Consider the following 114,542-nt stretch of genomic DNA (forward strand, 5'->3'; position numbering starts at 1 on the left):
GGAGCATGATCTGGATGAGTGCCGCTGGTTGATGTTGAATGGTAATCCAGATGAAGTACTTGAATTCTCCGCCCTATTGGGTGTGCGCTATAGACCAATGAATAATAACAAAAAAGACATAGCACATTCCAATATGATTACAGTACTGGATAGGCAGGGGAAAATCAGTTACCAGATGAAAGGGTTAAATACAGGACCAGAAGCGGTTGTTTCGACAATTTCAAAATTGATTTTATCAGATACAAAGAGGACGAATACACTTTCCTCGAGCAACTGCCTGCAAAGTGCCAAGAATGGACATGGAGAAAGTGAGGTTCTCTGAAAAACCGGTTTATACGCGCGTGTCTTAAAATAAGCCCCTCGTTTTGCGTGATTTTGCTAAATTCTCAATGGCTGTCCGGTCTGTCTTAATCATCTTCTGCAGATAAGGTCACATTGCTTATTTTAAATACACACAATTACGATTCTTGCAAATCCCTGGAAGGGTGAATTTCATGAAAAAGCACAAGCTGGTCGTAACTGCACTATTTGTTGTGTTAATTGCTTCATTCACTGTGTTATTGAGTTTGGGCAGTGATATCTACAGAGAAAAACCCCCGATACCTGCAGCCTATGTCGGTGCCGATGGACAGACAGTATTTAATCAAGGCGATATAGAACAAGGTCAACTGGTTTGGCGCTCTATGGGCGGCCATCAATTGGGCTCAATTTGGGGGCACGGCTCCTATGTTGCCCCGGACTGGACTGCGGACTGGCTGCATCGAGAAGCCCAGGCATGGCTGGATATTACCGCACAGCAGCGATACGGTAAGGATTTTGCCAATCTTACCCCAGAGATTCAAGCGGGACTGGAAGTGAGCCTACGCGATGATATGCGTCACAATACTGCGGTTGTATCCGCAGGGGGCAAAGCGATAGTACCTCTCTCAGCGACACGTATTCAGGCTATTGAGAGAGTGAGCCTGCACTATATTGCCCTTTTTGGCAATGATCCAAGGCTGGCTGAATTGCGCGAGCAGTACGCCATGAAGGAAGACACGCTGCCTTCACAGGAACGCCGTGAAAAGCTCATTGCATTTCTTTTCTGGGGCGCGTGGGCAGCCATTAGCGAACGACCCGGTCTGGAACATACCTATACCAACAACTGGCCGTTTGATCCACAACTTGGTAACACACCCACCGCAAGCAATATCGTTTGGTCGATTTTAAGTATTATCACTCTGATAGCCGGTATAGGCGCGTTAGTATGGCATCATGCCAGTGGCCGGCATGACCCCCTGCCCAAGCCCGACGAACAGGACCCCTTGTTTTTTACCAAACCAACCCAATCACAGAAAGCCGTTGCCAAGTACTTTGTCACTGCAATTGCACTCTTCCTACTTCAGATCTTTCTCGGTGGTATTACTGCCCACTATGCTGTGGAAGGGCAGAATTTCTATGGTATCCCCCTTTCTGAGCTTCTCCCCTATTCGGTCGTACGTACCTGGCACACCCAACTGGCCGTATTTTGGATTGCCACAACCTGGCTGGGCACGGGTCTGTATATCGCTCCGGCGCTTTCTGGATATGAACCCAAATACCAGCGCGTAGGCGTAAATCTGCTCTGGGTAGCCCTGGTAGTGGTCATTTTGGGTTCCATGGGTGGTGAATGGCTGGGCATACAGCAGCACTTTGACCTGGATATCAATTATCTGCTCGGACACCAGGGCTATGAATACGTTGATCTTGGCCGGCTATGGCAGGTTTCATTGCTTGCAGGCTTGGTAATCTGGTTGCTGCTGGTAACAGCCGCCATAAAACCTGCGTTCACTAAACAGGCAGAAATAAGACCGGTGATATGGGTCCTTTATAGTTCTTGTGTCGCTATCGGGCTTTTTTACGGTGCAGGTCTGTTTATCGGCAAGCACTCAAATCTCGCTGTTGCTGAATACTGGCGCTGGTGGGTTGTTCACTTGTGGGTTGAAAGCTTCTTTGAAACTTTTGCCACCTCGGTGATTGCACTTATGCTGGTGCGACTGGGCCTGATTCGTGCCTGCAGCGCCAATGGCGCCGTACTGTCTGCCACTGTGATCTTTTTGAGTGGTGGTCTTATTGGTACATTGCATCATATTTATTTTTCCGGTGTACCAACCTCGGTTATAGCCTGGGGAGCAATCTTCTCGGCGCTGGAAGTCGTTCCCCTGGCACTTATCGGCTTCGAGGCTATGCAAAGTTATCGCTTACATAATGCCGCTCCCTGGATGGTGCGTTACAAATGGGCCATTCTGTTCTTCGTTGCCACGGCCCTGTGGAATCTGATTGGCGCGGGCATACTGGGATTTTTGATTAATCCGCCCATCTCTCTTTACTTTGTTCAAGGCCTGAATACAACCGCAACCCACAGCCACGCAGCCTTGATGGGCGTCTATGGTATGTTAGGTATTGGTTTGATGCTCTTCTGCCTGCGCGGTCTCAGCAGCAATTTAGTCTGGGGCGATAAATACCTGAAAGGTGCATTCTGGGCGCTGAACCTGGGCCTTGCTGCGATGGTATTTATGTCGCTGTTACCCATTGGTCTTACCCAGTTCTTTTCTGTACTGGAGCATGGCTACTGGTACGCTCGCTCCCCTGAAGTCATCCATAGCCCACTGGTGGAAGGGCTGGTATGGATGCGTGTTCCCGGTGATATAGTCTTCGCCGTTGGGGGCCTTCTGCTGGGCATATTCCTGATCGATTTATGGAAAAAAAGCTTGTTGCATACTGTTGGATCCCCTATGACAGATGGCCTAACCGACAGGGTATCCTCTTAGGATCGGTTGATCCTAACACCTGATAATTTCAGGACAAAACTCACCGTACCACCTATTGTAGAGGGCTTGCAGCCAATTCCGCCTAACAGCTTCAAAATAGCTGTCCCGCAAGTCCTCGACGCCATTCTCAACGTAGCGGATCATGATGACAGGAACCTATCATTTGGATATTTGTCGTTACCATGTGATGCTGGCATCAGGAACTTCAATAATATTCAATCATTTTACTTTGGAATAATTTCCACCATTCTACAAGAAATCGTGTGGTTAGGTTTTGGTGTGTTGGCATCATTCGGCTGACAGACAATGGTCTACACTCAATGCACTCTCTGAACAGGTTGCGGACAACTCGGATCTCGCAACGATCGGGATGCCCCGTTCAAGACGGTATTTTCTACACAAAGTCATTTATCTTTCTGTACTAAAGGCTTGACAGTCGTGCACCTTCAGCACAAATATCCGGAATGATACTATGAGCAATCGCACCAACATCTCCTTTCTCGAGCCGCTGGTAAACCCACCAGCGTATTCAATGAACAAGGATGATACCAACCTAAGCGTAGAGTTGGATGTGCAGTACGAAGAAAATAACGTTTTCAGTTTCTATAAAAAACACGATACACGGGTCTGGACACGTGTGTTCTCCTCTGCGATTACCCGAGAAGCCGGCTTCACACTCACCGGGCCAACAATCGAAATCCGTCCTGGCACCCACCTCACCATTCAGACAAATAACAAGTTACCGCCGGAGCAGAATCCGGTCGATTCCAACATGATTAATTTTCCCCACGAATTTAACACCTATAATCTGCATACGCATGGTCTTCACGTCTCACCGGAATCCCCAGGTGATAATGTTTGCATGAAAATCCCACCGGGTGAAAGTTTTACCTATGAATACGATATACCCGCAAATCACCCACCTGGCCTTTACTGGTATCATCCACACAAACACGGTTCTGTGGCTTTACAAGTGGGGAGCGGAATGGCCGGCGCCCTAATCGTGCGCGGTGAGTTTGATGATGAACTCGAGGCTATGGGCGTAAAGGAATATGTGCTTGTATTCCAAAACATTGCCGTTGATGACGAAGGCAAAGTCGAAGATCAACATCAGGTCGCGAAGTTTCCCGATAGTGAATACTGTATCACCGTAAACGGCCAATACTGCCCAATCATACATGTCACGGTTGGAGAACTGTTGAATCTGCGCTTAGTCAATGCAACAACCCGTTCATCTATCGACATAGATTGTCCGTGGTTCGCGCAAATGTACATTTATGGTTATGATGGCAATCCGACGGATGATTACCGTTTACAGGATGGCGTCAGTCTGGGTCCCGCCAACCGCGCTTCTTTATTCCTCAAAATCAGTGAAGCTGCAACACCCGGAGCACACTTTTATATTTACAATAATGCCATTGAATTCCAGCAAATGCCGCACTATAAATACCACAATAACAGCCCCTTATTTGTTATTGCAATTGATCAGGGCAAGGAAATTGGTACCGCAATTTACGCACCCAGCCAACCCCCGGCACGCTGTGTACCACCGCCCTTCCCCAAGCGTTTTAAAACTGATTTCCTCAACCCCATCACCGATGATGAAATCACCAATACGCGGAGATTGACCTTACAGGCCAACACCTTAGATGACCCGGAAAAGTATTTTCGCGGCTTGAACGTCAGCATTGATCACGCACCATTTGCTGGTTGTAGCGTGGTTAATCACTATGTGGAACTGGATGCAGTGGAAGAGTGGACGCTGGTGAATGAGAGTGAATTTCCTCATCCCATACACATTCATGTTAATCCATATTATGTGATTGAGGTGGTAGGCGAAGACCCCATGCATCATACTCTGAAGCTGCCGTTTTGGTGTGATACTTTTCAGGTGCCGCCGCACGGGCATGTAAAATTCCGCACACGATTTAAGGATTTTACCGGAAAATATCCCTTGCATTGCCATCTGCTCTATCACGAAGATGGTGGCATGATGCAACATGTAAGAGTAGTGAAAGATCTTTCTGAATTCAAAAACTGAAGAATTCAATAAGCAGAGAGAGAAGAAAATCGAAGACCCCGCGAGCCGAAAATATGACACTGCCCTACTATCCGCTATGTCCATAGCTGAGTATTTTTAGAAACGTTTTCTCTTTTTCAATGATCGTGGCATTGTGGGAATTTTGGCACTTCAATTTCTTCTGGTCAATTTTTTGAATGCGCCTTCCCTGACTCAGGACCTGTTACTGGCAGGTGCATTAAGCATTATTCGGAGCCTGCTCTACCAAATTTATAAGAGTACCCGCTCTATCGTGATGGCTTCGCTTAGTTAAAGCTCAGATGTAATATTTTCTGAGGTTAATCTTATGTATTACCCGAACAGTGGCACGGTCCTCACGAACCCGAATGCAGTAAGGGTAAATATCGACGTGGTTGCTGGAAAGGCACTCCTGGTATCTACATCCACGGACGGGACCGGTACTGGCAGATTGAGAATACCAAAACCGGTATCGGCAAATGGATGAGGGCGATCCGCGGGCGCAACGTGAAGAGCGTGGTCATGGAAACCGCTGGTTGCTATAAGAGATTGCCTTATCGGCTGCTGGTGAAGGCAGGCTGGCCCGCCGGGCGGTGAGTCCAGGCAATGCCCGCCATTATGCAGGTGGCCGCAGGGCAGCTCGCTAAAACGCACAAGGCAGATGCCCAAATGATTGCGACCTTCGCAGCTGTCATGGGGCCTGATGTATTGCCACTTGAATCAAACATACAACGGTAAATCAACGGCTCAAAGGTTAACTGGAAAGACATCGCCAAATTATGGGCAGGAGACTGCAAACGAGGAATTGTGGCATACAAAGAGAGAGCAGCTGGAAACGGTTCCAGGCTTTGACCGGTTACTGACCACCACATTGGTCTCAGTACTTGCGGAACTGGGAAACCTCAACCCTAAAGAGATAGCTGCCCTGGTCGGAGCTGCACCTTCCAACCTCGACAGTGGGGCCTTGAGGGGTAAGCGCCGAATCCAGGGAGGCCGCGCACAAGACAGGACCATCCTGTATAGGAGGATACGCTCGGCAACAATTCAGGGTTATTTACCCCCTTATGTAAAGCGTGCTTGACAAGGCAGCCAAAGCCCGGCTACCATAGGTGTAAAGTCTACTTTACATCCAGGAGTCCTTTATGCTGAACACAAAACAGTACCTAATTGAGTTTGGGCTTAGTATGGTTTTATACATTATCGCCATATTCTTCAGTATTTCTTTTCTTGTGAACAATCCCCATACTCCCTGGAAAGTTTGGATATCGCTATTGCCAATACTACCTGCAATATTGGCTACTATCGCTGTCATTAGAGCTCTTAAAAGGCTTGATGAATTACAACAACGAATACAGATGATGAGCTTCGCGATCAGTTTTGCCATCGTCGGCCTCATTACCTTTAGCTATGGATTTCTTGAAAATGCAGGGTATCCGCATATACCGTATGTATGGATATTCCCATTTATGATTGCTACATGGGGTATCTCTACTCCAATTGTAGCGAGTGTGTATAAGTGAAAAATAAATTACGGGAACTGAGGTCAAAAAGCTCCATTTCACAAGCAGACATGGGGAAAATTTTAAATGTCTCGCGGCAAACAATTAACTCTATTGAAAATGGGAAGTATGATCCTAGCCTGCCTTTGGCTTTTAAGATAGCTGAACACTTTAATCTGAAAATTGAAGACATTTTTGTCCCCAATTGAGTGCTAACACCCAGCTTGGGGCGGACCTGGAGCTGAGCAGCAGCGGAAAGGCCGTCCCAATCCTGAATAGACGACAACAACCGTTTGTTAAAAGTTTACGCAGACCAAAAACCAACAATATGGTACTTACCGGATTGGTGAGTTTTTATACGCACACCGAGATCTTTGAAACCCGGGCAAGATACGTAAGCATGGTTTGTGGCATTACCGTCACCAACAGGTGATTTTGCATCACCAGACAAGATGCAAATAGCACACTGAATCACCCCGGGTTTCTCGGAGGCTAACTTTCTTGAGAGAATTAGCCAATGAGCAAACGACCTGGATACTCCCCCGAAGTACGGGAACGCGCAGTTCGCATGGTGTTGACCGGCGAGCACGAGCACCAATCACGCTGGGCAGCGATCACATCTATCGCTTCCAAGATCGGCTGCACACCCGAGACCCTACGATCATGGGTCAACAAGATGGAAGTCGACAATGGTACTAAACCCGGCACCACCAGCAGCGACGCAGCCCGCCTCAAAGAGCTGGAGCGCGAAGTCCGTGAGCTGAAGCGCGCTAACGAGATCTTGCGCAAGGCTGCCGCTTTTTTCGCCCAGGCGGAGCTCGACCGCAAACCGAAGTAATGGTGGCATTCATTGACCAGGAACGTGAGGCGCACGGTGTCGAGTCAATCTGTGAGGTTCTGCCGATTGCACCGTCGACCTTTTACCGCTGCAAGCATCTACAGGCCAATCCAGAGCAACGCTGTGCGCGCGCTCAACGTGACGATGAGCTGAAGCCTGAGATCCAGCGGATCTACGAAGAAAACCACCGCGTCTATGGTGCACGCAAGGTCTGGAAGCAGCTTAACCGTGAAGACGTAAAGGTCGCCCGCTGCACAGTTGAACGGCTGATGAAGGTACTGCAATTGGAAGGTGTTCGAAGAGGCAAACGTTGCGTTACGACTATCCCGGATGAGCTGGTCGATAAGCCGCTGGATCTGGTGAATCGCGAGTTTACGGCAGAGCGCCCCAACCAGCTTTGGGTGGCCGACATAACCTATGTCGCAACTTGGTCTGGTTTTGTTTATGTCGCATTCGTTGTCGACGTATTCTCCCGCCACATTGTTGGCTGGCGCGTATTAAAGAGCCTTCAAACCGACATTGTGCTTGATGCTCTGGAGCAGGCACTCTGGGCGCGAGGTAAGCCCCGTGGCGTTACCCATCACAGTGATCGAGGTAGTCAGTACCTGTCAATTCGATATACCGAGCGGCTTAGTGAGGCGGGTTTTCAGGCGTCAGTCGGCAGTGTCGGCGACTCCTACGACAACGCACTGGCAGAAACCATCAACGGTTTATTCAAGGCGGAGGTCATCCACAGGGCAGGTCCCTGGAAAGGGCTGGATGAGGTTGAACATGCAACCTTGACCTGGGTCGACTGGTTTAACCATCGCCGTATTCTTGGGCCAATTGGCGATATGCCTCCAGCTGAATACGAAAACCTGTATTATCAACAAACCGAGTCTGCCCAAGCGGCATGACTCAAATCAAATTGCCTCCGACAAACTCGGGGTGATTCACACAAAGAGTAAACACTTCGACACTCTGAAAATTGAGATTCTGTGCTGCTGCCGACATGCACAAAACTGCTGGTTTCACCTGTCTCCAGCAAGGAACGCAAAGCACTTTCTATTGCCAGGTCCGCTGAGGCACCAAGAAACTTCAAAAACAATAGTAATATTACGAGGTTTTTCATGACTTTTGACATTTATATATTGATTATCATGACCAGTATCCCAAAGCCACCAGCGTATTTTACTCCCTGTAATGATTGATTTTCAGAAAGATTCGGCCTCCAGTGCAAAAATAACGGTCACGACGATCCAATTTCCAGTGCGTATCTGTTCACTTTGCCTATAAAACTGCACCAGAATCCAGACAGGCATTTCGCCATAGCCCCCTCTCGTCCGCAAACGCACTTTCCTGTGCAGCCACGGCAGCGCTGCCTGCAACGATCGTGCCTTGCGTGCCTATGGCGGACCGGGGCAGAGCATAAAAGCACTGGCCTGCCGTATTGGTTGCGCTTACCTCCCCCGCCGTGACAGCACAGGCAGGTAAGCGCTGGCGGTGCTGCTTATGGCTGCACCGGCTTTCGAGGCGCTCGCTCTGACCCTCAGGGCTCCGTTTATTTATCGGGTCGCGGCTTGAATGGTCTGATAATGGCTGGGGGCTTTTCGATTGACCCCTCCTCCGGCGCACGGGCTTCGTCCAGCGCCCAGGTCTCATCCAACCATTGCAGGAGACACACGGCGCGCATCACCCGGTTGCCACTGCCGGGCGCAATATGCAGGTCTACGGCGTTCTCTTTGATGGCGACCAGCGTGAAGGTAAAATAATCCCCCAGTTCCACTGGCTGAAACAATCGACAGGGTAATATAGGCATTTTTATAGGCTCCTTGAGTCGCCTGTGACGGAAAGGTGCCGAAAAAGTACAGCGCTTTGTGCGGTTTCTCTCGCCGCAGGCGTGATCCTTGTGGGAAAAAAGTAAAGGGAAATTTGTAGGTTGGGTACGCAACCAGAAAGGCGGTGCGCGGCTGAAGTAAAAGACCACACCAATCATCACGCAACGCCACAGCACACTCCGCCGCCGGGGGCCGGAGTGACTCGGAAAATGCGCCTTCAGGGAGACCTTTATTGAAGACGAACGAGTGTATGGCGTATCATTCAAGACAGCCTCGCTAGATAGGTTATTTATCTATTGGGGTTAGCCATTCCTCGGTGCTCGTAACACCGGGGGGTGGCGTTTTTCTATCATTTACGCGGTCATGATGCGGTCCTTCTTTGTTCGTTTATTTGTGTATGGATTACCCGCGAGCGCTGCCGTTATGGGGCATCTCGCGGGGGTAAGTAATGATCGTTGCGATATGGTTTATCTGTTTATTTTATTATTCTTTTCTTGTGCCGCTGAGGTCTTGCGCCATTGAGACAGCTGGGCGCCAGGGTAACAGGTCTACGGTATGCGCTTTTTGCAGGGAATTCAATCGAGTTGAAGCTTTAGGCGACAATAAAACCCGTTTTTCCACCGACTGGCGAAACCATTTTACCTTCTTTCCCTGATGACAGCGGTTGTCACCGTTTACGCACTAACCCCCGCAGCGGGGAGACTTGCCTCGGGTGTGGATTGCACAAACTGCAACCAAAGTAAGCGGCCCCGTCAGTACGAAGGGCTGGCGCATTGTGCCTGCGATTGGTAAGGGGAATGACCCTAGACCACCTTGGCCATGAAATGCATATCCGCGTACTCACCATCCCTAAATCCGTATTGCTATGCGGTTCCCGCTATTTTGAAACCCTTTTTTGTATAGCGCTATCGCTTGCTGGTTGTCGGTATACAGCACCCGTTCTACACAACGAACCCCAACCAGTTTCACGCAAGGTTGCGCATAGCCCCCAACAATTTTGAGCCAATCCCACACGATTGATGCTCTTCGCTGACCGCCATGCTCCTATTTGAAAGCTGTTTTCGCCTTGGATTTGAAAACACTTCCATGCCAATCTGCCCTGCGACCTCTCCTCCATTGACAGCTACCAAGCCAAAGAAGTTTTGCGGAAGATCCCCAAGCCGCTTTTGCCATGGCGCCATTGCTGGATAGGGAAGCTGTAGTGCGCCCGCACAGCATGAAGGCTGTGGGTCAATATCCCTGATTTTTGCAATGTCCTCTTTGTTACTCTGCCGAATTTCTCTGTGCAGGGTCTTGAAAGGCCATTACCGGGCATCCCTACCCTGACACCCCGATTCATAGGGCGGCAGCGAAAGACCAGTTGCTGTTACTGGCAATGCCAGTTAGGATATGTTATATCATAGCTATCTATCACAACCGCCCGCTTCAAGTATCCGGGCCCTGGCAGAGAGCAAAGCGAACCCATGAAGCAGAATCGTCCATGAACGCAGTATCTGCGGCCACCATCGCTCCAGAACCTGCAGCCGTTACCCGGCGGCCTGTGGCAGGGGACAGCGCGGATATCCTCGCCGATATCTACCAGACCGAGGTCAATATGGCCGTTTGGCAGCGCCAAACAGCACCCGAGCTAGTGGCAGATATCAAAAAGCTGCTGGACCTGAACAGATTCACCAGCGAGCGCCTGATAGTGCCGAGCGCAAAAATTGACCGCTTTGAAGAGACATTGCCAAGCCTTGCGGAATGCCCGCATCTGAAGGCGGACATTCAGCGGCTGTTCGACATGTTCAGCTGCCTGTTTGAACTCAGTGCAGTCGGAATGAGGCTCACTACGCTCAAGAGTGCCATGTGTCCCAGGTTTCACGTAGACCGGGTGCCGTGCCGGTTAATCACCACCTATGTGGGCCCGGGCACGGAGTGGCTTCCCCACGACTCGGTAGACCACAGCAAGCTGGGCGCCGGCAGTGGCGGGCTGAGCGATGAAGACAGCGGCCTGTACCCGCGCACGCAGCCAGTACAAACGATTGCCAGCGGCCACGTGGCCCTGTGCAAGGGGGAACTCTGGCAAGACAACCTCGGCGCGGGGTGCGTACACCGCTCGCCTGCGTTGGCAGCCGGTGAACAGCGGCTGCTTCTCACTCTGGATTTTTCATCCACTGACTAAGCAACGCATTCCATAGTGTCTGCACAACGATTCACCACCAATTACACTGCAACAATCGAGTAATGAAACACACAACAATCGCGCTTGCCTTGATGGCACTGTCCAATGTGACGTATGGGGTATCCGGTCAAATCACTGACACAGCAGGCCAGCCAATTAGCGACGCCAGCGTCTCTGTCGCGGGAAGCCGCATACAAACCAAAACGGATGCGGACGGGCGCTTTACCCTCAATACCGCTGACAGCAACGCAACAAACCTCCATATCAAAGCGCCCGGCTTCAGCCACGAAACAGTGCGACTGGATGCGACCGGCAGTGAACCGCTGAGGGTCACCCTGCATCGCACAATGATCGAGCAAATCGATGTTACCGCCACCCCTCTGCACGCATCGGCCATGGAATCGGCCCAGCCTGTCAGCGTACTGGCGGGCGACAATCTCCGTCGCAAGCAGTCATCCACCCTTGGGGAAACCCTCAAAGATGCAGTGGGCGTGCACTCGAGTTACTTCGGGCCCGTAGCCAGCAGCCCTATTGTTCGCGGACTCAACGGCCCCCGTGTGTTGATCGCCCAGAACGGCCTGGACGTGAGTGACGCCTCCCGGGTTGGTCCCGACCATGTCGTAGCCACAGAAGCCATGACCGCAGAACAGATTGAAATTCTACGCGGACCGGCAACCCTGTTTTACGGTTCTGGCGCGATCGGTGGAGTCGTCAATGTGGTTGATGAGCGGGTACCCTCCTCCAGCGAACGCAGGGGCGCGTTTGCCGCAGCCTACAACTCCGTCAACGAAGAAAATGAAGCCTCTTTCACTTACACCGGCGGCACTGAGAGATTCGCTTTTCACGTCGATGGTTTTTCACGTAACGGAGATAATTACGAGATCCCCGCACCTGCGGAACGGATGGCCGATGCCGATCAGTACGAAGAACCTGAGGAACTCTCTGAAGGCATTCTGGAAAACAGCGCCTCAGAGAGCCAGGGCTTCAACCTCGGCGGCAGCTGGCTGTTGGACAAGGGTTATATTGGTCTTTCCTATGGACGCCTGGAGCGGCTCAACGGTATTCCCGGTCACAGCCATGACCACGGTCATGCAGGGGAACACCATGATGACGAACGGATGGCAGATAAGCACGACGAGTTCGAAGAAGCATCGGTGCTCTCAGACCTCAAGCAAGACCGCTGGCAATTGGTCAGTGAACTTCAGCTGGAAAGCGCTTGGTTGAACGGTCTCAACACCCGTATCGGCTACACCGATTACGAACATGTGGAACTAGAAAACGGCGCATCTGGCACCGTGTTCACCAATGAAACACTGCAGGTCCGCACCGACCTCCTGCTTGAGGAGATAGCCGGCTGGCGCGGTGCAGTTTCCCTGGAAGGTAAAAAGACGGACTTTGCCGCTGTAGGCGAAGAGGCATTTACTCCGCCGAGCCGCACCGACAGCTTTGCTATCGGCCTGCTGCAGGAAAAGCAAACCGGTGACCTGCTTTGGCAGCTGGGCGCACGCATCGAAAAAGTGACCATCAATGCCGACCCCATTGCGTGGGAAGAGGAAGAACACGGGGCCTCAGAAGAGGGGGGCGAACACCAGGAAGAACTCCTTGTGTTTAAAGAACTGGACTTCACTCCATACAGCGCCTCGGCCGGTGTGGTCTGGGATTTTGCAGCCGCTTACAACGCGGGGGTTTCCGTGACGCACGCACAGCGAGCACCCAGCTCTGCGGAACTGTTCTCCTTCGGTCCTCATATCGGTACCGGTAGTTTTGAGGTTGGCGCGCTGTTCCGATTGCACGAGTCGGATAATCCGCACTTCCACTACAACGATGATGTGAATGAGGAGGTGTCCAACAATATCGACCTGAGTTTGCGCAAGCACGCCGGAGATATCGGTTGGGTAATCAATCTGTTTTACAACCAGATCGATCATTTCTATTACGAGCGCAACACCGGCTTAGACAGTGAAGCTATCACAGGCCACGATCACGAAAAAGGCGAAGAAGCCGGTCATGAGGGCGAACATGAACACGACCACGGCGCACTGCCTGTCTATGTGTTCGAGCAGGCCGATACTGTACTCTATGGTTTGGAGGCGCAATTCGCCTGGCGTCTGTCCGAACATTTCACCCTCGACCTGTGGGGCGACAGCATTCGCGCGAAACTGCGGGACGGAGGTAACTTGCCCCGCACGCCGCCTGTACGCATCGGGGGCCGTCTGAATTATGCAAATAATGCCTGGCAGGCCGGTTTCGGCATGGCGCATTATTTCGACCAGAAGGATACCGCTGAACTGGAAACCTCCACCGATGGCTACTCTCTCCTGGAAGCAGAACTGAGCTATGCCCTCCCGAGCAGTTTCGGGGACATGACCTTTTTCCTGAAAGGCAGCAACCTGACGGACGAGGAAGCCCGCGTGCACACCTCCTTCTTGAAGGATCGCGCACCTCTGCCAGGGCGTAACTTCAGCATTGGTGTGCGCAGCATGTTCTGACACAGTGTGATGGCAGGATACTTGTAAACTGGCCGCTCTTTCCTATACGGCCCCTCAGCGAGCAAGTTGTCAATGCCGAGGGGTCTTTTTTTTTCAACATGTGCGTATGATAAACAAGCAACTACTAACAAAAACCCAGGGTGTAACAGACAGGACCGCCATCGGAATATCCCTGATGTGCGCCATCCACTGTCTGGCCCTACCCTTGGTATTCGCGCTGCTCCCGGCAATGGCGGCATTGAACTTGGGCAGCGAGGCCTTCCATACCTGGCTGGTAGCCGCCGTGCTGCCCACCAGTATTTTTGCACTGACCCTCGGGTGTAGACAGCACAAGCGATACGAGCTGCTGGCTCTGGGGTCCATCGGTCTCACACTGCTTGTCACGGCTGTAGTACTCGGTGAAGAGACCATCGGAGAAATGGGCGAAAAAGTACTGACAGTGCTTGGTACCGGCCTGGTTGCCATTGGCCACATTTGGAATGTTCGCCTTTGCCAGACAAAAACCGCCTGCCCCTGTCCTGACAATAAGCCCCCGTTGGCAGGGACTGATCGTTGAGTAACCGCACGATTGTTCGGCTGCCCGAGGCACTACGATTGCACTTGAAGCTCTCGTTGAGCTTGGCACGGAGTTGAACCCTGGACATATGCATACAGGCCTTTCTGTTCTTATATTCGCAGTAGCATCCTCAAGGCAATTCCGATGCTTCACAGACCAGTTCCACGGCCTCCTGTTGACTAAATCGGTTTATCCCCGTGTACGATTCATCTCGTCGGACACCAAGAGCGCGGCAGCCTTTTTTCGTCTCTCTTTCTCCGGTTCCAGACGGTTGATTCAGGCCTCAAGCGCCCGGATCTTTTGCTGCTTTCGGGTAAGTGCCTTGCTTGCAGGCGTCTCCCCGCCATGTTCAGCCTCAAGCTGCCTCACCCATCGACGCATGGCGGTGGTACCCACATCCAGTGAACGGTCGGCCTCAGATACTGAATAACCTTGATCGACGACCAGGCGGGCAGCATCCCGTCTGAACTCCAGGGAGAGAGAGCGACGTTGTCTACTCATTCAACAACTCTGTCTCAGGTGGCGACTTTACCACCTGAATTGGTGTCCGGGTTTGGCAGACTACTACAGATTTTTCGCTGCCCGCTTTAATTGGCGGAAACCGAACACTATGCTTAACAGCGGATTTTAAGCTTGCAGATCGGAATGTGCATTTCGACCTCTATCCTGAGCTTCCGTGCTCTATTGCCATGCTTTTTATCGCTTTTCCTACAGAATTTTTAGAATAGTCCTATCAAGTTTTACACTTTTCCCACAGTGTATAGCTCACCCAACCTCCGCAAGATTCCCCTTGCTCTCCAGCCACTGCTTGCGATCTCCCGCGCGCTTTTTGGCCAGGAGCATATCCAGTAGCTGATTGCTGTCATCACCGGCATCGATATACAGCTGTACCAGGCGGCGGGTATTGGGGTCCATGGTGGTCTCACGCAATTGCAGGGGGTTCATTTCCCCCAGGCCCTTGAAACGGGTCACCTGGATCTTGCCCTTTTTCTTTTCCGCGCTGATGCGATCGAGAATGCCCTGCTTTTCCGATTCATCCAGGGCGTAGTAGACATCCTTGCCAATATCGATACGAAACAAGGGCGGCATGGCCACATAGACGTGGCCATTGGCTACCAGTTGGCGGAAATGCCGCAGGAACAGTGCGCACAGCAAGGTGGCGATATGCAGCCCGTCTGAATCCGCATCGGCAAGGATGCAGATTTTATTGTAACGCAAGCCTTCCAGGTTACCGCTGCCGGGATCGACACCGAGGGCCACCGCAATATCATGCACCTCCTGGCTGCCGAGGATCTCGCCGGAATCCACTTCCCAGGTGTTGAGGATTTTGCCGCGCAAAGGCATGATGGCCTGGAATTCCCGGTCCCGCGCCTGTTTGGCCGAGCCGCCAGCGGAGTCCCCTTCCACCAGGAAGAGTTCGGAGCGGGAAGTATCCGCGCTGGCGCAGTCAGCCAGTTTGCCGGGTAGTGCAGGGCCCTGGGTCACTTTCTTGCGCGCGACTTTTTTTGCCGAGCGCATGCGTTTTTGCGCATTGCCGATACACAGTTCGGCGAGTTTGTCCCCCGCTTCCGTGTGCTGGTTCAGCCACAGGCTGAAGGCATCCTTGGCCACCCCGGAAATAAAGGCCGTGGCCTCGCGAGAGGACAGGCGTTCTTTGGTCTGACCGGTAAATTGTGGATCGGCAAGTTTCGCGGAGAGTACGTAGGAGCACTGGCCCCAGATATCCTCCGGGCCCAGTTTAATACCACGGGGCAGCAGGTTGCGGATTTCACAGTATTCCCGCATGGCATCCAGCAACCCCGCGCGCAACCCATTCACATGGGTTCCGCCCTGGGCAGTGGGAATCAGGTTGACATAGGATTCGGCAATGATCTCGCCACCTTCCGGTAACCATTGCACCGCCCAGTCCACAGCTTCCGCAGTGGCAACAAAGCTGCCCACAAAGGGCTCTGCCGGTAGCAATTCCCACCCCTGGTTGGCTGCGGCAAGATAATCCTTGAGGCCATCCTCATAGTACCATTCGTCAGACTCACCGTGCTGTTCGTTGATAAACGTTACTGTGAGGCCGGGGCAGAGGACCGCTTTGGCGCGCAACAGGTGGCGCAGACGCGGTACCGAAAATTTGGCGGAGTCAAAGTACTTTGGGTCGGGCAAAAAACGTACGCTGGTGCCCGTGGTGCGTTTGGGGCAGTCGCCTATCACTTCCAGATCGGAGGCCTTTTCCCCGTCTTGAAAGCCAATGCGGTGCACCTTGCCACCGCGCTGGATAGTCACTTCCAGTACTTTCGACAGCGCGTTGACCACCGACACACCCACGCCGTGCAGGCCACCGGAGAACTGGTAGTTTTTATTGGAGAACTTGCCGCCGGCGTGCAGCGTGGAAAGGATCACCTCCACACCGGGTCGGCCCTGTTCCGGGTGGATATCCACAGGCATGCCGCGACCGTTATCACTCACTGTGAGTGACTGGTCCTTGTGCAGCACCACTTCGATTTTTTTCGCGTGCCCGGCGAGGGCCTCATCGACACTGTTGTCAATGACTTCCTGGGCCAGGTGATTAGGGCGTGCGGTGTCGGTGTACATGCCCGGTCGTTTGCGCACCGGGTCGAGCCCCGTGAGTACCTCGATATCTTCGGCGGAATAATTGGCCATAACTGTTTGATTTTTTACTGCTGGTTAAATAGAAATTCGACAATGGGATCGCAATAACGGGCGAAGCCCTGAAAACCGTGGTCACCACCTGCCTCGACCGTCTGGCGCTGGTTCCGGTAAAAATCTTCGGCATCGCGGCAATCCAGTGTCTCATCGCCCCGCTGGGCCAACAGCCAGTAGCGGCTGCGCAGGGGCTGGGCAAGCTCAGCTTCCAATCGGCCCATAGTAGCAACGTCTGACTCGGTCAGGCGATACTCCTGCGGCCCGCCGTTGTAGGGGCGCAATACCTGCCCTACATAGGCGGGCATAAACCGGGAAGGTCGCACCGCAGGATTGATAAGCACTGCCGGCAAGTGTAAGCGCTCACCGAGGTAGGTGCACCAGAACCCCCCCATGGAACTGCCCAGCAGCCCAACCGGACCGCAGTCGCCTGACTGCAAAAAGCCCTCCAGCAGAGCGAGCAGTGACTGCCGGGCGATGGACGGGTAGGGGGGGATTTGCGGCGCACAGAATACGATGTGCGGATTATTGGCTGCGAGTCTTTCACGCATCAATTGACACTTGAAAGACTGGGGTGACGACAGAAAGCCGTGCAGGTAAATAAGCAGCGGCCTTCTGTGGAAATCTTGTGTTTGCATAGACGGCGATTATAGCGCCCCAGACAATCTGTGGGGGCAGAGACCCCACAATTCTGGTATCCGCGCTGCGCCGGTTACAGCAGGGATTTATCCAGACTGGCGAAGGCCCGGCGCATATCCACACGCATATCCGACCAGAAAGTGATACTGGTAAAACGTTCCAGGCGCCCGCCGGGTCTCAGGGAACCGGGGTTTTCACCGATATCCCGGCGGTCCCTGAAACGCATCACCACATTGCCCTGGCGGTCAAACAGGGTGCCCACCAGTACCCCGTAGGCGCTCTGTTCCGTATAGACCCGCCAGGTCCAGGGGGACGGGTCCAGCGGTGCCGCCAGGGAGAAATTATCCAGAGACAGGGCCAGGGTATAATCGGCCTCCGCCTGGTCCGGCACCAGTTCGCCGTTGCGCGCACTGAGGAATTTGTCGGCAAAGGTCTGCGCCAGCAGTGTATTCAAGCGCTGCAGGTCGCCTGTATCAAGTTCGTAGTCCTTTTCGCGGTAATGACTGCGCGGCAGTGTGGAAAACCGTTTCGTGTAGTCAATTTGTACTGGCGCGACATAAACTTTGGCACCACTGAGATCCAGGGCAAAAGCCGCTGACACGGCATCCAGGTGACTGTCGCGCGGTTCCAGGCCGTCGCTACCCGACTGAGCTGCCGGTGCGACGGTGTCACTTGGCGGAGTGGATTGATGGCTGCAGGCCGGGAGCAGCCATACGGCGCTCAGCAGTGACCATAAAAATACTTTGTACATGCTTACACCCCTATCATTACGATGGAATCTATCCGGAGATGAGCGCCCTTGCACAAAACCTGCAGTCACCAAAAGAAAAAGCCAGTGCCGGATTATTCATCCGCTTTGCCGGCGTACACCGATACAGGCTTTCAGCGGTCATTCCCTGTACCATTGAACAGGCCGAGGCTTTTCACAGGGCAATTCCATTGTACGATGGACGGCGTGGAAAGATAGAGGCAAGTCCGTTAAGAAGGGTTTTTTCTTTCAGACCTGGCTGGGGAAAGGTAAAAGCGAGGCCGCTGGTTTGCCGCACAGGATTGAGCCTGTCAGTAACCGGAAGAGGCGAGGTCCACAAAATATTTGGAGATGGCCACACGCTCCACACCCGTGGTGTAAGTGCCATCGTCGCGCAGTTCAAACCAGCGATAGCCCGGCATTTGGTCATCCACCGCGAAAGGCCCGCTACCGGGGGTGAACTGCACTGAAGTGGAAGGCGTTGCGTGCAGGCCGATCGGCCCGAGGCTGCCGTCGAACTGCTGATGTACATGGCCCCAGACCAGGGCCTTTACCTGGGCAGCGCCCTCCACCATAAGCAACAGTTGCTCACATCCCTCCCTCAGCATATGGCCATCGATCCAGTTACTGCCCACGGGAACCGGCTGGTGATGCATCATGATCATGACCGGATAAGCGCGACTCTTCCACAATAAAAATTGCAGGCGCTCCAATTGCGCTTCACTCAGGCCACCGCAAATCTGGCCCTCTACACTGGTATCCAGAAATAACAACCGCCAGTTGCCCAGGGCGATCTGTTCGGTGCTGCGGTTTGGAGCCAACCGCTTCATACGCGCACCAGCATCGTGATTGCCGGGAAGCCAGTACCAGGGAATGGGTAAAGCACGGATTTTTTGCAAAAAACGACAGTAAGAGGCCTCTGAGCCGTTGGCACTGACATCTCCAGTAACAACCAGAGCCTCTGCGCGGGGCTGGGTAGCCATTACGGCGGACAATACCTCATTGAGTGAATGGCCGGTATCCAGGCCCAACAGTTGGTAATCCGGTCTGCTGCCGATATGTGGATCGGTAATCTGAATCAGACGATGTGATGCCACTCCTTGGGGGGGAGGCGTATTGTACTCGCGAATCACTTACTCACCTTGTATACACATCCATGTGTTCTACTGCAGAATCAAAATCTTCGGCCATCCAGCACCAAATCAAATTCTGCGCTGGCATTTGCGAGACAGTAGTCCAACCACTCTGCGAGAAAGCGGTTGGTTTGCGGTCTCTCATCTGCCCGTTGCATACGGGGATTGGGATAAATGGCATCAGCGCCTTTACCACCCAGTGGCCCGCAGCCATTGGCTGTGATCACCTCCGCCATGCGCGCATCGTGGTAGAGACGCACCGTTAAATTCGGCGGTTCCAGCCAGCGGCACTCTCCGAGGTTTACCTCCGCGCCAAGAGACACTTCCGTTGTGTACCTGGAGTGTGCCGCGAGTTTCAATATCAGGGTGCCGCCGGGCAACTGATAGCGCCAGAGCAGCTTCTCTGGCAGCCCCGGCAGCAACCTGACCAGGCGCAGATAGTTAGCATCACAATCCGCATGATAAGACGACAGGTCGACCTTATACACCGCCCTTCCATTGCCTTTTGATGACAATCCTGCCTGTTTGCGCTGCCTTGCTTCTGCCTCGCCCAATAGAGTCATTATCAACACTCCGATTCTATCGCCGCCGTGATTCAGATCTCAGTTTACCCTTTGCACTGGTAAAAGGGGCGCAATCTGGCGTGACCGGTCAGGCAGATATCATCCCCCCCGTAATTTGTCCCGGTGCAATGCCAGCCACTGCAGGCAAATGATTGTGGCCGCATTGTCTACGGGACTCTCCCCAGGCGCAAAGTCTCCCGCCATGGCCTCAAACAGACGGTCCGCCTGAAACACCCGCAAGCGGATATCCTCATTCTCGTGTTGCAGGCCAAAGCACCCCTCTGCCCCGCTCAAGCTCACCAGTGCGCAATACAGATGCAGCCGTTCCGAGCTGCCGCCCGGGCTGGGCATATAACTGTGAATAAAATGCAGCTCCTGTACCTGTAACCCCGCCTCTTCCCGTACCTCGCGCCGCGCCACTTCCTGAAGATCCTCGCCTTGCTCCACCATTCCGGCCACCACTTCCAGACACCAGGGCCCCGCCGCGCGCGCCAGTGCACCGATGCGAAATTGTTCGGTCAGTGCCACCTGGTGGCGCTCGGGGTCATAGAGCAACACCCCCACAGCGGGGCCGCGAACAAACAGCTCCCGCTCAAAGATACGGCTCCAGCCACCGCGGAACAGGCGGTGGCGCAGTCGCAGGCGCAACATGGTAAAAAAACCTTTAAAAACGGTTTCCCTGGAAACCACTTGCACAGACTCCGCGGAAAATTCCGGAGCCAACTCCTCTTGACTACTGTCTCTTTGCATTAGCCACCTTCCCTCTATGTGATCCCGATGCTGTGCACCGCAGCGGCGCTGGGCTATATAGTCCCGAACCAGCTGCTATACTCTGCGCCCACCGTGAAACCCCTGGCTGTAGCGGCCAGATTCACGGTCTCCCCGAGTTGTTAGAGAGTGCACCGCCATGAGAGTGCTCAATATTGCCTACCAGCAGCTGCGACGCTACGGCAACACCCGGGTCAGCTGGGCGCAGAAGCTGACTTTAGGTCTGATCAAGAACGATCACAATACGCAGGTATTCAGTGACCGGGATGTGGCCGCCTTCGAAGCGCCACTCGGCATCCGCGACCTGGGTGTGCGCAGAGCCAGGCGGCGCCTGCTGGAAACCATCGAGGCATTTGAGCCCGACCTGGTGATCGCCGGCCACTGCGATATGATTGACAATGACACCCTGCTGACCATCAGGAAACAACAGCCGGGGTGCCTGATTGCACACTGTAACAACGATCCGCTGTTTGTACCCAGCAATGTGAAACGCATCAAATACCGCGCCGAAGTGGTCGATGCAGTTTTTGTCTCCACCGGGCGCCGGGAGCTGAAACTGTTCGAGGGTTTTGGCGCGCGTCTCTATCACATGCCCAACCCGGTCGAGACTTCGATCGAAAACCTGAATAATGCCGAGCGCACAGATCTGCCCATCGACCTGCTGTTTTGCAGTAACAGCAACCAGTTCACCCAGCGCCTGCAGCTGGTAAAAAACCTCAGGGATGCCCTGGGGGATTCACTGAACTTTAAAACCTACGGCAGCTTTGGCGAGCCGCCGGTTTGGGGCCGCAAGTATGATCGCGCATTGTCACAAACAAAAATGGGGTTGAACCTTAACCGCCAGGATACCCACTATTGGTATTCCTCCGCACGCATGGCACAGCTGGCCGGCAACGGCATACTGCCGTTCACCAGTGACCAATTGCACTTTGACGAACTCCTGCCGCCGGAGAGCGTGGTCTATTTCTCCGATGAGCAGGACCTGTTGGAGAAGATCCGCAGGTTTCACAATGACGACGCCAGGCGCCAGGCCTGGGCGGCGCGCGCCAGAGCCTTTTTCCACAGCGAGATGAACTCAAAGCTCTACGCGCAATATATCGTCGAAGCCACAAGCCTGCAGCCCTTCAGCCATGATTATGTCTGGGCCCGCGATATCACCCTCGACGGCACGCTGAAATAGCGGACCGTTAGACCAATCACACAGACTACGTTGGAATTATGAGTAAACAGCCAATTCGAGTGGCTCAGGTCCTCGCCGGTGCCGAGCATGGTGGTGCAGAAAATTTTTTTGTCCGCCTGGCAAGCGGGCTGAATCTGCGCGACGAAATTACGCAAAAGGCCTTTATTCGCAACCATGACCACCGCGTACAGGCACTGCGCCATAACGGGGTTGAAACCGAGGGGTTTACATTTGGCGGCAAGCTGGACTTTCTCGGCAGGCGAATTTATCGCGAGGCACTTGCGCACTGGCAGCCGGATATTGTCATGACCTGGATGGGGCGGGCCACCATCATTACACCCCCTGCCAAAAACTACCTGTTGGTCAGCCGTCTCGGCCACTACTACAACCTGAAGTACTATCGCCATGCAGACTACTGGATCGGGATCAGCAAGGGCATCTGCCGGCATATGATCAACGGGGGCATTGCCGAGGATCGTATTTTTCACATTCCCAATTTCGCGGATGAAACTCCGGCCAATCCACTGCCCCGCAACAGTTTCGATACACCGGTAGACAAACCCTTGATCCTCGCCGCAGGGCGCCTGCATATCAACAAGGGATTTGATGTCCTGTTGCACGCGCTCACACAAACCCCCAATGCCACCCTGTGGCTCGCCGGTGCTGGCCCCGAGGAAAAAAAGCTCAAAGCCCTGTGCCACAAGTTGGGCCTGGAAGCGCGGGTACGTTTCCTGGGCTGGCGCACGGATGTCACCCGTTTAATGCGCACCGCCGATCTGTTTGTGTGTCCGTCACGGCACGAGGGCCTGGGCTCTATCGTTATGGAGTCCTGGGCGCACCGCTGCCCGATCGTGGCCACCGATTCCCAGGGCCCCGGCGAAGTCATCACCGATGGCAAGAGTGGGCTGCTCACCCCCATCGACGATGCCGATGCCCTCGCCAGGGCGATCAAGTCGGTACTGGACAACCCGGATCTGCGCCAAAGCCTGATTGAGAACGCCTCGGACGTCTATGCAAAGGGCTATTCCAAGCAGTCTATCGTGGCCGCCTATATCGATCTCTACGACAAACTGATGCGGCGGGGGCATGGGCAACGCTAAAAGGTTACCGCCGGGCACGGCGGCGCTTGTTTTCCGTCATCACAATCGGCCCATTCACGGCGTTGAGTTCACACGCCGGTTTTAGAAGCATTCGCGATGCGCAGCAATTTTTTGCAAGAGAGGCAGGGCCGTGCGTTACTGATAAGCCGGCGGCAGGTCCCGCAGCAGCTCGCTCACCCCCTTGCTGATCAAACGCTGGCGTTGCTCAACGCTATCTGGACGCGTCAATATTTCGCTGGCACTGCCCCCCCAGATCACGATCCCGCCCGGGGGACCAATGCCCACACTCATCACCACCAGCGGCGCATCGGTGAGGGGTGGCAACTCCACAACGTCCTGGGGCGCGTTGCTGTCAAACTGCTTGTCCCAACTGGGGTCTCTGGTATCCCCGGAGAAAAACTCATCCACCAGGGCAACCTGATAATCCACCACCATATCCGCGTACTGGTCCTCATCCACCCTGCGGTAACCGCGCTGCTCCAGTTGCGCCGCCACCGTATCGCGCATCTCCTCATCCAGTTCCACCAGCTGCGCCGAGACGTCAGGAACCTCACTCAGGGGTGACACGCCCCATTTATACGTGGAAAAAGCCACCGGCTGCGCTCCCGTATTGGCATGCTCCACCTGCATTTCCTGGCACCCGAGCAGTAGTAACAGCGAGAATAGACCTGTGATTAAAGGGCGCATAAATACTCCTTGGCGTGCTCAGTTATTTTTCCGGCTCGGCGGTATCGTACAACGTTATCTTGGGGCTCCAGCGATGCCATTCCGGCTCGGCCCGCGGGTACAGTGGGAAATGGCTGCCAGATTCTACCTCGAATCCCATAAAGGGCGGCTCCGGCGTGGCAAAGGCGATTCCACCCCGCCATAGGGCCTGGGCGGATTCCGTATCGATATTGAGGCCACTTCTGAGACCAAAATTCACTTCCACGCCACTGGCGTTCCAAAATACTGTGTGCTGGCGCACCAGGGGTTGGTAGTGTGGCTCAATATATACATAGATATAAACCCGATCCGCCTGTTCTCCCAGAGCAAACCCGGTGACCTCCCCCACCTGGACCTGACGGTAATACACGGGACTGCCCGCCACAAGGGAACCGCGCCTGGCCGCATCCAGTATGACAGTGAGCCCCGGCCGATGCATGGTATCGGTGAGATCGGCTCGCGGTGCTTCCAGTTGCGCATAAAATTGTGTCTGTGGTGGCCCCGTACCCGGCTCCAGGGCCAGGTAGCGACCGGTCACCAGCGTTTCCAGATGCGCGACTTTACCGATACCGATTTGCGGCGACACCACCCAGATACGCGTACCGGCACGGGCAAAACTTTCACCGCGCTGATACAGTTTGGCACGCACCCGCACCTCTTCCAGATCTCCATCCAAATACAAGCGGGTGATTTCTCCCACCTGAACGCCTTTATAACGCAGTGGCGCCCCCGTTTTTAACCCCTGCGCACTGGGGAGCGTGATATCAATTTCAATGCCCTCTTCCAATGCTGCCTCACGGCTGCTGTAGAGCGGAAACTGATCGCCATTTACTGCCTGCACACCCTTTTCATGATCCTCGCGCCGGATACCAAAGGCCACCCCGCCACGCAGTAGCGACATTAGGGAGTCCGCCTCCAGTTCCACCCCTTCACTCAAACTGGCACTGGCGCGCAGGCCACTGATATTCCAAAAGCGCGTCCCCTGTTTCACCAGGTGCGCGTAACGCGGTTCAATCACCACATAGACCTCAACCCCCTCACCATTCCCATGCAGCTCCATGCCCTGGACCTTGCCGACTTCTATGCGGCGAAAATAGACCGGGGCACCGCGCTGTAAGGAACCGGGATTTCGCGCAGTGAGACGCAAATGCAGCCCCGGGGTGCGAAGATCCCTGGGCGGTGCCGAGGCGCTGGCGGAAAATATACGCTGGGAACGCTGCCCCCGGCGCAAGTCCACCTCAATGCGGTTGCCCTTGATCAGGCTATTCAGGCCGCCGCTGAGATCAAATGTGGGTGGCGCCAGCCAAAAGCGGGTGTTTTCGCTGAGCAAATCATCCGTCACCGGGTCCATCAGTACCTTGACCTCCATCCCGTCCATACGGCTGTTGGCTTTTGCATCGCTGACCTCCCCAACCCGGATGCCCTGGTAATAGACTTTGGTATTGCCGGGTGTCACACTGACACCCCGGTTAAAATTCAGCGTGACAGCAATCCCCGCATCTGCCGCAGTAAAATTTTTATACAGCTTGAACTCTGTCCCATTGACCGCCAGGGGGGACTGGCGCTGGGACTCCGGAGTATAAAAACTGACCCCTCCGGCAAACAGGGCAGCGAGGGATTCGAGCGTGACATTGATTCCACTGATCCCCCCTTCAATGGAAATACCGGAGCTGTTCCAGAACCGGCTGCCCCGGTGTACCAGATCGGCGTATTCGCGGCGTATAAACAGTTCTATGCTGACTTCCGAGCCGTCCCGATCCAGGCGGTAATCCGCCACCTGCCCAACACGCAACTGGCGAAAGTACACCGGCGATCCCCGGCTGAGCGATCCCAGGCGACGGGATTTGAGCATCACGCGCAAGCCATCGCCACGGATAAAAGCCGGCGGCCGATCCAGAGCCACAAAGCTGCGCTTGCGCTTACCACTTCCGGATTCGACCGCGATGTAATTACCCGAGAGCAGGGTCTCCAGGCCACTGATGCCGGTTATGGACAGTTCCGGCTTGACCACCCAGAATTTCGTGCCTTCCACGAGCAGATATTCCGCACTGCGGTTGAGACTGACCTCCGCCATAACACCATCGGCACCGTGCAGGGCTTTGGCATTCGGCACCAGGCGCACCTCCTGCACAACACCGATATCCACGCCGGAGTATTTCACCACCGTTTTCCCTTTCACCAGGCCATCGCCGGACAGAAACAGAATGCTGGCCCGCACGTCCCCCTCGGACACGTTCTGGTAGAGGAGCCAGACCGCGATCAGTCCGGCCACCAGCGGCAAGATCCAGACCAGGGGCAGCCCTTTGTCACTGCGCACCAGCCCCCGCTGGGCTCCGCTATCCAGGTGTGCGTCTGCGCTAGCATTGTTGGGCGGGGGCAGCGTATCAGCCATTTTCTGCGGCACTCCTGTGTGCCGCCTGGGGCACTACAGCCGTGTTACCCCGGTCCCCATCACGAACATCCCAGATCAGGCGGGGATCAAAAGTCCGCGCCGCGGTCATGGTGATAACCACCACCGCGGCAAACGCGGTACTGCCAGGACCGGCATCTACCTGGGCAACAAATCCCATATCCACCAGGGCCACCAAAATCGAGAGGATAAACAGGTCCAGCAGAGACCAGCGCCCTATGCCGGATACCACCCGGTAGATTTTCATCGCCTGCAGCGGGTCAAAGGGAATGCGCAGCTGTATTTGCACCAGGAGCAGGGCCAGACCCAGTAATTTCATCACCGGTATGGCAATACTGGCGGCAAAAACAACCAGTGCAATACCCCACATGCCCGCGTTATACAACTGCATGACTCCGCTGATAATGGTGTTGGGTTCGCCGGCACCGAGATAAGTCACGGTCATGACCGGCAGTATATTTGCCGGCAGCAACAGCAGTGCCCCGGTGATCGTCAATGCCCAGGTGAGCATCAGGCTGCCGTCAATGCGCCCATGGACCCGCGCACCACAGCGGGGGCAGCGACAGCGGCCAGCGGCCGGCAAAATAATCAGTTGGTGACAGCAGAGGCAGCTGGTCAGCCCCTGCTTGAAAGCCTTGTAGGGCGCGCTCATCTCCCTGCCCCACGGGCTGCGCGGCGCTGTGCCAAGCGCTGCCAGATGGCGTTCTGGTCAAAACTGAGGGAGGCCAGATTGGCTACCAGCATCATGGCGCCAAAGCAGTAGAGTCCCGGCTCCACTTCCAATTGGCCGAGATCCCGCAGTTTCACCAGCGCCACCAACAGGCCCAGCATATACACATCCAGCATGCCCCAGTCTTTGATGTGCTGATACCAGCGCACCGCATTGGCAACCGGGCGATCGAGCAGCCCCCAGGCACTACCGCAACAGAGAAACAACAACAGCAAAAACTTCGCCAATGGCGCCAGCACACTGCAAAACAAAACCAGTGCCGACAGCCACATAAAGCCGCCCTGGTACAGGGCATCAACCCCGTTCAGCAGGGTGTTTTCAGCCCCAAGGGAGAATAAAGAGAATGTCAGCAGCGGTAGGCTGGCAGAGGGCACAAACAGCAGCAGTCCGGTCAGGCTGAGTGCGATGGTGGGATAAATCCCCCGATTGGTACCCCGTTGCAGGGTGCAGTGGCAGCGCGGACAAACCAGCGCCCGGCCGGGCGGTGCCGGGTCTCCGCTCAACAACAGATCACATTCGTGACAGGCACGCTGCCAGTATATCGGCTCTACGCTGCGCACCGGTTCCATGTGCGAGGACCTCTGCCTATTTCAGTACATCCTGTGCCGCATCCAAAAACTTGGCTGGCACGTCTATTGAAATATAGGCCCTCATACCCGTTCCATACCGCGGCGCTGTTGCCACAGCCTGACCGGTAAACGCACAGTCCCGTCGGTTTAACGAAGATATCGACAAAAGCCGACAACATCGCCTCGACGATGAGGCTGGCCACGGGTAAACTCTCGCGACAGTAGATGGGGGACTGGCAGCACCGCCGAGCCAAGGGACCTAGCGGATATCCAAAACTCGACTGCCGCCAAGAGGACCTTGAAGACGCTTGAAGACCGCACCCGCCACAGGAAGTTGAGACACATGAAAAGAAGTCATCGCCCAGAGCCACAGGGGCGCCCGTTGCGACCACTGAAGACACTGCTCGCCGCCGCCCTGTTGGGCCTCGGCGCCCTCCAGGCCCAGGCCGATACCCTGTGGGATATCTATACCCAGGCCCTGGACAACGACCAGCAACTCGCCGCAGACCGCGCTGCCTACCATGCGGGGATTGAGGCCAAGAATCAATTCCGTGCGGCATTGTTGCCGCAGGTCAATGCCACTGTTCAGGCGGCAAGGGTGGATACGGATAACTCCAGCAATGCCTCAACCGTTGTGGGAGATCGTTTTGCTACCCCACCAGATATCGTGGACTTCTTTCTAAGGTCAACGGGAACCACTCAAAACAGAACCTACAACGCGAATTTGTCCCAGGCAATCTTTAACGCCCCCGCCTGGTTCGATTACCAGCAGGGCAAAAAGCAGACCGAACAAGCCACCGCAGAGTTCAGCGCCAACCAGCAGGGCATGATGATCCGTGTGGCCACCGCCTATTTCGATGTACTCCGCGCCTACGATGTGCTGGAAGCAGCCATCGCCGAGGAGCAGGCCCTGGCCAAGCAACTGGAGCAGACCCAGCAGCGCTTTGAGGTGGGCCTGACCGCGATTACGGATGTCTACGATTCCCAGGCCGCCTATGACAGTTCAGTCGCGCGCCGTCTCACCGCCCAGGACGACCTGCTCAGTGATTTCGATGCCCTGTCGGTACTGACCGGCGGCTACCACGACGCCGTGGCGCCATTGAATGCCGGGTTCCAGGTGGCGGCGCCGGTACCGGCGGAGCGCGCCGACTGGGTGGAGTTTGCCCTGGCCAACAACTTTGAACTCAAGGCCGCACGGCTCAATGCCGAGGCAGCCCGCTACAATGCCCGTTCCGCAGCCAGTGAACACCTGCCCACACTTACTGGAACACTGACCTATAACAAGTTCACCTCAAATGGCGAAATACGTGAAAAATATCGGGACTTCAGAGGAGAGGCAATTACAAACTTTCCTCGGGATTTGGACAATCGAGACACCACTGCAGCGCTCACCCTGGATATCCCAATCTATACGGGCGGGCTACTCAGCGCCAATCGTCGCCAGGCCCGCAACCTGTCTTTCCAGGCCCAAGATCTGCGCAACCTGACCGAGCGCAATACCATCCAGACCACCCGCACCCTGCACCGCGCGGTAGTTACCGACGTTTCCCGGGTTTCGGCCCGCCAGCAGGCGGTGGTCTCCGCCAAAAGCGCCCTGGACGCTACCCAGGCGGGCTACGAGGTGGGCACCCGCAATATCGTCGATGTCCTGCTGGCGCAGCGCACCCTGTTCCAGTCCCAGACCGACTATGCCAATGCGCTTTACGACTATATTCTCAACACCCTGAACCTCAAGCAGGTCGCCGGTCTGCTGTCCCCCAAGGACCTGCAGGAGCTGGACGCCATGCTGAATCCCGAGCGCACTGTGCCCCGGGTTGCCGAACCCAACCCCACCCGCCCGCCGGCATCCTCCCGATAATCTCGGCCGGTGAGTGGGCCCGAGTTCGCTCACCGGTCCAGGCCAGCGGCCAGGCCCTCAATCTCATCCAGCAAGCGCTGCAAAGCGCCTTTGTTTGCCTCCGCCACTCTCCTGCCCCGTTGACCGGCCCCTTTGCGGCGGGTATCGCTTTCCAGCCAGGCGCGCAACTGTCGCGCCAGGGATTCCGCATCCCTGGCAATCGCCATACCGCCGGCCTCCACCAGCAGTTGCGAGACCGTGGCAAAATTGTGCAAAAACGGGCCGCAGACTACAGGTACACCCCAGGCCGCAGGTTCAATCATATTGTGCCCACCGACAGGCACCAGGCTACCGCCGACAAAGGCCACGTCACAGGCGCCATAAAAACGCAGCAATTCCCCCATCGTATCGCCCAGCAAAACCTGATCCCGCGCCACTGGCGCACTGCCTTCACTGCGCCTGACCACCCGCAAACCGCGCGCCCGGCACAGCTGTGCAACACTGCTAAAACGCTGGGGATGGCGGGGCACCAGGACGAGCAGCAAATCCGCAAATGCCCGCTGCAATATTGAGAAAGCATCCAGGATAATGCCGTCCTCACCATCGTGGGTGCTGGCCGCAAGCCACACCTTGCGATTGGCAAAGCCGCGCCACTGGTGCGATAGCACCTGGGCCTCGCTCGCCAGGCCCAGATCAATATCCAGATCAAACTTAATATTTCCGCCGGCTACAATCCGTTCTTTGGGCAAACCCAGTGAGAGAAAACGCTCTGCATCCATGGGGTATTGAGCCACTACCCGTTCGAGATCCCGCAGCATGGCGCGGGTAAATCCGGGAAACCGCCCATAACCGCGCGCAGATTTTTCACTCAAACGGGCATTGACGAGCAGGCTGGGGATGCTCTGCTTCCGGCAAAGGCGCAACAGATTGGGCCACAGCTCGGTTTCGACAATCACCAACATACTGGGGCGCAGGGCTTTCAGAAACGGGACAAGGTATTCGGGCAGATCGTAGGGGAGATAATAGTGCAGCAGGCGCCCGCCCAGAACAGGACGCAGTGCCTCGCGCACCCGCTCAGAACCCGTGGGTGTACTCGTCGTCACCAGCCACTGCCACCTGGGGTGGCGTGCGGCAAGCCTGTCTATCACTGGTATTGCCGCGAGGGTTTCCCCCACGGAAACGGCATGCACCCACATCAGGGGAGCGCGGCTGAGACGCCCGGGTACCTGCCCCAGGCGTTCCCGCAGACGCTTGCGGTACGCGGGCTGACGGCGGCCCCGCCACCAAAGGCGAAAAAGAACGAACGGTAACGCGATGCGAAAAAACCAGGAGTAGAGCGTCAACATGAACAGGTGTTATCAAACATTCCGTACCCGCAGCCCGGTGCAGGCATCCGGGTTCCTATCTTACACCTAGGAAGCACCATCGAGCCCCAGGTATTTCGTGCTCAGCAATCGACAACACGATAAAAATCCGAACGCGCCCCAAAGACACCGCATGCCATACCGACAGAGCGACACAAACGCAACCAGGGCCGCGAGCCCAGGCGTCGCCCCCCCAGGATCAACCCCAGTGCACAACTCACACCGGCCATCAGGAGCTGAAAAACCGCCGAGATCAAAATGCTGAACCGACTCCGACCCGAGGCGAGCTTCTGCTTAGCCAGGGTGATGCCCGCTGAATATTTGCGCCGGGACAACCAGCGCATATTGGCGCGGCACTCCGGTACAGCTTCATACACCCTGGCCTCCACACAGTGCACGATCTCTCCCCCTGGCACTGTATTCGGTAAAAAACAAAACATCCTCCCCCCCGAATGGATCCCGTTCATCAAAGCGCAGGCCAAAGGTACGAATCGCTTCCATGGGAATAAGGACATTGTTGGTGGCGCAATAGTTAAGCCGGTCACCAGTTTCGCGTCGCTTGCGGGAAAAAAATCCGGAATAGAACTCAGGCACAGAGTCTGGCAACTGCCTCACCACACTGCCACTGACCACCGAGTGTCCGCCAATTGCCTGTGCGTAGCTAAACAAACGGATTAACCAGTCCTGCGCCACCCACTCATCATCATCAATAAAAACCAGGTAATCCGCCCCTTTGCGCTGTGCCTCTGAGATGCAGCGATTGCGCGCATAGGGAATGCCCCGGCGCTCTTCCAGAACACAGAGGATTGGCAGTGGAAACTCTGCCGAAAGGGATTCGACCAGCTGCGCCCCCTCCCTGCCTACGGGATCGTTGTCCACTACCGTCACAGTCACCGCAGCATCTGGTGGCAGCTGGAGCACGGCGAGACTCTGCAAGGCACCACGCAGCTGATTCGGCCGTTTGCATGTGCAAATACAGATATCCAACAGTAATGGCAATGTAAACTCCAATGACAGCGGAGAATCGGCTGTGGGTTCGGCGATAGGCGGGCAGCCTATACCCGTCGCGATTGCCTGTCTATAATACTGTGCTTGCGAGATTGCCAAGCGCCCAGACGGGCTTGGCTAAGAGAGGCACAAGTACTGGTAACCCCCGCACCCTATTCCCGGTCAATCCATCCATGAAAATTATGCAATTGCTGCCCGCTCTCAATGCCGGGGGCGTCGAGCGCGGCACACTCGATTTGGCTCGTGCACTGGCTCGGGCCGGACACCAATCGACGGTAGTATCCAGTGGCGGCGCCATGGTGACACAACTGGAGTCCGAAGGGTCACAGCATTTTACACTCCCTATCCATAAAAAATCCTTTATCAGCTTATTACAGGTTCGTCCACTTAGACAACTTATCTCGAAAGAGCAGCCGGATATTCTCCACGTCCGCTCACGGGTTCCCGCCTGGCTTGCCTATTTAGCCTGGCGAAAACTCGATGCAATAGGCCGTCCGCACCTGATCAGTACCGCGCACGGCCTGTACTCCATCAATCCCTACAGCGCCATTATGGCGAGAGCAGAGCGGGTCATCGCCATTTCCGAATGTGTGAGCACCTATTTACTGAATAACTATGCAGGCTATCTGCAGCACCGCCCGGAAATTATCTATCGCGGGGTAGACACCGATGAATTCAATCCCGGCGTGCAGGCCCCAGCCGGTTGGCGCAACGACATTGAAGCAGCGTTTCCGAACTTGCGAGGCAAGCGCTGGCTGTTATTGCCCGGCCGACTGAGCAGATGGAAAGGCCAGGAAGACTTTATCCAACTTATCCTGCGCTTAAGCCGCACCCGCAACGACATCCATGGCATTATTCTCGGTAGTGCCGAGCCCAATAAGCAGCGTTACGCAAAAGAACTCAAGCAAGCGGTCACTGATCTGCATTTGGACCAACACCTCACGTTTGTCGGCCATCGCAGCGATATCCGCTACTGGTACAGTGAATCCGCGCTGGTGTATAACCTGTCCAAACGGCCGGAACCCTTCGGCCGTACGGTGATTGAGTCCGCCGCTATAGGCACACCTATTATTGGTTACAATATCGGTGGCCCCGCTGAGTCACTTGGGGCCTGTTTCCCTCAGGGACTGGTAGATCAGAATGATACAGAAGTTCTTTTTACGCGCACCCAGGAGTTACTTGAAGGCCCCCGGCAAAGAGCCCGTCTTGCGGTCCAATTCACACTTCAAAGACAAGTCGAGCGCACACTTGCCGTCTACCGTTCCCTGCTCAACACATCCCCCGGAGACCACTCCGGTGATTGACCTGAGCCACAGCAAGCCCTTTGCCAGCGGCGGCAACCGCCTGTGCTACCGCCACCCCCAGGATTCGCGGTTATGCGTAAAGGTGATGCGCCCCGGACGGGCAGCCGAGCTGCTGGGCCGCGCACCCTGGTACAAGCGCTGGCGTGGTGAGGGCAGATTTGATGACAACCTGCGTGAACAGCAGGGATATGCGCAAAGGGCGATACAGCGAAACTCCGAAGGCCTCTGGCAACATCTGCCGCGCTGGTACGGTATACAGGAGACCAGTCTAGGCCCGGCTGCAGTGACCGATATGATTCTGGATGCAAACGGCGCTCCCGCACCCACCCTGCGCCAATACCTGAATAAACAGGGATTTGACCAGGAGGTGCGCGAAGCGCTACAGCGCTTTGCCCTCTGGCTGCTGAAATACGGTATATTGACCAAAAACCTGATTGCGCACAATCTGGTACTCTGTCGACAAAAGGGGCAACTGCAGGTCTATGTTATTGATGGCCTGGGCTGTGCCTCCCTATTGCCCCTCGCGAAAATTTCCAACTTCTTCGCCAAACGCTATATCCGGCGACGAATCCAGCGTATGTGGCTGAGAGCGGAGTGGGAGATCTCCGACAAGAAAGTGCCCTGGAGAAAGTTTGAGTCCTACGGTTTAAAGCGCTAGCGGATTGACAGTCCACAGCGGCGAAGCAGCGCCCGCGCACAAACAAGATACTGATCCAGGGGCACTCGTTCCGATTGCGCAATCACTTCCTCCCAGCGTTCGCCAACCACCCCCTGATCCACCAGCCTCTGCACCGCCGCCCGAACCTTATTGGCCCGAGAACGGCAGGGAACGCGGATAACTCCCACCCGCGCGCGGCTCTGCAATGATTCGAAGAGCATCGAAATGCTGTCTTCACTCACCCAGATCTGTTCCGCCGCCGCCATTTGCGCATGCACCCAATCCGGGGAACAGGACCGCCAGTCAACCAAATGCGCTTCTCTCCCGGCAAGGCTTTCCAGCAAGCCCTCGGGCGTGCGCCGGCTGTTCGACAGGTACCAGTCGAGGGGCTGTGATAACAACTGTTTTACCTGGCGGCGCACAGGCCCGTCATCCCAGCAGAAGTGCCTGCTCGGGCCACCGAGCAATATCAGACCGCGTCCCGACCGCGCGGCGTTATCGGGCAGGGGGCCTGTCAGGGCCCCCTGGCTGAGAATGACATTCTCCAGGGGCGGTGGGCGATCGTGTTCCGGGACAATCGCAAAATCAAACCAGCGAAATGGGAATTGGGGTCGATTGATGGCGACGGCACGTCCACCGTAACGGTAGCGTGCCGCCAGCATCGGCAGGCGGGTTCTGCGGCCAGTGCCGATATGGAAATCCGGTCTGGGCAGGCTGGAGAGCCCTTTGGCAAGCCCCATGACGATACCATAGGCGGTTACCGACAGGGGTATATCCACGCAATTCAACTGCCCGCCATAACTGCTGTCAAGACCACGGACCAGCGCAGCACTCTGTTTTTCGTGCGCGCGATTACCGTCGAGAAAACGCCAAACTGTCAGCGGCAAGAGACCATCCCAGAGTACAAGCTAGAGAAGAGAGCAGCCGGACGCCAGCCGCGTCCCGGAAGACCGAGAAAGCGCAATGCTACCGCAAGCCTCCCGGCTATTGAAGCCCAATGCCATTCCGGATAGTCTCGCGCCCCTATTGGCTCCGGTAAAGTGACGGGACTGATCCCAAGTGCCCACGGGTCCAGTATGACCAGATGTTAGACCTATTACCTGTACCCTAAACTGCCGTCTGTCGTAAACTTTCACGAAAACCAACGCAGCGGTATGGCTTCAATATGCAATGCCCTGCTACTGACTGTTAAACGCACTGAACCCAATTACAATGATGTTTGAATCTGGAAGTACACCCCCCCTCTCTTTCCCAACTCCCTATCGGCAGCAGGAGTCCAAGTGGGTTGCCGGGTTACTGCAACTGGCACGCCTGGGACTGTTCCTGCTGTTATGTGGTTTTTATCTGGCGCCGAAAGTTTCAGGAGTGCAAACCAGTTTCTATTTGACTCTCCTGCCGGCCTCCCTGCTGCTGATGCTCTGGCGAAAGGACTTTCGCTTTGTGTGCTCATGGCAGTTCATTGCCTTCCTGAGCCTGCCGATAATACTTGCTTTATCGACGCTCTGGGCCAGCGGCGACAATGCCGATGTGCAGCGGGAAGCCCCTTACTACTGGAAGCTGGTACTCTATCTGGCTCTTTTTTACGCTGCCATTTACTTCCTACTGGAGCATTGTGGCGATGCGGTACTGCACCAGCTATTGCTGGCTCTGATTGCAGTGGGTCTGTTCTCCGGCCTCATGTCATTGGCAGCCTATGGGTTTGCCGATGGCTTCCAGCGCCTTCACCGTATCGGTGGAATATCCCTGCAGGGCAATATCGATAAGACCGCGATGCTGTTTGGATTCCACAGCTTGTTTTGCTGCTACGGCATCGCCCGGACCTCGCGACTTTGGCGCATACTGTCCTGGAGCGGTTTGTGTGTTTCCTGTGTTTATGTAGTCCTGTCACAAACCAAAATCCCCATCGCAATGGCGGGGGCGGCGGTGCTGCTCGCGGCCCTGATTACGCCATCACGCCTGCTAAAGGCATTGGTATTGTTGGCAGTGCTCGTCGTTATTCCCGTGACCTACCTGATTCTGTTTGGCGATCTTCCCCTGCTGCACCGGGGCACGGCCTACAGCATTCGCCTGGAGCTTTGGGGCAAGGTCTACGATGAACTTATGCGCTCCCCAATCATGGGTTCCGGCCTGGTTCACAAGCAATTTATCGAGATGGGCCGTCTGCTGCCACACCCGCACAACTACCTGCTGGATGTAGCGCGTTTTTCCGGGCTGCTGGGCATCCTTGCCTGTGCCTGGCAGGGCCTTGGTGCCCTATCAACGGTATTGAGCAGGAAAAAGCTGCTGAGCTGGATTCCTGGCTTAGTTGTGGTCTGGTTTTTGTTCGGCGTTCTGGCCATGCTGGTATATGCGCAACAGCCCCTGGTCAAACCCAGCTATATCTGGTTCTTCTACTGGGCGCCACTTGCCATCCTGTTGGCGCGCAGCTACCGGGAGTGCAATCAACCCGGGTCTGTGGAAGCACCTTGTCCCCAAGTATTTCGCAACCGCCATTATCCAACCAATGAGCCACAGGTATGAACGTCACTGTTTTTGGCACCGGCTATGTGGGCCTGGTGCAGGCCGCCGTACTGGCAGAAGCCAGTAACCGGGTAGTTTGTATTGACATCGATACCGATAAAATCGCCCGCCTAAAACAGGGGGAGATTCCCATCTATGAACCCGGCCTTGAGCCGATGGTAAAAAACGGGATCGCCACGGGGAATCTGGTTTTCTCTACGGATGCCGCTTATGGCGTGGAACACGGGGAGCTGCTCTTTATTGCCGTTGGAACCCCACCGGACGAAGACGGCTCTGCCGACCTGCGCCATGTACTGACCGTGGCCAGGACCATCGCCGCGCACATGGATTGCAAGAAATACATTATCAACAAATCCACGGTGCCTGTGGGGACAGCAGACAAAGTGCGTGCGGCGATCGGGGAACAACTGGCCAAGCGCGGCATACCCGACCTGCCATTCGATGTTATTTCCAACCCCGAGTTTCTCAAGGAGGGCTCTGCGGTTGCCGACTGCATGCGCCCGGACCGCATCGTGATCGGCACCTCGGAAGCCGAGTCCGAGCAGAAACTCCGCCACCTGTATGCACCTTTCAACCGCAACCATGAAAAGATTCTGGTAATGGACGTGAAAAGCGCCGAGTTGACCAAGTATGCCGCAAATTGCATGTTGGCAACAAAAATCAGCTTTATGAACGAGATCGCCAATATCGCCGATAAGGTTGGGGCAGATATTGAGGCGGTGCGCCAGGGGATTGGCTCGGACCCAAGGGTGGGCTACCAGTTTATCTATGCCGGCATCGGCTACGGTGGCTCCTGTTTTCCGAAAGACGTTAAAGCCCTGATCTCCTCCGCGCGACAACGGGGTCTGAGCGCAGATATTCTCACTGCGGTGGAATCCCGCAACGAGCGACAAAAGCATTACCTGGCTGACAAAATCCTGGCCCATTTCAATGGCAACCTGAATGGCCGGGTCTTCGCGCTCTGGGGGCTCTCATTCAAACCCAATACCGATGATATGCGCGAAGCCCCCAGTCGCGTGCTTATGGATCGACTGTGGGGGCAGGGCGCTACAGTGCGCGCCTTTGACCCGCAAGCCATGGAGGAGTGCCTGCGGATCTATGGAGCACGGGATAACCTCGTGTTATGTGATTCAAAGAATGACGCCCTTCAAGGAGCAGATGCCTTGATCATTGCAACCGAATGGCAACAGTTTAAGGCCCTGAATACCGGCGAACTCAAAGCGGCACTCAAGACACCGGTGGTTTTCGACGGGCGCAACCAGTACGAGCCCGATGAACTGGGTGAAGCCGGTTTTGAATATTACTGCGTGGGACGACCGGATCTCACCACTGCCCGGTAAGCCAGCCAGTGCGCGCACCGAACCCATACAAAAAACCGGCATCTACCGGTTTTTTCTTCTCGGGAATATCCCCTCAGGCGATACGAATCTGTGTCTCAGCGGTATCAGTGACATCACTCAACCAACTCCGGTGTGCCGCACTGCGCCCGTGCACCACCTCAAAATAGAGGCCTTGCAACCGTCCCGTGATTGGCCCGCGCCTGCCGCGGCCGATGGTGCGCCCGTCAAGGGTGCTGATGGGCAACACTTCGGCGGCCGTGCCGGTAAAGAATGCCTCATCGGCTATATAGGCTTCATCCCTGGTGATGCGCTTTTCCACCACGCGGTAGCCACATTCCCTGGCCAATTCAATCACCGTTGCGCGGGTAATACCATCCAGGCAGGAAGTGAGTTCCGGCGTATACAGGATGCCGTCTCTGACAATAAACACATTCTCTCCGCTGCCCTCGGCCACATAGCCCTCGGGGTCGAGTAACAGCGCCTCTTCACAGCCGTTACGCACCGCCTCCTGCAGAGCCAGCATTGAATTGATGTAATTGCCATTGGCCTTGGCTTTACACATGCTGATATTGACGTGATGGCGGGTATAGGAAGACGTATTGACCTTGATACCCTGCTCCAGCGCCTCCGGGCTCATATAACTGGGCCACTCCCAGGAGGCGACAATCACATGGGTGCTCAGACCCTCTGCACGCAAACCCATTCCCTCGCATCCGTAGAACACCATCGGGCGCAAATAGGCCTGTTGCAGATCGTTCTCTCTCACCACCAGACGCTGGGCCGCATTCAGGGTTTCGGCACTGTAGGGCATGGGCATATTCATAATTTTCGCGGAGCGGAATAACCGGCGGGTGTGATCCTGCAGGCGAAAAATACTGGCACCGGACTCCGTGCCGTAGGCGCGCACACCTTCAAATACCCCCATGCCGTAGTGGAGGGTATGCGTCAGAACATGTACGCGCGCATCGCGCCAGGGAACCAGCGCACCGTCAAACCAGATAACGCCGTCGCGGTCGGCAAAAGACATGGGGGACAACTCCTACAAGTCCTGAAAAACAGTGTAATCGGGCAACAGCATGTTGCCAGGCAGTTAACCGAGCAATTGCTGCCAGCTTGCTTGAACGGTCTTTCTCTCCGCCGTGAAGTGGTCATCGCGCACAATCCCCGGCAATTGTTGTAGTGCCAGGCGATGACCTTCAGATCGGTAGGCTTTGTAGGCATCGATCAGATAACCGGCCTGTTTGGCCGGCATCAGGCCCGCGTCAACAAGACTTTCGAGAATGCGAATCGTATCCGTGTAACGCACTATCGAGGGCGCAGTTGGCGCCCAGGCCAGAGCGGCATATTGAACCAAAAACTCAATATCGACAATACCGCCAACGCCGTGTTTAAGGTCGAAATCTTTATCATTGCCCTGATCCAGATGGGCACGCATTTTATCGCGCATTGCGATCACATCTTTGCGTAATTTCTGCTCATTTCTCGCCTCGCAAAGCAATTTCAAGCGCAGCCTTTGAAAGTCGTTGCTCAGCCGGGTGCTGCCCGCCACCGGGCGTGCGCGCACCAGAGCCTGGTGCTCCCAGGTCCAGGCGCTCTCGCGCTGGTATTTTTCAAAAGCGGTCATGGTAGTGACCAGCAGCCCCGAATTGCCGGATGGGCGCAGGCGGGTATCCACTGCATAGAGCGGGCCACTCAAGGTGCGAGTTTGCAGGATATGAATCAATCGCTGCGCCAGCCGGGTATAAAAGCGCAAATTATCAATGCCATTGCTGCCATCAGTAACACCCTGGGGATCGGCATCGTGCATAAAAACAATATCCAGGTCCGAACCATAGGAAAGCTCCAGGCCGCCCAGTTTGCCATAGGCGATAATCGCAAAGCGCATATCCCCCTCCGACGCCCCGGCGGGCAGCCCGTACTTTTCTACCATTTGCATCCAGGCCAGATGCAGGGCGTGCTGCAGTATCGCTTCAGCCAGCCAGGTGAGGGCGTCACTAACTTTCATTAGCGGCAGAGTGCCACTGACCTCCTGGGCGGCAATACGCAAACTCTGGCTCTGCTTGAAGTACCGCAGCGCCTCCATCTGCCATTCCAGATCTGTGGAACCGGTGCGCAGCAGTTCACGGCGCAACTCGTCAGAGAGATCCGCCGCCGCAACCGGCGCCAGCAAGCGGCGGGAATCCAGCAACTCATCCAGCAGGATCGGATGGCGTGCCAGTTGCTCGGCGATTCTCGGGCTGGCACTGCACAGGCGCACCAACTGGCTGAGTACCGGGGGATTTTCATTGACCAAGACAAGATAGGCGCTGCGGCGCAGTACCGAGCGCACCAGGGGGAGCACCCTGTTGAGCACCAGCAGGGGCTGTTGCTGCAATCCGGCAACCGCCAACAGCAATGGCATAAACTGGTCCAGGCGTGCGCGGGATGATGCCGGCAGTGCGACTACCATAGGGGCGACGTTCAGATCCCGCAGCAGGTCCAATGCCTCCCGCGCCGGGGTAAAGCCGGCATTGTTCAGAGCCTGCAGGTTGATCTCTTCACTGCCGTCCTCACTGACACTGCCCCACAGCGTCTGCCACTCCTCCGCTACGCGGGGCTCGGCAATATCCGCCGGCGGTGCGATTACAGTATCGAATTCGCGCTCGACCACATTGCGCACCGCCGCCAGTTCTCCGAACAACTGCGCCGAGTTATCGCGCCCGAGGGCGTAGGCCAGTCGCGCACGTTCTCTGTCGTCCTGTGGCAGCGCTTGCGTCTGCTGGTCTCTCTGCGCCTGCAGTGCGTGTTCCACCCGCCGCAGCAGCCGATAGCAGTCCGCAAGCTCCCCGGCCACGCCCGCTTCCACGTGCCCTTCAGTTTCCAGCAGCGGTAACAGTTTCAGCAAGTTGCGTTCGCGCAGGGCGGGATCGCGGCCGCCGCGAATTAACTGGAAAGCCTGGGCAATAAATTCCACTTCGCGAATGCCCCCACGGCCCAACTTGATGTTGTCGCTGAGCCCCCGGGCGCGCACCTGGCGCTGGATCAACGCTTTCATTTCGCGCAGCGCCTCGATGGCACTGAAATCGATATAGCGGCGGTAGGTGAACGGGCGCAGCAGTGCCATCAGCTCCGTTGCAAAGCGCTTATCACCGGCCACCGGACGCGCCTTGACCATGGCATAGCGCTCCCATTCGCGCCCCTGGGTCTGATAATAGTCCTCCAGTGCGCTGAAATGACTCACCAGAGGCCCACTGTCCCCATAGGGACGCAGACGCATATCCACACGAAACACAAAACCATCGGCAGTGATGGTATTCAGGGATTTGATCAGGCGCTGGCCCAGGCGCTGGAAAAAGATCTGATTTTCCACGCACCGCTCGCCGTCGGTATGGCCCGGCTCGGGGTAGGCAAAGATCAGGTCGATATCCGAGGAGAGGTTCAGCTCCCGCGCACCCAGCTTCCCCATACCCAGCACCACCATGGACTGTACCTGCCCCCGGCTGTCGCGGGGCTCGCCATAGCGCTGTACCAATTGTCTGTGGTGCCACTGCAGGGCGGCATCAATACACAGCTCTGCCAGCGCACTGAGACGCAGGCAGGCCCGGGAGATATCCCATTGAGTGGCAAAATCCCGAAAGATCACCTCTGTTGTCACACGGTTGCGCAGCCGTCGCAGTGCGCAGTCGAGGGAGGCGTCGCTATCAAAATCGGGTAGAGCCAGCCCGAGATCCGCGCTTTGCAACAACCTCAGTAACAGCTGTGGCTGGCGGCAGCATTGCCGGAAAAAGAATTCGGAACCGGTCAAACTCCGCGCCAACCCCCGCTGCAGGGCCTGATCCCTCAACAGGTCCTCAGCCTGGCTGACGCGCGCTTTGCCCGCCTGCTCACACCAGTCGCGCCAGTGCGCCTGCAACTGGGGCTTCAGGGATTCGGGACAGTTGGCGCATTCAAACATGGGGGCATGGATCCTTAGTGCGGGCAAAGGGCCGGGAGGCGGTTTCTCTCTCGCCGCACCCCTGGAGGAGGAATCCGGCAGCCGATGAGCGGCCGGATTCAGCCATTACGCCATGTTCATTGCCCGGGTGCAATCCAGTGGCCACTATCCACTAAGAGACAATCTCTGGCGGCGGTGCCACACGCAGTACTTCCGCAACCGTGGTCACACCTGCCGCCACCTTTATCGCACCGGACAGGCGCAGGCTGTTCATACCCTCGCGCATGGCCCGGCGGCGCAGCTGTTGCAGGTCGCAGTCAGGGGTGATCTGCGCCTGTAGCGATTCGCTAAACGGCAGTATCTCGTAAATGCCCTGCCGCCCCAGATAACCAGTATTGCGACACACCAGGCAACCTTCAGGGCGGTAAATTCTCTCTGGCATCGGCGCCTTCCAGGGGCGTACCAGGGCGTGCCAGTCGGCCTCTTCAATCCTGTCCTCGCGCTTGCATGAGGGACAGAGCGTACGCACCAGGCGCTGCGCCATGACCCCAAGCACGGTGGACTTGAGCAGGTAATGAGGCAGACCCAGGTCCAACAAGCGTGTGACCGCAGTGGGGGCATCGTTGGTGTGCAGGGTTGAAATGACCAGATGCCCGGTGAGGGCAGCCTGTACTGCCATCTGTGCAGTTTCCAGGTCGCGGATCTCACCCACCATAATAATGTCCGGGTCCTGGCGCATGAGAGTGCGGATACCGGCGGCAAAATCAAAGCCGATGGCATGGTGCACTTGGGTCTGGTTAAAACACTCCTCCACCATTTCGATCGGGTCCTCCACGGTGGAGACATTGACTGCGGAGGTGGCAAGCTGCTTGAGGCCGGTGTACAGGGTGGTGGTTTTGCCCGAACCGGTGGGACCGGTCACCAGGACAATGCCGCTGGAGTGCGACAGCATTTTCTGCCAGCGGGCCAGATCCTCGCCGCCGAGGCCCAGGTCACTGTAGGAGCGCGCCAGCACCTCGGGATCGAAAATCCGCATCACCAGTTTTTCCCCAAACGCAGTGGGCAGAGTGGACAGACGCAACTCCACCTCACTGCCATCGGGGCGCTTGGTTTTGATACGGCCGTCCTGGGGTTTGCGCTTCTCCGCCACATTCATACGACCGAGAATCTTCAGGCGGCTGGTGACCGCCGCATTCACCTGATCCGGCAGCTCGTGAATGGGGTGCAGCACCCCATCGATGCGAAAGCGGATACGCCCGACCTGCCGCCTGGGCTCGATATGGATATCGCTGGCACGCTGGTCGAAGGCGTGCTGCAACAGCCAGTCGACAATATTGACAATATGCTGGTCGTTGGCCTCGGGATCCTTGAGATTGCCCAATTCGAGCAGCTGTTCGAAATTATGCGCTGCAGAGGTCCCCTGCAGGCCACTGGCACCGGAAATGGAATTGGCCAGAGAATAAAACTCGATACAGCAGCGTTTGATATCCGCCGGATCTGCCACCACACGGCGCACCCGGCGGCCACTGGTATGGGCCAGCTGCTCCTCCCAGCCGTGCACAAAAGGCTGTGCCGTGGCAACCAGCAGCTCATCAGCACCTGCTTCCACACACAGGATCTGGTGGCGCTTGGCAAACTGGAAACTCATTACCTCGGTCACCGCACTTACGTTTACCTTGAGCGGATCGATATGGTAGAGGGGGTGGGTGGAACTCTCGGCCAGCCAGGCGCTGAGTGTATCGCGATTCAACAGGGTACCCTGGGCCTTCCGGTTGGCCAGGTCGCAGCTGGCGATATAACTGAGGGGGTGCATCTGGGCCTGCTCCGCCGTGCGCGGGGTGCCCGCGACACGGTTGGCATCCTGCCGGCTCACATAGCCCTGGGTCACAAGATCCTCCAACAGTCCGTGTAAATCCAGCAACCTGTCCGCCGCTTTGCTCTCTGTCATTGTCAACCTCCTGTATTTACCTGTGACGACGCATTGTAGCCCCATCGCCGCGGTGCAACAGTGCGTCGTTAACGCACCGTTACCGAAATTGGTTCTATTGGGGTACCATGCCGCGGTTTCGCACCCCGAGCAATGGAGCTAACCATGGTCCTGTCGAATATAGCCAACCTGTTTGGCCGCTCCCCGATCAAGCCGATCGAGCAACATATGGCTGCGGCCCACGAGGCTTCCGCCGATCTGGTCCCCTTCTTCGAGGCCCTGATCCGCGGCGATCTGGTCGAGGCAGAACAAATCCAACTGCGCATCTCCGCCACCGAGAACCGCGCAGATGACATCAAGAGAGACCTGCGTCTGCACCTGCCCGACAGCCTGTTCATGCCGGTATCCCGATCCGACCTGCTGGAACTGCTGCACGCCCAGGACGAGGTGGCAAATACCGCCCAGGATATCGCCGGCCTCGCCGTTGGCAGAAAGATGCAGATCCCGGCCAGCCTGCAGCCCTTGATGACGACTTTCGTCGAGAGTGCCGTGGCTACTTCCGCCCAGGCGCTGCGCGCCATCAACGAACTGGACGAGCTGCTGGAGAGCGGCTTTGCCGGGCGCGAGATCACGATTGCCCGGCGCATGATCGAAGAGCTGGACGAATTGGAACGCCAATCCGACAAACTCGAAGTTGAGATTCGCGCTGCGCTGTTTGCCATAGAAAAAGACCTGCCGCCGGTGGATGTGATGTTTCTCTACCGGATCATTGAATGGACCGGTGACCTGGCCGATCGCGCCCACAGCGTTGGCAACCGTTTGCAATTGTTGCTGGCACGTTAGGGGGTTGTGCAGTGGAGATTCTCAGTCAATACGGCCATATTCTGCTGGTCTTGGCCTGTGTGTCGGGCTTCTTTATGGCCTGGGGTGTGGGCGCAAACGATGTTGCCAACGCCATGGGCACCTCCGTGGGCTCGCGCGCATTGACGGTCAAACAGGCGATCCTGATCGCCATGGTTTTTGAGTTTGCCGGGGCCTACCTGGCCGGCGGGGAAGTTACCGCCACCATCCGCAAGGGGATTATCGATTCGGAGGTCTTCGCCGCGCAGCCCCAGTTGCTGGTGTACGGCATGCTGGCCGCCCTGCTCGCCGCCGGTACCTGGCTGCTGATCGCCAGCGTCCTGGGCTGGCCGGTATCCACCACCCATTCCATTGTCGGCGCCATTGTGGGCTTCTCCGCGGTGGGCATCTCCACAGAGGCGGTTGCCTGGGGCAAGGTGGGCAGTATCGTGGCGAGTTGGGTGGTCTCGCCGCTACTGGCCGGTACCATTGCCTTCCTGCTGTTTCGCAGTGTGCAGCGCCTGATCCTGGATACCGAAGATCCCTTCTCCAATGCCAAGCGCTATATCCCCATTTACATGTTCGCCGTGGGCTGGATGATCGCTATGGTCACCCTGACCAAGGGGCTCAAGCATGTGTTGAAAGATGCCAATATCCAGCTCAGCTTCATCCAGGATGCCGGTATTGCGGCCCTCGCGGGCCTGTTGGTGATGGGCGTCGGCATCGCCATGCTCAAACGTGTCAAACGCGACCCCGCCAGTGAAGTGGGAAACCGCTTTGCCAGTGTGGAGCGGGTCTTCGCCATCCTCATGATATTCACCGCCTGCGCCATGGCCTTCGCCCACGGTTCCAACGATGTCGCCAACGCGGTGGGCCCGCTGGCCGCTGTGATCAACACCATCCAGTCCGGCGCGGTCACCGCCAAAGCCACCATGCCCTCGTGGATTCTATTACTGGGGGGCCTGGGTATCGTGGTGGGCCTGGCCACTTACGGTTTCAAGGTCATGGCCACCATTGGCAGGAAAATTACCGAGTTGACCCCCAGCCGCGGCTTCGCCGCAGAACTGGGTGCCGCCGCCACCGTGGTACTCGCTTCCGGCACCGGTCTGCCCGTCTCCACCACCCACACCCTCGTGGGGGCGGTGCTCGGGGTGGGCCTGGCGCGGGGAATTGGCGCACTGAACCTGCGCATGATCACCACCATCGCCGCCTCCTGGGTTGTGACCCTGCCAGCAGGTGCCGGTATTGCCATTCTGTTCTTCTATTTCTTCAAGGGCCTGTTCGGCTGATCCCGCGGCTTTTTGCTTTTGCGCACGGGGGGAGCACACACGCTCCCTTTGTCGCTGCAAACCCTTTCACCAGTTTACCCTTCCCCTCCCCTTGGTATTCACCCGATAATCCCACCCTGGCGCCGCCATACTGGGTTGCCGGGTTTTCAAGGGCTCGCACCGGCTTGGGACCGGTGCGACAAGTGATGAGGATGCGCGTGATGGCAACTGTCAGGGTACCCGAGTTAAAGGAACAATTGCGCCAGCTGATTGCCTGCCCCAGTATCAGCTCCACAGATCCGGCGCTGGATATGGGCAACCGCCCCCTGGTAGAGCTGCTGGCTGCCTGGCTGGAAAGTCTGGGCTTCGGTGTGGCACTGATGCCCCTTGAGGGCAGCCCGCACAAAGTCAATATGATTGCCACTTTAGGCGGCTGTGCGGACAGCCACAGCGGCCTGGTATTGTCCGGGCACACCGACACAGTTCCATTTGACCAGGGGCGCTGGCAATCGGACCCGTTCACATTGCAGGAGCGCGATAACCGCTTCTACGGGCTCGGTACCAGCGACATGAAAGGGTTTTTCCCCCTGGCCATTGAAGCGGCCAAAACCTTTGTGGATCAACCCCTGCGCCAGCCCTTGACTATACTCGCCACCGCGGACGAAGAGACCTCCATGGCCGGCGCCCGTGCGCTGGTTGCCGCAGGCCGCCCGCGCGCGCGCTATGCGGTGATCGGCGAACCCACCGGCTTGCGCCCGGTGCGCATGCACAAGGGCGTGATGATGGAGGCCGTGCGGATTACCGGCCGCTCCGGCCACTCGTCCGACCCGAACCTGGGCGCCAGTGCACTGGAGGCCATGCACACAGTGATCGATGCATTGCTGGCTCTGCGCGAAGAGTGGCAGCAGAAGTATCAGCACCGCGGCTTTGCCGTGCCCGTCCCCACCCTGAACCTGGGATGTATTCACGGCGGTGACAATCCGAACCGGATTTGCGCTGCCACAGAGCTGCAGTTTGATGTCCGCCCGCTGCCGGGCATGCCTCTGGCCGAATTGCGCGCAGAGCTGGGCAAGCGCATACAGGCCAGCGGCGCACGCAGCGGCATCCACATCGAGATCCGGTCGTTGTTTCCCGGCACAGAGCCCTTTGAGCAGGATGCCCACTCGGACTTGGTGAAGGCCGCAGAGACCCTCTGCGGCCAGGGCGCCGACAGTGTCGCCTTTGGCACCGAAGCGCCCTATCTCAAGCGCCTGAATATTGACACCATCGTGCTCGGTCCCGGGGATATCGACCAGGCGCACCAGCCGGATGAATACCTCGGGCTGGAGCGTATAGTACCGATGACGGAGATACTGCGCAGCCTGATTGCCCGTTTCTGTCTCTGATCGCATACCATGAAGACAAAGGCGGCAACACTGCAACAGGCTTGCCCGCAAATCCCTTAACACGTCAACAGGCAGTAGAGTAACCCGGTGAGTGACAATAACGGCTCCCTCAACTGGTTCCGCCACGCGGCACCCTATATCAATGATCTGCGCGGCCGCACCCTGGTGATCGGGTTGCCCGGCGATGCCCTTGCGCACGCCAATTTTCGCAACCTGGTGCACGACCTGGCACTGCTTGCCAGCCTCGGGGTACGTCTGGCCGTAGTCCACGGTGCCCGGGCGCAGATCAACCGCGCCCTGAGTGAACAGGGTATCGAGAGCCGCTTTCACGACGGCAATCGCATCACCGACCGGGACAGCCTGGAGGTGATCAAAGCGGCGGTGGGCAGGCTGCGCTTCGATATTGAGGCGGCATTTTCCCAGGGGTTACCCGACTCCCCCATGGCCCGTTCAGCCCTGAAAGTGGTCTCGGGCAATTTTGTCACCGCGCGTCCGAGCGGTGTGCTGGACGGCGTTGACCTGCGCTGGACCGGCACCGTCCGGCGCATGGAGGTCAACACACTGGAACAGGCCCTGCACCAGGGTGCCCTGGTCCTGCTGTCCCCACTGGGCACCTCCCTCACCGGTGAGCTGTTCAATCTCAATTATCTGGATCTCGCCGCGGAGGCCGCACGGGTACTGCGCGCCGAGAAACTGGTGCTGTTTCGCGCTCCGGCCCAGCTTGTGGTGGATGGCGAAGTGGTACACGAACTGAGTCTTGTGCAAGCCGAGCAGGTGGCCGCACGGGTGCACAGCGATACCCTGCGGTGCGCCATTCGCGCCTGTAATGCCGGCACTGCCCGCATCCACCTGCTCAGCTACTGCCAGAACGGCGCCCTGATCCAGGAACTATTCCGCCGCGAGGGCGCCGGCACCATGATCTACCGGGACAGCTATGAAGTGGTTCGCCGGGCGCGTATCACCGATGTGGGGGGCATCCTCGGCCTGATCCGCCCCCTGGAAAAACAGGGAGTTCTGGTGCGCCGCTCGCGGGAAAAGCTCGAAGCGGAAATCGCGCATTTTACCCTGGTGGAGGTGGATGGCACCCCGGTGGCCTGCGCCGCGCTCTATCCCATCAAGGACAACAGCAATTTCACGGGCGCGGCAGAAATCGCCTGTGTCGCCATCCACCCGGCATTTCGCGGTGGCGGGCGCGGCGCCAAGCTGATGCGCCATCTGGAACGCCAGGCACGTGCAGTCAATATCCGCGAACTCTATGTGCTCACCACCCAGACCGAGCACTGGTTTATCGAGCAGGGCTTTACACAGGCCGACGTCGGCGCGTTGCCCGCTTCGCGCAAGTCCCTGTACAACCTGCAGCGCAACTCGCGGATTTTGTGCAAGCGCCTGTGACAGGCAATCTCAACTGAGCGACAAAGCTCGAAATCCCTATCCTAGATGAAAGAAGATAAAATCGACTTATTGCAAAAATATCCCATTTAATCCCGCTTTTGTTAAACTGTCGCTCTGTTTTGCCCAGCTGGAACCTGCGTCATGCCCGAATACCGATCCCGCACTTCCACCGCCGGCCGCAATATGGCCGGCGCCCGTGCCCTGTGGCGCGCCACCGGGATGAAAGATGAGGACTTTCACAAGCCCATCATCGCCATTGCCAACTCCTTTACTCAGTTTGTGCCCGGGCATGTGCACCTGAAGGATATGGGCCAACTGGTGGCAGAAGAAATTGCCCGGGCCGGGGGCGTGGCCAAGGAGTTCAACACCATCGCCGTGGACGACGGCATCGCCATGGGCCACGACGGTATGCTGTACAGCCTGCCCAGCCGCGAAATCATCGCCGACTCGGTGGAATACATGGTCAATGCCCACTGCGCCGATGCCCTGGTGTGCATTTCCAACTGCGACAAGATCACACCGGGCATGCTGATGGCCGCCCTGCGCCTGAATATCCCGGCGATTTTTGTTTCCGGTGGCCCCATGGAAGCCGGCAAAACCAAACTGGCGGATCACAAGCTGGACCTGGTGGATGCCATGGTGATTGCGGCGACCGAAACGGCCACCGATGCCGAGGTCGAGGCCTATGAACGCTCCGCCTGCCCCACCTGCGGCTCCTGTTCCGGCATGTTCACTGCCAACTCCATGAACTGCCTCACGGAGGCTTTGGGCCTGTCCCTGCCCGGCAACGGCACCCTGCTGGCCACCCATGCGGATCGCCGGGAGCTGTTTCTGCGCGCGGGCCGTGAAATTGTTGCCCTGACCAAGCGCTACTACGAGCGGGGCGACAAGCTCGCCCTGCCCCGCAGTATTGCCAATCCCGGCGCGTTCACCAATGCCATGGCGCTGGACATCGCCATGGGGGGCTCCACCAATACCATCCTGCACCTGCTCGCCGCCGCCCGGGAAGGCGAGATTGACTTCACCCTGGCAGAGATCGACCGCCTTTCCCGCAAGGTGCCACAATTGTGCAAGGTGGCCCCCAACACGCAAAAGTACCATATTGAGGACGTCCACCGCGCCGGCGGTGTGATGGCCATTCTCGGCCAGCTGGCATCGGCGGGGCTGATCGATACCGCACAACCCACTGCCTATGGCAGCAGCTTGCAACAGGCGCTAGAGCAGTGGGACATCTCTCGCACCGACGACACAACCGTGCATGACTTCTACCGCGCCGGTCCCGCGGGAATTGCCACCCAAATCGCCTTCAGCCAGAACTGCCGCTGGCAGACTCTGGATAGCGACCGTGTCGGTGGCTGTATTCGCTCGGTAGAACACGCCTATTCCGCCGAGGGCGGCCTGGCAGTGCTGTTCGGCAATCTGGCTCCCCACGGCTGTGTGGTAAAAACGTCCGGGGTGGATGAATCCCTCTGGCGGTTCGAGGGACCTGCCCATGTAGTCGAAAGCCAGGAGGCGGCGGTATCCCGGATTCTGGGCGGCCAAGTGCGCAAGGGCGAAGCCCTTATCCTGCGCTACGAGGGCCCCAAAGGCGGACCGGGTATGCAGGAAATGCTGTACCCCACCAGCTACCTGAAATCCCGCGGGCTGGGAGAACACTGTGCCCTGATTACAGACGGGCGGTTTTCCGGCGGTACCTCCGGTCTCTCTATCGGGCACGTGTCGCCGGAGGCCGCCTCCGGAGGCAATATTGCCCTGGTGCGTGACGGCGACCCCATCCGCATCGATATTCCCGCGCGCAAAATTGAAGTGGTTATTACGGATACGGAACTCGAGAGGCGCCGGCAGGAAATGGCGCGCTTGGGGAAACGGGCCTGGCAGCCCGTGGAGGAGAGACCGAGAAAAGTCAGCAAGGCCCTGCGTGCCTACGCCATGCTGGCGACCAGCGCCGATCGCGGCGCTGTGCGGGAAATTGAATAATGACAGGCAAAATACAGAAAAAGGCCCCGCCAGCGGGGCCGGTTTTCCCTTTTAGTCTGCCATTTTGTAGGTGATCCGATTGCGCACACCATAGCGCTCCACTGGCTCGCCATCCGCCATCTGGGGCTGGTATTTAAAACGCTCGGCGGCGGCCAGTGCCGAGCGGTTAAACACCCTGGTGGGGTTGCCGGCACTGTCGAACCCCCCCACCACCCGGGCATCGCGCACCGCGCCTGTTTTGGTCACGGTGAATTCCACCACAACGTAACCTTCGATGCCCCTGCGCGCTGCCGCATTGGGATAGCGCGGTAAAGGTTTGTACACAGGCACGGGATCCCGCGTTACCGTCAGCGTCGTGTCACTGCTCGGGACAGGAGCCCTTATCGTAATCGCCGTACCCACCTCTGTGGGCGGTATTTCTTCAGGAGTTGTGGTTGGTTGCAGCGGTGGGATTTGCGGTTTTACCGGCGGTTCATCTTTTTGCGTGACGACTTTTTTGTCTTCAATATGCACCGGCTGGATTGACGGTAAACCATCCACCACCGGCGCCTCTAGATCACTGGCAATCAAACGGCTCATCAGAAAAATCAGCCCGAGAGTCATCATGGCCGCAAACGCAAGTCCTTTCGCATAACCGGCAAGTAGCTGAGGGGGAAAAAATACAGTGCTGGCAATTGGCGGGTAAGCTCTATCCATAACACCTCTCCTATTATTGTTAGGGTGCGAAACCGGCATCCAGAGTGCCGAAAATGGAAAAAGCTGATCAGCTGATACTTATTATTAGCCTATTGCGGGCATTCAGTAAAGCCCTTTTATACAGAATTTTCACGTAATCATTGATTGTTCGTTCGTGTAACTATTCCAGAAGAATGGCGTCGCGATAGTTTCGGTGACTTCACAGCGCTGGCGCCGGGATGTCCGACTCAGAAAAATTTCAGCGTTAGAGGCCCCTGCCGGTTTCATGAGCCTCGGTCAATCAACCTGTGCACCATCGGGCAGACGATAAGTTCGAAACCCTGTAGCGCAGTTGCCAGGATTTGTAGGGCAAACCTACCGATCCTTACCAGGTGAACACCAGGGTGCACTTCTGACAGCCCTTCGCTGCAAAGGGCTGATACTGTCATACAGTTATTGGGCGAGATTATCAAAGGAAAAGCCATTTTTCACGGGCAAAGGGGGTTGGGCGGGCTCTCTCACAAAGATCCGGACAGGAAAAAATATTAGCTTTAAGGACACCTCTGAAAATTACTTATTAAGTGCCTCACTCCACCCTATTTCGGAAATTTCCGCGCATGAATATCGGGAAACGCTTAATTTTCAGGGTGCCCCGTATTCCTTGACCCTGTATTTTTTACTGTTCGATGGAGTTTGGCTGCAAAATTATTTCCAGACTACTTCCTGTGGTCAGCTGTCCAACAGGAATCGTGCAATGGTACGCAGACCCTGGCCCTTGGCACCGGTTGCCCAGAGGGCATTGGCACTGGGCTGATAGGAACCGGACAAATCCATATGCACCCAGTTGCGCCCCGCGTCCCGCACAAAGTGTGCGAGGAATGCCGCCGCGGTGGACGCGCCGGGGCTGCCATCTGCGCCGATATTGGCAATATCGGCAAAGCCGGAGGGTATCTGCTCCAGGTGCATAGGCTCCAGTGGCAAACGCCAGGCTTTTTCGTTTTCCCGCCCGGCGGCATCCAGAACCCGCTGTGCCATGGCCGCCTCGAAGCTGAATACCGCATTGAACTCGCGCCCCACTGCCACCTTGGCAGCGCCGGTCAGGGTGGCGGCATCCAACAGCCAGCGCGGCTCTGCCTCGGAGGCCGCAATCAGGCCGTCGGCCAGCACCAGGCGCCCTTCCGCATCGGTATTGAGCACCTCAACCGCAACCCCATTTTTATACTGGATAATATCGCCCAGCTTATAAGCGTGGCCGGAAACCAGATTTTCGGCACAGCACAGATACAGTTTCACCCGCTTGTTCAGGCCGCGGGCAATGGCCAGGGCCAGACCACCGCTCACCATGGCCGCACCGCCCATGTCGGATTTCATGGTGGCCATATTGGCCGAGGGCTTGAGACTGTACCCACCGGAGTCGAAGGTAATCCCCTTGCCCACCAGGCAGGTATCCACCGGCGCGGCGGCATCACCGCTGGGGTTGTAATCCAGCTGCAACATCACCGGTTCGCGCGCACTGCCACGACCCACACTGTGAATACCCACAAACCCTTCGCGGAGCAAATCCTCACCGGCTATCATGTGGTAGCGCACAGCATCGGGCGCCAGTTTCTGCAGCATCTCCGCAGCGCTCTCCGCCAGAACCCTGGGGGAAACCCCATCCGGTGTGCCATTGGTGATCTCCCGCACCCAGCGCGCAGCGCTTTCACGGGCAGCCAGCTCTTTGCGCTCTCCGACATCCTCGCTGCCCCAGTCAATTCTGTTGGCGGCTTTGGGGTTGAAATACCCCATCCAGAATGCCCAGCGCCGCTCGATATCCCAGCCCTCACCACTCAGAACAACCGCGCTCACCCCCAGACCATCCAGGCGCCGCGCCGCGCGCTGCGCGGCAATTAACGCATCACCCTTGGCCGCGCCAATATGAATCCGTGCATCACTGCCATTAAAGCTGAGCAGTGCAGAGGTTCCCCAGGGTGCCCCCGCTGTACCTTCCACCAACTGAACACGCATTACCTTTGACATACAACCCCTTTTTAAAACTCATGTACCAACTTTTCTGTAATCCCAATCCATATTCTAACAATACAGCAAAAATACTCGACGGTTGCACCATCAACGGAGCGACCGATAAACTGGTGTATAAAAAGCAGAAACTTCAGGAAAAGAAAATCCCCCACAGCCCGCTGCGCAGACAGGCAGAGTCTTAGTGGGAGGTATTAATCAGCGCCCAAGCCACCGGCTGATCTGGCCGGCGTCACACCACATCTGCACGATTTGGACTTCCCCTTACCAATGCTTCAAGGCCCGATTCCAAAGATACAGGCAGCGGGCAAAACCGTTGTAGGCCTTGTTGAGGCACCAGCGCAGGCCGGGTATCCTGGATACCCGCGCCTTCCACTGCTCACCGGGCGAGTTTTCCCAGATGGCAATAAATGCCTCATTACCCACCCGCAACCTGCCCTCGGTATCCACCAGGTGCAGCCGTTCGCGCACAAACTCTAGATCCAGATTCAGCGCTTTTACCCTGTTGTTATCCAGATGCACATCTTCCCAATCCACGGCGCACAGTGTGGATTTCCTTTTTTGCGCAGTGATACCCGCGTTGCACACCGGGCAGGCGGAGTTGTAGAGCACACGAATCTTGTCGGCCATCACGTTCACAGCAGGAGTTGGTTATTCACAGCAGCGGCCCTGTCAGTTATCGTGGATGGGTGATATCCCCCAGGTCCACCAGTTCCCAGGGCAGGCCCCGGTTGCGGTGCAGCCGTTTCCCTTTATTGGGGTAATCACAAATATCGTGGTCCAGGCGCTGGCCGACAACAATGCATACCAGCAGCTCGTCACCGGTATTTTTCATGGTGTGCGGCAGGCCACCCGCCGGATAGCCAATAAAATCCCCCTCGGCAACGGAGTATTGTTCCTCACCGATCTGGACCTCGGCTACCCCCTGCAAAATATACACACATTCGTCTTCAAATGTGTGGCGATGCAACTCGGTGGATTCACGCCCTGGTTCAATGGCAATCCTATGAAAGCCAAAACCGGTTATGCCGGTGTGGTCGCCAAGGGATTGATTCTGGCGCACCGCATTGGGGTTGAGAAAATGCACCTTGCACTCCGCGGCCATTTCCAGGATTTCCTGCTTCTTCAAAATCGACTTGTGCATATTTTCTCCTTGTTAGCCGATGCCACAAAGCCATAGGGTATTGAGACGGTATTATCACCCCAAACTCTGTACCGCAGAGGCTACCACACCAATCAGGCCGGTCCGGATATCTCCATACTGTCGGTTAATCTCTTTATCTCGCGGGCGCGTCCCTCCTCTCCCATCCGTCGATAGTAATTGACCAGGCGCACACCCAGCCTGGGTATCAGCGGGTGCTGTACGTTCTGCGAAGCCAGACGACACAAGAGCGCCTCCAGCCAGGGCCAGTCTGCCGCTTCAGCGGCACGACGCGCCAACAGCAGGCACACTTTGGCAGTGAGGGCGCGGGGATTTCTGGTTGCCTGCAAGTAGCGGCGGTAACCCGCCGCAAGCACAGACACTGCGATGTCCGGGTTGGCCGCGAGGGCGAAAAGGGCGAAGTTGGCGCGGTGGAACGCCTCGCTGTCCGGGGTCATCGCGGTCAATTCAATCGTGCGTTCAATCAGCACCAGACTGTGCGGGTACTGTCGCACGGCCGCCGTGGCCGCAGCCGTCGCTTCGACCAGTTTGCCCTCTTCCTGGAAGCGGTCAATCCGCGTCAGTGCACTCCTCTGCGGCGAGGGCAGGACACCCTCCCCCTCTTCCGGCAGGGCCTGTAACGGTGGGCGCCAGTAGAGCAGCAGCAGGGCCAGGGCAAACCCCGCCAGCAGTCCTCCAGTATGGGCCCAGTAGGCAATACCGGCATCGCCATAGAAATAGCCGAACAATTCCTTGCCCAGCCACAGGGGCAGCACCAGCAGCGCCGGTGCACTGAATTCTCCGAATATAAAGCCGAAAGTGTAGAAAAAGCGCAGGCGCCGAACACCGTAGATGGCCACAAACATGCCAATAACTGCCGATACGGCCCCGGAGGCGCCCACCATCGACACATGGCTGCCGGATTCCACCAGCATGTGCAAACCCGCCGCGGCCAGACCGCCAAGCAGGTAGAACACGAAAAACCAGCCTCCCCCCAGCGCCAGCTCCACCGACAGACCAAACAACAGCAGGAAGACCATATTGCCGATCAGGTGATCCCAGCTGCCGTGCAGGAACATATGGCCGAGCAGCCCGGCAGGGTTGGGCTCCGCCGGCGTCAGACCCAGGGCCAGGCTGCTCATGTGGCCGCGCAGCTCGGCAAAACGCAAGCGCTGCTGCAGCCACAGGGTCTGGCCCTCCTCTTCCAGCCCGGGCAGCAACCAGCGGTGGAATTCCGGGTTCCACAACAGTTCGCGGTAGATAAACTCCTCTCCCTCCGCCCCCACCTGCAGGCGCCACTCGGGGTGTACCTCATCCACGTACACCAGAAAACGCTGCTCCTCCAACCCGGGCAGATCAGTGCTGAAATAGTATTCCTCGGCCTGGCGCCAGCGGGCCTTATCACCACTCTGATAACCGGCGAACACCACTAGATTGAGGAGAATCAACGCAAAACACACCAGAGGGGGGCGGCGCCAGTCCGGTTTGTTCTGAATGGGGATAATCAGCACGGGCGCTTCCTTATTGTTATTGCACGCACGCCCAGTCACAAACCGCGGCAATACGGATAACAGGAGTGGGACCATTATGGAGGCCAGCGCCGGGAAAATACTACGCCTGTCGGCTAAAACTCAATAGCTGTCGAATGCTATGGGCTATTGCTTTGTGATGCGCGTGTTTTCTGTTGTCAGCAACAGACCAACCGGGCACGGGCCACATCCGCTTTTCGCAGGTAACAGCGCCGCTTGCGGTGGGTTGTTGCCGACTCAGGAGACCTGGCGCGGGGGAGGCGCTGGTCAGGTAATGCTGAGCCTGACGAACATCAGCAGGCTGGAAAAGCGTCCTAAGTCGGGCTCTGATTTGTGGTGATTCCCCTGCGAAAATCGACGGAGGTGGCGATTCAGGCCAGGGGAAGGTGTAGATAAGCCCCGCGCGGATTGCCAGGATGGTGGGATTGTCGGGTCTTTATTACCAACATTCAGTAATATTTGAGCCGGTGGCATCCCTCTTGCCTGCCTGATCCAGGCTTAGGGTTTTACAGCGCTTATCCCCTGCCTGGGGGGAACCCGACACCGCAGTTGCGGTAAGCACAAAGGTTGTAGGTGTCAGAACCCCGGCAATGGAATAATAGCCATGCTCGGAGTCAATTGTATTTCCATCACTAATCGCTCCAGCCACGGTGCAGGCATCATTATTGTAGGCACTGTAAGCCGTAAAGCAGCGCTGAAGCCGCTGTGCCACATCGTTCAGGACTACCTTGGCCTCTGTGCGATTGCTCTTTCGTACATGCTCCATATAGGAGGGATAGGCAAGGGCAGCGATAATACCAATAATGGCAACGACCACCATAACTTCTATCAGGGTAAAGCCCGAATGCCCATAACCATTTAGTTTTTTCATGCTATTCCTACTTTACCGTATCCGCTTCCAGGACATGCGGTTTTTACCATCAAACAGACGCCCATCCGTGAGATTAGGCTCACCGGAAGTATTCACTTTCGGTAAAAAGATATCTTTACCGTCAATGATCACATCTGAGAAACTGATTACCGCGCTCTCGTCCTTCTTATTACCCGACTCTCCAAGAATCGTTTCACTGGTATAGCGCTTATCGCCAAAGGCAATGAGTTCCATGGTCCAACCCGAGGCACCAAAAGTACAGGGGTCCTCCGAGGTGATCAATGTCGGGAAAATCAGTCTGTCGTAAATCAGCAGGGGCTTACTGATCACCCGCTCTCCAGTAATATCCGATGGCGTAAGGTTAAAGTCCAGGAACCAGCCTGATTTATTTTCCCACCAGCTTGTCTCTGCATCACCGGTGATGGTGCGAGAATTGCCACGCTCAACAATTGTTTTTTCCATCAGACTGCTTCTGTCCGTCTTCGTAATTGGCTCATTTTTATCCACTATGCCGTAAAAACTGTTGACTACACTCCCCGCCGCATTGTCACTTTGCGTTAAATAGCTCCCGGTACCAAAGTAGACCATCAAAGCTCCCTGCACTGCCGGATTTGGCCCCAGGGTCGCTGCTGCTGTAATCGGCTGGACGCGTCCATTGGGGTCCCGGGCGGTAAATAGTGGGGAGTTGCCAAAGGCACTGCCCCAGTCTGTGACGGCACCACCGAGGTCGAACTTCCACATATTCCCCAGGAGGTCCCCGGCATAGGCCGCTTTCACAATACCACTACTATTAATCAGCAGAGACGGGGTTGTCATGCCGTTTTGTACACTTCCATTGGTTGGCAACACACGGATATCGTTGGGATTGGCCAAATCCACAATCACCAGTGCGGCCCTGTCATTGCCGGAGTTATAGCCATTGCCGAATATCAACTTCCAGCCATCCAGCGTTGGCGCAATCAAGGGCTTCCCAACAATATTGCCAATATCCGGGTGGGTACCGTCGAGCTCAAACAGTACTCTGGGACTGCTTGGGTTTGTGACATCCAGCACAAACAATCCCTTAGCGCCGGCACCATAAGTCCCTACCAGTACATTGGCCCATTTGGAGTTAAAGTAGGCATCGCTGATATAAAGGGGGCCATCAACCAGATATTGGTGTTGGTTATCCGGCGTGCCATAGTCGATTGCCGCCAATTTGGTAAATTTCGGGTAGGCGCCGGTGGGGACATAGGCAACAACCTCTTTGCCGGTTTCTGCGTTAAAGCCATGCAGCATGCCGTCATTGGCGCTGGCATAGAGTACCTGGGTACGTTCTTTCTTTTTATCAGCATGGTAAGTGGCATAGGTATCGCCCCCCAGTCGGGAAGGCAATGCGGCGTAATAAAATTCCCGATCACCCGCCAGGGCCGGGCTCGCATTGACCACATCCCCCAGTAGAGTGGACCGGGTACGCAGGCCGTCAATCGTTTCCCCCCGCACCCAGTCCAGTCTGTCTTTACCGGTTTGTTCGTCATCGGACCCAATCAGTGCGGTTTGCTGGGCGGTGGTCAGGTTGTCCCAGAGAAACTCAACTGTACCCGAGTCCGTATAAGTCAGGATTTTACGGCCGGTTGCTGGGATTTTTCCCGAATCCGAGGTACTCCACAGAAAGGTATTTGCCAGTGTGCCATCTTCCTTGAGCCTGATTGCCCGCACTTCCCCACTCCAGTCATTGGAATTGAACAAAGCCTGGAAAATTGCCGTATCCGTGCCCAGGCGGGTGGAGTTGGCGGCAACTGAAGAGGCAGACCCCTGCCTGCTGCCGATTTCACTCAATACCTTTGAGAGTTGTTGAGAAAAAGTCGTTGCATCACTGGCGCTGTAGAATCCCCCGTGGCTGTTGACGGAGGCGTGCAGCAGATCATCCAGTTTTGCCGAATTGCTTCCATCCCTTGGATTGGGCCAGGCTATGGGGGTTTTGCTCTCGATTGCCGCAAATGCACCCTCGGGATCTACACTGCCGGTCACTCCCAGACCGACACCGAAGGTCACCATATGCTGCCAGGTCGCTGGATCTTTCTTGGTTTCTACTTTGTTGTCCAGCCGCGTGTGTAAATCGTTTTCCCAATACTCCATGGCAATATCTGCCAGTGTATTGGAACGGGCATCATTAAAGGGTGCGCCATTGTCACCGTCTGCATTGCCAAAGCCGGAAACGCTCGAATAGTCGCTGCCATACCCATCGGTCATCAGGATTGTATAACTTGCCCGGCAGGCCACCTGCGCCCCGGCAGCATTCGTGCCGGGCCTGGTTGCCCAGGGGCCCCTGCTGTCTTCACGGCTATAGTAGTTACCGGCGCTTCGCAGCGCCGCCAACAGGGGGGTACCGGCATTGGGAATATCGCTTTCGTACAAATTATCGAAAAAATCCTCGCGATCCTGATCGGAGAAAGTCCGAACGCCACTGATTATGGTACTTGTGCGTTTACCATCAACCTGTCTCGAACCTGTATTCAGGGTACCAAACCCCACACGCAACTCACTGCCCTGGGAGGCAAAGGCCCGGCCGACACCGGCACGGGCAAGCAGTCCACGGGAGCGGTAATAGCTGTACCAGTTGGCGAAATTCTGTATTTCCTCCTGATAGGTGCAGGCTGCGGGCTTTGCGCAATCGGACCGCCTGGTACCGCCGGGATAGGTGCGCCCGGGTTTTATTTCAATACGGGTATAATTGGCGGGATTGAATACACTGCCACTGCCACTGTAGTGAAAGTAAGTGGCCGGGAAAAAAGACAACCTTGCACCATAACACGCATTCCTTCTACTTGAATTCTTGCTGGCTTGGTTCCTTAACCAGCAGCGCGCAGATTGGCTATTGTCGATTGTCAGATTTCTCACCCCCCTAGTAGGGTTGGCCGGGTTGTGATAGGCCTTTTTAGGATCTGCCATGGGCCAGGAGGTGCCATCCTCCCCGGCCCAGGGATCATAACGCTGGGCCGGGTTGTAATAGGTTTTATTATTCTGTGATGAGCGATAATAGGCTGCCCATTTATTATTTCTACCAAACTGGGGTACCGCTTGATCTCCACCCTGCCAGTAATCACAGCCACTGTTTCGATTTTTTGCGTAAGGGCAAACCCCGTTTGGGTACACATAGGCCACCCTGTCGAGGTTATTAAAGTAATTGACCCCTGCCGAGGGGGTCACCTCGAACTGCATCGATCCGGAGTCGTCCAGGATAAACATAATATTGGGGTCGGCGCCGGTTCTCAGGAACAGGGGCTGTTGCGACAACGGCACAGACAGCGCGCTGTGTACAGTGGCGAGACCAAACAGACCACCAAGCAGGGCAATACCGTTTTTTCTTCGTGTTTTTCTATTCAACATAATAAGTCCAGCCATCAATACTCAGGGTCTAAAGGTGGATTGCAAGATAACAACGGCATTTTCTGTACCACCCACCCCTCGGCTGGTAATCCGGTAAGTGGGTGTTGATGGTATTTTGTTCCTGCTTTCCTGATCGACGCCACTGCCATCTGCGCCGCTATTTACCAGTTGCGTGCTCACCCGCTCAATCACATAGACCGGCTGTTTGGCCACCTCTTGAAGCCCCAGGTTTGTAGAGATGGAAGCCCCCTTCCAGGTATACTCCAGCCAGAAGCCGCTGTTGGTTGCGCCCGCCATATCCTCCACCTGCCCTGCGGTATTGCCGTCAAAAGTCATGCTGTTGAATGTGTTGAGTACACTGTTTTCGGCCTCCCGCAAAGCCGCTTCCGCGGCCTGGAAAGCCAGTTGCCGGTCGCGCATATTGCCCGCCATCAGCTCCTGCATACCACTGCCGCGCATCGCTGCCAAACCGATAAATGTCATCAACAGCAGGATGATCAGGCCCACCAGCAAGGTGGCCCCGCGCTGCGGATACAGCGTTGAAAAAGTGGATGTTCTCTGCATAGTAAGAAGCCTCCATTCAGGGTAAAAGGCCGCGAATCGCCACGGTCGTACTAAACACCTGCCGCAGGCGCCGGTCACCGGGATCATCTACCGGAACACCATTAAACGTATATCCCTGCGGCTCCTGCAAAACATTGTCCTCTGTACTGGCCACTAGCAGTGCCAGCCGTACGCTGGACACGGACCTCCACTTATCCGCCGCTACCTGGTGCGCCGGGCGGTAGGTATCCGGTGTCCCGTCATTATTCGTGTCCACGCCATAGGTCAATTGCATATCCTCAACACCTTGCAATAACTCCTGCGCAGTGCCATTGACATCCCTGAACAGGCTCGGGTTATTAGAGGTACCATTGGCGATATAGTAAAAAATGTTTTGGACCGTCAGTATCTGTGCATCCTCACCAAAATTCTGCCCCTCATAAATATCTTCCCCACCCCAGGTTGCAATCCGGTTTCCCGGATCAAACGAGCTGTTGTCCGTGTGTTGGACTCCGATCTCGGCACTGGCGGCGGAGCCGGTAAACCCGGTGGCCTGAAAAACCCGCACACTGTCGCAACTCGCCACTGCCAGAATGTCCCCTGCGCAGAGGCCGCTGTACCTATCTGTCTTATTTGTGCCGTTACTACAGTCACCCGTCTCAATACCGGTATTTTCTATAAACAACTGCGTAGGGTCATTTTTGCGAGCAATCCCCACATTGCGACCGCTGGCACTGCGGATTAAAAGCGCATCCGTACCTGCCAACACACCCGCTGGATATTCGTTATTCACTTCAGAGGCATCCTTGCCGTCCACTGCCACCCCGTAGTTATAGGCCAATGCAGTTTCCTGTTTGAGGAAGTTTCTAAAAGTTTTATTATCTGGGCCAAATGAAGCTACATTCAAACACCCCATATGACCGGCCATACGAATGTCCTCACTCATAAACTCCATTGCCAGACGACCGGTTTCCTGAACCCGGGACATGGCCTGCTGGGTGGTAAAAGTCAATTTGCTGGATAAAAAAAGCTGTACCACCCCCGCCATCAGTACCAGGCCAACGGTGATGGAAACCATCAGTTCTACCAGGGAAATGCCCCGTTGCTTAAACATACCCGCCCCTCTAGATCCGCGTCATATATTGAAACCTGCTCACCTCACCATCGCCATCCGCACCGGTGGCATCCTGCTCCCCCCACTGAATTGTTACCGTGCAAACACCCGCTGCATCGCATTCAATGCCACCGGTTCCTGCCGGCAACCGCTCTGCAAGCAGCCCCCGCCATTGCGCCAAATCCCTGTTAGCCAGACTGCCGGATGTGGTGGGTGCATTGGCATCCACCGCTAAATCGTAAGCGTCCCTCTGAGTGCGGTTCGCCCTGATACGATCGAATAAATCATAAGCCAATACATTGGCCTGGGAACGCATATAAGCACTGTGGTTAAACTGCAAGGCGCGGTTTTGCAGTGCGGCCAAACCCAGCAGGGAAGTCGACAGGATCAATACCGTAACCATCACTTCAATTAAGCCAACGCCCCGCTGGCCGGTGAGCAGTCTCATGCTTTCCTCTCTAGCAGTCCAATTTCGCGACTGAAATTACCCCTGCACCACCAATCGTGACGGTACGTGCACTCTTCCCGCTACAATCGGAGATTCCTGCACGGATTTCCACCTCGGCAAAGGGCCCCAGAGTGCCCAGTCCGGTAAAGCGGATAAACCTCCTGGCCGCCACTCCCTGGTCGACGGTAATTTCGGCTTTATCATGCGCTATCTCCTTGACCCTGAGCACCTGCCCCACAATAGGCGCTGCACTATCCGAGGCCGCGGTATCCACAAATACAATCCAGCCATTGGGCCAGGTATTCGCCGCTGTACAGCCTGTACCGTTATCACTGGCACAGATAGATACCCGGGCACCGCGCTTTACCGCTTCGCTGCGGGTAAAGTTCAAGGCATTGACAAACGCTTCCGACAAAGCCACGGAGCGATTGTTGTTGATCATGTCTGTAAAGCTGGGCACGGCAACCGCAATTAAAATGGCCAGCACAGCCAGGGTTACCATCAGTTCAATCAGGGTAAACCCCGTCTGTCGACTGTCTGCCTCGGGGTTGCTACCGCCTTGCCTATACCACATTTTTTTCTTCCGCCCAGTGAGAAAACCAGGGTTTAGTTTGCTGCCAGTTACCTGGATACACGGCGACCGCAGCGATATAGTGGGGAAATTACCACGCCGCGACGCGCCCGCTCCATTGCGGGCCGACAAACGGTGATTTCGGCGGATTCAAAGGTTTTAGAGCTGAGACCTGTGTCAAAAAACCCGGAGCAGGGGGATGACCCGGCAGGGCTTTACATTACTCGAATTACTAATCACCCTCACTGTCCTGTCGGTGCTCTTGATGATGGGACTGCCTAGTTTTACCCAGTGGATCCACAGCACCCGGTTGGAGGCTGCAACCGAAGCATTGTCTGCCAGCGTACAACTGGCGCGCTCCAGTGCCGTTATGCGTAACCAGCGGGTAACCATGCGCAACCTGGGCAACTGGGCATCGGGGTGGGAGGTCTTTGTGGATTTGGACAATGACGGAGCGCGCGGCGGTGGAGAACCACTCCTGTTGAGCCGTGGTGTACAGGCGGGCATTCGCGTAATCGCAAACAGACCGGTTAGGGATTACATATCCTTTGTGGGCACCGGCGAGAGCCGCCTCGCAGGCGCGCCACTGGGCGGCTTTCAGGCGGGCACCCTGCAGGTTTGCGCCCAAGACGGCGAGGCCGGTTACGCACTGATTTTAGCCCCCGGCGGACGTATGAGAATGAAAAAGGCCAGCGCGACACATTGTGCTTGATTTCGTCACCCAAAGGGGCAATGTGAATGAAACCGCCACCTCAGCGCAGCGCCTTCGGCAGGGAAAAGCGAATATCCTCCTCGCGCCCATGCATCTCTTGCGGCGCGCTGGCACCCAGCTGCTGCAGCCTGGCGATCACAGCCTGCACCAGCACCTCGGGGGCGGAGGCGCCGGCGGTGATACCGATGGACTGTTTTCCCACCAGCCATGTGGCAGCGATATCGTCGGCACCGTCGATCAGTTCGGCATCGGCACCGCAGCGCTGGGCCAGTTCCCGCAGGCGGTTGGAATTGGAACTGTTGGGGCTGCCCACCACCAGTACCAGATCGCACTCCAGGGCCAGCTGTTTCACCGCATCCTGGCGGTTCTGGGTGGCGTAGCAGATATCATCTTTGCGCGGGCCGCGAATATTCGGGAAGCGCACCCGCAGGGCATCGATCACCCGCAGGGTATCATCCATGGACAGGGTGGTCTGGGTGACATAGGCGAGATTATTCTCGTCTTTGACCTGCAACCTGGCCACGTCCTCCACGTCCTCCACCAGATAGATGGCGCCACCACCGGCGCTGTTGTACTGACCCATGGTGCCTTCCACCTCCGGGTGCCCGGCATGGCCAATCAAGACACACTCAATATCGTCACTGCTGAATTTGCTGACTTCAATATGCACCTTGGTAACCAGGGGGCAGGTGGCGTCGAAGACACGCAGGCCGCGCCGGTCCGCCTCGCGCTGCACAGCCTTGGATACGCCGTGGGCGCTGAAGATAACAATCACGTCCTCGGGCACTTCCGACAGCTCATCCACAAACACGGCGCCGCGCTTGCGCAGACTTTCCACCACGAACTTGTTGTGCACCACTTCGTGGCGCACATAGATAGGCGCACCAAACACATCCAGAGCGCGATTCACGATGTCGATCGCGCGATCGACGCCGGCACAGAAACCGCGGGGATTGGCAAGTCGGATTTGCATCTTTACTTCTGTACTCCGGTTGCGTGTTCAGGGGAGCTTCAATCCTACTGAATCGAATCCACTGCAATGATCTTGACGTGAAAGTTCAGTGTCTGCCCGGCCAGGGGGTGGTTAAAATCGACAGTAACCTCGTCTTCACCAACCGCGCGGATCACGCCGGGCAACTCGCCGCTGCCATTGTCAAAGGACACCACCAGGCCCTCTTCCAGCTTCATATCCGGCGAGAAACTGTCGCGGCGCACGGTTTGCACATTGGCCGGATTGCGCTGGCCAAAGCCCAGTTCCGGGGGAATTTCAATTTCAGCTTCATCACCGGTTTTCAGGCCGAACAGGGCCTTCTCAAACCCTGGCAGCAGGCTGCCATCACCGACACTGAAGGCGGCGGGCTCCCCTTTAAAGGTGGTATCCACCTCTGTGCCATCTTCCAGCCTCAGGCTGAAGTGCAGGGTGACACGGCTGTGCTCGCCGATAGCGCCATTACTCATAACTGGTTAAACTTCCGCGTTATTTTTGGCTTTTTCACGGCCTTTTTCCACAAAAAAGAGCATTTCAATGATCAGCATGACGGCGCCGATACTGATGCCCATATCCGCCACATTAAACACCGGGAAATGCCAGTTGCCGTAGTACACGGAAATAAAATCCCGCACATACCCCAGCAGGATACGATCCCAGAGGTTGCCCAGGGCACCGCCGAGTATCAATGCCAGGGCACAGGACTCCCAGCGCTTTCCGGCAGGCAGGCGCCATAACCAGATACAGACAACAACACTGAAACCGAGCGCTATAACACCGAGTAACCAGCGTTGCCAGCCGCCGGCATCGGCGAGAAAACTGAAGGCGGCGCCATAGTTTTCCGCGTAAGTAAACTGCAGCAGCCCCGGTATTATTTGCAGCGCCGGGCCCTGCATAAACCTGTCCACAGCCCACACTTTGGTGGCCACATCGAGGGCCACTACCACCAGCGCGAGCCCGTACCAGCGCCAGGGATGGCCCAAAAGAAAATTGGCATTAGGCATAGCGCCTCACCTCGCCTTCGCCCACCAGATTCTCTACACAACGCGCACAGATATCCGGATAGGCGCTGTTTTCACCCACATCCGCGCGGTAGTGCCAGCAGCGTGCGCACTTGGGATGCTCCACTTTACGCACACTGACCTTGAGGCCCGCCAACTCAGTGGCCTCAGCGCCAGCGGCATCGCTGAGCGGCTGTACGGAAGTGGAGGAGCAGATCAATACAAAGCGCAGTTCCCCTTCCAGCGCCAGCAGTTTCTCGCGCAGATCCTCGCTGGCAAACAGGGTCACGGCGGCCTGCAGTGAGCTGCCAATCACGCCCGCCGTGCGCTGCGCTTCAAATACCTTGTTGACCGCTGTTTTCACCGCGGCAATGACTGCCCAGTAATCCGGACCCATATCGGCGCCCGCCGGCAGTCTGGGCAGCGGATACCAGGTTTCAAGGAATACGCTGTCCGATTTGACCCCGGGCATAAACTGCCACAACTCTTCTGCTGTAAAACTCAGAATAGGCGCAATCCAGCGCACGAAGGCCTGCACAATATGATACAGCGCCGTCTGCGCGGAACGGCGTGCAGTGCTGTCCGCCCGGGTGGTGTACTGACGGTCCTTGATAATATCCAGGTAAAATCCCCCCATTTCCACCACACAGAAGTTGTGCAATTTCTGGTAGATCTGGTGGAACTGGTAGCTGTCATAGGCGGCCAGAATCTCATCCTGCAGGCGCGCGGCCCTGTCCAGTGCCCAGCGATCCAGCGCCAGCAACGCGTTTTCCGGCAGCAGGTCCCTGTCCGGGTCAAAACCCGCCAAATTGGACAGAAAGAAGCGCGCCGTGTTGCGCAGGCGGCGGTAGGAATCCGCTGTGCGCTTGAGAATTTCCTCGCTGACCGCCATCTCACCGTTGAAATCGGTCGCCGACACCCACAGGCGCAGTACATCCGCACCGAGTTTGTTAATCACATCCATAGGGGCGACGGTGTTGCCGATCGATTTCGACATCTTGCGGCCCTCGGCATCCACGGTGAAGCCGTGGGTCAGCACCTGTCGGTAGGGGGCACAGCCATTGATGGCAATGGACGTTTTCAGGGAGGACTGGAACCAGCCCCGGTGCTGGTCGGACCCCTCCAGGTACAGGTCTGCGGGGAAGCGCAGATCTTCACGGCGCTCAAGCACCGCGAAGTGGGTCACACCGGCGTCAAACCAGACATCCAGGGTATCGGTGACTTTTTCGTACTGGTCCGCCTCATCGCCGAGAAATTCGCGCGGGTCCAGTTCGAACCACACGTCCATACCCCGGGCGTCAACCCGCTCGGCCACTTGATCCATCAGCGCCGGCGTGTCGGGGTGGATTTCGCGGGTTTCCTTGTGCACAAACAGGGCAATGGGTACGCCCCAGGTACGCTGGCGCGAAATACACCAATCCGGACTGCCATCCAGCATGGCATCAATACGGGCTTTGCCCCAGCCGGGTACCCACTGCACCTTATCGGCCGCTTTCTGAGCCTGTTCAAGCAGATCACTCTGTTGCATGCTGATAAACCACTGGGGGGTCGCGCGGTAAATCAGCGGCGTCTTGGTGCGCCAACAGTGCGGATAGCTGTGTTCCAGCTTGCCCCGGTGCAACAGTCGTCCGCGCGCTTCCAGCAGGTCGACAATCCTGTCGTCCACCTTGTACACGTGCTCGCCGGCAAATAGTGGCACCCCATCCCGGTAGACCCCGTGATCGTCGATATAGTTGAGGGTTTCAATACCGTAGCGCCTGCCCACCTGGAAATCGTCCGGGCCGTGGTCCGGGGCCGTGTGTACACAACCGGTACCGGCCTCTGTGGTGACATGATCCCCAAGGACGATCGGCAGCAGCTTGTCGTAAAAGGGGTGGTGTACCTTCAGGTGCTCCAGCGCAGCACCGCGGATATGCCCGACCACCTCACCGGCAAGACCCACACGGTCCAAAACAGCCTCTTGCAGCGCTTCCGCCACCAGCAGACGGCCCTCGCCGGTCTGTACCACCACATATTCCAGTTCGGCATTGACAGAAACCGCCTGACTGGCAGGCAGGGTCCAGGGGGTCGTGGTCCAGATTACAACCGAGAGGGGGCCGTCTCCCGCATGGCCACCGGCAGCATCGGCAATGACCAATGCGGTCTCCTCGGTGACGGGATAGCACACATCAATGGAGTAGGAGACTTTATCCAGATACTCGACCTCCGCTTCCGCCAGGGCAGAGCCACCCACCACACTCCAGTACACCGGTTTGAAGCCCCGCGCTAAGTGGCCATTTTTTACCACACGCCCAAGTGCACGGATGATGTCCCCCTCAAACTGGTAATCCATAGTGCGGTAGGGATGTTCCCAGTCACCGAGCACCCCCAGGCGCATAAAATCTTTCTTCTGCCCCTCTACCTGCCCGGCGGCATAATCGCGACATTTCTGGCGAAAGGTTTTGGTGTCCACCTTGGTACCGGCCTTGCCGACCTTCTTCTCCACCCGGTGCTCGATAGGCAACCCGTGGCAATCCCAACCGGGCACGTAAGGGGCATCGAAACCACTCAGGGTTTTCGACTTGACGATGATATCCTTGAGGATCTTGTTGAGGGCGTGACCGATGTGAATATCCCCATTGGCATAGGGCGGGCCATCGTGCAGGATAAACTGCGCGCACCCGGCACGGGCTGCGCGGATTTTTTCGTAGAGCTTTGCCTGCTGCCATTGCTTCAGAATCGCCGGCTCGCGCTGGGGCAGATTGCCGCGCATGGGGAAGCCGGTCTCGGGCAGGTTAAGCGTTGATTTATAATCAGTCATTGGCGGCCTACTTCAGCTCCAGTAGTAATATAATGCGTTTCTTTTCCACTTATCGGGGTCAGTGCGGGTTCCGTGCAAGCCAGGCCTTGGCCGCTTCAACATCCCCCGCAATACGGGTCCTGAGGATATCCAGTGAGGCAAATTTTTCTTCGTCGCGCAATTTGTGGCAAAACACCACCGCCAGCTCACGCCCGTAGAGGTCGCCACTGAAATCAAAAAGATTGACTTCCAGTAATGGCCGCGCGCCCGCCCCCTCAACGGTCGGGCGAAATCCCACATTGGCGACTCCCGCTATCTCGCTACGCCCGGTCACAAGGTCCGTGCCATCGGTCGCATGGGTGCGCACGACATATACTCCCACCAGAGGGGAGCGGTAGCGGTGCAGGCGCACATTGGCTGTGGGTGCACCCAATTGGCGACCCAGAGAGCGGCCGGGCACAACTCTGCCGGTAATCCGGTAGGGCTGTCCGAGCAGGGCCTGCGCCAATTCGAAATCCCCCCGCTGCAGCGCCTCGCGGATACGGGTACTGCTGACCCGCTCGCCACGGATTTCCATTGTTGCCGTGTCCTCTACCGTGAAACCGCTCTGGGCTCCCATCGATTGCAGCAAGCGATAATCGCCGCTGCGATCACAGCCAAAACGGAAATCATCGCCGACCACCAGGTGGCGAATACCCAGCCCCTGCAACAATACGCGGCGAACAAACGCTTCGGCGCTGAGGCCGCGCAGGAAATCGTTAAACTGCAGGCACAACACTCGATCGACACCGGCATCGAACAGCGCCAGCACTTTTTCTTTGAAGCGCATCAGGCGCGCAGGGGCTTTCTCTATGGAGAGGAATTCGTGGGGTTGGGGCTCAAATATAATCGCCACTGAGGGCAGACCCCGCTCCTGCGCGCACTGATTCAGTTGCGCGATCATCGCCCGGTGACCCAGGTGCACGCCATCGAACGAGCCGATGGTCGCCACACTTCCCCAGTGGCGGGGACGCAGGTTGTGCAACCCGCGAATTAGTTCGCGCTGCCGGGCCAAAGCGACCTTCCCATCCTGATAAAATCGAGCCGCACAGTATAACGGATTCCAACGGGGCGGCCAGTGGCCACGGATACCCCGTAATCAATGCCCCGCACACCACCCGCGGTGCTAACTGGTCGCACGGAAATGGCCGGGGCGCAGACCCGACGCAAACAGGACCGCAACATATGTCAGCCCACCGGCGGCGACCACCAGGCCCATGCGCCAGGCCCGACCAGACCAGGACCAGTCGCCCCACGCAGACCAGAAATACAATGCGCCGAGCAATACCCCCACCATTGTGAGGTTCGCCAGCAACAGACGCAGCAGAAAAATCCCCCAGCCCGCCTCGGGCTTGTAGACATCATCCCTGCGCAAGCCCCGGTACAGCAACCAGGCGTTGATCCCGGCCTGGCACGCGGTGGCCAGGGCCAGGCCCATATGGCCGAGCTTGAAAAAATAGTTCAAGGGGATCACAAACAGCAGGCTCAATACCATCTTGGCAGAAATCGCGATCAGCCCAAAACGCATTGGTGTATAGGTATCCTGCCGGGAAAAATAACCCGGTGCCAGCACCTTAATCAGCATAAAAGCCAGCAGACCCAGAGCGTAGGCCCGCAGAGACCAGGCGGCCATCTGCATATCCCTCGGCTCCATGCGCCCATACTGGAACAGGGTGGTGAGCAGGGGTTCAGCCAGCACGATCAGAGCCACCGCTGCGGGCAGCGAGATCAGGGTAACACTGCGTAGTGCCCAGTCGAGTGTATGGCGGAAGCGGCGCGGGTCTCCGTCGCTGTGCTGGCGAGAGAGGCTCGGCAGTATCACCGTGGCCACAGCAACCCCGAATACCCCCAGGGGCAGTTCGGTCAGACGGTCCGAAAAATACAGCCAGGAGACACTGCCACTGGGCAGAAAGGAGGCCAGCAGTGTATCCAGCACCAGGCTGATCTGGGTGACAGAAACCCCGAACAGTGCCGGCCCCATGAGCCGCAGTATTTTACGTACACCGGGATGGCTCCAGTCCCACCTGGGCCGCGGCAGTAACCCTTCCCGGGCGAGAAAGGGCAACTGAAACAGCAGCTGCGCCACACCGGCCGCCAGAACCCCCCAGGCCAGCGCCATGATGGGTGGCTCAAACCAGGTGCTGGCCACTGTCGCGGCTGCTATCAGCATCAGATTGAGGAGCACCGGCGTCAGTGCGGGAATGGCAAAGCGGTCGAAGCTGTTGAGGGTGGCACCGGTAAAGCCCGCTAGGGAAATCAACATCAGGTAGGGGAAAGTGATTCGCAGCATATCCGCGGTGAGATCGAACTTCTCCCGCTCACTGCCGTCCCACCACCAGCCAAAAGCAAAAATACCCGCCACAACTGGAGCGCACATCACGCCCAGCAGGGTAATCAGCAGCAATACACCACCGAGGGCTCCGGCGACGCGGTCATTCAACGCCCGGGCTGCGGCAATGCCACCCTTCTGGCGGTATTCCGACAGTACCGGCACAAACGCCTGGGCGAAGGCGCCCTCGGCAAACAGCCGGCGAAAGAAATTGGGAATTTTAAAGGCGACGAAAAAGGCATCGGCGGCATCTCCAGCCCCGGCAAAGCGGGCCAGGGCTATATCCCGCGCCAATCCGGCAACCCGTGACAACAGCGTCGCGGCGCCCACGACTGAGCTACTGCGCAGCAGCCTGGAAGCACCGGATCTCTCAAGGGGTTGTTCCCGAACTGAGGATGGCTGAGGCAAAACATCGGCTCCTGGGGATCGGTAAAGTCTGTTGGCTGACCAGTCTACCGCAATTCGGCTGATTACAGGGCGGCACAGGGGCGCTGCGATAGGGAACTCGCGAGCCTATAATAGTTACGACTTGGTCACGCGTCCCATGGAAGCGGCGGCGCTGGGAGTGAAAGGATGACCATCAACGCTTTGATTATTGCTCTGGCACTGGCGATAGTGCTCTACATTGCAGTGATGCGCGGGCCCCGTCCCCGGCGAATCCGTGTCAGCGTAGAGGCACCGCGCGACCAGCGCTACCGCCGCCTCCAATAAGTGGACGGCCGCGCCCGGTTGCCACATTTCGTCACAATTGCGCTGTAGTTTGCCACTACCGCGCCACGCCAGCGCCTCCTTGCGGCTTTTTAATACCACTCAAGCGGGCCGGATACACAACGGGTCCAAAAGAGCCAACGCAAGCCTCCAAGGAGCAGAACAATGAAAAATGCATTGATGGTCGCCACCCTGAGTTCCCTGATTGCCGCCGGCGCCCAGGCACAGGAACACCGTGAATCAAAACTGACACCGGCCAAACAGGCCACGGTCTTTACCAGTGCCGCCGTCGCCGGTGCAGCCATGGGCGGGCCGGTCGGGTTTATCGCCGGAGCACTCGGTGGCGCTTGGCTCGGCGAACAGATCAAGCAAGCGGAAGAGACAGATATGCTGGCAACACAATTAACCGAGAGCCGTGCGGAGCTCAACAACCTGGCACAACAACTGGATGCAGCCAGACTGTCCGCAAACAATGCCGGCCAACTCGCATTGGATTCTCTGCAATTCCAGCTGTTATTTACCACTGGAGAAGATGAACTTCAGGAAGGACAGCGGCAGCAACTGAGTGCCTTGGCCGACTTTCTCAGACGCCACCCGCACCTGCAGATCCACCTGGAGGGACACGCCGACCCCCGCGGTAGCGATGGTTACAACAATGTGCTGTCGGACCAGCGCGCCCTGAGTGTTGAGCAGGCACTGGTATCTTATGGAATCGACTCCGCGCGTATCAGTCGCCGCGCGATGGGTGCCACTTACTCCCGGGCACCCCGCGGTGATGTGGACGCCTACGCGATGGAGCGCCGGGTGGACATTCGCTTTTCTCTGCCGGAATCCACCGCCGGACGTTTCTAGCTGGTGGTGGAACAGTGGGTTTTCAACCATCTGCGCAACAAGCCCGGCAGTGATCACAGATCGCAATTCTGCTTGCCACTGCCCCCAGCAACATTACCTCGCTGTGCCTGCGGGCCCTCAGTGCCCGCCTTTTTGCTATTTGTCAGCGCTTTCGTGCATGATTCCCTACATATAAGGAAAAAAGCCGGAATCTGTCATGAGTGCAACCATTGCCATTGTCGAAGACGAGCACGCGATCGCTGCAAACTATCGCGATGCCCTGCGCCGCAACGGTTATCGCGTCGACCTGTACAGTGCGAGAATCGAGGCCATGGCGGCCTTCCGGCAGCGCCTGCCGGATCTGGCAGTCATTGATGTGGGCCTGGGCAGCGAAGTGGAAGGCGGCTTCGAGCTGTGTCGGGAGTTGCGCGCCCTGGCGCCCAGCCTGCCAATTCTGTTTCTCACCGCCCGGGATTCCGAGTTGGATATTATCTCCGGTTTGCGCCTCGGTGCAGATGACTACCTGACCAAAGATATTTCCCTGCCCCATATGCAGGCGCGTATCAATGCCCTGTTGCGCCGGGTAGAGGTTCTGCGCAATCAGGGCGGGGATGGAGAGGCCCTGACCCAGGGCAAGCTCGCACTGGATCTATCCACACTGCACTGCCATTGGGACGGGCAACAGGTGGGCCTCACTGTTACCGAGTTCTGGATAGTCCACGCGCTGGCCAGGCGGCCGGGCCATGTCAAATCCCGCAGTCAACTGATGGAGGCCGCCCAGGTGGTTCTGGATGACAATACCATTACTTCACATGTCAAGCGCATCCGCCGCAAATTTCAGGCGCTGGATGAAAAATTCAACGCCATAGGGACTGCCTACGGCATGGGCTATCGCTGGCAACTGTAACGCTTTCTCCCCTTTGCGTCGGGCGTCCACCCGGTGCAAAAGCCTCCACGAGCACACCCGATGAAGCTTCGCCGCCAACTCCTGCTTGTCAGCCTCGTTGCCCTGGCCCTGCCCTGGGCCGGTTGCCAGTACCTGCGCCAGGTGGATGCAGCCCTCGCCCAGGGGCAACTGCAGGCGCTGGAGGCCACCGCGGCAGCCATCGCTGCACGCCTCGCCAGTGCACCACAGCTCATTGCCCCGGATCCACTGCGCCAGGCCCGCCCTCCAGGTGCCCAACTCTACCTCAACCCGTTGCCCCAAGCGCCCTTCGTGGACGGCTACGGGGACGAGTGGCGCTCTCTGGCACTGAAACCCAGGGCACTGCTCGACGCGCAGCGCTCACCTTTGGCACAGGTTACACTGGGGCAATTTGGTGAGCGCGTCTATCTTCTGCTGACCGTCAGTGACCCCACTCCAGCCTATCATGATCCCCGCACCGGCCTGCTCTCCGCAGGGGATACCGTCGAACTGTATACCGGCAACCGGCATTACACGCTACCTGTGGCGAGCCAGGGCGCGGCCAGCGCCCTGTGGCACGATCCCAGGGCCGGCCACTACGAGCGCGAGCTGCGCCTGCACGGGCGCTGGACCACTTCCCCCACCGGTTACCAGTTGGAACTGGCTTTGCCCTACGCACTGACTGGCGGCGCTCTGTCGGTCCAGGTCCGAGATCGCGCCCACAGCGATGGCGGCGCGCCGGTGCGCGCAGCCAGCACACTGCCCGCAGACGGGATACCCGGCCACCTGGTGCGGCCCCTAGCGGATTTGCACACGGAACTGGAGCACTTCGTCCGCCCCGGCCTGCGTTTGGCGGTGGTGGACAGTGAGGGCTTTCTGCTCGCGAGCCACGGGCAGTTGCAAATCAATGACAAAGACGGGGAACCAACCCCCTGGCTGCGCAACTGGATTTACCGCAAACTACTGGCACAGGAAGACCTGTCTCCGTTAGCAGTCAGCGGCCTGCCAACGAGTGCCGGCGCAGATCGCACTCCCTGGCGACAGTGGTTCAGCGGTCCCCTGCAGTCCCGCATCGGCGCCGTCAGCGTACCGGTGATCACCCGTGCCGATGACGTCGTCGAACGACCACTGCTGGGGCGGGTACTGGTACTTCAGTCCGGTGCTGTCATGCAGTCTGTGACAGAAGGGGCGGCACACCGCCTGTGGCTGATCAGTTGCGCCGCTGCTGCCACAGCCCTGCTGCTTTTACTGGCCTATGCCAGCTGGCTGTCCTGGCGAATTCGCAAACTGCATCGCGCAGCCCGCACCGCTGTGGATGCCAGCGGCAAACTGCGTGGCGACTTCCCCATATCCCGCGCAGGTGATGAACTGGGTGCCCTGAACCGCACATTTGCCAGCCTGTTGAGTGAACTGGATCAATACCACCAGTACCTACGCACCCTGGCCGGCAAGCTGTCTCACGAACTGCGCACGCCCCTGGCCATTGTGCGCTCTTCTCTGGACAACCTGTGCGAGGGCAACCTGGACAAAAACAGCCGCCGCTATGCCGAGCGCGCAATGGACGGCAGTGCGCGCCTGTCGGGGATTCTCAACAGCCTCTCCGCCGCCAGTAATCTGGAGGCCAGCATCCAACAGGCCGAACGGGAACCCTTCGATCTGGCGGATTTCCTCAAGGTGATGGTGCAGTGTTACAGCGACGCCCACCCCAACTTCCGTTTTCACCTGGACGTCTCCCCCGGCGAACTGATCTGTCATGGCGCACCGGAACTGCTGGCACAGTTGCTCGACAAACTGGTGGACAACGCCTGCAGTTTTGCCCCCGCAGGCAGTGAAATACAGCTGTCTGCGCATATCGGAAGAGAGGGCTACACCCTGTCTGTCAGTAACCGCGGCCCATTGCTGCCCGGCGGCTCTGTGCACAAGCTGTTCGACTCTCTCGTTTCCGTGCGCAAGGGCGGCAACAACACAGGCCACCTGGGCCTGGGGCTGCATATCGCCAAGCTGATCGCAGACTTTCATCGCGGCAGGTTGCGTGCCGGTAACCGCGCCGATGGCAGTGGTGTGGTGTTCTGCCTGGAGTTGCCGGCCCGGTAACCGGTGCGGCCCCCAAGCACTGTGGCGAGCCCGACCATGGTTGACAAGCCAGTAACTGTGGGGATAATGTCGCGTCCCGATCGGGCCCCAGGGCCTGTTAGTTACAGATTCAGGATTCCAGACAGGAGCAACCGGTGGCCAACTCACCTCAAGCGAAGAAACGCGCACGCCAGAACGACAAGCGCCGCATGCACAACGCCAGTCTGCGCTCCATGGTGCGCACCTACATCAAGAAGGTAGTAGCCGCCATTGATGCGGGCGATGCCGAAAAAGCAAAAACCGCCTACGCTGAAGCGGTTCCCGTGATCGACCGCATGGCGGATAAAGGTATTATTCACAAGAATAAAGCAGCTCGCCACAAGAGTCGCCTGAACGCCCAGATCAAAGCGCTGGCTGCCTGATCTCATCGGGTAGCAGACTCAAAAAAAGCCCCGCAATGCGGGGCTTTTTTGTCACCGGCAGCAGAGAACCGGCACTGACATCAGAGCAAAACCAGGTTGTCGCGATGAATCAGCTCATCATCGTCGCGGTAACCGAGCAAGTCGATAAATTTTTCCGAGGGTTGTCCCTGAATCCTGAGACTCTCCCGACTGTCATAATTCACCAGGCCCCGGGCGACCTCCCGCCCCGCGCTATTGCGGCAGGAAACCAGATCTCCCCGCCGAAAGCAGCCCTCCACGCCTGTGACCCCCACCGCCAGCAGGCTCCTGCCTCTCTCCAGCAGGGCTGTCTCTGCCCCCCTGTCCAGTACCACAGCACCGCGCACCTGCAACTGGCCGGCAAGCCAGCGCTTGCGCGCCGCGAGGGGGCCCGCCTCGGGCAACAGCAGGGTACCCAGCGGCTCCCCTGCGCAAACACGCGTTATCACCGCTTCCCTGGCACCGCCAGCAATCACTGTGCAGGCACCGGAACGCGCGGCCAGTTGCGCTGCCCGCACCTTGGTAGCCATACCGCCGCGCCCCAGGCCGCTGCGCGATTCCCCCGCCACCTGCAATAGCCTGGGGTCCAGCGCGGAAGCCTCAGCAATCAACTCCGCACGGGGATTTTCCCGGGGGTCTTCGCTAAAGAGCCCGTCCGCATCCGTCATAATCAGCAGGGCATCCGCCTCTACCAGGTTGGCAACCAGCGCCGCCAGGGTGTCGTTGTCCCCAAAGCGGATTTCATCGGTCACTACGGTGTCATTTTCATTGACGATGGGTACGGACCCCAAAGACAGGAGGGTTCGCAGGGTGCTGCGCGCATTGAGATAACGGGTGCGATTGGAGAGGTCGTCGTGATCCAGCAGGATCTGTGCGCTGGGAATATCGAAGTCACCGAAGGCCTGCTCATAAACCTGTACCAGGTGACTCTGCCCCACTGCGGCGGCAGCCTGCAACTGGTGAATGGATTCCGGTCTGCGGCGCCAGCCCAGTCGATCCATACCGGCGGCAACAGCGCCGGAGGAAACCAGGACCACCTCTATTCCACGCGCGCGCAGAGCTGCCATCTGCGCAACCCAGGCCGAGATCGCCGAGCGGTGTACACCGCGCCCCCCGTTGGTTAACAGGGCGCTGCCGATCTTTATCACCCAGCGCTGTCCCCTGCAAAGCCTCTGTCGTGAAACGGATATGGCGTTCATATTTTTCCTGGCCTTCCAAGGCCCTGTGAGACTGTCGTAAGGGACACGCCTGGCTCGTGCGCCCGGGCCAAACTGGCGAGCATACTCACGAAACTTTTACAGCACTATTTTTTATCCGGCTGCTGTGGTCGCATGAGGTTCATTACGGCTAAATATATCCAGCCCCCGATCCAGGTAAATCCCAAACAAAAGGTAACCGCCCCACTAGTCAGCATTGAGCGTTTTGTTTTTTCGCCAATCGAATGGCAAATAATGCTGGTGCCACTGCCGTAACAAGCAATATATATGGCATCAAACTTATACTGATATGCATAGTATTTTTCTTTTAAGCGAAAACTGTCTGGCTCTGATCATAAAAACAATCGTCTGATTGTCAAACGAGACTCAATGCCAGGCCGGTTTGGGGCGATGTGGTAGCACACTGTCATACCGATGCCATTCAGGGACGATACTCGATATCCACATCGCCATCGTCCCGGCCCTCATTTTCTTCCTCCGATCCCCTCGCGGCCCTGCGCCTGGCGCGATAACTGTCTCGCTGTGTCTCAATGCGCTCGCGCGCTTCGCGCTGCATCTGCTGCTGCACTTCCAGCTCTGCCTGGGCCAGTTGCGGAGCCTTGCCCTCCGCCTCCCGGCGGGCTTCCAGAAAGTCCATCAGGCAGCCAACCAGTACACCGGTGCCCTCCGCGCGGATCGCAGCCACCCGAAACACCGGCCCGGTCCAGTTCAGGGCTGCAACAATCGCTTCACAGCGCGCTTCCAACTCGGCCGCGGGTACCAGATCGGTTTTGTTGAATACCAACCAGCGCTCGCGCCCGGCCAGGGTGGCGCTGAAGCAGCTCAGCTCACGCTCAATGGCGCGAGCATTCTCAACGGGGTCGGAGCCGTCGAAGGGCGCCAGATCCACCAGGTGCAAGAGCACCCGGCAGCGGGTCAGGTGCTTGAGGAAGCGAATGCCCAGACCAGCGCCCTCGGCGGCACCCTGGATCAGGCCGGGGATATCGGCGATCACAAAACTGCGGTGCTGCTGTACCTGCACCACCCCCAAATTGGGCACCAGAGTTGTGAAGGGATAGTTGGCCACCTTGGGCTTGGCTGCGGAAACGGCGCGGATGAATGTGGACTTGCCGGCATTGGGCAAACCGAGCATGCCCACATCGGCCAGGACTTTCAGCTCCAGCTTGAGGTTGCGCGCCTCGCCCGCTGTCCCGTTGGTGGTCTTGCGGGGAGCCCGGTTGGTACTGGATTTGAAGCGGGTATTGCCGAGGCCATGGAAACCGCCCCGCGCAACCAGAAGGCGCTCGCCGGCAGCAGTCAAATCCCCCAGGGTTTCACCGGTTTCCGCATCAATCACCGTGGTACCCACCGGTACCTTCAATACCAGATCCCCCCCCTTGGCGCCGGTGCAGTTGCGCCCACGTCCCTGTTGGCCAGCCTCGGCGATATAGCGGGGCTGGTAGCGGTAATCCACCAGGGTATTCAGGGAATCGTCGGCTTCCAGGTAGACCGAACCGCCATCACCGCCATCGCCACCATCCGGCCCGCCCCGCTCGACAAACTTTTCCCGGCGAAAGCTCAGGCAGCCATTGCCCCCCTTGCCCGCCTGCACGTAGATGGGTGCTTCATCGACAAATTTCATAAATCACTCCACTACCTCGGCGATTGTCCATTCCGTATCCTGCCCAAGCCGGCGACACCCACCAACCGGACAGGTGGAGGTTCCCCAAAAAACAGGTACTTACCCCGGGTATTCCGTAACGGTTTACTGCCTTGCAACAAAAAAGCCCCGCAGCAAGCGGGGCTTTTTTGAAGCTTGGGCCAGATTCCGCTCAGACTGTTTCGATGGAAACAAACTTGCGGTTATTGGGGCCTTTCACTTCAAACTTCACAACGCCGTCCGCCGTGGCGAACAGGGTGTGGTCTTTACCCATACCAACATTCACCCCGGCATGGAACTTGGTGCCGCGCTGGCGAACGATGATATTGCCTGCAACAACAGACTGGCCGCCAAAGCGCTTAACGCCAAGGCGTTTGCTCTCGGAATCGCGGCCATTTCGGGTACTGCCGCCAGCTTTCTTGTGTGCCATGAATCGTTACTCCTCTTTATGCCTTGATACCGGTGATTTTCACTTCGGTATACCACTGGCGGTGACCCTGGCGCTTCATAGAGTGCTTGCGGCGGCGGAACTTGATGATTTTCACTTTCTCGCCGCGGCCGTGGCTGACCACTTCGGCAGTCACTGCTGCGCCATTGACAACGGGAGCGCCGATATCAATCTTGTCGCCATCAACTACCATCAGCACCCTATCGAAATCGATGGATTCCCCAGTAGCGACTTCCAACTTTTCAAGGCGAAGTATCTCGCCCGCTTCCACGCGGTGTTGCTTGCCACCGCTTTCAAAAACAGCGTACATATTTTTCTCTGCTCCGGTGTGGACGACACGAAGCAGCGGACGGACTGTTGGGTCATCAACCGCATTTTGGGAGCTTGCGCCGTGTTGTCTAAACATCTGTTGCCGACGGGTCCCAGACGGCCCAGACCAGAGCCGATCGGTACCCGCAAACGGCGGGGCGCAGATTCTAATCAATTCACCGGGTTGATACAATAGCGCCCCTTTACCGTCCGGCTCCTTCGGGCGGCCTCTGTCAGTCGTATAAGGAACTCATGCATGATGCCTTTCCACAGGGTCGCCGCCGAAGACTTTGCCGCAGTCAACCAGCGTATTCTCGATCAACTGCACTCGCACGTTCCCCTGGTGGAAAACATCGGCCACTACCTGGTGGAGGCCGGTGGCAAGCGCCTGCGACCCCTGCTGGTGCTGCTCTGCGCCAGGGCCTGTGGTTATCGCGGTAATCGCCATATCGACCTCGCCACCATTATTGAATTTATTCACACCGCCACGCTGTTGCACGATGATGTGGTGGACACTTCCGAACTGCGCCGAGGCCGCCTTACCGCCAATGCCAAATGGGGTAATGCCCCCAGCGTTCTGGTGGGCGACTTCCTCTACTCCCGCGCCTTTCAGATGATGGTTGCCCTGCAGGATATGCGCATCATGGCAATCCTCTCGGATACGACCAACACCATCGCCGAGGGCGAGGTAGAGCAGTTGGTCAACGCAGGCGATCCCGACGTGGGCGAAGACAGCTACTTCACCGTTATCCACAAGAAAACCGGCGCCCTTTTTGAGGCCGCCTGTGAAACTGCCGCAGCCCTGGCCGGATGCACCAACGAGGTACAAACCGCTCTGAAACTGTACGGCCGTCACCTGGGGCTCGCCTTCCAACTGGTCGATGATGTACTCGACTACCGCGGCAACCCGGAGGCATTGGGTAAGAATGTGGGCGATGACCTGGCCGAGGGCAAACCGACTCTGCCACTTATCTACACCATGGCCAAGGGGACCCGGGCCCAGGCGCAACTGGTCAGGGAAGCCATTGAACGGCACAGTGCAGAGCAATTGTCCGGCATCGTCGAAGCCATTGAGGCTTGCGGGGCACTGGATTACACCATGGAACACGCCCGTGTTGCCGTCGATAACGCAAAAGCACAGCTGGCTTTTCTGCCCGACTGCGCACAAAAGACGGCCCTGCAACAATTGGCCAGTTTTGCAGTGGAAAGAGAGGTCTGAGGCCCCGGGAGATCGCGCCAATCCGACCGCCAAACGGGTTACCGGGGTAGGAGGATGCGTGCAGGTGGTGCTCCAAAATGGTGACAGCCGGGCCACTGCGCGCATCTGCGCCGGCATTGCAAGGCAGGCAGCTCAATAGCATTGAAGCGGAATTCAGGCGCGGATCAGTCTGAGTAACTCTTCGGTCTTCGCGCGCATCAGGGCCTTATCCCCCCGGGATTCCACATTCAGGCGGACGACCGGTTCAGTATTGGACATGCGAAGATTAAAACGCCAATCGGTATAGCCCACACTCAAGCCATCCACATGCTCCACGCACTCGGCATCGGGGCCATAGCGCGCTTCGACGGCTTTCAGCAGTGCTGCAGCATTCTGCACCCTGGTATTGATCTCGCCGGAGCAGGGAAATGCCTTCATGCCCTCCCCGACCAGTTCCGACAGGGGCTTGCCACTGCGGCTGACCAATTCGGCCACCAATAGCCAGGGGATCATACCACTGTCGCAGTAGGCGAAGTCACGGAAGTAGTGATGGGCACTCATCTCACCGCCGTAAACCGCGTCTTCCCTGCGCATACGCTCTTTGATAAAAGCGTGGCCAGTTTTGCTTTGCACCGGTACACCGCCCGCCCTGTAGACGATATCCCTGGTATTCCACAGCAGGCGGGGATCGTGAACCACTTTGGCACCTTTATGCTTACGCAGAAAGGCGCCTGCAAGCAAACCGACCAGGTAGTAACCTTCGACAAACGCACCCTTTTCATCAAAGAAAAAACAGCGGTCGAAATCACCATCCCAAGCAATACCAAAGTCAGCCCCACTCTCACGCACCGCCGCCGCGGTGGGTGCACGATTCTCCGGCAGTATCGGGTTGGGGATACCATTGGGGAAATTGCCGTCTGGCTGGTGGTGTACCCGCACAAACTCAAAGGGCAGGTGTGGTGCCAAGGCATCAACCACTGTGCCCGCGCCACCATTACCGGCATTGACCACCAACTTGAGCGGCCTGAGGACAGAGCGATCAATATACCCTAACAGATGCCGGACAAAGGCTGCGCGATGCTCAAAACGCTGTAAATCACCGCGCTGAGTCACAGGGGGAAAGTTGTTCTCCTCCGCCAGGCGTTTGATATCCAGCAAACCGGTATCACCACTGATCGGGCTGCTGCCGGCACGGACAAATTTCATTCCATTGTATTCCATGGGGTTGTGACTGGCGGTCACACAGATACCGCCATCAAAGTCTCCATGAAAAGTGGAGAAGTAAATCTCTTCGGTTCCACATTCCCCGATATGAAACACCTCTGCCCCGGCATCGCACAGACCATTGGCCAGCGCTGCGGTCAGTTCGCCACTGGTCAGGCGTATGTCGTGCCCAACTACTACCCGGCGCGCGCCCAGGAACTGGGCAAAGGCTCGCCCCACCCGGTAAGCGATATCGACGTTCAGCTCTTCCGGTACCCGACCGCGCACATCATAGGCTTTAAAACAGGTGAGTTCGCGCACTTACTGCTTCTCCTGAGCGGGCTGGCCGGGAAGGTATACATTTTCATACACATGGTTCGTGGCCTCGATAAACCCTTCCACTGAACCACAGTCAAAACGGCGCCCCCTGAACGCGTAAGCCAGCACGCAACCCTGACGCGCCTGGGCCAGCAGGGCATCGGTAATCTGAACTTCCCCATTTTTGCCCGGGGGTGTATCGCGGATCAGGTCAAAAATATCCGGGGTTAAAATGTAGCGCCCGATAATCGCCTTATTGCTCGGCGCCTCTTCCACAGCGGGCTTCTCGATCATATCGGTTACCTGGTAGAGGCCCGGTTTGATCTCGTTGCCTGCGATCACACCGAATTTATGGATCTGCGTCATTGGGACTTCCTCGACGGCAACGATGCTGCAACGAAACTGCTTGTAGAGCCGCACCATCTGCGCGAGCACGCCCAGGTCATCGTTCAGGCACAGGTCATCTGCCAGCACTACGGCAAAGGCCTCATCTCCCACCAGGCGGCGCCCCTGCAGGATCGCATCGCCCAAACCCCGCATTTCCCCCTGGCGTGTATAGGAAAAGCTGGCACAGTCGATGACCTTGCGTACAGAATCCAGATAGCGCTCTTTGCCGGTTCCGGCAATCTGGTGTTCCAATTCAAAATTGGTATCAAAGTGATCCTCGATGGCACGCTTGCCCCGGCCGGTGACAAAGCCAATTTCCGTCAGCCCCGCCTCAATGGCTTCCTCGACGCCGTACTGTACCAGCGGCTTATTCACCAGAGGCAGCATCTCTTTTGGCATGGCTTTGGTGGCAGGCAGGAAACGGGTGCCGTAACCGGCGACCGGGAACAGACATTTTTTGAGCATTTTACCCCCTTTGAACAAAAGCGTGTCTCCCGCTTCGGGCCGGCAATCTAACACAGTTGGCAAGCGGTATCATTTACACAAGATGACGCGAGTATCCCCAATAAGGCCAAAAATCCCCGATTCAATGCTCTAAGATTGTGAAAGCAATTATAGCGCCAGTCACAAAAACCGTTTTGCCTGACTGGACAAGCAAGACAGAGCCCTTAGAATGCCCGCTCTTGCAAAAACGCCCAGCCTCAATTGCACAACCACCCACTAATAGGGATAAGATGAGTAACTTTGTTCAAAAAAACAACTATAGCAGGGAGGAACTCCTGACCTGCTCCCAGGGTGAAATGTTCGGCCCCGGCAATGCCCAACTGCCCGCCCCCAATATGCTGATGCTGGACCGAATCACCCACATTTCCAAAGAGGGCGGCGCCTTCGGCAAGGGAGAATTGATTGCAGAGCTGGACATCTCTCCCGATCTGTGGTTTTTCGACTGTCACTTTCCCGGCGATCCCGTCATGCCCGGCTGCCTCGGCCTGGACGCCATGTGGCAACTGCTCGGTTATTTCCTGGCCTGGAAAGGCAATCCCGGGCGCGGGCGCGCACTCGGCTGCGGCGAAGTCAAGTTTACCGGACAGATTCTGCCCACCAACAAAAAAGTAACTTACCATATCCAGATGAGCCGTATCGTCGAGCGCAGGCTCGTCATGGGAATCGGCAACGGCAGTGTCTCTGTCGACGGACGCGAAATTTACACAGCGAAGGATCTTCGCGTAGGCTTGTTTACCCGCACGGATAATTTTTAAACTGGCCGAAGACCAATACCGCTGAAAGTCCTCTGCCGACACGCTATGCTGGAGATCACTATGCGCCGGGTAGTCATTACCGGAATGGGAATCACATCCTGTATCGGTACCAACACAAAAGAAGTCACTGCCTCCCTGAAAGCCGGCCGCAGTGGCATTCGCTTTCAGGACGAATATCGGGATCTCGGACTGCGCAGCCAGATTGCCGGTCCGGTGGATATTGATTTCAAGGAACATATCGACCGCAAGCAACTGCGCTTTATGGGTGATTCCGCCGCCTATGCCTATATTGCCATGCGCGAGGCCATCGATCAGTCCGGCCTGGAGGAGAGCGATATTTCCAATCCACGCACCGGTATTATCATGGGCTCCGGGGGCACCTCCACCCAACAGATTATCGATGCCGCGCACACCCTCAAGGAAAAAGGTGTGCGCCGTGTCGGCGCCTACCGGGTACCCCAGGTGATGGGCAGCACCGTCTCTGCCTGTCTCGCCACCCCGTTCAAAATCAAAGGCGTCAATTACAGCATCTCTTCCGCCTGTGCAACCAGCGCCCACTGCATTGGCCACGGAGCCGAACTGATCCAGATGGGCAAGCAGGATATTGTCTTTGCCGGCGGCGGCGAGGAACTGGCCTGGAGCCTGACCCACCTGTTTGATGCCATGGGCGCCCTTTCGAGCAAGTACAATGAAACCCCCACCAGAGCCTCGCGCCCCTACGATACGGATCGCGATGGGTTTGTGATCGCCGGCGGCGGTGGCTGCCTGATACTGGAGGAGATGGACCATGCACTGGCACGCGGTGCCATCATCTATGCTGAGCTGACCGGCTACGGCGCCACCTCAGATGGTTACGACATGGTCGCTCCCAGCGGCGAGGGTGCGGTGCGCTGCATGCAACAGGCCCTGGCGGGCATGGATGGCGGTGGACTGCGTGGCAGCGTGGACTATATCAATACCCACGGTACCTCGACCCCCGTGGGAGATGTGGCCGAACTCAAGGCCATGCGCGAAGTTTTTGGGGACAAGGGACCGGCTTTCGCTTCCACAAAATCTCTGACCGGCCACTCCCTTGGGGCTGCCGGTGTACAAGAGGCGATTTACAGCCTGCTGATGATGCAACACAATTTTATCGCCGCCTCGGCCAATGTAGACAACCGGGACCCCGCAGCCGTAGGCATGGATCTGGTGACCGAACTGCGTGAATGCGAAATAAAGCGCGCCATGTCGAACAGCTTCGGCTTCGGCGGCACCAATGCCTGTCTGGTTTTCGATAAGGTGTAGGCCGAAAGCCCAACAGGGGCCTGCCTAACGGGGGCCTGCCTAACGGGCGCCTCTCTCTTTGCAACACCTCCCCGGCAATCCCTTACCTCTCCGCTTCCAGGCGCTCAAGCCAAAGCTCCACCTGCCGGGTGAGGCCCTGGCGCCAGCTGTGCTGCTGGATGCCAAACACATCGCGCAGCTTGCCGCAGGCGAGAACAACACTGCGGTCTCGCCGCTTGCCGCTATCCTCCAGTGGGTTCAGCTGCACCAGGCGCTCTTCGTCATAGAAGGACCGGGCCCGCTCCACAACCTCCAAAGCAAACTCCATCGCAGTACAGCTGTCGGAGCTGCCATAGTGGTATATCCCGCTGGCACAGGCTCCACTGGCCAACTGCTGTGACACTGCCACCACCACACGCGCCAAATCCAAAGCAGTGACCGGATTGCCGCTGCTACAGCTGTCCAGGGCGATGGGCTCGCCCGTAACAAAACTGTGCAACACCCGCCCCAACAGTGCATCCCGGCTGCTGTCCACCACCCAACCGAATCTCAAAATAGTCAGATGATCCAAGCCGCCCAGGGCCCGTTCACAAGTCAGCCACTGTCGCCCGCAACGGGCGCGGGGCTCCGCTGCCTCGTCTTCATCGTAGTGACGGCGTTCTCCGCCGGCAAAGACCTGATAGGAGGAGAGGTGGATCACATGCGCACAGGGGTTCTGCGCGAGCAGTCTGGCCACCTGTAGCGCCTCCGGCTGCGCATCGGCGCAGGCCGAGGCATTGATCACAAGAGAGCCCGGGCGCAATTGTTCGAGTTCAGACGGGGCCAACAGCTGGGTGCGCAGGCCGGCACGCTGCAGGCGTTTCTGCAACGCGCCGTCAATTTCATTGCCGGCCGTGATAACCGCAACGGTGCCCGGTCTGTAGCCGGAGCTCAGTTCAGACACTGGACAGGCCAGCCTCAGAAGGGAATATCGTCGTCAAAGCTGTTGTCGAACCCACCGGCGGAGCCCTGGTTGGGCTGCTGCTTGTTGGGTGGTGCCGCCGGCGAAGGGGCGGTATTTGCCGGTGCAAAGGCGCCCTGACCACCCGTGGGGTGTGCACCGGTATCGGCGGCGCCCATTCCGGCACCACTCACACCCTGGCCAAAGCCGCCCGCTTCACCGCGGCCGTCGAGCATCTGCATCTCACTGGCGACAATCTCAGTGCTGTAGCGATCCTGGCCGGTGCTCTTGTCCTGCCACTTGCGTGTGCGCAATGCTCCCTCAATATACACTTTGGAACCCTTGCGCAGGTACTCTCCTGCAATTTCGGCCAGGCGGTTGAAGAACACCACCCGGTGCCACTCGGTGCGTTCCTGCTGCTGGCCAGTCTGCTTGTCTTTCCAGCTCTCACTGGTGGCCAGGCTTACGTTGGTTACGGCACCCCCACTCGGCATATACCGGGTTTCCGGATCATTGCCCAGATTGCCAATCAAAATAACTTTATTAATTCCCCTGGCCATGGCCCTCTCCTCTCTTCAACCCGGGTCCCGCCCGGGGCAATTATGATTCAGACGTTACCTGTGCACGCCTGCTCAAGCACTGCCGTTGCGCGATCGCCCCGGCAGGCAATCAGTGTATGTTTATCCAGCAGCATACAACAGTCGCCACCAGTTAGTAAGCACTGGCCCGCTCGCGCAGCCACCACCAGAGCAGCCCCCAGACCGATAACACCGCAAAACCGAACCAGGCCACAGCGCTCGCGCCACCCACGCCGAACAGGTAGCCTCCCAGACTGCCGCCGACAAAGGTGCCGAAAAACTGCAGGGTTGCATAGAGACCCGAAGCGGCCCCGCGGGCATCCACCGGCGCCTTGCGGGTCAACTGGGCCGGCAACAGCGCCTCCAGTAGATTGAAACCGGTAAAGAAAATACCCAGCAGTACCACTGCAACCCAGGGGCCGGTCGCCAGCAACAGTGCCGCACTGCCCCCAGCCAGAGCCAGAGCGCCCAGGTTTAAGGCGAGCGGGGCTTTTTTACCGCGCTCTGCCAGCCGCATCAGCGGCAGCATCAAAATAAAGGTGCCCAGCATCAGGGGGCCGTACAGTTTCCAGTGCTCCCCTGCCGGCCACCCCAGCCTGTCCACCAAAACCAGTGGCAGGGCGACAAATAACGCCGTCAGTAACAGGTGGGAAAAAAACGCCCCGGAAACCAGCCTCCAGATGAGACCGCTGCCCAGTACAGTGCGGAAACCACCGCTGGAAACCGCCGGGCGCCGCGCCACCGGTGGCGCTGGCACAACATACCAGACCAGCAAAATGCCCAGCAAAGCCAATACCGCGGTGACCCAGAAGACAGCCGCCAGACCACCGGCGCCCGCCAGGGCCGGCCCCAGTACCACTGCCAGCATAAAGGCCACCCCGATTGACGCACCTACCACCGCCATGGCGATACCGCGCTTCTCGTCCCGGGTGAGATCGGCAACCAGCGCCATTACCGCTGCCGAAATAGCACCACAGCCCTGCAGCACCCTGCCGGCAATCAATCCGTAGACCGAGTCCGTCTGGGCCGCGATTACACTGCCGAGGGCAAACAGGGCGAGGCCCGTATAGATCACCGGCTTGCGCCCCCAGCGGTCGGATAGCAACCCCAGGGGAATCTGCAGCACCGCCTGGCTCAGGCCATAGGCACCCAGGGCCAGCCCCAGCAGCAGGGGCGTGCTAGCGCGGTAATCCTCACCGTAAACGGTGAGCACCGGCAGCACCATAAACAGGCCGAGCATGCGAAAAACATACAGGGGGGCCAATCCACCCAGGGCGCGACGCTCAATGGCATTCATGCAAATCCCGCAACAGCATTCAATTGGGCGCGCATTGTACAGCGAGCTGCCAACGGGCTGTAGTGGAAGCTGCACAGATGCCCACCACGGCTAATTGCGACCGTAATCATCGTCAAAGCGAACGATATCATCCTCACCCAGATAACTGCCGGATTGCACTTCGATCAACTCCAGGGGAATGGTGCCCGGGTTTTCCAGGCGGTGGACCACACCCAGGGAAATGTAAGTGGACTGGTTCTCGGTGATCAGCAACTCCTCTTCGCCGCGGGTCACCCTGGCTGTGCCACGCACGACGACCCAGTGCTCGGCCCGGTGGTGGTGCATTTGCCGGGACAGCTGCTGGCCGGGCTTAACCACAATACGTTTGACCTGGAAGCGCGGGCCCGCATCTATGGAGTCATAATAACCCCAGGGCCTGTAGACCTTGCGGTGGCGCCGGGCCTCGCTGCGCCCGGAACGCTTGAGATTGTGCACCAGCTTTTTCACCTCCTGAACCCGTTGTTTCCCGGCGATCAGCAGGGCATCATCGGTATCCACCACCACCAGATCCTTGACTCCCAACAGGCTTACCAGGCGATTTTCAGCGCGCACCAGACAGCCCTCGCTGTCCTCCAGCAGCACATCGCCCTGCAACAGGTTGTCATCGGCATCCCGTTCGGCCAGTTCCCAGAGTCCAAGCCAGGAGCCCACGTCGCTCCAGCCGGCATCCATAGAAACCACGGCGGCGGTTTCGGTGCACTCCATCACCGCATAGTCCACCGACTCGTCGGCGCAGGCGGCAAAGGCCGTTTTATCCACACGGGTAAAATCCAGATCCCGCGCGGCGTGTGCACAGGCGCTCCGGCAGGCCGCGAGAATATCTCCGCGGTGTTGGCCCAGCTCTTCCAGATAACGGGAGGCGCGCAACAGGAAGATGCCACTGTTCCAGGCGTGCTCACCGCCGGCCAGGTAAGACTTCGCAGTATCGTCATCCGGTTTCTCGACAAACGCCATCACCTTCCAGGCACGGTCCCCCAGAGCCTCTCCGCGGCGAATATAGCCATAGCCTGTCTCGGCGCGCGTCGGCGCAACACCAAAGGTCACCAAATATCCCTGTTCCGCCAGCGCCGCCGCTGCCTGCACCGCACTTTGGAAAGCCGGCACATCCGCCACTGTATGATCTGCCGGCAGCACCAGCAGCAGGGGGTCCTCACCGCACTCCAGTGCCGTCAACGCAGCCAGAGCAATGGCCGGTGCCGTATTGCGTGCACAGGGCTCCAGCAGGATCGACTGGGCCCCGTGCCCAATCTCCTGCAGTTGTTCTGCCGCAGCAAAGCGGTGCTCCTCATTGCACACCAGAATGGGGGCCTGCAATCGCTGCAGCCCCTCCAGACGCCGCACCGTAGCCTGCAACATGGTCTCACCGCCAATCAGCGGCAGAAACTGCTTTGGGTAGGCTTCGCGGGAGAGCGGCCATAAACGCGAGCCGGTACCACCGCAGAGAATTACAGGAACCATCACTTCAATCTGTCCAGCTGTTGGGTTTTTGCGGCAGACGATTTTGGCACATTGGCTGGCGAGTTTATACTGAGCTGTTTTTCGGCACCGCAGTTGTGATCGCCCTGCGCGGAGCAAGTCCGAGGCCCGACCCAGTATGACCAGCAGATAGGTAGAGCGTGGACACGATTTATGTAAGGGGTGCGCGCACCCACAACCTGAAAAATATCGACCTCGACATCCCCCGCGACAAACTGATCGTGATTACCGGACTGTCCGGTTCCGGCAAATCCTCCCTAGCATTTGACACCCTCTACGCCGAGGGCCAGCGCCGCTATGTGGAGTCCCTCTCCACCTATGCGCGCCAGTTCCTGTCGATGATGGAAAAGCCGGACGTGGACACCGTCGACGGACTGTCTCCAGCCATATCCATCGAGCAAAAGTCCACCTCTCACAACCCCCGCTCTACCGTGGGTACTATCACCGAGATTTACGATTACCTGCGCCTGCTGTTTGCCCGTGTGGGCGAACCCCGCTGTCCCGAGCACGCTGAACCGCTGCAGGCGCAGACAGTCAGCCAGATGGTGGATCAGGTACTGGCCCTGCCGGAAGGCAGCAAGATCATGCTGCTGGCACCCGTGGTGCGGGATCGCAAGGGCGAGCACCAGCATGTGTTCGAACAGCTGCGTCGCGATGGGTTCGTGCGCGCGCGTATTGATGGGGTGACCTGCGATCTCGATGACACCCCCAAACTGGACAAGCGCCGCAAGCATACCATTGAGGTCATCGTGGACCGCTTCAAGGTACGCAATGATCTGCAACTGCGCCTGTCGGAATCTTTTGAAACGGCCCTGAACCTCACCCAGGGCATTGCCTCCATCAGTTTTATGGAGGGCCATCAGGAAGACCGGCTCTTCTCTGCCCGCCACGCCTGCCCGGTGTGCGACTATTCCCTGGATGAGCTGGAGCCGCGTCTGTTCTCTTTCAACAATCCCGCCGGCGCCTGCCCGAGCTGCGACGGCCTGGGCGTCAAGCAGTTCTTCGACGAGGACAAGGTGATTCTCGATCCGCAGAGCAGTATTTCAGAGGGCGCCATCCGCGGCTGGGACCGACGCAATATCTATTACTATCATATGCTCGATGCCCTCGCTGAGCACTACGGCTTTGATCTGGACAAGCCCTGGAAAAAGCTGCGCAAAGCGCACCGCAGGATTATCCTGCAGGGCAGTGGCGATGAAGTCATCGACTTCAGCTATGTCAACGACCGCGGCGACGTCACCGTGCGGCGTCATACTTTCGAGGGCATTATCCCCAACTTCCAGCGCCGCTACCGGGATACTGAATCCCAGTCCGTGCGCGAGGAGCTGGCCAAATACCTGAGCACGCAGCAGTGCCCTGAGTGCTGCGGCACCCGCCTGCGCCGCGAGGCCCGCCATGTTTTTGTAGACAACCGCACCCTGGCGGAAATCACCGCACTGCCGGTGGGCGATGCCTTCGATTATTTCGATCACCAACTGACTTTCGAGGGCGCCCAGAAAGAGATTGCCGACAAGATCCTGAAGGAACTGCGCGACCGGTTTCGCTTTCTCGTGGACGTGGGCCTCAACTACCTGACCCTGAACCGTAGCGCTGAAACCCTGTCCGGCGGCGAGGCCCAGCGCATTCGCCTGGCCAGCCAGATCGGCGCAGGCCTGGTGGGTGTGATGTATATTCTCGATGAGCCCTCCATCGGCCTTCACCAGCGCGACAATGCACGCCTGCTGAACACACTCACCCACCTGCGCGATATCGGCAATACCGTGATCGTGGTGGAACACGATGAAGAGGCCATCCGCAACGCAGACTACATTGTCGATATCGGCCCCGGCGCCGGCGTACACGGCGGTGAAATAGTCGCCGTCGGTAGCGCGGACAGGATTGCCAGGTGCAAGAATTCACTGACCGGGCAGTACCTCTCCGGCAAAAAGAAAATTGCCGTGCCAGAGGCGCGCTATGTACCCGAACCGGACTATATACTGCGTCTTGAGGGCGCCCGTGGTAACAACTTGCGGGACGTGGACCTGGAAATTCCCGTGGGCCTGTTCACCTGTGTCACCGGTGTCTCCGGCTCCGGTAAATCCACTCTGATCAACACCACCCTGTATCCGCTGGCAGCGACAGCCCTGAACAGAGCTACCACCCTGAAGGCTGCGCCCTACCGGGCAGTGTATGGGCTGGAGCACTTCGACAAGTGCGTGGATATCGACCAGAGCCCCATCGGGCGCACACCCAGATCCAACCCGGCCACCTACACCGGTATTTTCACCCCGATCCGCGACCTGTTTGCCGGCACCCAGGAAGCCCGTTCCCGCGGCTACAAGCCCGGTCGCTTCAGCTTTAATGTCAAGGGCGGTCGCTGCGAGGCCTGCCAGGGCGATGGCGTCATCAAGGTGGAGATGCACTTTCTTCCTGATATCTATGTGCCCTGCGACACCTGCCATGGTAAGCGCTACAATCGCGAAACCCTGGAAGTACACTACAAGGGCAAGAACATCCACGAGGTACTGGAAATGACCGTGGAAGATGCGCGGGAGTTCTTCGACCCGGTACCTGCAATTGCCAAAAAACTGCAGACACTGATGGATGTGGGCCTCTCCTATATCAAGCTCGGCCAGGCCGCCACCACCCTCTCCGGCGGTGAAGCGCAGCGGGTGAAACTCTCGCGCGAACTGTCCAAGCGCGACACCGGCCAAACCCTGTATATTCTCGACGAACCCACCACCGGCCTGCACTTTGCCGATATCCAGTTACTGCTGGATGTATTGCACCGACTGCGCGATCACGGCAATACCATTGTTGTCATCGAACACAATCTGGACGTCATCAAAACCGCTGACTGGATCGTTGATTTGGGTCCGGAGGGCGGTTCCGGCGGCGGTCAAATTATTGCAGCGGGTTCACCGGAAGAGGTTGCGGAAATGGAGTTGTCCCATACCGGGCAATTTCTCAAACCAATGCTCGAATAGCTTCATTCACAAAGGGTGACAGATGACTCCGGCGCCCTGTTTACAAAGCATCACCTTTATTAGTCCATTCTGAGATCAGTAAAATGAAGTTCTTAAATAAAGAGAGACTGAATTTACTTATCGCACTCTGTGCCATTCTGATTTCCACAGCCTCTTTTTACGCCACCTACCAACAGGCGAAGGCAGCCAACCTCCAAGTCAAAGTGATGACCATGCCGATTGTGGAGTTCTCCCATGGCAATTTTGACATTAAAGAAAAAAAGCCACTCATCTCCTTTACACTCAAAAATGCCGGATCGGGACCAGCGATACTAAAATCCATTCAATTCAATTATAAAAACATTCTCTATTCCAATCATACCGATTTCTTAAAAGGCTGCTGCAAAAAAGACTACAACGAGCTGATGAAAAATATAGCAAGTGCAAAAAGAGAAGAGAGAAATATCAGCTTTGATTCTGGGGGAATTGTCAGCAGCCCAACAGAAAACACTATTATCCCGGCAAAGTCTGACTTCGAATTCCTAAGAGTCTACAAAGGGGATTTATCCATTGATCTTTGGGAAAAAATTGACCAAGAGAGATTCAATCTTTCCCTGATCGCCTGCTTCTGTTCGCCTCTTGGAGATTGCTATCAATCCAATTCAGAACATATTTCGGTAGAGGTTAATTCCTGCCCAACAGGTTAATTCTCCACCCATACAAGCCTTTAAATGCACTTTCGCAAGGACAGCTATGCATATCGATATCAACTGTGATCTGGGAGAAGGCGACGATATCTCCAGTTGTGACCGCGATGCGAGTATCATGCCCTATATCTCCCGTTGCAATATCGCCTGCGGTGGCCATGCCGGAAACCCTGAAATCATGCGCCTCTCAATTGCCAACGCCCTTGGGCAGCAGTTGCGGATCGGCGCTCACCCCGGCTATCCCGACAGGGTAAATTTCGGACGCAAGTCCATAAAACTTTCCAGAAGTGAGCTGCTAGACTCTCTACAAGATCAAATCGGGCTGCTGCGCACATTCATTGCCGAAGCTGGAGCCGAGCTTGACCATATCAAGCTACACGGCGCGCTCTATAACGATGCGGAGTCGAATGAGGAACTGGCCGAACAAATTCTTATTTTCTTTGCACAGGAATATCCTAATATGAAGATTGTCGGCCTCGCCAATGGCGCGATGGAAGCCGTTGGCAAAAAGTTCAGCACTGCATTTATCCGCGAGGGCTTTATGGACCGGCGGTATCTGAGTAAGAAAAAACTGGCGCCGCGCGCACTGCCGGGATCTGTGATTACCGACCCGAAAAGCTGCCTTGATCAAGCACTTGCCCTGGCGCGGGGAAAAACATTTAGCGGCTACCGGGGCGAGCCCATACAGCTTTCTGTGGATACCATCTGCCTGCACGGAGACACGCCTACTGCTCCGATTATCGCAAAACAGTTAATGCGGCATTTGCGCAAAAATGGCCTGACGATACACTCGTGAATTCTTTTTATAGTAATACGGATCCCGACAGTTTCGGTTTCAAAGTTATGGCAAACGGGGACTGCGCGCTGGACATCTGCTTTGCATCCCCACCGAGTGAAGACCTGAGCCGCTGTATTATCGGGATCAGGCAGTCGATCCAGAAGCGGGACTTCCCCGGTCTGGTTGATCTGATTCCCGCCTACCAGTGCCTGACGATTACTTTCGATCCACTCACCTGTGATCGCAGGCTTCTCACACAACAGCTAATAGAACTGGCTCAGGGGGTCATAGAATCCCCCCCAAGGTTAAGCAGGAAGCCGCGTACCATCTCCATACCGGTTTGCTACGAGGAAGTATTTGCCCCGGACATGCACACAGTCAGTGAATACACAAAGTTATCCCGGGAGGAAATTATTGCCCTGCACACCCACCCCCCCTATCTGGTGCATATGCTGGGCTTCTCCCCGGGGTTTCTGTACCTAGGCGGGCTGGACCCACAGCTGCATTGCCCTCGCAAGCACACACCGCGCCTGCGGATTTCAGCGGGTGCTGTAGGCATCGGCGGCAGCCAGACCGGGGTTTACCCCCAGGCAACGCCCGGTGGTTGGCAGATCATCGGACAAACCCCCATCAGCCTGTTCCACCCTGCCAGCGATACCCCCTGTATCGCTGAGCCCCTGGATATTGTCAAATTCCACCCGGTGGATATCACCCAGTTTGAGGCGATTAGGCAAAGTTACCCCCGCGCAAAATACAGGGAAAAACGCTGATGAGCATCTGCTTTACCCGTGCGGGCCTGCAAACCAGCGTTCAGGACTGTGGCCGCCCCGGCCTGATGCACTACGGCATTCCCCCGGGAGGTGCCGCCGATCCCCTGGCGATGACACTGGCAAACCTGATACTGGGCAATGTGACAAACAATCCAGTGATCGAAATCACCCTGACAGGACCCCGGATCGAATTTGCTTGCGACATCTCCATTGCCATTACCGGCGCCCGGTTTAAGGTCACCCTCAATGGCAACGCCGTCAATAATTTTGAGACCATACAGATACAAAGGGGCGACACCCTGGATTTCGCCCAGTTAATCAGCGGAGCCCGTGCCTATATTGGATTTTCCGGGAAAATGGTTGTACCGGAACTATTAGGCAGCGTTTCAACACACTTAATCAGTCACTTTGGCGGGCACCGGTATGGCGCCATTAAAGCTGGTGATACCATTGATTTTTGCAATATTCGAACAGCGAAAACCGTGCGCCTGGCCCCGCAGTTTCACCTTCACTACACACCACACCCACAATTTCGGGTGGTTTCCGGTCCGGATAAGCTCCTCTTTGACAACGATACCGTCGAGCAGTTTTACCACACCACTTACACGGTATCGGCACAGAGTAACCGCATGGGTATTCGCTTGCATCCCCCCTCCACCTCCTCCCCTCCGGCAAGAAATGAACGCGTATTTGAACAAATGGTTTCATCCGGGCTCTATCCTGGCAGCATTCAGATTCCACCGGACACCGAACCGATTATTGCATTTGTGGAAGGTCAAACCATTGGTGGCTATCCCCGCATTGCCCATGTTATCAAAGCGGATCGACACCGCCTCGGCCAGTTAAAAGCCCACGACAAGATCAGCTTCCATCCTGTTGGATTGGCACAGGCAACGCGAATACTGAGGGAAAAATACCAGCGCCTGAGCGAGCTACAACAAAGCCTTGCTACTGACAGCAAAGTCAGTTTGATGCTGTAGTATTTTAATTTTTTTTGTTATTTTCCTAAAATATTCTGGAAGAAAATAAGCAAAAATCATCCCTGTTCGATTTCGCAATTGAGGTTATAAATGACTTGAATGTTCGCCAAGCCATGTCGGCCCCGCACTCAAAGGGTTTCCACCAGGCACATTCTTCTTTTTCTTTGCGGGGTTAGCCTCTTCCAGCAGCCGTGTTTCTTTGAGAAAGACTAAATAGTCTCCAATGACCAAATAGTTTTCATCAAAACTTCGCCTAGACCGCCGCAACATTATTAACTACCCTCTCTAAGCTTTACCAAATCAGCGATTTGGACAGGTGTCTATTTTGGCCCACCGCAGAAGGAGGAATTACAACATCGGCATCTTGCCTTATACAGTTCAGCGCTACCCAAATAGCCCGGTCCAAAGAGAAAATACCAACTACCTGAAGGGGATTAATAATGATAAGAATTCTCCGTGGTTTTATGTCAGCCTTTATCGCCATCTCACTCCTGGTTGCCTCCTATGCACAGGCAGAGCCGGGAGATTACAGTTTCTGGACTACCCTAAAGCACCTGTTTGATCCTCCCGAGGCCAACGCACCGGTGACGCCTGCGCAAGCACAGGGCATGTACCCTCTCGCCCTGGATGACCCCAATTTTAACGATGGGTTCAGCCCCGGAAAATATGATCACTGGCAAAAAGTAAATGTTCCCGCCGACACCGGCGCCATGTGCGGCAATGGCTCACCGTACAAGTTTTTTGTTTACCGGGTACCGGATACCAGCAACACCATGTTTTATTTTGAAGGCGGTGGCGCCTGCTGGGATTATGAGAGTTGTTCGGGGGCTACTGGTATTCGCGGCGCACGCAATCCCAACGGTATACCCGACAACTATGTACAGAACATCAATTTGCTGGATTTTCAAAATGCCGCCAACCTGGCCACCGCTGCGGTATCCCCGCTGATTTACACCCACCATCCCTACAATCAATTTAAAACCGGTGAATGGAATCTGGTGTATGTGCCCTATTGCACAGGGGACATCTATGTGGGAGACAAAACAGAGGTCTATGAGGACACTACTGGTGAGAATCCCGACCTGATATGGCACCACAACGGCGTGCGCAACGTACAGGCGGTGATCTCCTGGGTCAAAAACAATCTGCAAAAACCCAAACAGATGGTGGCGGCGGGCTGCAGCGCCGGCAGTATCGGGGCGCTGCTAAACTACTCCAAGCTGCGCGCGGACATGAACGTGGATTACGGTTACCTGATCGATGATTCCGGCCCGCTCTATCGTGCGCCGCTGGACAGCGGCGACAACAACAGCTATCCGTCCCTGCCCCTACACCAGAAAGTGTTGAACTCCTGGACCACTTACTCCGCCGGCGGTGATCCCGGTGATGTCAACCCGGTCAATATGCTCGCCAGTATTACTCCGGGGTTCGACAAAAATGAACTGGCCTCGCTCTACTCGGCCCTGTCCAGCAAGTTTCCCAGTGACCGCCTCGGCATCACCCATTTCCTCGCTGACGGTAACTTCTCATCCTATTCCTACGAGCGTTTCTACGAAGATATTTACAACGACCCGGATCCACAGTCCCGTCTGAACAAACTGCGTAACAAATGGCAGCAGGACACTTTTGACAACCTGATTCCGCAGCTTGAGCAGACCAGCAACTGGGGCTACTATTTCCCGATGTACCGAGACTTCAATGAAAGTCACTGCACCACTATCCTGGATCTGGAATATGGCGAGATAGCCGAGCACGGTCTGGTATTGCGCGATTTCCTCAACAATATCGTCAACTACCAGGGTGGCGCTATGCTCCGCGCTTATGAATCAGATCAGGTTTCCGATTTCCAAAATAACCATAACTGGTTCTACGATTTGGTGGGAGGGCTGCTCTAACTGAGGTTTGGATCGAACCCGGCGACCAGGGTTGCCGGGCTCATAATAGAAACTGTGATCCATGGAATGTGACTGCTTCCATGGATTATCGATCACGGGTTATTTTGTCCTGAATACGCTTTTTCCCGCGCTTCCTGCAAACGCTGGCGGAGGTATTCCTGCTTGCTCATGCCTTCGGGAAAATGTGTCATACCCTGCACTTCCTCCACTATCTGCGCTTCCACCTGTTTGTACTCCGCAAACCCCGGCACCGCTTCGTAGGGATCATAAGCCGCTGTATTCTGCTGGGATCGCCTCTGGTAACGCGCTACCAGATCACTGGCTGCCTGCTCGAATGCCTGCGCACTGGCACTGTTACGCTCCAGCCAGGCCAACTTCAGGGCCAGCGCCTCATAGGCCATCACCCGCCCGTCGGACTCTATAGATTCAATCAACTGCCAGACATCCTCAGCACTCGGCGGGGACTCTCCCTGGTTAAAATAGGCATCCAGCGCCTGTTTATCCCGCTCCCTGTCAAGGTAGGCTCTCACTCGCGGATCTGACAGCAACCTGGCAGCCTCTTTACCGTGCATTGTTTCAGGAACTTGGCTGCGCAATCCCTGTGAATCCACCGAAGGGAGCTCTGCCTTCGCCCCAGGACTTTTTCCAATATCCTCAGGTGGCGGAAAGAAATACCACCAGGTAGTAGCAGCAGCACCCAAAACCAGAGTGATACCAAACGACAGCAGAATTTTATTATTCATTATTACCATTTCCGCTATATCGGGATAACGGCAACAGTGTAATCAGCTTGGAGAAATGTGCAAGGCGCGCTGGATGATCTACTCCGAAGGCACGGCCAAATGATGTGATGAAAAGGAGTCGTTAGTTAACGAAAATCCCCTCCCGTAAATACTGGCAAGCTCCACGGCAGCAACCGGTAAGCCGTGCAAACACTATACCCAGTTGAGTTTCTTCTCTTCGGCCTGCGGATTAGCGCAGGGGGTTTCTTTGCGGGGCACAAAGCCCACGCGGGATTCCGGTGGCAGGTTGTGCTGCTCCCAACGAGCCACAGCCTCTCCACACTTGCGGCGTTGCGCATCGGTTAGTGCCTGCCCATTGGGCCATTTACCCAACTCAATAGCGCGCTTCAGGCTCCCTATAACGTATGGATTGAGCGCGTCAAGCAACTCTTCGAAAGACATGCAACGGTACTCTCAGTTGATAGATCGGATACAAAAAAGCCGGTCAAAGACCGGCTTTTTCCCATCAGAAGTGGCCCAGACCTAGGCCTCGGCTACTTCAGATTCATCTTCCACGGGGCGATCCACCAGTTCCACATAGGCCATGGGTGCCTTGTCGCCCGTCCGGAAGCCGCATTTCAAAATTCGGATGTACCCACCTGGGCGCGCTTCATAGCGGGGACCCAGTTCATCAAACAGCTTGCGCACAGTGTCCTTGTCACGAATGCGAGCGAAAGCCAGACGGCGATTGGCAACACTGTCTTTTTTCGCCAGGGTAATCAGCGGTTCGGCCACACGGCGTAATTCCTTGGCCTTTGGCAGCGTGGTTTTGATCAGTTCGTGCTCCACCAGAGAGGCAGTCATGTTCTTGAACATGGCCTTGCGGTGGGCGCTGGTGCGGCTGAATTTGCGGCCACTATAGCGATGACGCATGACTCAATTCCTTACGACCACAGTTGCTGTCACAGCAGGTCGTTCTGGAGCGGCGTCACACTTAACTGTGGCACCACTCGGGTTTTCTCTACTTGTCACGGCACTACCGCGACTACCAAATACTTACAAAGGGCTTAATTTACTGTCACCCTTGAGGCTGGCCGGGGGCCAGTTCTCCAGGCGCATACCCAGAGACAAACCCCGGGAAGCCAGTACGTCCTTGATTTCGGTGAGGGACTTTTTGCCAAGGTTCGGGGTCTTCAGCAATTCTACTTCGGTGCGTTGGATCAGATCACCGATATAATAGATATTTTCCGCTTTCAGACAGTTGGCCGAACGTACCGTGAGCTCCAGATCATCGACCGGACGCAACAGTACCGGATCGACCTCAGGCTCCTCTGTTTTCGGCTGTGCGTCCTTTTCACCTTCCAGATCTACAAATACTGCCAGCTGCTGCTGCAGAATGGTGGCAGCGCGGCGGATTGCCTCTTCCGGGTCCAGGGTACCATTGGTCTCCAGATCCAGTACCAGCTTGTCCAGATCCGTGCGCTGTTCTACACGTGCACTCTCCACACTGTAAGCCACACGGCGAACCGGGCTGTAGGAAGCATCCAGTTGCAAACGACCGATTGTACGGCTTTCCTCCTCCTCGCTACGACGGGCATCAGCGGGCTGGTAGCCACGACCGCGCGCGATGGTAAGACGCAGGCTGAGCTCCACATCCCCCGTGATATTGGCAATCACGTGCTCGGGGTTCACAATCTCGATATCGTGATCTATCTGGATATCCCCGGCCGTTACTGCGCCCGGCCCCCGCTTGCTCAGGCTCAATACCGCCTGATCCTTACCGTGCATCACAACCGCGATTTCTTTCAGGTTAAGCAGGATTTCAATAACGTCTTCCTGCACACCTTCGATCGCGCTGTATTCATGCTCAACGCCGTCGATTTCGACTTCGGTGACAGCACAGCCCGGCATGGAGGACAGCAGGATACGACGCAGTGCGTTGCCAAGAGTGTGGCCAAAGCCACGTTCCAGGGGTTCCAGAACCACCTTGGCATGATTCGGGTTGTACTCGGTGACGTCAATACGACGCGGTGTCAAAAACTCGTTGACAGCAGTCTGCATAGCCATACCTGTTACCAGTTGCACTCCATAAAGTGGACGAATTGTTACTTGGAGTACAGTTCCACGATAAGGTTTTCGTTGATCTCTGCAGGCAGATCGACACGATCCGGAATGCGCTTGAAAGTGCCTTCCAGTTTGCTCGCGTTCACGTCCACCCACTCGACATCGCCGCGTTGGGCAGCGAGGGATACAGAATTCTGGACACGCAGCTGTTTCTTGGACTTTTCCCGCACAGCGACGACATCACCTTCTTGTACTTGGTAGGAAGGGATGTTTACAGTGGTGCCATTGACCAAAATTGCCTTGTGTGAAATCAGCTGGCGCGCTTCAGCGCGGGTAGAGCCAAAACCCATGCGGTAAACCACATTATCCAGACGTTTTTCCAGAAGTTGCAACAGGTTTTCACCCGTCGCACCCTTAAGACGTGCCGCTTCCTTATAGTAGTTGCGGAACTGCTTTTCCAGTACACCGTAGATGCGGCGAACCTTTTGCTTCTCGCGCAACTGAACGCCGTAGTCAGAGAGACGACCGCGACCAGCACCGTGCTGACCGGGCTTGGATTCTGCGCGACACTTGGAGTCGTGCGGACGCACGCCACTTTTCAGCTGCAGATCGGTGCCTTCGCGGCGGGACAGTTTACATTTTGGTCCAATATAACGTGCCATTTTATCAGCCCCCTCTTACACGCGACGTTTTTTCGGCGGACGACAACCGTTATGCGGGATCGGCGTCACGTCGGTGATATTGGTGATTTTGTAGCCGCAGTTGTTCAGTGCGCGAACAGCAGATTCACGACCGGGGCCCGGGCCCTTTACTTCCACGTCGAGGTTTTTCAGGCCATACTCCTGCGCAGCGGTACCTGCGCGCTCAGCGGCAACCTGGGCTGCAAACGGGGTGCTCTTGCGCGAGCCACGAAAGCCGGAACCACCTGCGGTGGCCCAGCTGAGGGTATTGCCCTGGCGATCGGTGATAGTCACGATCGTGTTGTTGAACGATGCGTGGATGTGGGCAATACCGTCGACAACGGTCTTTTTGACCTTCTTGCGAACAGTTGTTTTTGGCTTAGCCATACCAGTATCCTAAATCCTGTATCAAATCCCCCTGTCCTGTCACCGGCAGGGGGCTTGTTAAACCGCGATATCGCGCCTTAATCCGGCTTATTTGCGAATCGGCTTGCGCGGACCCTTGCGAGTGCGGGCATTGGTCTTGGTGCGCTGTCCCCGCAGCGGCAAGCTGCGGCGGTGGCGCAGACCGCGGTAGCAGCCCAGATCCATCAAACGCTTGATGTTCATGGAAACTTCGCGGCGCAGGTCACCCTCTACAGTGAGTTTGGCAACTTCACCGCGGATGGTTTCGATCTGCTCTTCAGACAGGTCGCGGATTTTGGTGGATTCAGCGATACCAACCGCTGCCAGAATAGTTTTGGCTGCAGTGCGACCAACCCCGTAGATATGGGTCAGGGAAATCACCGCGTGCTTGTGATCTGGTACATTAACACCAGCAATACGTGCCATAGAGGCGTACTCCACGTATTGGGAGCCACTGCTAATCAGCAGTGACTCTACTTTGTTTTCGGCGCTGACAGCGACTAAAAAACCGGCGGCGCCACCAAAAAGGCGCGCAAGAATAGCTTTTCAGACACCAATTTGCAATAGCCTGCATCCACTTCGGTCTCCCCAAGCGGATGCGGACGACAGTCAGCGCCCCCAGCTGGGAGCCTGCAAAACTGGCCGGACTCCCGCCCAAGCGCACATAACGCCAGGGTGTCGCCACTCCCCAATACATTAGTAGCGGGTGGCAAATTCTTTCAGGTTTATACAGAGAAACCCGGATTGGCAACTCTGTACGGGGCTGCCCCCTGGATTAGCCTTGACGCTGCTTATGACGCGGCTCAGCGCTGCAGATGACCCGCAGAACACCCTTGCGGCGTACGATTTTGCAGTTACGGCAGATCTTTTTTACAGAAGCGCGTACTTTCATGACCTTACCTCAATTCATTCAATCTGCGAGCAGGACGCACTAGCGACGGCCGTAGCTCTGCAAATTCGCTTTTTTCATCAGTCCCTCGTATTGGTGCGACAACAGATGGGACTGTACCTGTGCCATAAAGTCCATCACTACCACAACAACGATCAGCAGTGAGGTACCCCCCAGATAAAAGGGAACGTTAAACCCAACCACCAGGAACTGCGGCAGCAGGGATACCAGCGCAATATACACGGCACCAACCAGGGTGAGACGGGTCAGCACACTGTCGATATAGCGGGCTGTCTGCTCACCGGGACGGATACCGGGCACGTAAGCACCGGACTTTTTCAGGTTGTCTGCCACTTCATTCGGGTTAAACATCAACGCCGTATAGAAGAAACAGAAGAAACCAATCAACAGAGCGAACAAAATAATGTTCAGCGGCTGACCCGGTCCTAGTTGCAACGCCATCCACTGCAAGATCTCGGCGCCAATGCCCTCACCACCCTGGCCAAACCACTGTGCCAGCGTGGCCGGGAACAGCAGAATACTGCTGGCGAAGATCACCGGAATCACACCGGCCATATTTACCTTCAGCGGTAGATGGCTCGCCTGCGCAGCCGGTGCGGCAGAGTAGCGGCCAGCCTGGCGTCGGGCGTGGTTAATAGTGATACGGCGCTGGCCGCGTTCCATCACTACCACAAAGAACACCACGGCAATGGCGATAACACCGATGATCAACAGCATCAGGATATGCAGCTCACCCTGCCGGGCCTGCTCAAATGCCTGGCCGATAGCACCGGGCAGTCCGGCCACGATACCGGCAAAAATCAGCATGGAGATACCGTTGCCAACGCCGCGCTCGGTGATCTGTTCACCGAGCCACATCATAAAGACCGCGCCGGTCACCAGTGAGGTGACTGCCACAAAGTAAAAGCCAAACGCAGGCTCAGGTGAGTAAGCCAGGTTTTGCCCTGCCAAGCCAAAGGTCATGCCGATTCCCTGAATCAGGGCCAGCACTACCGTTAGGTAGCGGGTGTACTGGTTGATCTTGCGCCTACCGGCCTCCCCCTCTTTTTTCAAAGCCTCTAGGGAGGGAGTCACCGCGCTCATCAGCTGCATAATGATGGACGCGGAGATGTAGGGCATGATCCCCAATGCCAGAATGCTCATTCTTTCCAGGGCACCGCCGGAGAACATGTTAAACAGTCCCAGAATGGTTCCCTGGTTCTGGTTAAACAGGTTTGACAGCTTTTCCGGATCAATACCGGGCACCGGAATATGTGTCCCCAGACGGTAAACAAGAATCGCTAGGAACAGAAAACGAAGGCGAGCCCAAAGCTCGCCCAATCCCTTGCTGCTGCCCAGGGGATTTCCACCGGATCCTGGTCGTGCCATTGGCGCCTCGATTAATCTTCTATTTTACCGCCGGCAGCTTCGATAGCCGCTTTTGCGCCTTTGCTCACTCCCAGCCCTTTCACGGTAACGGCTCTAGTCAGCTCACCGGAGAGAAACACCTTGGCGCGTTTAACATGGTTGCCGATAATATCGGCATTCTTCAGCGCTGCCAAATCGATTACATCACTTTCTACCTTGGCCAGCTCCGCCAGACGTACTTCGGCGCTGAAACGGGAAACACGCGCAGTGAAGCCGTACTTCGGCAGACGCTTCTGCAAAGGCATCTGACCGCCTTCGAAACCCGGCCGGACGCTGCCGCCGGAGCGCGCTTTTTGACCCTTGTGGCCACGGCCAGCGGTCTTGCCCAAACCACTGCCGATACCACGGCCCACACGCTTGGCGCTGTGCTTGTGGCCCAGTGTGGGAGATAAGTCGTTCAAACGCATGCTACTCTCCCTCCACCTTAATTAGGTAGTTTACTTTGTTGATCATGCCGCGCACAGAAGGGGTGTCTTCCACTTCCACTGTATGACCGATGCGGCGCAGGCCCAGACCCGCAACACACGCCTGATGGCTTTTCAGGCGTCCGTTGATACTTTTGGTCTGGGTGACTTTAATGGTCTTTTTAGCCATGGTCTTAACCCACCAATAACCTTAAACCGGGGCTGTGATCAGCCCAGGATCTCTTCGACTGATTTACTGCGCTTGGCAGCCACATCCTCTGGGCTCTGCATTTGTTCCAGCGCCTTGAAGGTTGCGCGCACGACATTCACCGGATTGGTGGAACCGTAGCACTTGGCCAATACGTTGTGTACACCGGCCATTTCCAGAACGGAGCGCATGGCGCCACCGGCAATAACGCCGGTACCCTGGGAGGCGGGCTGCATGTAAATCTTGGAACCGCCGTGGCGGCCGTTGGTAGCGTACTGGATGGTGTCGCCATTCAGTTCTACCTGAATCATGTTGCGGCGCGCGGCTTCCATCGCCTTCTGGATCGCAACCGGCACTTCCCGCGCCTTGCCCCGACCAAAACCGATGCGACCGTTGCCGTCGCCAACGACAGTCAGTGCGGTAAAGGCGAAGATACGACCACCTTTCACCGTTTTGGCAACGCGATTGACCTGGACCAGCTTCTCCTGCAGGCCTTCGTCGTTGCTTTTGTCTTTCTCTCTAGCCATAACTCAACCCTTAGAATTTCAGACCGGCTTCGCGGGCAGCGTCAGCCAGAGCCTTAACACGGCCGTGGTACTTGTAGCCGCTGCGATCAAAGGCAACCTCTTCAACGCCTGCGGCCTTGGCGCGCTCGGCAATCAGCTTGCCAACCGCAGTGGCGGCGTCGACGTTACCGGTTGCACCTGCGCGCAGATCCTTGTCCAGGGTAGAGGCGGAAGCCAGTACCGTACTGCCTTCGGCGGACAGAACCTGTGCATAAATGTGGCGCGGTGTGCGGTTCACAGTGAGGCGAACAGCGCGCAGCTCACGAATCTTGGCGCGGGCACGACGTGCACGACGCAAGCGGGATGCTTTCTTAACGTTCATATCTATGCCCTACCTACTTCTTCTTGGCCTCTTTGCGATACACACGCTCGTCGGCGTAGCGGACACCCTTACCTTTGTAAGGCTCCGGCGGACGGAACGCACGGATCTCGGCGGCCACCTGGCCCAACAACTGCTTATCGCTGCTCTTCAGTACGATTTCAGTCTGACTTGGCGTTTCCGCAGTCACACCCTCCGGCAACTGATAATCGATTGGGTGGGAAAACCCCAGGGTCAGGTTTACTTTTTTTCCAGCGGCTTTCGCACGGTAACCGACACCCAGTAACTGCAGCTTCTTCTCAAAGCCAGCGCTTACACCAACCACCATGTTGTTCACCAGCGCACGGGTAGTACCTGCCAGTGCCTTGGCCTGCTTGGAATTGTTACGCGCGGCAAACGTCAGCTGGCTGTCAACCTGGCTCACCTCTACATCACCGTGAATGACCATGTTCAGGTTGCCGTTACCGCCCTTTACCGCGATATCCTGACCTTTCAGGTCAACGCTTACACCTGCGGGGAGAACTACCGGACTATTTGCTATTCGAGACATGATAACCCCCGCTTAGAATACGGTGCAGAGCACTTCGCCACCGACACCGGCCTGGCGTGCAGCGCGATCGGTCATAACACCTCTGGAGGTGGAAACAATCGCGATACCCAGTCCGCCTCGCACAGTTGGCAGTGCTTTCTTACCGGAGTAAGCGCGCAGGCCCGGGCGGGAAACACGGTCCAGCTCGGCGATAACCGGCTTGCCCTGGAAGTATTTCAGGGCAATAGTCAGCGCAGGCTTGGCGCCTTCGCTGATAGTCAAGTCAGCAATATAACCTTCATCTTTCAGGACTTTGGCTACCGCTACTTTCAATTTGGATGATGGCAGGGTGACTTCCGCCTTTCCGCGTGCCAGGGCATTGCGGATGCGGGTCAGCATATCTGCCAACGGATCTTGCATACTCATTTATTGAGGCTCCTCAAATCTGCCTAAAGCCGGTTGGCAATTACCAGCTGGATTTCACCAGACCGGGCACATCGCCACGCATGGCCGCTTCGCGCAGTTTGTTACGGCACAGGCCGAACTTACGATATACAGCGTGGGGGCGACCAGTGATACGGCAGCGGCGTTGCTGGCGTACCGGGCTTGCATCACGCGGCAGTTTTTGCAGCCTGAGCTGAGCCTCCCACTGTTCCTCTTCGGAAGCAGTGGCACTGGCGATGATCGCCTTCAGCTCTCGACGCTTGGCCGCGTACTTAGCTGCGGTTCGAGCGCGCTTGTGCTCGCGCGCAATCATGGATTTCTTCGCCATGGAATCCTCTTAACCCTTAAGCGGGAAGTTGAATGCTTTCAGCAGCGCACGACCCTGATCGTCATTTGCCGCTGTAGTGGTAATACAAATATCCAGACCGCGGAGCTTGTCGACTTTATCGTAGTCAATTTCCGGGAAGATAATTTGTTCGGTCACACCCATAGAGAAATTGCCGCGACCGTCGAACTGCTTCGGGCTGATGCCGCGAAAGTCACGGATACGTGGGATCGCGATGTCGATCAAGCGCTCCAGGAACTCGTACATGCGCTCGCCACGCAGCGTTACCTTGCAGCCGATCGGCCAACCGTCGCGGATCTTAAAGCCCGCAATAGACTTGCGCGCTTTGGTCACGATGGGCTTTTGACCAGTAATTGCTGTCATATCATTAACAGCATGCTCCAGCACCTTTTTATCACCAATTGCTTCACCAACACCCATGTTGACGGTGATCTTGGTGATGCGCGGCACTGCCATCACATTCTCGAGTCCCAGTTCCTCTTTGAGCTTGGGCGCGAGTTCTTTTGTGTAGAGCTCTTTAAGCTTTGCCATGATCTACCAACCTGCTTCTGCGCCTAATGCCCTAGATGGCTTCGCCGCTGGATTTGAAGACGCGAATCTTAGTGCCGTCTTCCAGTACTTTAAAGCCCACCCGGTCTGCCTTCTGGGTATTGGGGTTGAAGATGGCCACATTGGAAGCCTGAATGGCAGCTTCTTTTTCAACGATACCACCGGCAACACCCAGTTGGGGATTCGGCTTTTGGTGTTTTTTGATCATCTGTATGCCGGAAACAATCAGGCGGCCGTCGTTCAGTACCTTACGTACCGACCCGCGCTTACCCTTGTCACGACCGGCGATAACGATCACTTCGTCATCACGCTTGATCTTGCGCATAACTCTTCTCCGCTCGAGGCCTAGATAACTTCGGGAGCCAGCGAGATGATCTTCATGAACTTCTCACCGCGCAATTCGCGAGTTACCGGACCAAAAATACGAGTGCCAACCGGCGCCAATTGCTGGTTCAGCAGTACCGCTGCGTTATCGTCAAATTTAATCAGGGAACCATCTGCGCGACGCACACCTTTTTTGGTGCGAACCACAACAGCGTTCATTACCTGACCTTTCTTTACTTTACCGCGGGGAATGGCTTCCTTAACGGTTACCTTGATAATGTCGCCCACGCCGGCATAACGACGATGGGAGCCGCCCAGCACCTTGATGCACATGACGCGGCGAGCCCCACTGTTGTCAGCTACTTCTAAGTAGGATTCCGCTTGAATCATTGTCTCTCTCCGAAACCTTTCAATTCGGCAGTCAATGCGCTAGGGGTTAAACCTTCGCCGCACGCTCTACAATTTTCTGCAAAGCCCAGGACTTGCTCTTGGACAGCGGACGAGATTCCTCAATGGTGACAACATCGCCGATATTGCATGCATTGCTCTCGTCATGCGCCTTGAGCTTGGTGGACTTATTTACAATTTTGCCGTAGATCGGGTGCTTAACACGGCGCTCGATCAAAACGGTGATGGTTTTGTCCATCTTGTCACTCACGACCTTGCCGGTGAGTGTGCGCTTCAGTTTTGCTTCCGCCATGATTAGTTACCTGCCTTCTCGGTCAACACAGTCTTAATGCGAGCAATGTCGCGACGAGTCTGCTTCAGCAGATGAGTCTGGGCCAGCTGACCGGTGGACTTTTGCATGCGAAGTTTGAACTGGGCTTCCAGTTGATTGAGAAGCTCCTGGTTCAACTCTTCAACTGACTTTTCGCGTAGATCTGCAGTCTTCATTACATCACCGAACGCTTAACGAAAGTTGTTTTTACAGGCAGCTTGGCTGCGGCCAGGGCAAAAGCCTCGCGAGCCAGCTCCTCGGACACCCCCTCCATTTCATAGAGGACCTTGCCCGGCTGGATCTGCGCTACCCAGTATTCAACGCCCCCCTTACCTTTACCCATACGGACTTCGAGGGGCTTGTTGGTAATGGGCTTGTCCGGAAACACGCGAATCCAAATCTTACCGCCACGTTTGACGTGACGAGTCATTGCGCGACGAGCCGCTTCAATCTGGCGTGCAGTAATGCGCCCGCGGCCGATAGATTTCAGGCCGAACTCGCCAAAGCTCACCTTAGAGCCGCGCTGGGAAAGTCCGCGATTGCGCCCTTTTTGTACCTTGCGAAATTTTGTACGCTTTGGTTGCAACATTTGCGTACCCCTTTATTTAGCAGCTTTCTTGCGGCTCTTCACCGGCTTTTCATCGGGTATTTCGTCACCGATGACTTCGCCTTTAAAGATCCACACCTTGATACCGATGATGCCGTAGGTAGTCATCGCTTCGGCGGTGGCATAGTCGATGTTGGCACGCAGGGTGTGCAGGGGCACACGACCTTCGCGGTACCACTCGGTACGGGCAATTTCTGCTCCACCGAGACGACCACTTACCTGAATCCGGATACCTTCGGCACCCTGGCGCATCGCGTTTTGTACCGCGCGCTTCATAGCGCGGCGAAACATAACGCGGCGTTCCAGTTGCTGGGCGACATTCTGGGCTACCAAAGCGGCATCCATATCCGGCTTGCGCACTTCTTCGATATCAATGTGTACCGGTACGCCCATCCGCGCACTCACTTCATTGCGCAGACGCTCTACGTCTTCCCCTTTTTTACCGATCACAATACCCGGTCGCGCAGTGTGAATCGTCACACGTGCGGTGTTGGCCGGGCGCTGGATCTCAATACGGCTCACAGAGGCGTGGGCCAGCTTCTTGCGAATGTATTCGCGAACTTTCAGATCCGTGTACAGCTTGTCTGCGTACTCGTCGCTGCCGGCATACCAAACAGAAGTATGCTTTTTAACGATACCCAGACGAATGCCGGTAGGATGTACTTTTTGTCCCATGGTTTTCTCGCCTGCTCTGTTATTTCTCGGCCACTTTCACAGTGATGTGACAAGTACGCTTAAGAATCCGGTCGGCACGGCCTTTTGCGCGCGGTTTAATGCGCTTCATGGTCATACCTTCATCCACAAAAATTGTGGAAACTTTCAGTTCGTCAACATCGGCACCTTCGTTGTGCTCGGCGTTGGCAATGGCTGACTCCAAAACCTTCTTGACAATCGCCGCACCCTTTTTTTTGCTGAATGCAAGGATATCCAGGGCCTCTTCAGCGCCTTTGCCGCGCACCTGATCTGCTACCAGTCGCGCTTTTTGCGCCGATAGACGTGCGCCGCGTAATTTTGCTGCTACTTCCATCTTTTTAACCTCGGCTTAGCGCTTCTTCGCTTTTTTGTCCGCAGCGTGGCCGCGGTAGGTGCGGGTAGCAGCGAACTCGCCCAGCTTATGGCCAACCATTTCCTCGTTAACCAAAACGGGGACGTGCTGGCGGCCGTTGTGCACGGCAATTGTCAGTCCAACCATTTCCGGCATAATCATGGAGCGGCGGGACCAGGTTTTAATCGGTCGGCGATCATTGGCTGCAATCGCCGCCTCCACCTTCTTGATCAGATGCAGATCAATAAAGGGACCTTTCTTTAAGGAGCGTGGCACTGTCGATTCCTCTCTAGCTGCTCAGACACCGCGCGGCTTACTTGCCGCGGCGACGTACAATCATCTTATCGGTGCGCTTGTTTTTGCGCGTTTTCTTCCCTTTGGTCGGCACACCCCAAGGCGTCACCGGATGGCGTCCACCAGAGGTGCGGCCTTCACCACCACCGTGCGGGTGATCGACCGGGTTCATCGCCACACCGCGAACTGTCGGGCGAACACCACGCCAGCGCGCGGCACCGGCTTTACCCAGCTTGCGCAGGCCGTGCTCGGAGTTACCCACTTCACCCAGGGTTGCGCGGCACTCAGCGAGTACCTTACGTGTTTCTCCGGAGCGCAGGCGAAGGGTCGCGTACTGACCTTCCCTGGCCACCAGCTGCACGGCAGCGCCGGCAGAACGGGCCAGTTGAGCACCCTTGCCCGGCTTCAACTCGATGGCATGGATCACGGAACCCACCGGAACATTGCGCAGGGGCAGAGTATTGCCCACTGCAATCGGGGCGGCATCGCCGGACTGGATAGTGACACCAGCCTCGAGTCCCTTCGGTGCGATAATGTAACGGCGTTCACCATCGGCATAACACACCAGAGCGATGTGCGCGCTGCGGTTGGGATCGTACTCCAGACGTTCAACCCTGGCTGGAATGCCGTCCTTGTTGCGCTTGAAGTCGATGACACGATAGTGCTGCTTGTGACCACCACCGATGTGACGGGTTGTGATTCGGCCAGCGTTGTTACGGCCACCGCTTTTGCTTTTACTCTCCAGCAGAGGTGCGTAGGGAGCCCCCTTGTGCAGGTCGGGGTTGACAACCTTTACCAGGTGACGACGACCGGCGGAGGTTGGTTTTGTCTTGACAATTGCCATTGTAACAGTCCCCTTTACTCAGCAGCTTCAAAATTGATGTCGCTGCCTTCAGCCAGGCGCACGTAGGCTTTTTTCCAATCGTTGCGACGGCCCATGCCGTGGCGGGTACGCTTGGTTTTGCCTTTAACGTTGACGGTGCGAACCTGCTCAACAGAGACGTTAAACAACTTCTCGACCGCAGCCTTGATCTCCGCTTTCCCGGCATCGGTGGAAACCTTGAAAACCACCTGGTTGGCGCTATCGGCCAGTGCGGCAGCTTTTTCGGAAATTACCGGGCCCAGCAGTACTTGGTAAAGTCGCTCTTGGTTCATCCCAGCACCTCCTCAATCTTCTTGAGCGCGGCCACGGTTACCACGACCTTGTCAAAACGGATCAGGCTGACAGGATCGATCGCCTGCACATCGCGGACATCGATCTTGTGCAGGTTGCGCGCGGCCAGATAGAGATTTTCGCTCACCGCTTCGGTCACGATCAGCGCTTCGGACAGGTCATACTGAGCCAGCTTGCTGACCAGTTGCTTGGTTTTAGGCGCCTCCACATCGAAGGATTCCACCACTACCAGGCGCTCCTGCCGAGCCAGTTCAGACAGAATACTGCGCAGGGCAGCGCGGTACATTTTCTTATTCAGCTTTACACCGTGATCGCGCGGCTCCGCGGCAAAGGTGACACCACCGGAGCGCCACAGCGGGCTGCGGATAGTACCGGCACGCGCGCGCCCGGTGCCTTTCTGCCGCCAGGGCTTTTTGCCGCCACCGGAAACAGCGGAGCGGTTTTTCTGTGCCTTGGTGCCCTGACGTGCGCCAGCCATATAGGCGACAACGGTCTGGTGCACCAGATCCTGATTGAATTCACGCCCGAAAGTCACTTCAGAGACAGCTATTGTGCCTTTGGCGCCTTCGGGAGTAGCGATATTCAGTTCCATATCCATTTCCCCCAGACTTAGGCTTTCACTGCCGGACGAACGATAACGTTACCGCCGGGGGCACCGGGAACGGCACCTTTGATCAGCAGCAGGTTGCGTTCAGAATCGACACGCACCACTTCCAGGTTCTGCACAGTAACACGTGCAACACCCATATGCCCGGCCATCTTCTTGCCTTTCCACACACGTCCCGGTGTCTGACACTGCCCGATAGAACCGGGGGCGCGGTGAGACAGGGAGTTACCGTGGGTGGCGTCCTGGGTGCGGAAATTCCAGCGCTTAACACCGCCCTGGAAGCCTTTACCCTTGGAGGTGCCGGTGATATCGATCTTCTGGCCAGCTTCGAAACTGGAAACAGTGATTTCAGAACCGATCTCGAAAGTCTCTTCGGAATTGTCCGTGCGCAGTTCGAAAAGACGGGTGCCAGCCTCTACACTGGCTTTGGCGAAGTGGCCCGCTTCGGGCTTGGAGACATGGGAAGCCTTGCGCTTGCCCACTGCCACTTGGACAGCGGCATAGCCATCAGTTTCCACAGTTTTCACCTGGGTGACGCGATTCGGTGTTACCTCGATCACGGTGACCGGAATGGATACGCCATCCTCAGTGAAGATGCGAGTCATGCCGCTCTTGCGGCCGACAATACCTGTTGTCATCTTTATCAACCTCTCAGTGCACGGGGCTTTAACCCACTGCGGCCGCCCAGTTTCAGAGCGTTACACTACCCGGACCTTTTTCGCCCGGGATTCGGATTCGGTAGTTAGTAAAAGTGTTAGCCGAGACTAATCTGGACCTCAACACCGGCCGCCAGATCGAGCTTCATCAGCGCATCGACGGTTTTCTCGGTCGGCTCAACGATGTCCAGCAAGCGCTTATGGGTACGGATTTCGTACTGGTCGCGCGCGTCTTTGTTAACGTGCGGGGAAATCAGCACAGTGTACTTTTCTTTGCGCGTCGGCAGCGGGATTGGGCCGCGAACCTGGGCACCGGTGCGCTTGGCCGTCTCTACAATCTCCTGTGTAGACGCATCAATCAGCTTGTGATCAAAGGCCTTCAGGCGAATTCGGATACGTTGACCCTGCATGGAATCAAACTCCAACTGAAAAATAAAGAACGTCCTTTTACGCAGCCCCGTGGGCGGGCGAAAAGGAGCGCGAATTCTACGGGGCGTGCAGAAGGCTGTCAACCGCACACCCGCACAAATTTCACCCGCTGAAACTACAATGGAGTATCCGCAGTGAAATGAGGAGAGTCCCACTATGACCATTGCCGCAAAACTGAGCCAATATCTTAATGACCAATCGGTCGACTATCATTTGATCCAACATCCCCACAGCCGCACCAGCCGCGAGAGTGCCCATGCCGCCCACGTCCGTGAGGACCAGGTCGCCAAGGCGATTCTGCTTCGCGACGAAGAGGGTCACGTGCTGGTGGTCATCCCCGCAAGCAGCAGCCTGGATATGCGCGCGGTACACGACGAAACCGGACGAAACGGTCTGGAGATGGTGGCGGAAAATGAGTTGGGCTCGATTTTCCCCGACTGCGAGTTGGGCGCTCTGCCCCCTCTGGGACAAGCCTATGGCATTACAACCATGCTCGACAGCAGCCTGGGCCACTGTGAAACCATTTACTTTGAGGCCGGCGACCACGAGGAACTGGTGGAGATGGATGGCCCCCTCTTCCTCAAATTATTCGAGGGCTGCCCGCGCTGTGACCTGAGCAAGGACTGGCCCTAGGGAAGCCGCCACTGAAGATCATAAGCTCCGCAGGGGGGCACCGCTGCGGAGTTCAAATTAGCCATTGCACCAATCCCGCCGCCTGAGCAACCGGCTCCACCTGCCGATCCTCTGGGAAACAGCCCCTGCTACTACCCCCCCTTTGCACCCCGATAGCGGAGCATCCGCTCCCTTATCGACCTGACCGACCAGCACTGCGGCTATTCCCGAATCAGCCTACCAGCAGACACAGCTTAAACCCGGCGCCTTGAGGACCGGTGAGCACTTCAGGGTACAAGCGGGATAGGCAGTTGCACTGGCATTTCATACACTCATACCGCACGGGCTAAAAAATCCGTATCATATGGATAAACAACCGTGACGGCGCAATCCCGGGCAACTTGCCCTGTCAGATCATCGCCTTCTTTATATGCCCTCACCGGTGGAGCATACCAATGGCTGCCGATCATTATCGACAATGGCTGCGCACTGCCGCCAGGCTTTCCCAACGGGGCCAGGAGGCAGAAGATCTGTTACAGGAAGGCCTGCTCGCCGCTGTGGAGGCGCAGCGAACACCATTTCAAAATGCTGGGGATGCGGCCTGGTTTTACGGGGTACTACGCAATCTCGCCGCCATGCAAGCCCGCCGTACCGAGCGTCGACGGGTGCGCGAAACACGCTATGCTTCCGGCGAGGATATATCCAGAGCAGATTCAGCCATATTCGGCAAGGATACTATCCCATGCCTGCCCGCCGCACAGCGCTTGGTGCTGTTACTGACCTTGAATGGACTCAGCAAAAAGGAAATCTGTCGGGTACTCGGCATTTCCGATGCCGCTATGCGGCAGCGTCTCAGCGCCCTGCGAAAGAAACTAACGTCACAGCGGGCAAACGGGATCGACCCTGCAAACCTGGCTGCAGCCTATGCCGCGCGCCTGGATAACACAAACCCTTCCGGGGCCGGCCTCCGGCGAGCGGTCCTGGCACAGGGCCCCGCGCGCCTGCCCAGTTTCCGTTTCGGTATCACCGACCCCGACAGCAACCTCCTATCGATCAGCCAGTTGACAGAGCAATAGCCCAGGCACCCTTCGTCGACTGCCCAGCCACTGCGATAGCAGACCGCAATTGGGCTGTGAGGCCCAAAATTGGATAGGGTTGCTCACAAATTGCCAGACAATGGCAACTAGTAAGCATCCGTCAGACGGATATACACCCTAAATCAATCGCAAACTGGAAAGCAACATGTTGCAAACTTCACGTATCGAGGCCGTTGTCTTTTTTGTCAAAAACCTGCACAACACCCGGCAATTCTACGAGCACACCCTTGGCCTCAAAACCACCTGGGCAGCAGGCGCAGAAGAGGGAGAAAGCGGCGGCCACCTGATGGCCCATATCGGTGATTCCGTGCTGATCTTTTTTGAAGGGGATGAGAAACCCGCACGCACGCCTATCCCCGTTTTTTCGGTTGGCGACAATGAAATTCACCGCATGGTGGAACACCTGACCGCCCACCATGTGGAAATTCTGGCCCCGGTCCAGCATGCCCCAGACGGCGGATTGACAGCGGACTTTGCAGACCCGGATGGACATGTACTGAGTATTTATCAGCCCCCCAACGAAACAGGAAAGCAGACCAGAAACCACTTCTGATTTCGTATTCACTATCTATAAAGCGG

The 114,542-nt window shown here is 56.8% G+C and carries 116 protein-coding genes, 1 pseudogene and 1 other annotated feature (1 of these 118 running past the window's edge); of the genes and pseudogenes, 40 read left to right on the forward strand and 77 right to left on the reverse strand.

Features of this window, described 5'->3' with window-relative positions:
- From M8T91_RS15425 to M8T91_RS15455, 7 genes and pseudogenes are all read left to right on the forward strand, one after another.
- Nucleotides 1–322, forward strand: the 3' end of a protein-coding gene (locus M8T91_RS15425; protein WP_301415059.1) for an SCO family protein. Its footprint begins 548 nt before the window's first position; only the last 322 of its 870 coding nucleotides appear in the window; its start codon lies off the left edge, out of view; its stop codon occupies nt 320–322.
- 172 nt (nt 323–494) lie between these two features.
- Nucleotides 495–2,789, forward strand: a complete 2,295-nt coding sequence (locus M8T91_RS15430; protein ID WP_301415060.1) for a nitric-oxide reductase large subunit — start codon at nt 495–497, stop codon at nt 2,787–2,789.
- A 472-nt stretch (nt 2,790–3,261) separates the two neighbouring features.
- Nucleotides 3,262–4,830 carry a multicopper oxidase family protein gene (locus M8T91_RS15435; protein WP_301415061.1) on the forward strand — a complete coding sequence of 523 codons (1,569 nt, stop codon included), beginning with the start codon at nt 3,262–3,264 and terminating at the stop codon, nt 4,828–4,830.
- A 793-nt stretch (nt 4,831–5,623) separates the two neighbouring features.
- Nucleotides 5,624–5,872: pseudogene (locus tag M8T91_RS15440) on the forward strand (transposase); the annotation flags it as partial.
- Nucleotides 5,873–5,969: 97 nt separating this feature from the next.
- Complete coding sequence (locus M8T91_RS15445) at nt 5,970–6,347, forward strand: hypothetical protein (protein ID WP_301415063.1); 378 nt, start codon at nt 5,970–5,972, stop codon at nt 6,345–6,347.
- On the forward strand, nt 6,344–6,535 hold the full coding sequence (locus M8T91_RS15450) for a helix-turn-helix transcriptional regulator (protein ID WP_301415064.1): 192 nt from the start codon (nt 6,344–6,346) through the stop codon (nt 6,533–6,535). The genes M8T91_RS15445 and M8T91_RS15450 overlap by 4 nt, the downstream gene beginning before the upstream one ends.
- Before the next feature lie 308 nt (nt 6,536–6,843).
- Nucleotides 6,844–8,060, forward strand: a protein-coding gene (locus M8T91_RS15455) for an IS3 family transposase (protein WP_301413860.1) whose coding sequence is annotated in 2 segments (ribosomal slippage) — nt 6,844–7,132 and nt 7,132–8,060 — 1,218 coding nt in all. Because the reading frame shifts where the segments join, the coding sequence is not laid out codon by codon here.
- Nucleotides 7,122–7,238: a sequence feature (AL1L pseudoknot), on the forward strand. It overlaps the preceding gene by 117 nt.
- Nucleotides 8,061–8,704: 644 nt before the next feature.
- Here the strand turns inward: M8T91_RS15455 and M8T91_RS15460 are convergent.
- Nucleotides 8,705–8,962: a hypothetical protein gene (locus tag M8T91_RS15460; RefSeq protein WP_301415065.1), complete on the reverse strand. Its 258-nt coding sequence runs from the start codon at nt 8,960–8,962 to the stop codon at nt 8,705–8,707.
- Nucleotides 8,963–9,946: 984 nt separating this feature from the next.
- On the reverse strand, nt 9,947–10,162 hold the full coding sequence (locus M8T91_RS18985; protein WP_367317726.1) for a GNAT family N-acetyltransferase: 216 nt from the start codon (nt 10,160–10,162) through the stop codon (nt 9,947–9,949).
- Nucleotides 10,163–10,461: 299 nt separating this feature from the next.
- On the opposite strand from M8T91_RS18985, the gene M8T91_RS15465 reads away from it, so the two are divergent.
- From M8T91_RS15465 to M8T91_RS15475, 3 genes are all read left to right on the forward strand, one after another.
- Nucleotides 10,462–11,142, forward strand: coding sequence for a DUF1826 domain-containing protein (locus tag M8T91_RS15465; protein ID WP_301415066.1), 681 nt, complete (start codon nt 10,462–10,464; stop codon nt 11,140–11,142).
- A 62-nt stretch (nt 11,143–11,204) separates the two neighbouring features.
- Nucleotides 11,205–13,631, forward strand: a complete 2,427-nt coding sequence (locus tag M8T91_RS15470; protein ID WP_301415067.1) for a TonB-dependent receptor — start codon at nt 11,205–11,207, stop codon at nt 13,629–13,631.
- A 106-nt stretch (nt 13,632–13,737) separates the two neighbouring features.
- Nucleotides 13,738–14,187 carry a MerC domain-containing protein gene (locus tag M8T91_RS15475; RefSeq protein WP_301415068.1) on the forward strand — a complete coding sequence of 150 codons (450 nt, stop codon included), beginning with the start codon at nt 13,738–13,740 and terminating at the stop codon, nt 14,185–14,187.
- 276 nt (nt 14,188–14,463) lie between these two features.
- Here M8T91_RS15475 and M8T91_RS15480 read toward each other — a convergent pair whose 3' ends face one another.
- The 7 genes from M8T91_RS15480 to M8T91_RS15510 form a co-directional block, all read right to left on the reverse strand.
- Entirely contained in the window at nt 14,464–14,688 is a 225-nt protein-coding gene (locus M8T91_RS15480) for a transposase (protein WP_301415069.1), read from the reverse strand.
- A gap of 264 nt (nt 14,689–14,952) precedes the next feature.
- Nucleotides 14,953–16,839: a DNA topoisomerase IV subunit B gene (parE, locus tag M8T91_RS15485; protein ID WP_301415070.1), complete on the reverse strand. Its 1,887-nt coding sequence runs from the start codon at nt 16,837–16,839 to the stop codon at nt 14,953–14,955.
- 14 nt (nt 16,840–16,853) lie between these two features.
- Complete coding sequence (locus M8T91_RS15490; RefSeq protein WP_301415071.1) at nt 16,854–17,390, reverse strand: YqiA/YcfP family alpha/beta fold hydrolase; 537 nt, start codon at nt 17,388–17,390, stop codon at nt 16,854–16,856.
- A 161-nt stretch (nt 17,391–17,551) separates the two neighbouring features.
- On the reverse strand, nt 17,552–18,229 hold the full coding sequence (locus M8T91_RS15495; RefSeq protein ID WP_301415072.1) for a hypothetical protein: 678 nt from the start codon (nt 18,227–18,229) through the stop codon (nt 17,552–17,554).
- A gap of 308 nt (nt 18,230–18,537) precedes the next feature.
- Nucleotides 18,538–19,359: a phosphodiesterase gene (locus M8T91_RS15500; RefSeq protein WP_301415073.1), complete on the reverse strand. Its 822-nt coding sequence runs from the start codon at nt 19,357–19,359 to the stop codon at nt 18,538–18,540.
- A 41-nt stretch (nt 19,360–19,400) separates the two neighbouring features.
- Entirely contained in the window at nt 19,401–19,922 is a 522-nt protein-coding gene (locus M8T91_RS15505) for a DUF1249 domain-containing protein (RefSeq protein WP_301415074.1), read from the reverse strand.
- A 99-nt stretch (nt 19,923–20,021) separates the two neighbouring features.
- The gene (locus M8T91_RS15510) at nt 20,022–20,672 is read right to left on the reverse strand and encodes an NUDIX domain-containing protein (RefSeq protein ID WP_301415075.1); all 651 of its coding nucleotides are present in this window, start codon (nt 20,670–20,672) and stop codon (nt 20,022–20,024) included.
- Nucleotides 20,673–20,829: 157 nt separating this feature from the next.
- On the opposite strand from M8T91_RS15510, the gene M8T91_RS15515 reads away from it, so the two are divergent.
- Nucleotides 20,830–21,870, forward strand: coding sequence for a glycosyltransferase family protein (locus M8T91_RS15515; RefSeq protein ID WP_301415076.1), 1,041 nt, complete (start codon nt 20,830–20,832; stop codon nt 21,868–21,870).
- Nucleotides 21,871–21,908: 38 nt separating this feature from the next.
- Nucleotides 21,909–22,970 (forward strand): glycosyltransferase, encoded by a 1,062-nt coding sequence (locus M8T91_RS15520; RefSeq protein ID WP_301415077.1) that lies wholly within the window; start codon nt 21,909–21,911, stop codon nt 22,968–22,970.
- 135 nt (nt 22,971–23,105) lie between these two features.
- On the opposite strand, the gene M8T91_RS15525 is transcribed toward M8T91_RS15520, so the two are convergent.
- Genes M8T91_RS15525 through M8T91_RS15540 form a run of 4 tightly spaced genes read right to left on the reverse strand, consistent with a single transcriptional unit; the run spans nt 23,106 to nt 27,384 of the window.
- Entirely contained in the window at nt 23,106–23,657 is a 552-nt protein-coding gene (locus M8T91_RS15525) for a DUF4136 domain-containing protein (RefSeq protein WP_301415078.1), read from the reverse strand.
- 22 nt (nt 23,658–23,679) lie between these two features.
- Nucleotides 23,680–26,067 (reverse strand): PqiB family protein, encoded by a 2,388-nt coding sequence (locus M8T91_RS15530; protein WP_301415079.1) that lies wholly within the window; start codon nt 26,065–26,067, stop codon nt 23,680–23,682.
- Nucleotides 26,060–26,737 carry a paraquat-inducible protein A gene (locus tag M8T91_RS15535; protein WP_301415080.1) on the reverse strand — a complete coding sequence of 226 codons (678 nt, stop codon included), beginning with the start codon at nt 26,735–26,737 and terminating at the stop codon, nt 26,060–26,062. Before M8T91_RS15535 ends, M8T91_RS15530 begins: the two co-directional genes overlap by 8 nt.
- Nucleotides 26,734–27,384: a paraquat-inducible protein A gene (locus M8T91_RS15540; RefSeq protein WP_301415081.1), complete on the reverse strand. Its 651-nt coding sequence runs from the start codon at nt 27,382–27,384 to the stop codon at nt 26,734–26,736. Before M8T91_RS15540 ends, M8T91_RS15535 begins: the two co-directional genes overlap by 4 nt.
- A 343-nt stretch (nt 27,385–27,727) precedes the next feature.
- Here M8T91_RS15540 and M8T91_RS15545 point away from each other — a divergent pair, with 343 nt between their 5' ends.
- On the forward strand, nt 27,728–29,242 hold the full coding sequence (locus M8T91_RS15545) for a TolC family outer membrane protein (protein WP_301415082.1): 1,515 nt from the start codon (nt 27,728–27,730) through the stop codon (nt 29,240–29,242).
- A gap of 29 nt (nt 29,243–29,271) precedes the next feature.
- Here the strand turns inward: M8T91_RS15545 and waaA are convergent, their stop codons facing one another.
- The 3 genes from waaA to M8T91_RS15560 all read right to left on the reverse strand — a co-directional run bounded on the left by waaA (nt 29,272) and on the right by M8T91_RS15560 (nt 31,584).
- On the reverse strand, nt 29,272–30,567 hold the full coding sequence (waaA, locus tag M8T91_RS15550; protein ID WP_301415083.1) for a lipid IV(A) 3-deoxy-D-manno-octulosonic acid transferase: 1,296 nt from the start codon (nt 30,565–30,567) through the stop codon (nt 29,272–29,274).
- Between the two features lie 101 nt (nt 30,568–30,668).
- A complete protein-coding gene (locus tag M8T91_RS15555) occupies nt 30,669–30,962 on the reverse strand; it encodes a hypothetical protein (protein WP_301415084.1) in 294 nt (97 codons plus the stop codon).
- A complete protein-coding gene (locus M8T91_RS15560) occupies nt 30,955–31,584 on the reverse strand; it encodes a glycosyltransferase family 2 protein (RefSeq protein WP_301415085.1) in 630 nt (209 codons plus the stop codon). The genes M8T91_RS15555 and M8T91_RS15560 overlap by 8 nt, the downstream gene beginning before the upstream one ends.
- A 182-nt stretch (nt 31,585–31,766) precedes the next feature.
- Between M8T91_RS15560 and M8T91_RS15565 the strand changes: the two genes are divergently transcribed.
- Nucleotides 31,767–32,897 (forward strand): glycosyltransferase family 4 protein, encoded by a 1,131-nt coding sequence (locus M8T91_RS15565; protein WP_301415086.1) that lies wholly within the window; start codon nt 31,767–31,769, stop codon nt 32,895–32,897.
- Nucleotides 32,890–33,555 carry a YrbL family protein gene (locus M8T91_RS15570; RefSeq protein ID WP_301415087.1) on the forward strand — a complete coding sequence of 222 codons (666 nt, stop codon included), beginning with the start codon at nt 32,890–32,892 and terminating at the stop codon, nt 33,553–33,555. Before M8T91_RS15565 ends, M8T91_RS15570 begins: the two co-directional genes overlap by 8 nt.
- Here M8T91_RS15570 and M8T91_RS15575 read toward each other — a convergent pair.
- The gene (locus M8T91_RS15575) at nt 33,552–34,442 is read right to left on the reverse strand and encodes an ELM1/GtrOC1 family putative glycosyltransferase (RefSeq protein ID WP_301415088.1); all 891 of its coding nucleotides are present in this window, start codon (nt 34,440–34,442) and stop codon (nt 33,552–33,554) included. The two genes, M8T91_RS15570 and M8T91_RS15575, sit on opposite strands and share 4 nt — an antisense overlap.
- A gap of 325 nt (nt 34,443–34,767) precedes the next feature.
- Here M8T91_RS15575 and M8T91_RS15580 point away from each other — a divergent pair, with 325 nt between their 5' ends.
- Nucleotides 34,768–36,075, forward strand: coding sequence for an O-antigen ligase family protein (locus M8T91_RS15580; protein ID WP_301415089.1), 1,308 nt, complete (start codon nt 34,768–34,770; stop codon nt 36,073–36,075).
- Entirely contained in the window at nt 36,072–37,415 is a 1,344-nt protein-coding gene (locus tag M8T91_RS15585) for a UDP-glucose dehydrogenase family protein (protein WP_301415090.1), read from the forward strand. Before M8T91_RS15580 ends, M8T91_RS15585 begins: the two co-directional genes overlap by 4 nt.
- Before the next feature lie 73 nt (nt 37,416–37,488).
- Here the strand turns inward: M8T91_RS15585 and M8T91_RS15590 are convergent, their stop codons facing one another.
- From M8T91_RS15590 to tfpB, 3 genes are all read right to left on the reverse strand, one after another.
- Nucleotides 37,489–38,442 (reverse strand): branched-chain amino acid transaminase, encoded by a 954-nt coding sequence (locus tag M8T91_RS15590; protein ID WP_301415091.1) that lies wholly within the window; start codon nt 38,440–38,442, stop codon nt 37,489–37,491.
- 63 nt (nt 38,443–38,505) lie between these two features.
- Nucleotides 38,506–41,349, reverse strand: a complete 2,844-nt coding sequence (gene glnE / locus M8T91_RS15595; protein ID WP_301415092.1) for a bifunctional [glutamate--ammonia ligase]-adenylyl-L-tyrosine phosphorylase/[glutamate--ammonia-ligase] adenylyltransferase — start codon at nt 41,347–41,349, stop codon at nt 38,506–38,508.
- A 151-nt stretch (nt 41,350–41,500) separates the two neighbouring features.
- Nucleotides 41,501–43,276, reverse strand: a complete 1,776-nt coding sequence (gene tfpB, locus M8T91_RS15600; RefSeq protein WP_301415093.1) for a type IV pilus assembly ATPase TfpB — start codon at nt 43,274–43,276, stop codon at nt 41,501–41,503.
- A 144-nt stretch (nt 43,277–43,420) separates the two neighbouring features.
- Here tfpB and M8T91_RS15605 point away from each other — a divergent pair, with 144 nt between their 5' ends.
- From M8T91_RS15605 to ilvD, 5 genes are all read left to right on the forward strand, one after another.
- Complete coding sequence (locus tag M8T91_RS15605) at nt 43,421–44,098, forward strand: TIGR00153 family protein (protein WP_301415094.1); 678 nt, start codon at nt 43,421–43,423, stop codon at nt 44,096–44,098.
- A gap of 11 nt (nt 44,099–44,109) precedes the next feature.
- A complete protein-coding gene (locus M8T91_RS15610; RefSeq protein WP_301415095.1) occupies nt 44,110–45,384 on the forward strand; it encodes an inorganic phosphate transporter in 1,275 nt (424 codons plus the stop codon).
- A 200-nt stretch (nt 45,385–45,584) separates the two neighbouring features.
- Nucleotides 45,585–46,748 carry an acetylornithine deacetylase gene (argE, locus tag M8T91_RS15615; RefSeq protein ID WP_301415096.1) on the forward strand — a complete coding sequence of 388 codons (1,164 nt, stop codon included), beginning with the start codon at nt 45,585–45,587 and terminating at the stop codon, nt 46,746–46,748.
- An 87-nt stretch (nt 46,749–46,835) separates the two neighbouring features.
- Nucleotides 46,836–48,140: an amino-acid N-acetyltransferase gene (gene argA / locus M8T91_RS15620; protein WP_301415097.1), complete on the forward strand. Its 1,305-nt coding sequence runs from the start codon at nt 46,836–46,838 to the stop codon at nt 48,138–48,140.
- 141 nt (nt 48,141–48,281) lie between these two features.
- The gene (ilvD, locus tag M8T91_RS15625) at nt 48,282–50,117 is read left to right on the forward strand and encodes a dihydroxy-acid dehydratase (protein ID WP_301415098.1); all 1,836 of its coding nucleotides are present in this window, start codon (nt 48,282–48,284) and stop codon (nt 50,115–50,117) included.
- A gap of 51 nt (nt 50,118–50,168) precedes the next feature.
- On the opposite strand, the gene M8T91_RS15630 is transcribed toward ilvD, so the two are convergent.
- The 11 genes from M8T91_RS15630 to M8T91_RS15680 form a co-directional block, all read right to left on the reverse strand.
- Nucleotides 50,169–50,813 (reverse strand): energy transducer TonB, encoded by a 645-nt coding sequence (locus M8T91_RS15630; protein WP_301415099.1) that lies wholly within the window; start codon nt 50,811–50,813, stop codon nt 50,169–50,171.
- A gap of 708 nt (nt 50,814–51,521) precedes the next feature.
- Entirely contained in the window at nt 51,522–52,811 is a 1,290-nt protein-coding gene (pepB, locus tag M8T91_RS15635; RefSeq protein ID WP_301415100.1) for an aminopeptidase PepB, read from the reverse strand.
- A gap of 264 nt (nt 52,812–53,075) precedes the next feature.
- Nucleotides 53,076–53,441 (reverse strand): thiol-disulfide oxidoreductase DCC family protein, encoded by a 366-nt coding sequence (locus M8T91_RS15640; protein ID WP_301415101.1) that lies wholly within the window; start codon nt 53,439–53,441, stop codon nt 53,076–53,078.
- A 46-nt stretch (nt 53,442–53,487) separates the two neighbouring features.
- The gene (locus M8T91_RS15645; protein WP_301415102.1) at nt 53,488–53,955 is read right to left on the reverse strand and encodes a cupin domain-containing protein; all 468 of its coding nucleotides are present in this window, start codon (nt 53,953–53,955) and stop codon (nt 53,488–53,490) included.
- Nucleotides 53,956–54,047: 92 nt separating this feature from the next.
- On the reverse strand, nt 54,048–55,463 hold the full coding sequence (locus M8T91_RS15650) for a rhomboid family intramembrane serine protease (protein WP_301415103.1): 1,416 nt from the start codon (nt 55,461–55,463) through the stop codon (nt 54,048–54,050).
- Nucleotides 55,464–55,920: 457 nt separating this feature from the next.
- Nucleotides 55,921–56,352 (reverse strand): type IV pilin protein, encoded by a 432-nt coding sequence (locus tag M8T91_RS15655; RefSeq protein ID WP_301415104.1) that lies wholly within the window; start codon nt 56,350–56,352, stop codon nt 55,921–55,923.
- Between the two features lie 12 nt (nt 56,353–56,364).
- Nucleotides 56,365–59,721 (reverse strand): pilus assembly protein, encoded by a 3,357-nt coding sequence (locus M8T91_RS15660; protein WP_301415105.1) that lies wholly within the window; start codon nt 59,719–59,721, stop codon nt 56,365–56,367.
- 21 nt (nt 59,722–59,742) lie between these two features.
- Nucleotides 59,743–60,285, reverse strand: a complete 543-nt coding sequence (locus tag M8T91_RS15665) for a pilus assembly PilX family protein (protein ID WP_301415106.1) — start codon at nt 60,283–60,285, stop codon at nt 59,743–59,745.
- Nucleotides 60,286–60,301: 16 nt separating this feature from the next.
- Nucleotides 60,302–61,378 carry a PilW family protein gene (locus M8T91_RS15670; protein ID WP_301415107.1) on the reverse strand — a complete coding sequence of 359 codons (1,077 nt, stop codon included), beginning with the start codon at nt 61,376–61,378 and terminating at the stop codon, nt 60,302–60,304.
- 10 nt (nt 61,379–61,388) lie between these two features.
- Complete coding sequence (gene pilV, locus M8T91_RS15675) at nt 61,389–61,826, reverse strand: type IV pilus modification protein PilV (RefSeq protein ID WP_301415108.1); 438 nt, start codon at nt 61,824–61,826, stop codon at nt 61,389–61,391.
- A gap of 10 nt (nt 61,827–61,836) precedes the next feature.
- Complete coding sequence (locus M8T91_RS15680; protein ID WP_301415109.1) at nt 61,837–62,400, reverse strand: GspH/FimT family pseudopilin; 564 nt, start codon at nt 62,398–62,400, stop codon at nt 61,837–61,839.
- A gap of 196 nt (nt 62,401–62,596) precedes the next feature.
- On the opposite strand from M8T91_RS15680, the gene M8T91_RS15685 reads away from it, so the two are divergent.
- Nucleotides 62,597–63,109 (forward strand): GspH/FimT family pseudopilin, encoded by a 513-nt coding sequence (locus tag M8T91_RS15685; protein ID WP_301415110.1) that lies wholly within the window; start codon nt 62,597–62,599, stop codon nt 63,107–63,109.
- A gap of 40 nt (nt 63,110–63,149) precedes the next feature.
- Here the strand turns inward: M8T91_RS15685 and ispH are convergent, their stop codons facing one another.
- From ispH to murJ, 6 genes are all read right to left on the reverse strand, one after another.
- Nucleotides 63,150–64,082, reverse strand: coding sequence for a 4-hydroxy-3-methylbut-2-enyl diphosphate reductase (gene ispH, locus M8T91_RS15690; RefSeq protein ID WP_301415111.1), 933 nt, complete (start codon nt 64,080–64,082; stop codon nt 63,150–63,152).
- A gap of 44 nt (nt 64,083–64,126) precedes the next feature.
- Nucleotides 64,127–64,567 (reverse strand): FKBP-type peptidyl-prolyl cis-trans isomerase, encoded by a 441-nt coding sequence (locus tag M8T91_RS15695; RefSeq protein WP_301415112.1) that lies wholly within the window; start codon nt 64,565–64,567, stop codon nt 64,127–64,129.
- Between the two features lie 6 nt (nt 64,568–64,573).
- Nucleotides 64,574–65,101: a signal peptidase II gene (gene lspA, locus M8T91_RS15700; RefSeq protein WP_301415113.1), complete on the reverse strand. Its 528-nt coding sequence runs from the start codon at nt 65,099–65,101 to the stop codon at nt 64,574–64,576.
- On the reverse strand, nt 65,094–67,898 hold the full coding sequence (gene ileS / locus M8T91_RS15705) for an isoleucine--tRNA ligase (RefSeq protein ID WP_301415114.1): 2,805 nt from the start codon (nt 67,896–67,898) through the stop codon (nt 65,094–65,096). Before ileS ends, lspA begins: the two co-directional genes overlap by 8 nt.
- Before the next feature lie 58 nt (nt 67,899–67,956).
- Nucleotides 67,957–68,931 (reverse strand): bifunctional riboflavin kinase/FAD synthetase, encoded by a 975-nt coding sequence (ribF, locus tag M8T91_RS15710; protein WP_301415115.1) that lies wholly within the window; start codon nt 68,929–68,931, stop codon nt 67,957–67,959.
- A 111-nt stretch (nt 68,932–69,042) separates the two neighbouring features.
- Nucleotides 69,043–70,653 carry a murein biosynthesis integral membrane protein MurJ gene (murJ, locus tag M8T91_RS15715; RefSeq protein ID WP_301415116.1) on the reverse strand — a complete coding sequence of 537 codons (1,611 nt, stop codon included), beginning with the start codon at nt 70,651–70,653 and terminating at the stop codon, nt 69,043–69,045.
- A 165-nt stretch (nt 70,654–70,818) separates the two neighbouring features.
- Between murJ and M8T91_RS15720 the strand changes: the two genes are divergently transcribed.
- The 5 genes from M8T91_RS15720 (at nt 70,819) to rpsT (ending at nt 75,183) form a co-directional block, all read left to right on the forward strand.
- Complete coding sequence (locus M8T91_RS15720; protein WP_301415117.1) at nt 70,819–70,956, forward strand: hypothetical protein; 138 nt, start codon at nt 70,819–70,821, stop codon at nt 70,954–70,956.
- 162 nt (nt 70,957–71,118) lie between these two features.
- On the forward strand, nt 71,119–71,805 hold the full coding sequence (locus M8T91_RS15725) for an OmpA family protein (protein ID WP_301415118.1): 687 nt from the start codon (nt 71,119–71,121) through the stop codon (nt 71,803–71,805).
- A gap of 196 nt (nt 71,806–72,001) precedes the next feature.
- Nucleotides 72,002–72,691 carry a proteobacterial dedicated sortase system response regulator gene (gene pdsR, locus M8T91_RS15730; protein ID WP_301415119.1) on the forward strand — a complete coding sequence of 230 codons (690 nt, stop codon included), beginning with the start codon at nt 72,002–72,004 and terminating at the stop codon, nt 72,689–72,691.
- A gap of 60 nt (nt 72,692–72,751) precedes the next feature.
- Complete coding sequence (locus M8T91_RS15735) at nt 72,752–74,782, forward strand: ATP-binding protein (protein ID WP_301415120.1); 2,031 nt, start codon at nt 72,752–72,754, stop codon at nt 74,780–74,782.
- 134 nt (nt 74,783–74,916) lie between these two features.
- Nucleotides 74,917–75,183 (forward strand): 30S ribosomal protein S20, encoded by a 267-nt coding sequence (gene rpsT, locus M8T91_RS15740; RefSeq protein ID WP_108731693.1) that lies wholly within the window; start codon nt 74,917–74,919, stop codon nt 75,181–75,183.
- A gap of 80 nt (nt 75,184–75,263) precedes the next feature.
- On the opposite strand, the gene proB is transcribed toward rpsT, so the two are convergent.
- The 4 genes from proB to rplU form a co-directional block, all read right to left on the reverse strand.
- A complete protein-coding gene (gene proB, locus M8T91_RS15745) occupies nt 75,264–76,400 on the reverse strand; it encodes a glutamate 5-kinase (protein WP_301415121.1) in 1,137 nt (378 codons plus the stop codon).
- A gap of 439 nt (nt 76,401–76,839) precedes the next feature.
- On the reverse strand, nt 76,840–78,039 hold the full coding sequence (gene cgtA, locus M8T91_RS15750) for an Obg family GTPase CgtA (protein ID WP_301415122.1): 1,200 nt from the start codon (nt 78,037–78,039) through the stop codon (nt 76,840–76,842).
- A gap of 190 nt (nt 78,040–78,229) precedes the next feature.
- Nucleotides 78,230–78,487, reverse strand: a complete 258-nt coding sequence (rpmA, locus tag M8T91_RS15755; protein WP_301415123.1) for a 50S ribosomal protein L27 — start codon at nt 78,485–78,487, stop codon at nt 78,230–78,232.
- Nucleotides 78,488–78,503: 16 nt separating this feature from the next.
- A complete protein-coding gene (rplU, locus tag M8T91_RS15760) occupies nt 78,504–78,815 on the reverse strand; it encodes a 50S ribosomal protein L21 (RefSeq protein ID WP_301415124.1) in 312 nt (103 codons plus the stop codon).
- 255 nt (nt 78,816–79,070) lie between these two features.
- Between rplU and M8T91_RS15765 the strand changes: the two genes are divergently transcribed.
- Nucleotides 79,071–80,033, forward strand: a complete 963-nt coding sequence (locus tag M8T91_RS15765) for a polyprenyl synthetase family protein (RefSeq protein WP_301415125.1) — start codon at nt 79,071–79,073, stop codon at nt 80,031–80,033.
- Between the two features lie 153 nt (nt 80,034–80,186).
- Here the strand turns inward: M8T91_RS15765 and M8T91_RS15770 are convergent, their stop codons facing one another.
- The gene (locus M8T91_RS15770; RefSeq protein ID WP_301415126.1) at nt 80,187–81,536 is read right to left on the reverse strand and encodes a phosphohexomutase domain-containing protein; all 1,350 of its coding nucleotides are present in this window, start codon (nt 81,534–81,536) and stop codon (nt 80,187–80,189) included.
- On the reverse strand, nt 81,537–82,385 hold the full coding sequence (galU, locus tag M8T91_RS15775; RefSeq protein ID WP_301415127.1) for a UTP--glucose-1-phosphate uridylyltransferase GalU: 849 nt from the start codon (nt 82,383–82,385) through the stop codon (nt 81,537–81,539).
- A gap of 269 nt (nt 82,386–82,654) precedes the next feature.
- On the opposite strand from galU, the gene fabA reads away from it, so the two are divergent.
- Nucleotides 82,655–83,179: a 3-hydroxyacyl-[acyl-carrier-protein] dehydratase FabA gene (gene fabA, locus M8T91_RS15780; RefSeq protein WP_301415128.1), complete on the forward strand. Its 525-nt coding sequence runs from the start codon at nt 82,655–82,657 to the stop codon at nt 83,177–83,179.
- Nucleotides 83,180–83,239: 60 nt separating this feature from the next.
- Nucleotides 83,240–84,463 (forward strand): beta-ketoacyl-ACP synthase I, encoded by a 1,224-nt coding sequence (fabB, locus tag M8T91_RS15785; protein WP_301415129.1) that lies wholly within the window; start codon nt 83,240–83,242, stop codon nt 84,461–84,463.
- Between the two features lie 82 nt (nt 84,464–84,545).
- On the opposite strand, the gene M8T91_RS15790 is transcribed toward fabB, so the two are convergent.
- The 4 genes from M8T91_RS15790 to M8T91_RS15805 form a co-directional block, all read right to left on the reverse strand.
- A complete protein-coding gene (locus tag M8T91_RS15790; protein WP_301415130.1) occupies nt 84,546–85,385 on the reverse strand; it encodes a sugar nucleotide-binding protein in 840 nt (279 codons plus the stop codon).
- Between the two features lie 14 nt (nt 85,386–85,399).
- Complete coding sequence (gene ssb, locus M8T91_RS15795; protein ID WP_301415131.1) at nt 85,400–85,942, reverse strand: single-stranded DNA-binding protein; 543 nt, start codon at nt 85,940–85,942, stop codon at nt 85,400–85,402.
- Between the two features lie 151 nt (nt 85,943–86,093).
- Complete coding sequence (locus M8T91_RS15800; protein WP_301415132.1) at nt 86,094–87,257, reverse strand: MFS transporter; 1,164 nt, start codon at nt 87,255–87,257, stop codon at nt 86,094–86,096.
- Between the two features lie 90 nt (nt 87,258–87,347).
- On the reverse strand, nt 87,348–88,754 hold the full coding sequence (locus M8T91_RS15805) for a mannose-1-phosphate guanylyltransferase/mannose-6-phosphate isomerase (RefSeq protein ID WP_367317727.1): 1,407 nt from the start codon (nt 88,752–88,754) through the stop codon (nt 87,348–87,350).
- 158 nt (nt 88,755–88,912) lie between these two features.
- On the opposite strand from M8T91_RS15805, the gene uvrA reads away from it, so the two are divergent.
- The 6 genes from uvrA to M8T91_RS15835 all read left to right on the forward strand — a co-directional run bounded on the left by uvrA (nt 88,913) and on the right by M8T91_RS15835 (nt 96,847).
- A complete protein-coding gene (gene uvrA / locus M8T91_RS15810; RefSeq protein ID WP_301415134.1) occupies nt 88,913–91,738 on the forward strand; it encodes an excinuclease ABC subunit UvrA in 2,826 nt (941 codons plus the stop codon).
- An 83-nt stretch (nt 91,739–91,821) separates the two neighbouring features.
- Nucleotides 91,822–92,424: a hypothetical protein gene (locus M8T91_RS15815; protein WP_301415135.1), complete on the forward strand. Its 603-nt coding sequence runs from the start codon at nt 91,822–91,824 to the stop codon at nt 92,422–92,424.
- A gap of 46 nt (nt 92,425–92,470) precedes the next feature.
- Nucleotides 92,471–93,220: a 5-oxoprolinase subunit PxpA gene (gene pxpA, locus M8T91_RS15820; protein WP_301415136.1), complete on the forward strand. Its 750-nt coding sequence runs from the start codon at nt 92,471–92,473 to the stop codon at nt 93,218–93,220.
- Nucleotides 93,221–93,267: 47 nt separating this feature from the next.
- A complete protein-coding gene (gene pxpB, locus M8T91_RS15825; protein WP_301415137.1) occupies nt 93,268–93,972 on the forward strand; it encodes a 5-oxoprolinase subunit PxpB in 705 nt (234 codons plus the stop codon).
- On the forward strand, nt 93,972–94,952 hold the full coding sequence (locus M8T91_RS15830) for a 5-oxoprolinase subunit C family protein (RefSeq protein ID WP_301415138.1): 981 nt from the start codon (nt 93,972–93,974) through the stop codon (nt 94,950–94,952). Before pxpB ends, M8T91_RS15830 begins: the two co-directional genes overlap by 1 nt.
- A gap of 440 nt (nt 94,953–95,392) precedes the next feature.
- Entirely contained in the window at nt 95,393–96,847 is a 1,455-nt protein-coding gene (locus tag M8T91_RS15835) for a pectin acetylesterase-family hydrolase (RefSeq protein ID WP_301415139.1), read from the forward strand.
- Nucleotides 96,848–96,939: 92 nt separating this feature from the next.
- Here the strand turns inward: M8T91_RS15835 and M8T91_RS15840 are convergent, their stop codons facing one another.
- The 30 genes from M8T91_RS15840 to rpsJ all read right to left on the reverse strand — a co-directional run bounded on the left by M8T91_RS15840 (nt 96,940) and on the right by rpsJ (nt 112,235).
- A complete protein-coding gene (locus M8T91_RS15840) occupies nt 96,940–97,590 on the reverse strand; it encodes a hypothetical protein (protein WP_301415140.1) in 651 nt (216 codons plus the stop codon).
- A gap of 192 nt (nt 97,591–97,782) precedes the next feature.
- A complete protein-coding gene (locus M8T91_RS15845; RefSeq protein WP_301415141.1) occupies nt 97,783–98,031 on the reverse strand; it encodes a DUF1315 family protein in 249 nt (82 codons plus the stop codon).
- A gap of 81 nt (nt 98,032–98,112) precedes the next feature.
- Entirely contained in the window at nt 98,113–98,502 is a 390-nt protein-coding gene (gene rplQ / locus M8T91_RS15850) for a 50S ribosomal protein L17 (protein WP_301415142.1), read from the reverse strand.
- Nucleotides 98,503–98,625: 123 nt separating this feature from the next.
- A complete protein-coding gene (locus M8T91_RS15855) occupies nt 98,626–99,630 on the reverse strand; it encodes a DNA-directed RNA polymerase subunit alpha (RefSeq protein ID WP_301419124.1) in 1,005 nt (334 codons plus the stop codon).
- Between the two features lie 44 nt (nt 99,631–99,674).
- Nucleotides 99,675–100,295, reverse strand: coding sequence for a 30S ribosomal protein S4 (gene rpsD, locus M8T91_RS15860; RefSeq protein ID WP_301415143.1), 621 nt, complete (start codon nt 100,293–100,295; stop codon nt 99,675–99,677).
- A gap of 15 nt (nt 100,296–100,310) precedes the next feature.
- On the reverse strand, nt 100,311–100,700 hold the full coding sequence (gene rpsK / locus M8T91_RS15865; protein WP_020411406.1) for a 30S ribosomal protein S11: 390 nt from the start codon (nt 100,698–100,700) through the stop codon (nt 100,311–100,313).
- A gap of 87 nt (nt 100,701–100,787) precedes the next feature.
- On the reverse strand, nt 100,788–101,144 hold the full coding sequence (gene rpsM, locus M8T91_RS15870; RefSeq protein ID WP_299946522.1) for a 30S ribosomal protein S13: 357 nt from the start codon (nt 101,142–101,144) through the stop codon (nt 100,788–100,790).
- Between the two features lie 349 nt (nt 101,145–101,493).
- Complete coding sequence (gene rpmJ, locus M8T91_RS15875; protein WP_010133825.1) at nt 101,494–101,610, reverse strand: 50S ribosomal protein L36; 117 nt, start codon at nt 101,608–101,610, stop codon at nt 101,494–101,496.
- Nucleotides 101,611–101,649: 39 nt separating this feature from the next.
- Nucleotides 101,650–102,996, reverse strand: a complete 1,347-nt coding sequence (secY, locus tag M8T91_RS15880) for a preprotein translocase subunit SecY (protein ID WP_301415146.1) — start codon at nt 102,994–102,996, stop codon at nt 101,650–101,652.
- 11 nt (nt 102,997–103,007) lie between these two features.
- Nucleotides 103,008–103,442: a 50S ribosomal protein L15 gene (gene rplO, locus M8T91_RS15885; RefSeq protein ID WP_301415147.1), complete on the reverse strand. Its 435-nt coding sequence runs from the start codon at nt 103,440–103,442 to the stop codon at nt 103,008–103,010.
- 1 nt (nt 103,443) lies between these two features.
- Nucleotides 103,444–103,629, reverse strand: a complete 186-nt coding sequence (gene rpmD, locus M8T91_RS15890; RefSeq protein ID WP_143729413.1) for a 50S ribosomal protein L30 — start codon at nt 103,627–103,629, stop codon at nt 103,444–103,446.
- Between the two features lie 38 nt (nt 103,630–103,667).
- Nucleotides 103,668–104,174 carry a 30S ribosomal protein S5 gene (gene rpsE / locus M8T91_RS15895; RefSeq protein WP_301415149.1) on the reverse strand — a complete coding sequence of 169 codons (507 nt, stop codon included), beginning with the start codon at nt 104,172–104,174 and terminating at the stop codon, nt 103,668–103,670.
- Between the two features lie 10 nt (nt 104,175–104,184).
- Nucleotides 104,185–104,535 carry a 50S ribosomal protein L18 gene (gene rplR, locus M8T91_RS15900; RefSeq protein WP_301415151.1) on the reverse strand — a complete coding sequence of 117 codons (351 nt, stop codon included), beginning with the start codon at nt 104,533–104,535 and terminating at the stop codon, nt 104,185–104,187.
- A gap of 13 nt (nt 104,536–104,548) precedes the next feature.
- Nucleotides 104,549–105,082: a 50S ribosomal protein L6 gene (rplF, locus tag M8T91_RS15905; RefSeq protein ID WP_301415152.1), complete on the reverse strand. Its 534-nt coding sequence runs from the start codon at nt 105,080–105,082 to the stop codon at nt 104,549–104,551.
- A gap of 12 nt (nt 105,083–105,094) precedes the next feature.
- On the reverse strand, nt 105,095–105,487 hold the full coding sequence (gene rpsH, locus M8T91_RS15910; protein ID WP_301415154.1) for a 30S ribosomal protein S8: 393 nt from the start codon (nt 105,485–105,487) through the stop codon (nt 105,095–105,097).
- A gap of 40 nt (nt 105,488–105,527) precedes the next feature.
- A complete protein-coding gene (gene rpsN / locus M8T91_RS15915; RefSeq protein ID WP_301415155.1) occupies nt 105,528–105,833 on the reverse strand; it encodes a 30S ribosomal protein S14 in 306 nt (101 codons plus the stop codon).
- A gap of 9 nt (nt 105,834–105,842) precedes the next feature.
- Nucleotides 105,843–106,382, reverse strand: a complete 540-nt coding sequence (gene rplE / locus M8T91_RS15920) for a 50S ribosomal protein L5 (RefSeq protein ID WP_301415156.1) — start codon at nt 106,380–106,382, stop codon at nt 105,843–105,845.
- Between the two features lie 31 nt (nt 106,383–106,413).
- Nucleotides 106,414–106,725, reverse strand: a complete 312-nt coding sequence (gene rplX, locus M8T91_RS15925) for a 50S ribosomal protein L24 (protein ID WP_020411395.1) — start codon at nt 106,723–106,725, stop codon at nt 106,414–106,416.
- A 20-nt stretch (nt 106,726–106,745) separates the two neighbouring features.
- The gene (rplN, locus tag M8T91_RS15930) at nt 106,746–107,114 is read right to left on the reverse strand and encodes a 50S ribosomal protein L14 (protein WP_067151032.1); all 369 of its coding nucleotides are present in this window, start codon (nt 107,112–107,114) and stop codon (nt 106,746–106,748) included.
- A gap of 46 nt (nt 107,115–107,160) precedes the next feature.
- Entirely contained in the window at nt 107,161–107,424 is a 264-nt protein-coding gene (gene rpsQ, locus M8T91_RS15935) for a 30S ribosomal protein S17 (protein ID WP_301415158.1), read from the reverse strand.
- Between the two features lie 2 nt (nt 107,425–107,426).
- Nucleotides 107,427–107,618 (reverse strand): 50S ribosomal protein L29, encoded by a 192-nt coding sequence (gene rpmC / locus M8T91_RS15940; protein ID WP_020411392.1) that lies wholly within the window; start codon nt 107,616–107,618, stop codon nt 107,427–107,429.
- On the reverse strand, nt 107,618–108,031 hold the full coding sequence (rplP, locus tag M8T91_RS15945) for a 50S ribosomal protein L16 (RefSeq protein ID WP_301415159.1): 414 nt from the start codon (nt 108,029–108,031) through the stop codon (nt 107,618–107,620). Before rplP ends, rpmC begins: the two co-directional genes overlap by 1 nt.
- Nucleotides 108,032–108,043: 12 nt before the next feature.
- Complete coding sequence (gene rpsC, locus M8T91_RS15950) at nt 108,044–108,724, reverse strand: 30S ribosomal protein S3 (protein WP_301415160.1); 681 nt, start codon at nt 108,722–108,724, stop codon at nt 108,044–108,046.
- A gap of 19 nt (nt 108,725–108,743) precedes the next feature.
- Entirely contained in the window at nt 108,744–109,076 is a 333-nt protein-coding gene (gene rplV, locus M8T91_RS15955; RefSeq protein WP_301415161.1) for a 50S ribosomal protein L22, read from the reverse strand.
- Between the two features lie 15 nt (nt 109,077–109,091).
- Nucleotides 109,092–109,370 carry a 30S ribosomal protein S19 gene (gene rpsS, locus M8T91_RS15960; protein WP_069946924.1) on the reverse strand — a complete coding sequence of 93 codons (279 nt, stop codon included), beginning with the start codon at nt 109,368–109,370 and terminating at the stop codon, nt 109,092–109,094.
- A gap of 37 nt (nt 109,371–109,407) precedes the next feature.
- Nucleotides 109,408–110,232 (reverse strand): 50S ribosomal protein L2, encoded by an 825-nt coding sequence (rplB, locus tag M8T91_RS15965; protein WP_301415163.1) that lies wholly within the window; start codon nt 110,230–110,232, stop codon nt 109,408–109,410.
- Nucleotides 110,233–110,246: 14 nt separating this feature from the next.
- A complete protein-coding gene (gene rplW, locus M8T91_RS15970) occupies nt 110,247–110,543 on the reverse strand; it encodes a 50S ribosomal protein L23 (protein ID WP_301415164.1) in 297 nt (98 codons plus the stop codon).
- Nucleotides 110,540–111,154 (reverse strand): 50S ribosomal protein L4, encoded by a 615-nt coding sequence (gene rplD / locus M8T91_RS15975; RefSeq protein WP_301415166.1) that lies wholly within the window; start codon nt 111,152–111,154, stop codon nt 110,540–110,542. The genes rplW and rplD overlap by 4 nt, the downstream gene beginning before the upstream one ends.
- 17 nt (nt 111,155–111,171) lie before the next feature.
- Nucleotides 111,172–111,807, reverse strand: a complete 636-nt coding sequence (gene rplC, locus M8T91_RS15980; RefSeq protein ID WP_301415167.1) for a 50S ribosomal protein L3 — start codon at nt 111,805–111,807, stop codon at nt 111,172–111,174.
- A gap of 116 nt (nt 111,808–111,923) precedes the next feature.
- Nucleotides 111,924–112,235: a 30S ribosomal protein S10 gene (gene rpsJ, locus M8T91_RS15985; RefSeq protein WP_010133849.1), complete on the reverse strand. Its 312-nt coding sequence runs from the start codon at nt 112,233–112,235 to the stop codon at nt 111,924–111,926.
- A 175-nt stretch (nt 112,236–112,410) separates the two neighbouring features.
- On the opposite strand from rpsJ, the gene M8T91_RS15990 reads away from it, so the two are divergent.
- The 3 genes from M8T91_RS15990 (at nt 112,411) to M8T91_RS16000 (ending at nt 114,516) form a co-directional block, all read left to right on the forward strand.
- A complete protein-coding gene (locus M8T91_RS15990) occupies nt 112,411–112,887 on the forward strand; it encodes an aminoacyl-tRNA deacylase (RefSeq protein WP_301415169.1) in 477 nt (158 codons plus the stop codon).
- A gap of 434 nt (nt 112,888–113,321) precedes the next feature.
- A complete protein-coding gene (locus M8T91_RS15995; RefSeq protein WP_301415171.1) occupies nt 113,322–113,942 on the forward strand; it encodes an RNA polymerase sigma factor in 621 nt (206 codons plus the stop codon).
- Between the two features lie 166 nt (nt 113,943–114,108).
- Nucleotides 114,109–114,516, forward strand: a complete 408-nt coding sequence (locus tag M8T91_RS16000) for a VOC family protein (protein WP_301415172.1) — start codon at nt 114,109–114,111, stop codon at nt 114,514–114,516.
- Nucleotides 114,517–114,542 lie beyond the last annotated feature (26 nt).

The sequence above is a fragment of the Microbulbifer sp. MI-G genome, assembly GCF_030440425.1.
GTDB lineage: Bacteria > Pseudomonadota > Gammaproteobacteria > Pseudomonadales > Cellvibrionaceae > Microbulbifer > Microbulbifer spongiae.

Excerpts from the sequence above, each read along its gene's own strand:
- cgtA (WP_301415122.1), bottom strand. The coding sequence starts at position 78,039 with ATGAAATTTGTCGATGAAGCACCCATCTACGTGCAGGCGGGCAAGGGG.
- rplC (WP_301415167.1), bottom strand. The coding sequence starts at position 111,807 with ATGACAACAGGTATTGTCGGCCGCAAGAGCGGCATGACTCGCATCTTC.
- M8T91_RS15540 (WP_301415081.1), bottom strand. The coding sequence starts at position 27,384 with ATGGAACCGGTGCGCAGCGTAGAGCCGATATACTGGCAGCGTGCCTGT.
- M8T91_RS15520 (WP_301415077.1), top strand. The coding sequence starts at position 21,909 with ATGAGTAAACAGCCAATTCGAGTGGCTCAGGTCCTCGCCGGTGCCGAG.
- rpmA (WP_301415123.1), bottom strand. The coding sequence starts at position 78,487 with ATGGCACACAAGAAAGCTGGCGGCAGTACCCGAAATGGCCGCGATTCC.
- rpsM (WP_299946522.1), bottom strand. The coding sequence starts at position 101,144 with ATGGCACGTATTGCTGGTGTTAATGTACCAGATCACAAGCACGCGGTG.
- M8T91_RS15800 (WP_301415132.1), bottom strand. The coding sequence starts at position 87,257 with ATGAATGCCATTGAGCGTCGCGCCCTGGGTGGATTGGCCCCCCTGTAT.
- M8T91_RS15510 (WP_301415075.1), bottom strand. The coding sequence starts at position 20,672 with ATGCAAAGAGACAGTAGTCAAGAGGAGTTGGCTCCGGAATTTTCCGCG.
- M8T91_RS15845 (WP_301415141.1), bottom strand. The coding sequence starts at position 98,031 with ATGTCTTTCGAAGAGTTGCTTGACGCGCTCAATCCATACGTTATAGGG.
- M8T91_RS15720 (WP_301415117.1), top strand. The coding sequence starts at position 70,819 with ATGACCATCAACGCTTTGATTATTGCTCTGGCACTGGCGATAGTGCTC.
- M8T91_RS15545 (WP_301415082.1), top strand. The coding sequence starts at position 27,728 with ATGAAAAGAAGTCATCGCCCAGAGCCACAGGGGCGCCCGTTGCGACCA.
- M8T91_RS15630 (WP_301415099.1), bottom strand. The coding sequence starts at position 50,813 with ATGGATAGAGCTTACCCGCCAATTGCCAGCACTGTATTTTTTCCCCCT.
- M8T91_RS15990 (WP_301415169.1), top strand. The coding sequence starts at position 112,411 with ATGACCATTGCCGCAAAACTGAGCCAATATCTTAATGACCAATCGGTC.
- M8T91_RS15495 (WP_301415072.1), bottom strand. The coding sequence starts at position 18,229 with ATGTACAAAGTATTTTTATGGTCACTGCTGAGCGCCGTATGGCTGCTC.
- M8T91_RS15430 (WP_301415060.1), top strand. The coding sequence starts at position 495 with ATGAAAAAGCACAAGCTGGTCGTAACTGCACTATTTGTTGTGTTAATT.
- ileS (WP_301415114.1), bottom strand. The coding sequence starts at position 67,898 with ATGACTGATTATAAATCAACGCTTAACCTGCCCGAGACCGGCTTCCCC.
- M8T91_RS15735 (WP_301415120.1), top strand. The coding sequence starts at position 72,752 with ATGAAGCTTCGCCGCCAACTCCTGCTTGTCAGCCTCGTTGCCCTGGCC.
- M8T91_RS15640 (WP_301415101.1), bottom strand. The coding sequence starts at position 53,441 with ATGGCCGACAAGATTCGTGTGCTCTACAACTCCGCCTGCCCGGTGTGC.
- waaA (WP_301415083.1), bottom strand. The coding sequence starts at position 30,567 with ATGTTGACGCTCTACTCCTGGTTTTTTCGCATCGCGTTACCGTTCGTT.
- M8T91_RS15585 (WP_301415090.1), top strand. The coding sequence starts at position 36,072 with ATGAACGTCACTGTTTTTGGCACCGGCTATGTGGGCCTGGTGCAGGCC.
- rplV (WP_301415161.1), bottom strand. The coding sequence starts at position 109,076 with ATGGAAGTAGCAGCAAAATTACGCGGCGCACGTCTATCGGCGCAAAAA.
- M8T91_RS15565 (WP_301415086.1), top strand. The coding sequence starts at position 31,767 with ATGAAAATTATGCAATTGCTGCCCGCTCTCAATGCCGGGGGCGTCGAG.
- pxpB (WP_301415137.1), top strand. The coding sequence starts at position 93,268 with ATGGCAAACGGGGACTGCGCGCTGGACATCTGCTTTGCATCCCCACCG.
- M8T91_RS15530 (WP_301415079.1), bottom strand. The coding sequence starts at position 26,067 with ATGGCTGATACGCTGCCCCCGCCCAACAATGCTAGCGCAGACGCACAC.
- rpmC (WP_020411392.1), bottom strand. The coding sequence starts at position 107,618 with ATGAAGACTGCAGATCTACGCGAAAAGTCAGTTGAAGAGTTGAACCAG.
- ispH (WP_301415111.1), bottom strand. The coding sequence starts at position 64,082 with ATGCAAATCCGACTTGCCAATCCCCGCGGTTTCTGTGCCGGCGTCGAT.
- rplF (WP_301415152.1), bottom strand. The coding sequence starts at position 105,082 with ATGTCTCGAATAGCAAATAGTCCGGTAGTTCTCCCCGCAGGTGTAAGC.
- M8T91_RS15685 (WP_301415110.1), top strand. The coding sequence starts at position 62,597 with ATGACCCGGCAGGGCTTTACATTACTCGAATTACTAATCACCCTCACT.
- M8T91_RS15830 (WP_301415138.1), top strand. The coding sequence starts at position 93,972 with ATGAGCATCTGCTTTACCCGTGCGGGCCTGCAAACCAGCGTTCAGGAC.
- rpsE (WP_301415149.1), bottom strand. The coding sequence starts at position 104,174 with ATGGCTAGAGAGAAAGACAAAAGCAACGACGAAGGCCTGCAGGAGAAG.
- M8T91_RS15645 (WP_301415102.1), bottom strand. The coding sequence starts at position 53,955 with ATGCACAAGTCGATTTTGAAGAAGCAGGAAATCCTGGAAATGGCCGCG.
- M8T91_RS15605 (WP_301415094.1), top strand. The coding sequence starts at position 43,421 with ATGGTCCTGTCGAATATAGCCAACCTGTTTGGCCGCTCCCCGATCAAG.
- fabB (WP_301415129.1), top strand. The coding sequence starts at position 83,240 with ATGCGCCGGGTAGTCATTACCGGAATGGGAATCACATCCTGTATCGGT.
- parE (WP_301415070.1), bottom strand. The coding sequence starts at position 16,839 with ATGGCCAATTATTCCGCCGAAGATATCGAGGTACTCACGGGGCTCGAC.
- glnE (WP_301415092.1), bottom strand. The coding sequence starts at position 41,349 with ATGTTTGAATGCGCCAACTGTCCCGAATCCCTGAAGCCCCAGTTGCAG.
- M8T91_RS15995 (WP_301415171.1), top strand. The coding sequence starts at position 113,322 with ATGGCTGCCGATCATTATCGACAATGGCTGCGCACTGCCGCCAGGCTT.
- rplO (WP_301415147.1), bottom strand. The coding sequence starts at position 103,442 with ATGCGTTTGAACGACTTATCTCCCACACTGGGCCACAAGCACAGCGCC.
- M8T91_RS15805 (WP_367317727.1), bottom strand. The coding sequence starts at position 88,754 with ATGGTTCCTGTAATTCTCTGCGGTGGTACCGGCTCGCGTTTATGGCCG.
- fabA (WP_301415128.1), top strand. The coding sequence starts at position 82,655 with ATGAGTAACTTTGTTCAAAAAAACAACTATAGCAGGGAGGAACTCCTG.
- M8T91_RS15670 (WP_301415107.1), bottom strand. The coding sequence starts at position 61,378 with ATGTTTAAGCAACGGGGCATTTCCCTGGTAGAACTGATGGTTTCCATC.
- ssb (WP_301415131.1), bottom strand. The coding sequence starts at position 85,942 with ATGGCCAGGGGAATTAATAAAGTTATTTTGATTGGCAATCTGGGCAAT.
- ilvD (WP_301415098.1), top strand. The coding sequence starts at position 48,282 with ATGCCCGAATACCGATCCCGCACTTCCACCGCCGGCCGCAATATGGCC.
- rpsJ (WP_010133849.1), bottom strand. The coding sequence starts at position 112,235 with ATGCAGGGTCAACGTATCCGAATTCGCCTGAAGGCCTTTGATCACAAG.
- rplX (WP_020411395.1), bottom strand. The coding sequence starts at position 106,725 with ATGCGCAAGATCAAGCGTGATGACGAAGTGATCGTTATCGCCGGTCGT.
- rplW (WP_301415164.1), bottom strand. The coding sequence starts at position 110,543 with ATGAACCAAGAGCGACTTTACCAAGTACTGCTGGGCCCGGTAATTTCC.
- M8T91_RS15480 (WP_301415069.1), bottom strand. The coding sequence starts at position 14,688 with ATGAGTAGACAACGTCGCTCTCTCTCCCTGGAGTTCAGACGGGATGCT.
- rplR (WP_301415151.1), bottom strand. The coding sequence starts at position 104,535 with ATGAACGTTAAGAAAGCATCCCGCTTGCGTCGTGCACGTCGTGCCCGC.
- rpsK (WP_020411406.1), bottom strand. The coding sequence starts at position 100,700 with ATGGCTAAGCCAAAAACAACTGTTCGCAAGAAGGTCAAAAAGACCGTT.
- secY (WP_301415146.1), bottom strand. The coding sequence starts at position 102,996 with ATGGCACGACCAGGATCCGGTGGAAATCCCCTGGGCAGCAGCAAGGGA.
- rplD (WP_301415166.1), bottom strand. The coding sequence starts at position 111,154 with ATGGAACTGAATATCGCTACTCCCGAAGGCGCCAAAGGCACAATAGCT.
- M8T91_RS15460 (WP_301415065.1), bottom strand. The coding sequence starts at position 8,962 with ATGCCTATATTACCCTGTCGATTGTTTCAGCCAGTGGAACTGGGGGAT.
- M8T91_RS15665 (WP_301415106.1), bottom strand. The coding sequence starts at position 60,285 with ATGCAGAGAACATCCACTTTTTCAACGCTGTATCCGCAGCGCGGGGCC.
- M8T91_RS15835 (WP_301415139.1), top strand. The coding sequence starts at position 95,393 with ATGATAAGAATTCTCCGTGGTTTTATGTCAGCCTTTATCGCCATCTCA.
- M8T91_RS15525 (WP_301415078.1), bottom strand. The coding sequence starts at position 23,657 with ATGCGCCCTTTAATCACAGGTCTATTCTCGCTGTTACTACTGCTCGGG.
- rpsN (WP_301415155.1), bottom strand. The coding sequence starts at position 105,833 with ATGGCGAAGAAATCCATGATTGCGCGCGAGCACAAGCGCGCTCGAACC.
- galU (WP_301415127.1), bottom strand. The coding sequence starts at position 82,385 with ATGCTCAAAAAATGTCTGTTCCCGGTCGCCGGTTACGGCACCCGTTTC.
- M8T91_RS15840 (WP_301415140.1), bottom strand. The coding sequence starts at position 97,590 with ATGAATAATAAAATTCTGCTGTCGTTTGGTATCACTCTGGTTTTGGGT.
- rpsQ (WP_301415158.1), bottom strand. The coding sequence starts at position 107,424 with ATGGCGGAAGCAAAACTGAAGCGCACACTCACCGGCAAGGTCGTGAGT.
- M8T91_RS15855 (WP_301419124.1), bottom strand. The coding sequence starts at position 99,630 with ATGCAGACTGCTGTCAACGAGTTTTTGACACCGCGTCGTATTGACGTC.
- rplP (WP_301415159.1), bottom strand. The coding sequence starts at position 108,031 with ATGTTGCAACCAAAGCGTACAAAATTTCGCAAGGTACAAAAAGGGCGC.
- rpsD (WP_301415143.1), bottom strand. The coding sequence starts at position 100,295 with ATGGCACGTTATATTGGACCAAAATGTAAACTGTCCCGCCGCGAAGGC.
- M8T91_RS15655 (WP_301415104.1), bottom strand. The coding sequence starts at position 56,352 with ATGAAAAAACTAAATGGTTATGGGCATTCGGGCTTTACCCTGATAGAA.
- M8T91_RS15490 (WP_301415071.1), bottom strand. The coding sequence starts at position 17,390 with ATGCGTGAAAGACTCGCAGCCAATAATCCGCACATCGTATTCTGTGCG.
- M8T91_RS15765 (WP_301415125.1), top strand. The coding sequence starts at position 79,071 with ATGATGCCTTTCCACAGGGTCGCCGCCGAAGACTTTGCCGCAGTCAAC.
- pepB (WP_301415100.1), bottom strand. The coding sequence starts at position 52,811 with ATGTCAAAGGTAATGCGTGTTCAGTTGGTGGAAGGTACAGCGGGGGCA.
- rpmJ (WP_010133825.1), bottom strand. The coding sequence starts at position 101,610 with ATGAAAGTACGCGCTTCTGTAAAAAAGATCTGCCGTAACTGCAAAATC.
- M8T91_RS15445 (WP_301415063.1), top strand. The coding sequence starts at position 5,970 with ATGCTGAACACAAAACAGTACCTAATTGAGTTTGGGCTTAGTATGGTT.
- pxpA (WP_301415136.1), top strand. The coding sequence starts at position 92,471 with ATGCATATCGATATCAACTGTGATCTGGGAGAAGGCGACGATATCTCC.
- rplN (WP_067151032.1), bottom strand. The coding sequence starts at position 107,114 with ATGATTCAAGCGGAATCCTACTTAGAAGTAGCTGACAACAGTGGGGCT.
- M8T91_RS18985 (WP_367317726.1), bottom strand. The coding sequence starts at position 10,162 with ATGGCGCCATGGCAAAAGCGGCTTGGGGATCTTCCGCAAAACTTCTTT.
- M8T91_RS15475 (WP_301415068.1), top strand. The coding sequence starts at position 13,738 with ATGATAAACAAGCAACTACTAACAAAAACCCAGGGTGTAACAGACAGG.
- M8T91_RS15515 (WP_301415076.1), top strand. The coding sequence starts at position 20,830 with ATGAGAGTGCTCAATATTGCCTACCAGCAGCTGCGACGCTACGGCAAC.
- M8T91_RS15590 (WP_301415091.1), bottom strand. The coding sequence starts at position 38,442 with ATGTCTTTTGCCGACCGCGACGGCGTTATCTGGTTTGACGGTGCGCTG.
- M8T91_RS15815 (WP_301415135.1), top strand. The coding sequence starts at position 91,822 with ATGAAGTTCTTAAATAAAGAGAGACTGAATTTACTTATCGCACTCTGT.
- rpmD (WP_143729413.1), bottom strand. The coding sequence starts at position 103,629 with ATGGCTAAAAAGACCATTAAAGTCACCCAGACCAAAAGTATCAACGGA.
- M8T91_RS15725 (WP_301415118.1), top strand. The coding sequence starts at position 71,119 with ATGAAAAATGCATTGATGGTCGCCACCCTGAGTTCCCTGATTGCCGCC.
- M8T91_RS15660 (WP_301415105.1), bottom strand. The coding sequence starts at position 59,721 with ATGTTGAATAGAAAAACACGAAGAAAAAACGGTATTGCCCTGCTTGGT.
- rpsC (WP_301415160.1), bottom strand. The coding sequence starts at position 108,724 with ATGGGACAAAAAGTACATCCTACCGGCATTCGTCTGGGTATCGTTAAA.
- lspA (WP_301415113.1), bottom strand. The coding sequence starts at position 65,101 with ATGCCTAATGCCAATTTTCTTTTGGGCCATCCCTGGCGCTGGTACGGG.
- pdsR (WP_301415119.1), top strand. The coding sequence starts at position 72,002 with ATGAGTGCAACCATTGCCATTGTCGAAGACGAGCACGCGATCGCTGCA.
- M8T91_RS15470 (WP_301415067.1), top strand. The coding sequence starts at position 11,205 with ATGAAACACACAACAATCGCGCTTGCCTTGATGGCACTGTCCAATGTG.
- proB (WP_301415121.1), bottom strand. The coding sequence starts at position 76,400 with ATGAACGCCATATCCGTTTCACGACAGAGGCTTTGCAGGGGACAGCGC.
- M8T91_RS15505 (WP_301415074.1), bottom strand. The coding sequence starts at position 19,922 with ATGACTCTATTGGGCGAGGCAGAAGCAAGGCAGCGCAAACAGGCAGGA.
- rplB (WP_301415163.1), bottom strand. The coding sequence starts at position 110,232 with ATGGCAATTGTCAAGACAAAACCAACCTCCGCCGGTCGTCGTCACCTG.
- rpsH (WP_301415154.1), bottom strand. The coding sequence starts at position 105,487 with ATGAGTATGCAAGATCCGTTGGCAGATATGCTGACCCGCATCCGCAAT.
- M8T91_RS15680 (WP_301415109.1), bottom strand. The coding sequence starts at position 62,400 with ATGTGGTATAGGCAAGGCGGTAGCAACCCCGAGGCAGACAGTCGACAG.
- M8T91_RS15695 (WP_301415112.1), bottom strand. The coding sequence starts at position 64,567 with ATGAGTAATGGCGCTATCGGCGAGCACAGCCGTGTCACCCTGCACTTC.
- argE (WP_301415096.1), top strand. The coding sequence starts at position 45,585 with ATGGCAACTGTCAGGGTACCCGAGTTAAAGGAACAATTGCGCCAGCTG.
- M8T91_RS15535 (WP_301415080.1), bottom strand. The coding sequence starts at position 26,737 with ATGAGCGCGCCCTACAAGGCTTTCAAGCAGGGGCTGACCAGCTGCCTC.
- pilV (WP_301415108.1), bottom strand. The coding sequence starts at position 61,826 with ATGAGACTGCTCACCGGCCAGCGGGGCGTTGGCTTAATTGAAGTGATG.
- rplU (WP_301415124.1), bottom strand. The coding sequence starts at position 78,815 with ATGTACGCTGTTTTTGAAAGCGGTGGCAAGCAACACCGCGTGGAAGCG.
- M8T91_RS15580 (WP_301415089.1), top strand. The coding sequence starts at position 34,768 with ATGATGTTTGAATCTGGAAGTACACCCCCCCTCTCTTTCCCAACTCCC.
- M8T91_RS16000 (WP_301415172.1), top strand. The coding sequence starts at position 114,109 with ATGTTGCAAACTTCACGTATCGAGGCCGTTGTCTTTTTTGTCAAAAAC.
- rplQ (WP_301415142.1), bottom strand. The coding sequence starts at position 98,502 with ATGCGTCATCGCTATAGTGGCCGCAAATTCAGCCGCACCAGCGCCCAC.
- M8T91_RS15465 (WP_301415066.1), top strand. The coding sequence starts at position 10,462 with ATGAACGCAGTATCTGCGGCCACCATCGCTCCAGAACCTGCAGCCGTT.
- rplE (WP_301415156.1), bottom strand. The coding sequence starts at position 106,382 with ATGGCAAAGCTTAAAGAGCTCTACACAAAAGAACTCGCGCCCAAGCTC.
- tfpB (WP_301415093.1), bottom strand. The coding sequence starts at position 43,276 with ATGACAGAGAGCAAAGCGGCGGACAGGTTGCTGGATTTACACGGACTG.
- M8T91_RS15435 (WP_301415061.1), top strand. The coding sequence starts at position 3,262 with ATGAGCAATCGCACCAACATCTCCTTTCTCGAGCCGCTGGTAAACCCA.